113 protein-coding genes, 2 tRNA genes and 1 pseudogene (2 of these 116 only partly in view) are annotated in these 111,671 nt (G+C 69.5%); 82 read left to right on the forward strand and 34 right to left on the reverse strand.

Features of this window, described 5'->3' with window-relative positions; translation table 11 throughout:
* The 10 genes from ACVCAG_RS16725 to ACVCAG_RS16770 all read right to left on the reverse strand — a co-directional run.
* On the reverse strand, nucleotides 1-12 hold the start of the coding sequence (locus ACVCAG_RS16725; RefSeq protein ID WP_440082749.1) for a substrate-binding domain-containing protein. 1,050 nt of this gene lie to the left of the window's left edge; the window shows 12 of its 1,062 coding nt (coding positions 1-12); the start codon lies at nucleotides 10-12; its stop codon lies off the left edge, out of view.
* Nucleotides 13-60: 48 nt separating this feature from the next.
* Nucleotides 61-615 carry a GNAT family N-acetyltransferase gene (locus tag ACVCAG_RS16730; RefSeq protein ID WP_440070413.1) on the reverse strand — a complete coding sequence of 185 codons (555 nt, stop codon included), beginning with the start codon at nucleotides 613-615 and terminating at the stop codon, nucleotides 61-63.
* A 91-nt stretch (nucleotides 616-706) separates the two neighbouring features.
* On the reverse strand, nucleotides 707-1,036 hold the full coding sequence (locus ACVCAG_RS16735; protein WP_447190001.1) for a DUF2516 family protein: 330 nt from the start codon (nucleotides 1,034-1,036) through the stop codon (nucleotides 707-709).
* A 226-nt stretch (nucleotides 1,037-1,262) separates the two neighbouring features.
* Nucleotides 1,263-1,766: a hypothetical protein gene (locus ACVCAG_RS16740; protein WP_447190002.1), complete on the reverse strand. Its 504-nt coding sequence runs from the start codon at nucleotides 1,764-1,766 to the stop codon at nucleotides 1,263-1,265.
* A gap of 3 nt (nucleotides 1,767-1,769) precedes the next feature.
* Nucleotides 1,770-2,300 (reverse strand): helix-turn-helix domain-containing protein, encoded by a 531-nt coding sequence (locus ACVCAG_RS16745; protein ID WP_440082752.1) that lies wholly within the window; start codon nucleotides 2,298-2,300, stop codon nucleotides 1,770-1,772.
* A gap of 243 nt (nucleotides 2,301-2,543) precedes the next feature.
* Nucleotides 2,544-3,467: a M56 family metallopeptidase gene (locus ACVCAG_RS16750; RefSeq protein WP_447190003.1), complete on the reverse strand. Its 924-nt coding sequence runs from the start codon at nucleotides 3,465-3,467 to the stop codon at nucleotides 2,544-2,546.
* The gene (locus tag ACVCAG_RS16755; protein ID WP_362678251.1) at nucleotides 3,468-3,833 is read right to left on the reverse strand and encodes a BlaI/MecI/CopY family transcriptional regulator; all 366 of its coding nucleotides are present in this window, start codon (nucleotides 3,831-3,833) and stop codon (nucleotides 3,468-3,470) included.
* A 61-nt stretch (nucleotides 3,834-3,894) separates the two neighbouring features.
* Nucleotides 3,895-4,425: a GNAT family N-acetyltransferase gene (locus tag ACVCAG_RS16760; RefSeq protein WP_440082754.1), complete on the reverse strand. Its 531-nt coding sequence runs from the start codon at nucleotides 4,423-4,425 to the stop codon at nucleotides 3,895-3,897.
* Nucleotides 4,426-4,484: 59 nt separating this feature from the next.
* On the reverse strand, nucleotides 4,485-5,288 hold the full coding sequence (locus tag ACVCAG_RS16765; protein WP_440082755.1) for a class I SAM-dependent methyltransferase: 804 nt from the start codon (nucleotides 5,286-5,288) through the stop codon (nucleotides 4,485-4,487).
* Nucleotides 5,289-5,290: 2 nt separating this feature from the next.
* A complete protein-coding gene (locus ACVCAG_RS16770) occupies nucleotides 5,291-6,028 on the reverse strand; it encodes an SDR family NAD(P)-dependent oxidoreductase (protein ID WP_440082756.1) in 738 nt (245 codons plus the stop codon).
* Between the two features lie 107 nt (nucleotides 6,029-6,135).
* Between ACVCAG_RS16770 and mshA the strand changes: the two genes are divergently transcribed.
* The 3 genes from mshA (at nucleotide 6,136) to ACVCAG_RS16785 (ending at nucleotide 8,886) form a co-directional block, all read left to right on the forward strand.
* Complete coding sequence (gene mshA, locus ACVCAG_RS16775; protein ID WP_440082757.1) at nucleotides 6,136-7,419, forward strand: D-inositol-3-phosphate glycosyltransferase; 1,284 nt, start codon at nucleotides 6,136-6,138, stop codon at nucleotides 7,417-7,419.
* Between the two features lie 82 nt (nucleotides 7,420-7,501).
* Nucleotides 7,502-7,981: a YbjN domain-containing protein gene (locus tag ACVCAG_RS16780; RefSeq protein WP_440070404.1), complete on the forward strand. Its 480-nt coding sequence runs from the start codon at nucleotides 7,502-7,504 to the stop codon at nucleotides 7,979-7,981.
* A 161-nt stretch (nucleotides 7,982-8,142) separates the two neighbouring features.
* Nucleotides 8,143-8,886, forward strand: a complete 744-nt coding sequence (locus tag ACVCAG_RS16785) for a phosphoglyceromutase (protein WP_447190004.1) — start codon at nucleotides 8,143-8,145, stop codon at nucleotides 8,884-8,886.
* Nucleotides 8,887-9,012: 126 nt separating this feature from the next.
* On the opposite strand, the gene phoU is transcribed toward ACVCAG_RS16785, so the two are convergent.
* Complete coding sequence (gene phoU / locus ACVCAG_RS16790; RefSeq protein ID WP_440082758.1) at nucleotides 9,013-9,672, reverse strand: phosphate signaling complex protein PhoU; 660 nt, start codon at nucleotides 9,670-9,672, stop codon at nucleotides 9,013-9,015.
* 158 nt (nucleotides 9,673-9,830) lie between these two features.
* Here phoU and ACVCAG_RS16795 point away from each other — a divergent pair, with 158 nt between their 5' ends.
* Nucleotides 9,831-11,012 carry a sensor histidine kinase gene (locus ACVCAG_RS16795; RefSeq protein ID WP_362680557.1) on the forward strand — a complete coding sequence of 394 codons (1,182 nt, stop codon included), beginning with the start codon at nucleotides 9,831-9,833 and terminating at the stop codon, nucleotides 11,010-11,012.
* Nucleotides 11,009-11,698, forward strand: a complete 690-nt coding sequence (locus ACVCAG_RS16800) for a response regulator transcription factor (protein ID WP_362678267.1) — start codon at nucleotides 11,009-11,011, stop codon at nucleotides 11,696-11,698. The genes ACVCAG_RS16795 and ACVCAG_RS16800 overlap by 4 nt, the downstream gene beginning before the upstream one ends.
* 197 nt (nucleotides 11,699-11,895) lie before the next feature.
* Here ACVCAG_RS16800 and ACVCAG_RS16805 read toward each other — a convergent pair whose 3' ends face one another.
* A complete protein-coding gene (locus ACVCAG_RS16805) occupies nucleotides 11,896-12,477 on the reverse strand; it encodes a copper chaperone PCu(A)C (protein WP_440070401.1) in 582 nt (193 codons plus the stop codon).
* Nucleotides 12,478-12,738: 261 nt separating this feature from the next.
* Here ACVCAG_RS16805 and ACVCAG_RS16810 point away from each other — a divergent pair, with 261 nt between their 5' ends.
* From ACVCAG_RS16810 to ACVCAG_RS16825, 4 genes are all read left to right on the forward strand, one after another.
* Complete coding sequence (locus tag ACVCAG_RS16810; protein ID WP_030924410.1) at nucleotides 12,739-13,221, forward strand: CarD family transcriptional regulator; 483 nt, start codon at nucleotides 12,739-12,741, stop codon at nucleotides 13,219-13,221.
* Between the two features lie 17 nt (nucleotides 13,222-13,238).
* Nucleotides 13,239-13,697, forward strand: coding sequence for a 2-C-methyl-D-erythritol 2,4-cyclodiphosphate synthase (gene ispF, locus ACVCAG_RS16815; RefSeq protein WP_362678271.1), 459 nt, complete (start codon nucleotides 13,239-13,241; stop codon nucleotides 13,695-13,697).
* Nucleotides 13,698-13,884: 187 nt separating this feature from the next.
* The gene (locus ACVCAG_RS16820) at nucleotides 13,885-14,151 is read left to right on the forward strand and encodes a GlsB/YeaQ/YmgE family stress response membrane protein (protein WP_362678273.1); all 267 of its coding nucleotides are present in this window, start codon (nucleotides 13,885-13,887) and stop codon (nucleotides 14,149-14,151) included.
* A gap of 93 nt (nucleotides 14,152-14,244) precedes the next feature.
* Nucleotides 14,245-14,511, forward strand: a complete 267-nt coding sequence (locus tag ACVCAG_RS16825; protein WP_440082759.1) for a GlsB/YeaQ/YmgE family stress response membrane protein — start codon at nucleotides 14,245-14,247, stop codon at nucleotides 14,509-14,511.
* A 792-nt stretch (nucleotides 14,512-15,303) separates the two neighbouring features.
* On the opposite strand, the gene ACVCAG_RS16830 is transcribed toward ACVCAG_RS16825, so the two are convergent.
* Nucleotides 15,304-16,722 carry a hypothetical protein gene (locus ACVCAG_RS16830; protein WP_447190005.1) on the reverse strand — a complete coding sequence of 473 codons (1,419 nt, stop codon included), beginning with the start codon at nucleotides 16,720-16,722 and terminating at the stop codon, nucleotides 15,304-15,306.
* Between the two features lie 632 nt (nucleotides 16,723-17,354).
* Here ACVCAG_RS16830 and cysS point away from each other — a divergent pair.
* The 4 genes from cysS to ACVCAG_RS16850 all read left to right on the forward strand — a co-directional run bounded on the left by cysS (nucleotide 17,355) and on the right by ACVCAG_RS16850 (nucleotide 20,773).
* Complete coding sequence (gene cysS, locus ACVCAG_RS16835; RefSeq protein ID WP_440070398.1) at nucleotides 17,355-18,752, forward strand: cysteine--tRNA ligase; 1,398 nt, start codon at nucleotides 17,355-17,357, stop codon at nucleotides 18,750-18,752.
* 23 nt (nucleotides 18,753-18,775) lie between these two features.
* Nucleotides 18,776-19,744 (forward strand): 23S rRNA (guanosine(2251)-2'-O)-methyltransferase RlmB, encoded by a 969-nt coding sequence (rlmB, locus tag ACVCAG_RS16840; RefSeq protein WP_440070397.1) that lies wholly within the window; start codon nucleotides 18,776-18,778, stop codon nucleotides 19,742-19,744.
* Between the two features lie 72 nt (nucleotides 19,745-19,816).
* Nucleotides 19,817-19,889, forward strand: a tRNA-Thr gene (locus ACVCAG_RS16845).
* A gap of 512 nt (nucleotides 19,890-20,401) precedes the next feature.
* On the forward strand, nucleotides 20,402-20,773 hold the full coding sequence (locus ACVCAG_RS16850) for a ClpX C4-type zinc finger protein (protein ID WP_440082761.1): 372 nt from the start codon (nucleotides 20,402-20,404) through the stop codon (nucleotides 20,771-20,773).
* Between the two features lie 163 nt (nucleotides 20,774-20,936).
* Here ACVCAG_RS16850 and ACVCAG_RS16855 read toward each other — a convergent pair.
* The 4 genes and pseudogenes from ACVCAG_RS16855 to ACVCAG_RS16870 form a co-directional block, all read right to left on the reverse strand.
* Nucleotides 20,937-21,257, reverse strand: a pseudogene (locus tag ACVCAG_RS16855) (hypothetical protein); the annotation flags it as partial.
* A 153-nt stretch (nucleotides 21,258-21,410) separates the two neighbouring features.
* Nucleotides 21,411-23,489 carry a multicopper oxidase family protein gene (locus ACVCAG_RS16860; RefSeq protein ID WP_447190006.1) on the reverse strand — a complete coding sequence of 693 codons (2,079 nt, stop codon included), beginning with the start codon at nucleotides 23,487-23,489 and terminating at the stop codon, nucleotides 21,411-21,413.
* A 157-nt stretch (nucleotides 23,490-23,646) separates the two neighbouring features.
* The gene (locus ACVCAG_RS16865; RefSeq protein ID WP_440082763.1) at nucleotides 23,647-24,309 is read right to left on the reverse strand and encodes a response regulator; all 663 of its coding nucleotides are present in this window, start codon (nucleotides 24,307-24,309) and stop codon (nucleotides 23,647-23,649) included.
* The gene (locus tag ACVCAG_RS16870) at nucleotides 24,306-25,493 is read right to left on the reverse strand and encodes a sensor histidine kinase (RefSeq protein ID WP_447190007.1); all 1,188 of its coding nucleotides are present in this window, start codon (nucleotides 25,491-25,493) and stop codon (nucleotides 24,306-24,308) included. The genes ACVCAG_RS16865 and ACVCAG_RS16870 overlap by 4 nt, the downstream gene beginning before the upstream one ends.
* Before the next feature lie 437 nt (nucleotides 25,494-25,930).
* Between ACVCAG_RS16870 and ACVCAG_RS16875 the strand changes: the two genes are divergently transcribed.
* From ACVCAG_RS16875 to ACVCAG_RS16925, 11 genes are all read left to right on the forward strand, one after another.
* Nucleotides 25,931-26,383, forward strand: coding sequence for an NUDIX hydrolase (locus ACVCAG_RS16875; RefSeq protein ID WP_447190008.1), 453 nt, complete (start codon nucleotides 25,931-25,933; stop codon nucleotides 26,381-26,383).
* 978 nt (nucleotides 26,384-27,361) lie between these two features.
* Nucleotides 27,362-28,375 (forward strand): hypothetical protein, encoded by a 1,014-nt coding sequence (locus ACVCAG_RS16880; protein ID WP_447190009.1) that lies wholly within the window; start codon nucleotides 27,362-27,364, stop codon nucleotides 28,373-28,375.
* A gap of 178 nt (nucleotides 28,376-28,553) precedes the next feature.
* On the forward strand, nucleotides 28,554-30,488 hold the full coding sequence (locus ACVCAG_RS16885; RefSeq protein ID WP_447190010.1) for a glycosyltransferase family 2 protein: 1,935 nt from the start codon (nucleotides 28,554-28,556) through the stop codon (nucleotides 30,486-30,488).
* 69 nt (nucleotides 30,489-30,557) lie between these two features.
* Complete coding sequence (locus tag ACVCAG_RS16890; protein WP_447190011.1) at nucleotides 30,558-31,625, forward strand: energy-coupling factor ABC transporter permease; 1,068 nt, start codon at nucleotides 30,558-30,560, stop codon at nucleotides 31,623-31,625.
* Nucleotides 31,625-32,389: a cobalt ECF transporter T component CbiQ gene (gene cbiQ / locus ACVCAG_RS16895; RefSeq protein WP_440082769.1), complete on the forward strand. Its 765-nt coding sequence runs from the start codon at nucleotides 31,625-31,627 to the stop codon at nucleotides 32,387-32,389. The genes ACVCAG_RS16890 and cbiQ overlap by 1 nt, the downstream gene beginning before the upstream one ends.
* A gap of 65 nt (nucleotides 32,390-32,454) precedes the next feature.
* Nucleotides 32,455-33,168 (forward strand): energy-coupling factor ABC transporter ATP-binding protein, encoded by a 714-nt coding sequence (locus ACVCAG_RS16900; protein ID WP_362678311.1) that lies wholly within the window; start codon nucleotides 32,455-32,457, stop codon nucleotides 33,166-33,168.
* A 160-nt stretch (nucleotides 33,169-33,328) separates the two neighbouring features.
* Nucleotides 33,329-33,667, forward strand: coding sequence for an STAS domain-containing protein (locus ACVCAG_RS16905; RefSeq protein WP_344750334.1), 339 nt, complete (start codon nucleotides 33,329-33,331; stop codon nucleotides 33,665-33,667).
* Nucleotides 33,668-33,751: 84 nt separating this feature from the next.
* Complete coding sequence (locus ACVCAG_RS16910) at nucleotides 33,752-34,525, forward strand: SDR family NAD(P)-dependent oxidoreductase (protein WP_440082770.1); 774 nt, start codon at nucleotides 33,752-33,754, stop codon at nucleotides 34,523-34,525.
* Nucleotides 34,526-34,535: 10 nt separating this feature from the next.
* A complete protein-coding gene (locus tag ACVCAG_RS16915) occupies nucleotides 34,536-35,300 on the forward strand; it encodes a crotonase/enoyl-CoA hydratase family protein (protein WP_440082771.1) in 765 nt (254 codons plus the stop codon).
* 154 nt (nucleotides 35,301-35,454) lie between these two features.
* Complete coding sequence (locus ACVCAG_RS16920) at nucleotides 35,455-36,102, forward strand: rhomboid family intramembrane serine protease (RefSeq protein WP_440082772.1); 648 nt, start codon at nucleotides 35,455-35,457, stop codon at nucleotides 36,100-36,102.
* Nucleotides 36,103-36,634: 532 nt separating this feature from the next.
* Nucleotides 36,635-37,042 carry a BlaI/MecI/CopY family transcriptional regulator gene (locus tag ACVCAG_RS16925; RefSeq protein WP_440082773.1) on the forward strand — a complete coding sequence of 136 codons (408 nt, stop codon included), beginning with the start codon at nucleotides 36,635-36,637 and terminating at the stop codon, nucleotides 37,040-37,042.
* Nucleotides 37,043-37,183: 141 nt separating this feature from the next.
* Here the strand turns inward: ACVCAG_RS16925 and serC are convergent, their stop codons facing one another.
* A complete protein-coding gene (gene serC / locus ACVCAG_RS16930) occupies nucleotides 37,184-38,293 on the reverse strand; it encodes a phosphoserine transaminase (RefSeq protein ID WP_440082774.1) in 1,110 nt (369 codons plus the stop codon).
* Between the two features lie 187 nt (nucleotides 38,294-38,480).
* Complete coding sequence (locus ACVCAG_RS16935; protein ID WP_440082775.1) at nucleotides 38,481-39,587, reverse strand: citrate synthase 2; 1,107 nt, start codon at nucleotides 39,585-39,587, stop codon at nucleotides 38,481-38,483.
* Nucleotides 39,588-39,783: 196 nt separating this feature from the next.
* Between ACVCAG_RS16935 and pdxH the strand changes: the two genes are divergently transcribed.
* From pdxH to ACVCAG_RS16960, 5 genes are all read left to right on the forward strand, one after another.
* Nucleotides 39,784-40,410 carry a pyridoxamine 5'-phosphate oxidase gene (gene pdxH, locus ACVCAG_RS16940; RefSeq protein ID WP_440070910.1) on the forward strand — a complete coding sequence of 209 codons (627 nt, stop codon included), beginning with the start codon at nucleotides 39,784-39,786 and terminating at the stop codon, nucleotides 40,408-40,410.
* A gap of 56 nt (nucleotides 40,411-40,466) precedes the next feature.
* The gene (locus ACVCAG_RS16945; RefSeq protein WP_440082776.1) at nucleotides 40,467-41,714 is read left to right on the forward strand and encodes an MFS transporter; all 1,248 of its coding nucleotides are present in this window, start codon (nucleotides 40,467-40,469) and stop codon (nucleotides 41,712-41,714) included.
* A gap of 159 nt (nucleotides 41,715-41,873) precedes the next feature.
* Complete coding sequence (locus ACVCAG_RS16950; protein WP_440082777.1) at nucleotides 41,874-42,578, forward strand: metal-dependent transcriptional regulator; 705 nt, start codon at nucleotides 41,874-41,876, stop codon at nucleotides 42,576-42,578.
* Nucleotides 42,579-42,695: 117 nt separating this feature from the next.
* Entirely contained in the window at nucleotides 42,696-44,921 is a 2,226-nt protein-coding gene (locus tag ACVCAG_RS16955) for a SpoIIE family protein phosphatase (protein ID WP_440082778.1), read from the forward strand.
* A 53-nt stretch (nucleotides 44,922-44,974) separates the two neighbouring features.
* Nucleotides 44,975-45,748 (forward strand): alpha/beta fold hydrolase, encoded by a 774-nt coding sequence (locus tag ACVCAG_RS16960; RefSeq protein ID WP_440082779.1) that lies wholly within the window; start codon nucleotides 44,975-44,977, stop codon nucleotides 45,746-45,748.
* A gap of 103 nt (nucleotides 45,749-45,851) precedes the next feature.
* Here ACVCAG_RS16960 and ACVCAG_RS16965 read toward each other — a convergent pair whose 3' ends face one another.
* Nucleotides 45,852-46,013 (reverse strand): hypothetical protein, encoded by a 162-nt coding sequence (locus ACVCAG_RS16965; protein ID WP_436761249.1) that lies wholly within the window; start codon nucleotides 46,011-46,013, stop codon nucleotides 45,852-45,854.
* Nucleotides 46,014-46,396: 383 nt separating this feature from the next.
* On the opposite strand from ACVCAG_RS16965, the gene ACVCAG_RS16970 reads away from it, so the two are divergent.
* Nucleotides 46,397-46,654, forward strand: coding sequence for a hypothetical protein (locus ACVCAG_RS16970; protein WP_440082780.1), 258 nt, complete (start codon nucleotides 46,397-46,399; stop codon nucleotides 46,652-46,654).
* Nucleotides 46,655-46,762: 108 nt separating this feature from the next.
* On the opposite strand, the gene ACVCAG_RS16975 is transcribed toward ACVCAG_RS16970, so the two are convergent.
* Nucleotides 46,763-47,908 (reverse strand): acyl-CoA dehydrogenase family protein, encoded by a 1,146-nt coding sequence (locus ACVCAG_RS16975; protein ID WP_440082781.1) that lies wholly within the window; start codon nucleotides 47,906-47,908, stop codon nucleotides 46,763-46,765.
* Nucleotides 47,909-48,168: 260 nt separating this feature from the next.
* Between ACVCAG_RS16975 and ACVCAG_RS16980 the strand changes: the two genes are divergently transcribed.
* From ACVCAG_RS16980 to ACVCAG_RS16995, 4 genes are all read left to right on the forward strand, one after another.
* Nucleotides 48,169-49,599: a hypothetical protein gene (locus ACVCAG_RS16980; protein WP_440082782.1), complete on the forward strand. Its 1,431-nt coding sequence runs from the start codon at nucleotides 48,169-48,171 to the stop codon at nucleotides 49,597-49,599.
* 12 nt (nucleotides 49,600-49,611) lie between these two features.
* The gene (locus ACVCAG_RS16985; protein WP_440082783.1) at nucleotides 49,612-50,445 is read left to right on the forward strand and encodes a class F sortase; all 834 of its coding nucleotides are present in this window, start codon (nucleotides 49,612-49,614) and stop codon (nucleotides 50,443-50,445) included.
* A 168-nt stretch (nucleotides 50,446-50,613) separates the two neighbouring features.
* On the forward strand, nucleotides 50,614-51,129 hold the full coding sequence (locus tag ACVCAG_RS16990) for a hypothetical protein (RefSeq protein WP_447190012.1): 516 nt from the start codon (nucleotides 50,614-50,616) through the stop codon (nucleotides 51,127-51,129).
* A 611-nt stretch (nucleotides 51,130-51,740) separates the two neighbouring features.
* Entirely contained in the window at nucleotides 51,741-52,802 is a 1,062-nt protein-coding gene (locus ACVCAG_RS16995; protein WP_447190013.1) for a glycerophosphodiester phosphodiesterase family protein, read from the forward strand.
* Nucleotides 52,803-52,847: 45 nt separating this feature from the next.
* Here the strand turns inward: ACVCAG_RS16995 and ACVCAG_RS17000 are convergent, their stop codons facing one another.
* The 6 genes from ACVCAG_RS17000 to ACVCAG_RS17025 form a co-directional block, all read right to left on the reverse strand.
* On the reverse strand, nucleotides 52,848-54,950 hold the full coding sequence (locus ACVCAG_RS17000) for a xanthine dehydrogenase family protein molybdopterin-binding subunit (protein WP_447190014.1): 2,103 nt from the start codon (nucleotides 54,948-54,950) through the stop codon (nucleotides 52,848-52,850).
* The gene (locus tag ACVCAG_RS17005; RefSeq protein ID WP_440082787.1) at nucleotides 54,947-55,978 is read right to left on the reverse strand and encodes an FAD binding domain-containing protein; all 1,032 of its coding nucleotides are present in this window, start codon (nucleotides 55,976-55,978) and stop codon (nucleotides 54,947-54,949) included. Before ACVCAG_RS17005 ends, ACVCAG_RS17000 begins: the two co-directional genes overlap by 4 nt.
* Nucleotides 55,975-56,565, reverse strand: coding sequence for a 2Fe-2S iron-sulfur cluster-binding protein (locus ACVCAG_RS17010; protein WP_440082788.1), 591 nt, complete (start codon nucleotides 56,563-56,565; stop codon nucleotides 55,975-55,977). Before ACVCAG_RS17010 ends, ACVCAG_RS17005 begins: the two co-directional genes overlap by 4 nt.
* A gap of 215 nt (nucleotides 56,566-56,780) precedes the next feature.
* Nucleotides 56,781-57,803: an ABC transporter permease subunit gene (locus ACVCAG_RS17015; RefSeq protein ID WP_440082789.1), complete on the reverse strand. Its 1,023-nt coding sequence runs from the start codon at nucleotides 57,801-57,803 to the stop codon at nucleotides 56,781-56,783.
* An 86-nt stretch (nucleotides 57,804-57,889) separates the two neighbouring features.
* The gene (locus tag ACVCAG_RS17020; RefSeq protein ID WP_440082790.1) at nucleotides 57,890-59,482 is read right to left on the reverse strand and encodes an ATP-binding cassette domain-containing protein; all 1,593 of its coding nucleotides are present in this window, start codon (nucleotides 59,480-59,482) and stop codon (nucleotides 57,890-57,892) included.
* A complete protein-coding gene (locus ACVCAG_RS17025; protein WP_440082791.1) occupies nucleotides 59,479-60,153 on the reverse strand; it encodes a DUF2291 family protein in 675 nt (224 codons plus the stop codon). The genes ACVCAG_RS17020 and ACVCAG_RS17025 overlap by 4 nt, the downstream gene beginning before the upstream one ends.
* An 849-nt stretch (nucleotides 60,154-61,002) precedes the next feature.
* Here ACVCAG_RS17025 and ACVCAG_RS17030 point away from each other — a divergent pair.
* From ACVCAG_RS17030 to ACVCAG_RS17040, 3 genes are all read left to right on the forward strand, one after another.
* Entirely contained in the window at nucleotides 61,003-61,926 is a 924-nt protein-coding gene (locus ACVCAG_RS17030; protein WP_447190015.1) for a hypothetical protein, read from the forward strand.
* 13 nt (nucleotides 61,927-61,939) lie between these two features.
* Nucleotides 61,940-62,767: a class F sortase gene (locus ACVCAG_RS17035; protein ID WP_440082793.1), complete on the forward strand. Its 828-nt coding sequence runs from the start codon at nucleotides 61,940-61,942 to the stop codon at nucleotides 62,765-62,767.
* A 181-nt stretch (nucleotides 62,768-62,948) separates the two neighbouring features.
* Nucleotides 62,949-64,094 carry an acetyl-CoA C-acetyltransferase gene (locus ACVCAG_RS17040; RefSeq protein ID WP_447190016.1) on the forward strand — a complete coding sequence of 382 codons (1,146 nt, stop codon included), beginning with the start codon at nucleotides 62,949-62,951 and terminating at the stop codon, nucleotides 64,092-64,094.
* Between the two features lie 171 nt (nucleotides 64,095-64,265).
* On the opposite strand, the gene ACVCAG_RS17045 is transcribed toward ACVCAG_RS17040, so the two are convergent.
* The 5 genes from ACVCAG_RS17045 to ACVCAG_RS17065 form a co-directional block, all read right to left on the reverse strand.
* Nucleotides 64,266-64,457: a hypothetical protein gene (locus ACVCAG_RS17045; RefSeq protein ID WP_440082795.1), complete on the reverse strand. Its 192-nt coding sequence runs from the start codon at nucleotides 64,455-64,457 to the stop codon at nucleotides 64,266-64,268.
* 213 nt (nucleotides 64,458-64,670) lie between these two features.
* Entirely contained in the window at nucleotides 64,671-66,080 is a 1,410-nt protein-coding gene (locus ACVCAG_RS17050; protein WP_440082796.1) for an ATP-binding protein, read from the reverse strand.
* Nucleotides 66,080-66,766: a response regulator gene (locus ACVCAG_RS17055; protein ID WP_440082797.1), complete on the reverse strand. Its 687-nt coding sequence runs from the start codon at nucleotides 66,764-66,766 to the stop codon at nucleotides 66,080-66,082. Before ACVCAG_RS17055 ends, ACVCAG_RS17050 begins: the two co-directional genes overlap by 1 nt.
* Before the next feature lie 154 nt (nucleotides 66,767-66,920).
* Nucleotides 66,921-67,430: a hypothetical protein gene (locus tag ACVCAG_RS17060; RefSeq protein WP_440082798.1), complete on the reverse strand. Its 510-nt coding sequence runs from the start codon at nucleotides 67,428-67,430 to the stop codon at nucleotides 66,921-66,923.
* 244 nt (nucleotides 67,431-67,674) lie between these two features.
* On the reverse strand, nucleotides 67,675-68,385 hold the full coding sequence (locus ACVCAG_RS17065; protein WP_362678365.1) for a class I SAM-dependent methyltransferase: 711 nt from the start codon (nucleotides 68,383-68,385) through the stop codon (nucleotides 67,675-67,677).
* Nucleotides 68,386-68,792: 407 nt separating this feature from the next.
* Between ACVCAG_RS17065 and ACVCAG_RS17070 the strand changes: the two genes are divergently transcribed.
* The 3 genes from ACVCAG_RS17070 (at nucleotide 68,793) to ACVCAG_RS17080 (ending at nucleotide 72,446) form a co-directional block, all read left to right on the forward strand.
* The gene (locus ACVCAG_RS17070; RefSeq protein WP_447190017.1) at nucleotides 68,793-70,922 is read left to right on the forward strand and encodes an ATP-binding protein; all 2,130 of its coding nucleotides are present in this window, start codon (nucleotides 68,793-68,795) and stop codon (nucleotides 70,920-70,922) included.
* Nucleotides 70,923-70,999: 77 nt separating this feature from the next.
* Nucleotides 71,000-71,572 (forward strand): sigma-70 family RNA polymerase sigma factor, encoded by a 573-nt coding sequence (locus ACVCAG_RS17075; RefSeq protein WP_440082800.1) that lies wholly within the window; start codon nucleotides 71,000-71,002, stop codon nucleotides 71,570-71,572.
* A complete protein-coding gene (locus ACVCAG_RS17080; RefSeq protein ID WP_447190018.1) occupies nucleotides 71,559-72,446 on the forward strand; it encodes a hypothetical protein in 888 nt (295 codons plus the stop codon). Before ACVCAG_RS17075 ends, ACVCAG_RS17080 begins: the two co-directional genes overlap by 14 nt.
* A gap of 122 nt (nucleotides 72,447-72,568) precedes the next feature.
* Here ACVCAG_RS17080 and ACVCAG_RS17085 read toward each other — a convergent pair whose 3' ends face one another.
* Entirely contained in the window at nucleotides 72,569-73,588 is a 1,020-nt protein-coding gene (locus tag ACVCAG_RS17085; RefSeq protein WP_447190019.1) for an adenosine deaminase, read from the reverse strand.
* A 443-nt stretch (nucleotides 73,589-74,031) separates the two neighbouring features.
* Between ACVCAG_RS17085 and ACVCAG_RS17090 the strand changes: the two genes are divergently transcribed.
* Entirely contained in the window at nucleotides 74,032-76,149 is a 2,118-nt protein-coding gene (locus ACVCAG_RS17090) for an AAA family ATPase (protein WP_440082803.1), read from the forward strand.
* Nucleotides 76,146-78,185, forward strand: a complete 2,040-nt coding sequence (locus ACVCAG_RS17095; protein ID WP_440082804.1) for an NB-ARC domain-containing protein — start codon at nucleotides 76,146-76,148, stop codon at nucleotides 78,183-78,185. Before ACVCAG_RS17090 ends, ACVCAG_RS17095 begins: the two co-directional genes overlap by 4 nt.
* A gap of 136 nt (nucleotides 78,186-78,321) precedes the next feature.
* Here the strand turns inward: ACVCAG_RS17095 and ACVCAG_RS17100 are convergent, their stop codons facing one another.
* Nucleotides 78,322-79,527: an aminotransferase class I/II-fold pyridoxal phosphate-dependent enzyme gene (locus ACVCAG_RS17100; protein WP_440082805.1), complete on the reverse strand. Its 1,206-nt coding sequence runs from the start codon at nucleotides 79,525-79,527 to the stop codon at nucleotides 78,322-78,324.
* Nucleotides 79,528-79,772: 245 nt separating this feature from the next.
* On the opposite strand from ACVCAG_RS17100, the gene ACVCAG_RS17105 reads away from it, so the two are divergent.
* The 40 genes from ACVCAG_RS17105 to map all read left to right on the forward strand — a co-directional run.
* Nucleotides 79,773-79,845, forward strand: a tRNA-Trp gene (locus ACVCAG_RS17105).
* A 75-nt stretch (nucleotides 79,846-79,920) separates the two neighbouring features.
* A complete protein-coding gene (secE, locus tag ACVCAG_RS17110) occupies nucleotides 79,921-80,169 on the forward strand; it encodes a preprotein translocase subunit SecE (RefSeq protein WP_329089906.1) in 249 nt (82 codons plus the stop codon).
* Between the two features lie 73 nt (nucleotides 80,170-80,242).
* Nucleotides 80,243-81,031, forward strand: a complete 789-nt coding sequence (gene nusG, locus ACVCAG_RS17115) for a transcription termination/antitermination protein NusG (protein WP_440070944.1) — start codon at nucleotides 80,243-80,245, stop codon at nucleotides 81,029-81,031.
* A 145-nt stretch (nucleotides 81,032-81,176) separates the two neighbouring features.
* Nucleotides 81,177-81,608, forward strand: coding sequence for a 50S ribosomal protein L11 (gene rplK / locus ACVCAG_RS17120; RefSeq protein ID WP_362840357.1), 432 nt, complete (start codon nucleotides 81,177-81,179; stop codon nucleotides 81,606-81,608).
* Nucleotides 81,609-81,784: 176 nt separating this feature from the next.
* Nucleotides 81,785-82,498: a 50S ribosomal protein L1 gene (rplA, locus tag ACVCAG_RS17125; protein ID WP_440082806.1), complete on the forward strand. Its 714-nt coding sequence runs from the start codon at nucleotides 81,785-81,787 to the stop codon at nucleotides 82,496-82,498.
* A 144-nt stretch (nucleotides 82,499-82,642) separates the two neighbouring features.
* Nucleotides 82,643-83,473, forward strand: a complete 831-nt coding sequence (locus ACVCAG_RS17130) for an LppX_LprAFG lipoprotein (RefSeq protein ID WP_440070945.1) — start codon at nucleotides 82,643-82,645, stop codon at nucleotides 83,471-83,473.
* Between the two features lie 309 nt (nucleotides 83,474-83,782).
* A complete protein-coding gene (rplJ, locus tag ACVCAG_RS17135; RefSeq protein ID WP_344746617.1) occupies nucleotides 83,783-84,307 on the forward strand; it encodes a 50S ribosomal protein L10 in 525 nt (174 codons plus the stop codon).
* 84 nt (nucleotides 84,308-84,391) lie between these two features.
* Entirely contained in the window at nucleotides 84,392-84,778 is a 387-nt protein-coding gene (gene rplL / locus ACVCAG_RS17140; RefSeq protein WP_440070946.1) for a 50S ribosomal protein L7/L12, read from the forward strand.
* Nucleotides 84,779-85,025: 247 nt separating this feature from the next.
* Nucleotides 85,026-85,553 (forward strand): hypothetical protein, encoded by a 528-nt coding sequence (locus ACVCAG_RS17145; RefSeq protein WP_440082807.1) that lies wholly within the window; start codon nucleotides 85,026-85,028, stop codon nucleotides 85,551-85,553.
* The gene (locus ACVCAG_RS17150) at nucleotides 85,550-86,074 is read left to right on the forward strand and encodes a hypothetical protein (RefSeq protein WP_440082808.1); all 525 of its coding nucleotides are present in this window, start codon (nucleotides 85,550-85,552) and stop codon (nucleotides 86,072-86,074) included. The genes ACVCAG_RS17145 and ACVCAG_RS17150 overlap by 4 nt, the downstream gene beginning before the upstream one ends.
* Nucleotides 86,075-86,517: 443 nt before the next feature.
* Complete coding sequence (gene rpoB, locus ACVCAG_RS17155) at nucleotides 86,518-89,985, forward strand: DNA-directed RNA polymerase subunit beta (protein ID WP_440082809.1); 3,468 nt, start codon at nucleotides 86,518-86,520, stop codon at nucleotides 89,983-89,985.
* 27 nt (nucleotides 89,986-90,012) lie between these two features.
* Nucleotides 90,013-93,900: a DNA-directed RNA polymerase subunit beta' gene (locus ACVCAG_RS17160; RefSeq protein ID WP_350970959.1), complete on the forward strand. Its 3,888-nt coding sequence runs from the start codon at nucleotides 90,013-90,015 to the stop codon at nucleotides 93,898-93,900.
* Between the two features lie 580 nt (nucleotides 93,901-94,480).
* A complete protein-coding gene (locus tag ACVCAG_RS17165) occupies nucleotides 94,481-94,699 on the forward strand; it encodes a hypothetical protein (RefSeq protein WP_440082810.1) in 219 nt (72 codons plus the stop codon).
* A gap of 2 nt (nucleotides 94,700-94,701) precedes the next feature.
* Nucleotides 94,702-95,172 (forward strand): 30S ribosomal protein S7, encoded by a 471-nt coding sequence (rpsG, locus tag ACVCAG_RS17170; RefSeq protein ID WP_012887827.1) that lies wholly within the window; start codon nucleotides 94,702-94,704, stop codon nucleotides 95,170-95,172.
* Nucleotides 95,173-95,259: 87 nt separating this feature from the next.
* Nucleotides 95,260-97,308 (forward strand): elongation factor G, encoded by a 2,049-nt coding sequence (gene fusA / locus ACVCAG_RS17175; RefSeq protein ID WP_440071015.1) that lies wholly within the window; start codon nucleotides 95,260-95,262, stop codon nucleotides 97,306-97,308.
* Nucleotides 97,309-97,467: 159 nt separating this feature from the next.
* Nucleotides 97,468-98,661 carry an elongation factor Tu gene (tuf, locus tag ACVCAG_RS17180; protein ID WP_362839969.1) on the forward strand — a complete coding sequence of 398 codons (1,194 nt, stop codon included), beginning with the start codon at nucleotides 97,468-97,470 and terminating at the stop codon, nucleotides 98,659-98,661.
* A gap of 334 nt (nucleotides 98,662-98,995) precedes the next feature.
* Nucleotides 98,996-99,304 (forward strand): 30S ribosomal protein S10, encoded by a 309-nt coding sequence (rpsJ, locus tag ACVCAG_RS17185; RefSeq protein ID WP_030912931.1) that lies wholly within the window; start codon nucleotides 98,996-98,998, stop codon nucleotides 99,302-99,304.
* A 14-nt stretch (nucleotides 99,305-99,318) separates the two neighbouring features.
* The gene (rplC, locus tag ACVCAG_RS17190; RefSeq protein ID WP_329089937.1) at nucleotides 99,319-99,972 is read left to right on the forward strand and encodes a 50S ribosomal protein L3; all 654 of its coding nucleotides are present in this window, start codon (nucleotides 99,319-99,321) and stop codon (nucleotides 99,970-99,972) included.
* Nucleotides 99,969-100,616 carry a 50S ribosomal protein L4 gene (gene rplD, locus ACVCAG_RS17195; protein ID WP_344746698.1) on the forward strand — a complete coding sequence of 216 codons (648 nt, stop codon included), beginning with the start codon at nucleotides 99,969-99,971 and terminating at the stop codon, nucleotides 100,614-100,616. The genes rplC and rplD overlap by 4 nt, the downstream gene beginning before the upstream one ends.
* Nucleotides 100,616-100,918 (forward strand): 50S ribosomal protein L23, encoded by a 303-nt coding sequence (gene rplW, locus ACVCAG_RS17200; protein ID WP_030912923.1) that lies wholly within the window; start codon nucleotides 100,616-100,618, stop codon nucleotides 100,916-100,918. The genes rplD and rplW overlap by 1 nt, the downstream gene beginning before the upstream one ends.
* A 91-nt stretch (nucleotides 100,919-101,009) precedes the next feature.
* On the forward strand, nucleotides 101,010-101,846 hold the full coding sequence (gene rplB, locus ACVCAG_RS17205; RefSeq protein WP_329089941.1) for a 50S ribosomal protein L2: 837 nt from the start codon (nucleotides 101,010-101,012) through the stop codon (nucleotides 101,844-101,846).
* A gap of 11 nt (nucleotides 101,847-101,857) precedes the next feature.
* Nucleotides 101,858-102,136 (forward strand): 30S ribosomal protein S19, encoded by a 279-nt coding sequence (gene rpsS, locus ACVCAG_RS17210; RefSeq protein WP_012887835.1) that lies wholly within the window; start codon nucleotides 101,858-101,860, stop codon nucleotides 102,134-102,136.
* Nucleotides 102,137-102,212: 76 nt separating this feature from the next.
* A complete protein-coding gene (rplV, locus tag ACVCAG_RS17215) occupies nucleotides 102,213-102,566 on the forward strand; it encodes a 50S ribosomal protein L22 (RefSeq protein WP_030912916.1) in 354 nt (117 codons plus the stop codon).
* Nucleotides 102,566-103,432 carry a 30S ribosomal protein S3 gene (gene rpsC, locus ACVCAG_RS17220; protein ID WP_362870059.1) on the forward strand — a complete coding sequence of 289 codons (867 nt, stop codon included), beginning with the start codon at nucleotides 102,566-102,568 and terminating at the stop codon, nucleotides 103,430-103,432. The genes rplV and rpsC overlap by 1 nt, the downstream gene beginning before the upstream one ends.
* Before the next feature lie 2 nt (nucleotides 103,433-103,434).
* Nucleotides 103,435-103,854 (forward strand): 50S ribosomal protein L16, encoded by a 420-nt coding sequence (rplP, locus tag ACVCAG_RS17225; RefSeq protein ID WP_030912912.1) that lies wholly within the window; start codon nucleotides 103,435-103,437, stop codon nucleotides 103,852-103,854.
* Nucleotides 103,854-104,090 (forward strand): 50S ribosomal protein L29, encoded by a 237-nt coding sequence (rpmC, locus tag ACVCAG_RS17230; RefSeq protein WP_030912909.1) that lies wholly within the window; start codon nucleotides 103,854-103,856, stop codon nucleotides 104,088-104,090. The genes rplP and rpmC overlap by 1 nt, the downstream gene beginning before the upstream one ends.
* Nucleotides 104,083-104,364, forward strand: coding sequence for a 30S ribosomal protein S17 (gene rpsQ, locus ACVCAG_RS17235; RefSeq protein WP_326635528.1), 282 nt, complete (start codon nucleotides 104,083-104,085; stop codon nucleotides 104,362-104,364). The genes rpmC and rpsQ overlap by 8 nt, the downstream gene beginning before the upstream one ends.
* A 180-nt stretch (nucleotides 104,365-104,544) precedes the next feature.
* Nucleotides 104,545-104,913, forward strand: a complete 369-nt coding sequence (gene rplN / locus ACVCAG_RS17240) for a 50S ribosomal protein L14 (protein WP_012887841.1) — start codon at nucleotides 104,545-104,547, stop codon at nucleotides 104,911-104,913.
* Nucleotides 104,913-105,233: a 50S ribosomal protein L24 gene (gene rplX / locus ACVCAG_RS17245; RefSeq protein WP_440082811.1), complete on the forward strand. Its 321-nt coding sequence runs from the start codon at nucleotides 104,913-104,915 to the stop codon at nucleotides 105,231-105,233. Before rplN ends, rplX begins: the two co-directional genes overlap by 1 nt.
* Nucleotides 105,233-105,811: a 50S ribosomal protein L5 gene (gene rplE / locus ACVCAG_RS17250; protein WP_329089947.1), complete on the forward strand. Its 579-nt coding sequence runs from the start codon at nucleotides 105,233-105,235 to the stop codon at nucleotides 105,809-105,811. Before rplX ends, rplE begins: the two co-directional genes overlap by 1 nt.
* A 2-nt stretch (nucleotides 105,812-105,813) precedes the next feature.
* Entirely contained in the window at nucleotides 105,814-105,999 is a 186-nt protein-coding gene (locus ACVCAG_RS17255) for a type Z 30S ribosomal protein S14 (RefSeq protein ID WP_012887844.1), read from the forward strand.
* Nucleotides 106,000-106,145: 146 nt separating this feature from the next.
* Nucleotides 106,146-106,544: a 30S ribosomal protein S8 gene (rpsH, locus tag ACVCAG_RS17260; RefSeq protein WP_329089949.1), complete on the forward strand. Its 399-nt coding sequence runs from the start codon at nucleotides 106,146-106,148 to the stop codon at nucleotides 106,542-106,544.
* Nucleotides 106,545-106,561: 17 nt separating this feature from the next.
* Nucleotides 106,562-107,104 carry a 50S ribosomal protein L6 gene (gene rplF, locus ACVCAG_RS17265; RefSeq protein WP_344746701.1) on the forward strand — a complete coding sequence of 181 codons (543 nt, stop codon included), beginning with the start codon at nucleotides 106,562-106,564 and terminating at the stop codon, nucleotides 107,102-107,104.
* A gap of 2 nt (nucleotides 107,105-107,106) precedes the next feature.
* Nucleotides 107,107-107,490 carry a 50S ribosomal protein L18 gene (gene rplR / locus ACVCAG_RS17270; RefSeq protein ID WP_344913778.1) on the forward strand — a complete coding sequence of 128 codons (384 nt, stop codon included), beginning with the start codon at nucleotides 107,107-107,109 and terminating at the stop codon, nucleotides 107,488-107,490.
* Between the two features lie 73 nt (nucleotides 107,491-107,563).
* Nucleotides 107,564-108,196 carry a 30S ribosomal protein S5 gene (rpsE, locus tag ACVCAG_RS17275; protein WP_329089955.1) on the forward strand — a complete coding sequence of 211 codons (633 nt, stop codon included), beginning with the start codon at nucleotides 107,564-107,566 and terminating at the stop codon, nucleotides 108,194-108,196.
* A 3-nt stretch (nucleotides 108,197-108,199) separates the two neighbouring features.
* Nucleotides 108,200-108,382 carry a 50S ribosomal protein L30 gene (rpmD, locus tag ACVCAG_RS17280; RefSeq protein WP_012887849.1) on the forward strand — a complete coding sequence of 61 codons (183 nt, stop codon included), beginning with the start codon at nucleotides 108,200-108,202 and terminating at the stop codon, nucleotides 108,380-108,382.
* A 2-nt stretch (nucleotides 108,383-108,384) separates the two neighbouring features.
* Nucleotides 108,385-108,840, forward strand: a complete 456-nt coding sequence (rplO, locus tag ACVCAG_RS17285; RefSeq protein ID WP_362839960.1) for a 50S ribosomal protein L15 — start codon at nucleotides 108,385-108,387, stop codon at nucleotides 108,838-108,840.
* Between the two features lie 179 nt (nucleotides 108,841-109,019).
* On the forward strand, nucleotides 109,020-110,339 hold the full coding sequence (gene secY, locus ACVCAG_RS17290) for a preprotein translocase subunit SecY (RefSeq protein ID WP_440082812.1): 1,320 nt from the start codon (nucleotides 109,020-109,022) through the stop codon (nucleotides 110,337-110,339).
* Entirely contained in the window at nucleotides 110,339-110,989 is a 651-nt protein-coding gene (locus ACVCAG_RS17295; RefSeq protein WP_440070953.1) for an adenylate kinase, read from the forward strand. Before secY ends, ACVCAG_RS17295 begins: the two co-directional genes overlap by 1 nt.
* A 123-nt stretch (nucleotides 110,990-111,112) precedes the next feature.
* A protein-coding gene (gene map, locus ACVCAG_RS17300) for a type I methionyl aminopeptidase (protein WP_440070954.1) crosses the window boundary here: on the forward strand, nucleotides 111,113-111,671 show its 5' portion. Its footprint extends 260 nt past the window's final position; 559 of the gene's 819 nt are visible here — the first part of the coding sequence; it begins with the start codon at nucleotides 111,113-111,115; its stop codon lies beyond the right edge, outside the window.

A 111,671-nucleotide genomic window follows, 5' to 3' on the forward strand; every position in this document is an offset into this window, starting at 1 on the left:
TGAACCTAGCATTGTTTCGGAAGTGTCAAAAGATGTTTCCGAAAAATCACCATGTGTATGTCAAATTTCCCTGACAACCCAGTCAGGGGCAAGTATCGCCATGATTACGGAGTCATACCATTCCCCGTTTAGACGCAGAGCGTCACGGCAGACGCCCTCCTGGACGAAGCCGATCTTGCGGTAGACGTGCGCTGCCCGCTCGTTGAAGGCGTAAACCTCCAGGGCCACCCGGTGCAGCGGCGTGGTGCGGAAGACGTGGTCGAGGGTGAGCCGGATCGCCTCGGTGCCGTACCCCCTGCCGTACGCCCGGGGGCCGATCAGCGCGATGCGCAGGTTGCAGGAGAGGTTGTCGGCGTCGAGCTCGTTGAGCACGATCTCGCCCACGTAGGCGTCGTCCCCGGCGGTGCAGATCGCCAGGTCCAGCCGGTCGCCGTGCTCGCCCCGCGAGCCGTACCAGGCCTTGAGCCCCTCGTAGTCGGGTTTGCCGTGCGAACCGGTCAGCCGGACGGTCTCGGGGTCGTTGACCAGCTCCCAGAGGCCGTCCACGTGCTCGGGACCGACCGGCCGGAGCGTCACGTGCTCTCCGGCGAGCGTGGGCTTGCGCGCGAACATCATCCGGTGTGTCTACCGGCCGGAACCTCGCCGGGCAACCCGGTTTTCCCGAGTCGTCCACGGGGCCCGCGCGAAACGACGGGCCGGGACCGGTTCACCAGGGTCCGTACGGCCCCTGGTTGCCCCCGCCCTTGCCGATCTCCCGCACGGCGGGGCGCACGTCGGCCAGGTAGATGCCCGAGGCGATGACGGACGCGATCGTGAAGATGCTCAGCACCTGGAGGTACTGCACCGCGGCGGCGAAGCCGAACAGGGCCGCCAGCCCGAGGATGACCAGCCACAGGTTCTTGGTCTGCTTGCCGGTGACCGCGAACGCCCGTGCCGGGGTCTTCACCGCGTGCACGAGCGCCCAGCCCGACAGCGCGAACACTCCGACGGCCAGGATCCAGAAGACCAGGTCCAGGGCACCGTGGATTTCGATCATCGTCTCTCCAGAACGTTCGCCTCGCCGGTCTCCCTCAGCCTAATGCCGAAAGCCCCGTTCGCGTCGTCCTCGGCCCGTACCGGCCGACCTCGGCGGCCCGTTCTCGCGCCCGCTCGTGCCGGCCCGCTTCCCCGCCCTCGCCGGGCGCGGGCCCTCGAACGTCGAAGGCCCGCACCGGAGACGACGCCGGGGCGGGCCGTGGAACCGGAGTCCGCGAGGGACTCGCTCAGCCCTTGGGCGGGGTGGACCTGCCGCTGGTGGTGGACCTGCCGCTGGTGGTGGACCTGCCGGTCGTGGTGGACCTGCCGGTCGCGGGCTTCGAGGCGCGGGTGCCCTTCCTGGGCGTCCGGGCGGAGGCGATCGCGGGCTCGGCGGCCTCGGAGACCTCCTCCAGCTCCAGGGCGATCTCGCCGCTGGTCTTGGAGACGACCTTGCGGCCGCGGTTGGCGAACTCCTCGTAGAGCTCGTTGGCCCGGCCCGCGATCTGGTCGGCGTAGTCGCGCGCCTTCACGGGGAAGTCCTTGGCGTATCCCTCGGCCTTGCCGGCGAGCTGCCTGGCCCTCTCCGGGAGGTCCTTCGCGGCCTCGCGGATCTCCTCGCGGCGGCCCTGCAGCCTATGGATCTGCTCGGGAAGCTCGAGGAGCTTCTCGACGGCGAAGTCGCCGGCCCCGGCGACGGCGTAGAACGGCTTGGACTCGGCCAGCTTCTTGACTTCGGCGGTGATGGGCATGGGTTAACCTTCCTTGGTTTCCTCGGTGATGTGGCCGTTGCTCGGGGGGACCGCGTAGGGCTTCAACGCGGTGAGGTATTCCCCGGGGAGCGGCGCCTCGCCGTCAGGCGAGGAGTCCGCGTCACCCCGCCGGGGCTCCGGTGCGAGACGTGCTTTCTGGGAGGTCTGCGCGTCGTCGTCCGGGGCCTCGGCCTGCTGGTTCTCCTTGCGGAACGACTCGTAGATGTCGATCAGCACCTGGCGCTGGCGCTCGGTGATGAGGTGGTCGGCCCTGATCGCGGTCAGCACGTCGCTGTCCGGCTCGCGCTCCTCGATGAGGCCCGCCTGGACGTAGAGTGCCTGCGACGAGATGTGCAGGCCCTTGGCGATCTGGTTCAGGATCTCGGCGCTGGGCTTGCGCAGCCCGCGCTCGATCTGGCTCAGGTAGGGGTTGGAGACCCCCGCCGCCGCGGCGAGCTGTCGCAGGGAGATCTTCGCGTGCGTGCGCTGCTCGCGGATGTACTCACCGATCGAGCCGACCTTGGGTAGTGCCATGGGTCGAGTCTGCCGCATCGTGCTTGCTATTGCAAACGGGTTGGCTAACACTTGCAAGCACTTTGGGGTGAGTTTGGCTATAGACGGACGAATCCGGCCGGAACTCCAGGGTGAGACCCGGGTTCGGTATGCGGGCCGGTCGCATCTTCAAGGCGGTTCAACGCGGCATCTTCAAGGCGGGTCGACGCGGCACCGGCTCCGGCGGGGCCCGGTGCGGGCCCGCCACGGGCCTCGGCGCGGGTCTCAGTACGGGACCAGCCAGAGCAGCGGTGCCGACGACGTCAGGGCGACGGAGAAGGCGACGATGGCGTAGCGGATCCCGCGTGGCAGGACCGGGATCGGGTTCACCAGGCGCTCGACCCTCGCCATCACGGCGGCGGTGGAGTTCGCGGCGCCCAGCGCGCCGTGCGGGGCCGGGACGGCGCCCGCGGTGCCGAAGCGCAGCAGGGCGGTCGCCAGGCGGCGCGCGGAGCAGCAGCGGCGGGCGACGTCGTCGGCGGCCATCTCCACGAGCAGGCCGACCTCGCTCTGCGCGTCCTTGACCACGCGCGACCAGGGCAGCGCCCGGCGCAACGCGGCGAAGGGCAGCAGCACCAGGTCGTGCCGCTCGCGCACGTGGGCGGCCTCGTGGGCGAGCACCGCGCTCAGCTCGTCGGCGGAGAGCAGCTTGAGCGCCCCCTCGCTGACCACCACCTGGGAGCGCAGGCCGGGCACGCAGTAGGCGGTGGCGCCCGGGTGGTCGAGCACCCGCACGCCGGGGACCACCGGGTCCTCCCTGGCGATCAGGGCGAGCAGGGTGCGGTGGCGGTGGCGGGCGCGGAACGTCTGCGCGCCCGCGGCGAGAAGCACCAGGATCAGCACGGCCAGCGCGGTGAGCCCGGCGGCGAGCGCGACGATCCTCGGCAGCTCGTACGGCTGGGGGAACCCGCGTCCGCCGGCGAGCGAGGAGGCCGCGAACTCGCGCAGTCCGTGCAGCACGCCCTCGTCATAGGGCTTCAGCGCGTAACCGAGCAGGGCGCCCGTCCCGGCCAGGCCCCAGGTGACCCCCAGCGCCTGCCACAGGACGATGGCCACGTGCGGAGCGCGGTAGGTCCACCGCGCCCGGGTGAAGCGCCAGGCGCCGACCGCGCAGACCAGGGCGAGCGTCGCCAGGGCTGCCGCGGTCATCTACTCGTCCTCCAGCTCCTCCAGGTCCGTCAGGGCCCTGCGCAGGATGTCGGCTTCGGTGCCGGTGACGGCCTGGGCGAACCGGGTGAGGGCCGCCGACCGGTCACCGGTCATATCCAGCGCTTCCAGCATAAGCTCCGCGACGTAGGCGTCGCGGCTCTCCGCCGGTGCGTACCGCCACGCGCGCCCGTCCCGGGTGCGGAGCAGGAACCCCTTGCGGGTGAGCCGGTCGAGCACGGTCATCACGGTGGTGGGCGCCAGGTCGCGGTCGGCGATCAGACGCCCGACCTCCCGCGCCGTCACGGGAGATGGCTGTGCCCAGATGATGTCCATGATGCTGCGTTCAAGCTCGCCGAGACCCTTCACGCATCCAAGCCTAACTCCCGCACCACGAGGGGTAGTACTACGGGTTGTCGAGTGACGTGCGTCACAGCTGTTTGACCATGTAGATCTCGTCCCGGTCGTCCCCCGGAGCGAGGCGGATCGCCCGCGGGATCCGGCCGACCTCCACGTATCCCAGCCGGCCGTAGAAGCCCTCGGTCCCGGTGCCGCCGCGGACCGTAAGGTGCAGCGCCTCCACGCCCAGGCCGCGGGCGGCGTCGTCGGCGGCGCGCATGAGCAGCGTCCCGTAGCCCTTGCCCTGGTGCTTGGGATCGACCATCACGCGCCACACCCAGCGCCAGTGCGCCCGCAGCCACGACTTCCCGTCGCCCAGGACCAGCCAGCACGCCACCCTGCCCTCCGTGTCGAACCCGACGAGCAGATGGTCGGGGTCGTCGCGGGTGGCGTCGCAGGCGGCGAAGGTGGCGGTCGCCGTCTCCAGGATGTCGTCTGAGGTGACCGGGGGGACGAAGCCGACCGACCCTCCGGCGTTGACCACCTCGGTCCAGCACTCGACGAGCTCGCCGGTGAGCGCCGGGGTGAGTTCGGGGTCCACCACGAACCGCAGTTCTGCCATACGCGGACTTTACCAAATATATGTAAACAACTTAGGGTTGCCTTACCAACGTTTCGAGGTCACCTCGGGGCGACCGCGGCCCAGGGAAGGGTGATCTCGCCGAGCCGCCAGCGCGCCCGGCCGCCCAGCGGCGGGTGCCCGGCCAGCGGCCAGGTCCCGGCGAGCGTCTCGGCGGCGGCGATCCAGCGCTGCCGGGAGCCGTACGAGCTCAGGGGGGCGTTGACGGCCCAGGCCCGGTCGAAGTCGCGCAGGAAGGCATGGACGGGCTCGCCGGGGACGTTGCGGTGGATGAGCGTCTTGGGCAGCCGGTCGGCCAGGTCCGAGGGGCGCTCGAAGGCGTCGAAGCGGGCCGAGAGGGTGAGCGTCCGGGGCCCCGAGCGGTCGAGCCCGGCCCAGACCGCGCGGTGGCCCACCTCCGAGCAGGTGCCCTCGACGATCACCCCGCCCGGCGCGAGCCGTTCGGAGAGCATCGCCCAGTACTCCCACGCCTGCGCCTCCCCGTACTGCCGCAGCACGTTGAACGCCCTGACCAGCAGGGGCGGCCGCGCCACCGGCAGCTCGAAACCGCCCAGCGTGAACGACAGTCCCGGACGCTCGTACGGCTTGGCCGCCGCCACCCTGGCCGGGTCGATCTCGACGCCGACGACCTCGACCGAGGGGCAGACCGCGCGCAGCCGCAGGAACATCTCCAGGGTCGTGGTGTGCGAGGCCCCGTACCCCAGGTCGACCACCAGCGGGCGGACGGCGGAGCGCAGCAGGCGGCCGTGCGCGGCGACGACCCAGCGGTCGGCCCGCCGCAGGCGGTTGTGCCCGGTCGTCCCCCTGGTGATCGCTCCTATCGGCTTCTCCGTTGGCCTCCGCACGATCAGACGCGGTGGACCTTGTGCTGGGCGGCCTGGGCCCGGGGGCGGATGACGAGGCGGTCGATGTTCACGTGGGCCGGGCGGGTCACGCACCAGGCGATGGCGTCGGCCACGTCGTCGGCGGAGAGCGGGTCGGGCACGCCCTCGTAGACCCGCCCGGCGGCGGCCGAGTCGCCGCGGAAGCGGTTCAGCGAGAACTCCTCGGTGTGGACCATCCCGGGGGCGACCTCGACGATCCTGACCGGCTGACCGACCAGTTCCAGCCTGAGTACCTCGGTCATCGAGGTCTGCGCGTGCTTGGCCGCGTTGTAGCCGCCGCCGCCCTCGTACGAGACGAGCCCGGCCACCGAGGTCAGCATCAGCAGCACGCCGTCGCCCGACTCGATCAGCCTGGGCAGCAGCGCCTGGGTCATGCGGAGCGTGCCGATCACGTTGACGTCGTACATCCGCTGCCAGTCGGCGACCTTCCCGCTCGCCACGGGCTCCAGGCCGATCGCGCCCCCGGCGTTGTTCACCAGCACGTCGCAGCGCTCGAGCGAGGCGGCCAGCTCGTCCACCGACTCCTGTGACGTCACGTCCAGGGTGACCGGGCGGATGCCGGGCACCTCGGCGGCCAGCTCGTCGAGCCGCTCCCTGCGCCGCGCCGCGGCCACCACCTCGAAGCCCTCGGCGGCGAGCCTGCGGGCCGTCGCCTCGCCGATCCCGCTGCTGGCCCCTGTCACCACAGCTGTCCTCTTCATGGACCCCCATCCTGCCAGGAAGCACCGGGGCCGCCCCGCCCGGACCTGGCGCGGCTATGTGTCGGGAATGTTGCTGATTTTTCCATGGTTGAGCCCTCTCGGAGGTGGTGTCGGTGAGGCGACGGCGGGTCAACCGGGTCGCGACGATCAGCATGCACACGTCCCCCCTGGACCAGCCGGGGACCGGTGACGCGGGCGGGATGAACGTCTATATCGTCGAAGTGGCGAAACGCCTGGCCGAACTCGGGGTGGAGGTGGAGATCTTCACCCGGCAGACATCCCGGGACCTGCCACCGGTCGCGGAGATCGTTCCGGGCGTCTCGGTCCGCCATGTCACCGCCGGGCCGTACGAGGAGCTCGACAAGGGCGACCTGCCCGGCCAGCTCTGCGCCTTCCTGTCGGGGGTGCTGCGCACCGAGGCCATGTACGAGCCGGGCCGCTACGACGTCATCCACTCCCACTACTGGCTCTCCGGTCAGGTGGGCTGGCTGGCCAAGGAACGCTGGGGCCTGCCGCTGGTGCACACCATGCACACCATGGCCAAGGTGAAGAACCTCCTGCTCGCCGCCGACGACAGGCCGGAGCCGGCCGCCCGGGTGCTGGGCGAGCAGCAGGTCGTGGACGTCGCCGACCGCCTGGTGGCCAACACCCCGACCGAGGCCAGGGAACTCGTCGAGCTGTACGGAGCCGCCCCGGCCCGCGTCGAGGTCGTCAACCCCGGCGTGAGCCTCAGGGTCTTCCAGCCCGCCTCCCAGGGCGCGGCCCGCCACAGGCTCGGGCTGCCGCAGGACGCTCACGTGCTGCTGTTCGTGGGCCGCGTACAGCCGCTGAAGGCCCCGGACGTGCTGCTGCGAGCGGCGGCCAGGATGCTCATCGACGACCCCTCGCTCAGGTCGAGGCTGGTCGTCGCCTGCGTCGGCGGCCCCAGCGGCAACGGTCTGGCCAGGCCCTCCTACCTCACCGACGTGGCGGCCTCGCTGGGGATCTCCGACGTGGTCAGGATCGTTCCCCCCGCGCCCCAGCACGAGCTGGTCGACTGGTACCGCGCGTCCGACGTGACCGTCGTCCCCTCCCACAACGAGTCTTTCGGCCTCGTGGCCCTGGAGTCCCAGGCCTGCGGCACCCCCGTCGCCGCCGCGTCCGTGGGCGGGCTGCGCACCGCCGTACGCGACGGTGTGTCCGGAGTGCTCGTCGAGGGGCACGACGCCCATGACTGGGCGCGGGTGCTCCGCCGGTTCGTCTACGAGCCCGCCTGGCGGGAGACGCTGTCGGCGGGCGCGGTGGCCCACGCGGCGGCCTTCGGCTGGTCGGCCACCGCGGCCCGGCTGGCGGACGTCTACGCCGGGGCGATGACGAACCTGCACCGCCTCCCGATCGCGGTCAACTCCTGAGGCCCGCCCGTGAGGTCCACGCGCGGAGCGCCCGCGAAGCGGATGGCGCGGTGTTCGTGAGGCCCGCTCGTAAGCTGGGCCCATGCGTGAAGTGATCGAGGCGGCGCTGAAGAGCGCGGACGCCTCCTACGAGCAGCCCCGGCCGGGGGCCTTCCTGGTGAAGCTCCCCGGCCAGCACAAGCTCGCCACCATGACCTGGCTGATCGTCGGCGACCAGGCACTGCACGTGGAGGCGTTCTTCTGCCGCCAGCCCGACGAGAACCACGCCGAGTTCTACCGCTGGCTCCTCACCAAGAACGGCTCCATGTACGGGGTGCACTTCGCCCTCGACCCCATCGGCGACGTCTATCTCGTGGGCCGCGTCCCGCTGGAGGCGGTCACCGACGAGGAGGTCGACCGCCTTCTCGGATGCGTGCTCACCTACTCCGACGAGGGCTTCGACCGCGCCCTGGAACTGGGCTTCGCCTCCTCGATCCGGCGCGAGTGGGAGTGGCGTGCCAAGCGCGGCGAGTCGCTCGCCAACCTCCAGGCCTTCGCCCGCTTCGCCGACCCCGAGCGCTGAGGGCGCCCCGTCCCACCGTCTCGAACCCTCGAAGGCCGGCTCCGAGGGCCGGGGCGGCCGGGTCCGCCGGCGGGCCGGGCGGGTTCAGGCCGGGTTCAGACCGGGTTCAGGCCGGGTGGAGCGCCGGAGACGCCAAGCAAGCGCCCACTAAGCTTGTCGGCATGTCGACTTTGGTGCTGCTTCGGCACGGTGAGAGTGAGTGGAACGCAAAGGGTCTGTTCACCGGATGGGTGGACGCGGGGCTCTCGGCCAAGGGCGAGGAGGAGGCGCGCCGCGGCGGGCGGCTGCTGCTCGACGCGGGGGTGCGTCCCGACGTGGTGCACACCTCCCTGCTGACCAGGGCGATCCAGACGGCCAACCTCGCGCTGGGCGCCGCGGACCTGCTCTGGCTGCCGGTCTCCCGGTCCTGGCGGCTCAACGAGCGCCACTACGGCGCCCTGCAGGGCAAGGACAAGGCGCAGACGCGGGCCGAGTTCGGTGACGAGCAGTTCATGCTCTGGCGCCGCTCCTACGACGTCCCGCCGCCCCCGATCGCCGACGACGACGAGTTCTCCCAGGCCGGTGACGCCCGCTACGCGCTCCTGCCGGGCGAGCTGATGCCGAGGACCGAGTGCCTCAAGGACGTCGTCGAGCGCATGCTGCCGTACTGGTACGACCAGATCGTGCCCGACCTCGCGCAGGGAAGGAACGTGCTGGTCGTCGCGCACGGCAACTCGCTCCGGGCACTGGTCAAGCACCTGGACGGGATCGGCGACGACGAGATCGCCGGGCTCAACATCCCCACCGGCATCCCGCTCCGGTACGAGCTGGACGACGACTTCCACCCGGTCACCAAGGGCGGGCAGTATCTCGACCCCACCGCCGCCGAGGCCGCCATCGAGGCCGTGGCCAACCAGGGCAAATAGCCCCGGCATCCCGGAACCGAAGAAAGCCATCCGTAACAGACGAAAGGAGGGAGGGCCCGCCGGATCCGGCGGGCCCTCCCTCCTTTTCCGGCTTCTCGCGAAGACGTTCGCGAGGGGCGGCGGGGGTCAGAAGGCGGAGGTGTCCTGGGGACGGGAGCCCGTCACCAGGTAGACCACGTCGTGCGCGACGCGGACCGCGTGGTCGGCGTAGCGCTCGTAGTAGCGGCCGATCAGCGTCACGTCGATGGCCGGTTCGACGCCGTACTTCCAGTCGGGGGCCATCAGGACCTTGAACAGCCTCCGGTGCAGCTTGTCCATGGCGTCGTCGTCGGACTCCAGCTCCAGGGCAGACTCCACGTCACGCGAGGCGATGCAGCTGCCGGTCTTGGTGATGAGGCGCTCGGCGATCTGCCCCATCTCCAGGATGGTGGAGCGTACCTCCGGCGGGATGGCGGACTCGGGATGGCGCAACCGGGCGATCTTGGCCACATGCTCGGCGAGGTCGCCCATGCGCTCCAGGTCGGTGCCCATCCGCAGCGCCGCGATGATCATCCTGAGGTCCACGGCCACGGGCTGCTGCCTGGCCATCAGGTCGAAGATCGAGGCCTCGATCTCCGCGAAGATCCGGTTGACCTCCTCGTCCTGGGAGATGACGCTCTCGGCGAGGTGGATGTCGGCGTCCAGGAGGGCGGTGGTGGCCCGCGATATCGCCGACCTCACGAGTCGGGTCATCTCGACCAGCCGCTCGGTGAGGGCGTCGAGTTCTTCGTGGTAGGCGTCGCGCATGAGACTCACCGTAGGGCGGTAACGGTGAACGAACCTCGACCGTAAAGTGAACTTTATGGGAAAGGCCGTGGTCATGCCCCCTTAGCAGTCCTCAATAGGAAAAGCCCGACCTACCATCGAGGGCGTGAAGCCTACGGGAGGACCACGTGAGTGAGCTGATGGCGAGCCTGGCCGCACTGGCCGGTTTCGTCGTGGGAGCGCTGGCCGTGATGGTCGTCCGCCATACCCATGGACAGCGGAGTGCGATGACACCGGTTGACGGCGTCGAGCCCGGCGCGCTGCCGCAGGGGGTCGCCTCGGTGCTGGCCGTGCTGCCGTCCTCGGCGGTCGTGCTCGACAAGGAGGACCGCGTGCTGCGGGCCAGTTCGGCGGCACGCGCGTTCGGCCTGGTCAAGGGAGATCACCTGATGGCGGCCGAGCTGCTCGCCCTGGCCAGGAAGGTACGCAGGGACGGCGAGATCCGCGAGAGCGAGATCGAGGTGGCCGGCCACAAGTTCGGCCAGGAGTCGACCAACTTCGCGGTGCGGGTCGCCCCGCTCGGCTCGCACGGTCAGGTGCTCGTCCTCGCCGAGGACCAGACCGAGCACCGCCGCGTCGAGGCGGTGCGCCGCGACTTCGTGGCCAACGTGAGCCACGAGCTCAAGACGCCGGTGGGCGCGCTGTCGCTGCTGGCCGAGACCATCCAGGACGCCGCCGACGACCCCGAGGCGGTCACCCGCTTCGCCGGGCGCATGCAGCACGAGGCGGCCCGGCTCACCTACCTCGTCCAGGACCTCATCACCCTCTCCCGTATCCAGGGCGCCGAGCCCATTCCCACCCCGGGCCCGGTCCTGATCGACGAGGCGGTGCACGAGGCCATCGACCGCTGCAACACCACCGCGGCGGCCAAGGACATCACCCTCGTCGCCGGTGGGGTCGAGGGCCTGCGGATATGGGGCGACGACGAGCTCCTCGTCACCGCCCTGCGCAACCTCATCGACAACGCGGTCGCCTACAGCCCCGAGCACACCCGGGTCGTGGTCAGCGCCCGCGCGGCGGGCCCCAACACCGAATCCGTCGAGATCAGCGTGAGCGACCAGGGGATCGGCATTCCCGAGAGCGCCCAGGAGCGGATCTTCGAACGGTTCTTCCGCGTCGACGCGGCACGTTCGCGGGCGACCGGTGGCACGGGCCTCGGCCTGGCCATCGTCAAGCACGTGGCCGCCTCCCACAACGGGGCGGTCACGGTGTGGAGCAAGGAAGGTTCCGGTTCCACCTTCACCCTCCGCCTGCCCGCCTTCGGCGGCATGGCGGTCACGGAACCAGCAACAGTCACGATTCCCCTGGAGGCCGCGCAGTGACTCGCGTGCTCGTTGTCGAGGACGAGGAATCGTTCTCCGACGCCCTGTCATACATGCTGCGCAAGGAAGGCTTCGAGGTGGCCGTGGCCACCACCGGGCCGGAGGCGCTGGAAACCTTCGACCGCAACGGCGCCGACCTGGTGCTGCTCGACCTGATGCTCCCCGGCCTGCCGGGTACCGAGGTCTGCCGCTCCCTCCGGCAGCGCTCCAACGTGCCCGTCATCATGCTCACCGCCAAGGACAGCGAGATCGACAAGGTCGTCGGGCTGGAGCTCGGCGCCGACGACTACGTCACCAAGCCCTTCTCCTCGCGAGAGCTGGTGGCCCGCATCCGCGCGGTGCTGCGCCGCCAGGGCGACGTGGAGGAGCTGGAGTCGGCGGTGCTGGCCGCCGGTCCGGTCCGGATGGACGTCGACCGCCACATCGTCGCCGTACGCGGTGAGCCGGTACAGCTGCCCCTGAAGGAGTTCGAGCTGCTGGAGGTGCTGCTGCGCAACGCCGGGCGGGTGCTCACCCGGGGCCAGCTCATCGACCGGGTCTGGGGCGCCGACTACGTGGGCGACACCAAGACCCTGGACGTGCACGTCAAGCGGCTGCGGGCCAAGGTCGAGTCCGACCCCTCCAACCCGCGCTGCATCCTCACCGTCCGGGGGCTGGGCTACAAGTTCGACCCCGCCGAGGTCTGACTCGCCGAGGTCTGGGCCTCGGAGGTCCGACCCGCCGAGGTCTGGGCCGTCCCGCCCGTTCCCGGACGATCGCCCGCTTCCGGGACGACGCCCGTCCGGGCGGACGCTTCGCCTCCGGACGATCCGAGGGGCCGTACGGCGTGCCCGCGCCGTACGGCCCCTCGGCGTGTCCGGAGGCCGTCGCCGGCCCCGGAGGGTCAGTGGCCCGAGTGCTCGTCCCCGGTGGTGGCGGAGGGGGTGGGTGACGGCGTGGGGGCCGCGGAGGCGCCGGGAGCCTGCGGGTAGGCGGTGAACTCGCGGCTGCGGGTGATGACGGGGATCGTGAGCTGCACGATGCCGGCGTTGGCGAACTGCAACTGCACCTTGAGGCCCTCGCCGCCCCTGAGAGGCTTCTTCAGCCCCTCGACGAGGATCGTGGGGGTCGGCTTGCCGACGTTCACCCGCTGGTCCTGAGGGAGCGTCACGGGCGCGCTCACCTTCGCCGTACCGAGGGCGGGGTCGACGCCGAGGCCGACGAGCTGGTCGGAGCCCGCGTTGGTGTTGACCACCGACAGGTAGAGCGGGGTGGCCGCCCCGGCCGGCAGCGTCGCGCCGGAGTCCGGCCCCAGGAAGAAGGCCTGGGAGATGTCGATGCCCTTCGTCTTGACCGAGAGCGCCTCGGTCGGCGAGTAGGGCTTGTTGGTGATCGCGTCGGATCCGGCACCGCAGCCGGCCAGGGCCGGAGCGGCTGCGAGGAACGCCGCGGCGACGATCGCCCGGTGGCGGATGTTGCGGGTCACGGTGCGAGTTCTCCTTGTCACGCGTGAGATAGGGCAAGGGCAACCCTATCGGCGACGTTTACCGGGTTTCCCGCCGCCCCACCTCATCATCCGAAGCCGCGGAACGCAGGTCATAAGTGCTTTTTGTCCCCTTGATTCACACACTTGGGCACTTGTCAAGTCATAAGATGCGGCTTTGACCTGCAGTTATGGTGATTTCACTGTTCCGGGAGGCTGTGGATACGTGGTACTCTTGAGTACAGCGGAAGGGGTACTTGTCACATGACTTTCCAGGTCGGCGACACTGTCGTCTACCCCCACCACGGGGCTGCTCGGATCGAGGCGATCACGACCCGAACCATCAAGGGTGAGGAAAGGACCTACCTGGTTCTTAAGGTCGACAAGGGCGACCTTACCGTCCAGGTGCCGGCTGACAACGCAGAACTCGTCGGTGTTCGCGATGTCGTCGGACAAGAGGGCCTTGAGCGCGTCTTCGACGTGCTTCGAATGCCTCACACCGAAGAGCCCACGAACTGGTCCCGACGCTACAAGGCGAACCTTGAGAAGCTGGCGTCCGGCGACGTCAACAAGGTTGCCGAGGTCGTTCGCGACCTGTGGCGGCGAGACAGGGAGCGCGGACTCTCCGCAGGAGAGAAGCGGATGCTGGCGAAGGCCAGGCAGATCCTCGTCAGCGAGCTCGCGCTCGCGGAGAAGACGAACGAGGACAAGGCCGAGGCCCTGCTGGACGAGGTTCTCAACTCCTGAACAAGACATTTCCACGGGTGGGCGTCGGGGTCGACGTCCACCCGTTCGCTTCTGGCCGCGAGCTTCACCTCGCCGGTCTGCACTGGCCCGGCGAGACCGGCCTGGCCGGTCACTCTGACGGTGACGCCGCGGCCCACGCCGCCTGTGACGCCCTGCTGTCCGCGGCGGGTCTCGGTGATCTCGGCGGCCTGTTCGGCACGTCCGATCCCCGGTGGGCGGGCGCCTCGGGTGCCGCCCTGCTGGAGGAGACCGCGCGCAAGGTGCGTGCCGCGGGCTTCGAGATCGGCAACGTGGCCGTCCAGGTGATCGGTAACCGTCCCAAGCTCGCCCCCCGTCGCGTCGAGGCCGAGAAGGCTCTCAGCGCCGCCGTGGGGGCTCCGGTGAGCGTCAGCGCCACCACGACGGACGGGCTCGGCCTCACCGGGCGCGGCGAAGGCGTGGCGGCCGTCGCGACCGCGATCGTGGTGAACCTGTAGCGGGTGTCAGACGTCTTCCATACGGAACGTGAAAACGTTCCGGCGGGCGGCGCGGAATGCTCGTCGATCCATATCGAGGCGGTGGCCCGTTACTGGCGCGGTACGGGCCACCCCTCCTTTTAGCGTGATCAATGAATGCGCTGGGTAACCCCTTGGTGACCGTGTCTCGTAACAGGGGGAGCCGGACATGATCGTCTCGATTGTCTCCGCAATTATCATCGGCGCCATCATCGGTGCCCTGGCGCGTCTCATCCTTCCCGGGCGCCAGAACATCAGCATCGGTCTGACGCTCATCGTCGGCATCGTCGCCGCGCTCATCGGCTCGCTCATCGCCGGAGCGCTCGGTCTGGCCAACACGCGAGGGATCGACTGGTGGGAGCACATCATCCAGCTGGCACTCGCGGTGCTCGCGGTGCTCCTCGTCGTCCAGATGCAGGCGAGAAAGACGCACTGAAGGATTTTTTGCCACTGTTAGGAATAACCGTGACTCAGGGGGTAGCCACCTCCCTGTGAGAGTGAAGGTCTCACGATCACTGGGAGGTTGAATATGACTATCGCGTCCATTCTCGGGGCAATCGTTATCGGCGCGGTCATCGGCGCCCTCGGCCGTCTCCTGCTTCCCGGTAGGCAGGCGATCGGAGTGATCCTGACCGTCGTCGTCGGCATCGTCGCCGCGCTTATCGGTACCGCCCTCGCCCAGGTCCTCGGCGTCACCACCACGGACGGTATCGACTGGATCGAACTCGTCATGCAGGTGGGCCTCGCCATCGTCGGTGTCGGCCTGGTCGCGGGTCTCAAGCGCTCCAGGGTCTAGCGAACACCCCGGGTGAACCATCCCGGTGACCTCGCCGAGACTCGACTGGACCCCCTCCGGTCCGGAGGCAATCGCGGTGACGCGCACGATGTCATCGTGCTCCAGGAGAAGACCCGCTCGGTTCCATCTGATCTGCCGAGCGGGTCTCGGTCGTTCAAGGCCGGTTCGAGCAGCGTGCCGAACCGGCTTCCGGCCGATCCTGGCCCGGGCCCGGAGGTGAGCAAATCGCCGGTCCGCAGCGGGGCGCCGTTCACACATGTGTGAGCGAATAGCTGCGGGCCGGTCCAACACCCGGTGGTGAACGGTGGTTCCGGCAGGAGACCGCCGCTCGGTTCCACCGCGGCGTGTGGCACAGACCCCGCCGCCGCCCGGCCGGCCTCTTCGCCGGCCGGGCGGCGGCGGGGTGTGGACGGGGCCGGAGGGACGCCGACCACGTAGCCGATCTCAGCGGTCTCGGCCATCCCGGCTGAGAGACCTCGCTGAGCGACGGCCCGAAGACCGGGTCAGCTCCTCCCAGGCCCCGGAGCTGACCCGACGGGCGTACGACCGGAGCACCGGACATGGCCGGGCCCTGCCGCCCTGTCCGGCGGGCGGCCGCGGCCGGTTGCGCGGCACCGGGTCGGCGGATCGACGGGTCACCGGGTCACCGGGTCGCAGGGGAGCCGGGTCGCCGGAACGTCAGGCTCGGGGTTCTTGTCGTGCTCGACGGCCGCCTGGAGACGGATCGGATCCGCCTCCCGCGTCCAGGTCCGCCTCCCGCTCGCTCTCGTCTTTGACGCGCCCCCCGATCTCTCACTCACCCGGGGGTACGGGCGTGCTGCGCATCCGCCCGGAGGGCGGTGCCGCGGCGCCGTCCTCGTCGTGCGACCGCGCCTCGGCCTCCTCCCCGGCCTCGGCGGCCTCGGCGCCGTGCGCCGGGTCGGGGGACTTTCCGGCCTTCCGGCCCGTGGTGCGCCTCTCCCTCGCCACAGGCGCCTTCGCGGCGCTCTCCGCGGGCGTCGTCGCCGCCGGCTCCGTGGCCGTCCCGCCCGGTGGGGCACTCGCCGGGCGGTCCTTCACGGCGAGGATCGGCTGGGTGTCGGCGTCGCGCTCGCTCACCTCGGCCGCCTGCTCCCGGGGAAGGTCGGTGTCGCTGTCCCACGTCTCCACCCGCTCGCTGACCCTGCCGCCGCTCTCAGGCTCGGGTGCTCGTACGGCCGGGCGGGGCGGGTGGACGAGGAGGTCGCCCTGGCGCGGCCGGACCAGGTCGCCCCAGCGCATCGGCTTGCCCGGCCGGGGGGCCGCGGGTTCCCGCGAAGACGGCGGGTCCTGCGGGATGTCGGTGACCTCGGGTGTCTCCGGTGCCGCGGTGGGACCGACCACCGGCTCTCCCACCGGGAGGTCGTGGTGCGGGGCGGCCTCCAGGGGCGGCGCGGAATGCGGGTCGAGCATGATCTCCGCCGCGGAGTGGTGCACCAGATGCCCTGGATGCATCGGGTGACCGGGGCGGTCCCCGTGACCGGGGTGGTCCCCATGGCCCGGACGGCTTCCGTGACCCGGATGCTCCTCGTGACCAGGGCGGACGGGCTGCTCAGGGTGGGCCGGCGGGTCCTGCCACCGCTCCCCGGGGTCGGGCGCGGAGGGGCGGTTCGGAGCCGCCGGGCTCGCCTCGGGGAACGGCACGATGTCGCGCTCGGACGACGGCAGGCCGGACAGGGCCGCGTCGCTCGCGGCCCTCCGGGCGGCGGCGTGTTTGATCAGCAGGAGCCAGAGCCACAGGGCCAGGATCAGCATCACCCAGGGGGCGACGGCGACCACGACGGCCGCGCGCCCCTCGTCCACTGCCATCCGCATGGCGGTGGACACCTCGGCGGCGGCCGCGCCGGCGAACAGCAGTGTCAGGATCACACCCGCCTGCAGCCGTACCGGCCACCGGCCGCCGCGCAGCAGCAGTACGCCGATCATCGCGATGACGAGCAGGGCGTCGAAGGCGGCGGGATACAGATACGCGAGGCCGACGGGCGCCCTGCCCGCCACGGCGAGGGCGCGCAGATCCTCGAAGGAGAGCACGCAGGCCGCGGCGGTGAGCGCGGCCACGCCGACTCCGGTGACGGCGATCCCGGCGCGGCGCAGGGCGACGGCCACCCGGCTCGGCTCGGCGGCGATGGGCAGGGGCGGGGGCGGGGGCGGGCGGGAGATCGAGCCTGCTGCCCCGGGAGATTTGACGTCCATGGCCCTTTGAGCCTACAGAATCGGCATCTAGCATGATCGGGGAAGTTTTTCGAAGGCGGTCGAGGCAGAGGGCCGGCAAAATCATCCGATCCCGCGCGCGAGATGTCCGACGCGGCGAACGTCGCCCCGTGACGGGTCTCAACGGCGTCGACAGCCCGCGGGCGAGTGCCGTCCGGGCGAAGACGGACAGGGGCGACATCCTGGTGTCGACGGTCGGGGACAGCGTCGTGTTCTCGGCTTCTCGACGGTCAGGGCACGGCGTGAGGGCGTCGACTTCGCGCGACCCGCGCACGGCCGTCGCGGTGTCCGACCGCGCCGGCTCTTACCGCCACCTCGTCCATGTCATCGCCGCGTGGAGGTGAGAGGGACGGCCGCCTCGACAGGATGATCCCGACGGGGCGTTCGCCCGGGAGATGACACGCGAAGACCGGGGGAGGGGTGGGGCGAGCGGAATCTCCAGGTGGAGAGGATGGTCGTCAGGATCACTATCGGCCGCGTCTTCTGTCGCGATGCCGTTCTGCCGGACCAACTGGGCGACATTCGCCGCCAATGGTCATAAAACACTCTGCTGAGTGTCTTCAACGTCCCGCAACTCGGTTTGTGAGGGGAGGTGAGGCATTAGCCTTGCCTTCGTGAGCCTGCAGCTATACGACACCAGCGTACGCACTGTCCGCGAATTCGTCCCGGTCGAACCCGGCCGGGCCTCGATCTACCTGTGTGGTGCCACCGTGCAGGCTCCCCCGCACATCGGGCACATCCGCTCGGGCGTCAACTTCGACGTGCTCCGCCGCTGGATGATCAGGTCCGGCTACGAGGTGACCTTCTGCCGCAACGTCACCGACATCGACGACAAGATCATTAGAGTCGCCGCCGCGGAGAACGTGCCGTGGTTCGCCGTCGCCGAGCGCAACCAGAGGGCCTTCACCTGGGCCTACGAGGTGCTGGGCTGCCTGCCCCCCACCGTCGAGCCCCGTGCCACCGGCCACGTGCCCGAGATGATCGAGCTGATGGACCGGCTGATCGCCGCCGGACACGCCTACGCCTCCGAGGGCGACGTCTACTTCGACGTCATGTCCTACGCCGACCGGTACGGCTCGCTGTCCAACCAGAAGCTCCAGAACATGCGGGCCGCGGGCGACACCGACACCGACTCCTGCAAGCGTGACCCGCGCGACTTCGCGCTCTGGAAGGGCGAGAAGCCCGGTGAGCCGACCTGGCCGACCCCGTGGGGCCGGGGTCGCCCCGGCTGGCACCTGGAGTGCTCGGCCATGGCGACCAAGTATCTCGGGTCCACCTTCGACATCCACGGCGGTGGCGTCGACCTGATCTTCCCGCACCACGAGAACGAGCTGACCCAGTCCCAGGCGGCCGGCGACGGCTTCGCCCGCTACTGGATGCACAACGGCATGCTCAAGATCGGCGCGGAGAAGATGAGCAAGTCGCTCGGCAACTCCCTGCTGGTCCCCGAGGTCACCAAGAAGGTCCGCCCGGTCGAGCTCCGCTACTACCTGGCGGCCCCGCACTACCGTTCCTCGATCGACTACTCGGAGGAGGCGCTGTTCGAGGCCGCCTCGGCCTACCAGCGCATCGAGGGCTTCGTCACCCGGGCGGCCGAGGTCATCCACGACGTCGACGCCCACGCGCCGCTTCCCCAGGCCTTCTCCGACGCCCTCGACGACGACCTGGGCACCCCCCAGGCGCTCGCCGTGGTGCACGAGGTGGTCCGCGAGGGCAACGTCGCGCTGGCCCAGGGCAACAAGGAGCAGGTGGCCAGGCTGCTCGCCGAGACGCAGAACATGCTCGACGTCCTCGGTCTCGACCCGCGCTCGGAGCAGTGGCGCTCCTCGGGCGGCGAGACCGGCATGCGGGCGACCGTCGACGCGCTGGTCGCCGTCGCGCTGGAACAGCGGCAGGCGGCGCGGGCGCGCAAGGACTTCTCGGCCGCCGACAGCATCCGTGACCAGCTTTCCCACGCGGGCATCCACGTCGAGGACACCCCCCAGGGACCACGCTGGGAACTCTCGCGGTGAAACCAGGCCGTACGCTATAGACCATGGCTGGTGGGGGTAAAGGGTCCGGGCGACCCGCGAAGAAGAAGAGTCCGACCAAGGGCACGGGCGGCAACGTCCGTCGTGGCCTGGAGGGCAGGGGGGCCACCCCGCCGGCGCATCTGCGGCACTGGCACAAGGACAAGGCGCGCACCGAGCGGATCGAGCGCGAGGAGAAGACCGGCAGGTCTTCCTCCCCGCGCACCCCGGTCCGCACCCGGCGGAGCGACGACGCGCCCGAGCACATCGGCGGGCGCAACCCCGTCGTCGAGGCGCTGCGGGCCGGGGTTCCGGCCAGCACGCTCTACGTGGCTCTGCGGATCGACAACGACGACCGCGTCAAGGAGTCGGTCCGCATCGCCGCCGACCGGGGCATCGCGATGCTGGAGGTCGGCAGGGAGAAGCTCGACCGCCTCACCGAGGGCGGGATCCACCAGGGCATCGCCCTGCAGATCCCGGCGTACGACTACGCCCATCCCGACGACCTGGTCCGCGTCGCCCAGGAGGCCGCGGAGGTCCCGCTGATCGTCGCTCTCGACAGCGTCACCGACCCCCGCAACCTGGGCGCCATCGCCCGCTCGGCCACCGCCTTCGGCGCCCACGGCCTGGTCATCCCCTCCCGCCGCTCGGCAGGGGTCACCGGCGGGGCCTGGAAGACCTCGGCGGGCACGCTGGCCACCCTGCCGGTCGCCCGCGCCGCCAACCTCACCGCCACCCTGCGGGAGTACCGTGAGGCGGGCCTGTTCGTGATCGGCCTGGACGGCGAGGGGACGGTCGACCTCGGTGAGGCCAACCTCCTCGACGGCCCGCTGGTCGTCGTCGTGGGCTCCGAGGGCAAGGGCCTGTCCCGCCTGGTCCGCGAGTCGTGTGACCTGGTCGTCCGCATCCCGATGCATGCCGCCGCCGAGTCCCTCAACGCCGGGGTCGCCGCCGGCATCGCCCTCTACGAGGTCGCCCGCCACCGCCGTTCCTAACGGTTCGCGATCGGCAGGGCATACCTCGGTGACGTACGGGGAGTGAGCCGACTACACTCGACTGGCGACCGCGCCGACGTAGCTCAATCGGCAGAGCAACAGTCTTGTAAACTGTAGGTCAGGGGTTCGATTCCCCTCGTCGGCTCGTATGTGAAAGGCCAGGCCAACCGATATCGGTTGGCCTGGCCTTTCGTCGTTCAGGGAAACTTTATGATCTTCCGTGCCCGTTGCGTACCCGATGGCTTCCTGTGCCCGTTTGAACGCCTGCCCAAGCGCCTCGGCGATGACCTTGTCCCGGTCCTGGCTGGCGTGCTGGTAGATCAGCGCCGCGCGCGTCAAGCGGCGGCGCGGCACGCCGCCGCACGGCCCTCCACCCGCCCGCCGTCCGGGCGTGCGGCGTGGGCGCCGGTCCCGAACGGCGGCGGGAATCGGGCCGCCCGCCGCACTGCTCGCGCGCCGCACCCATCCAACCCGCCGCACCGGGGCCGCACCGCCACCTGACAGAGATCTACTCTCCGCCGTGCCGTCGTCGGCCGAACTAGCCCTGCTCGCCTTATGGCAGCGGCGCTTCAGAGCGGTGCAATACGCATACGGGTTGTCAGGGACCCCCTGACAATATACAGTGTCAGGGATGCCCTGACACCTTAGGAGTGCGCTGTGACGCTGCCTGACACCCTGACCGAACTCGCTCGGTGTTCCTTCTGCGGCAAGCCGTCCACCGAGGTCGACAAGCTGGTCGCCGGTGCTGGAGTGTATATCTGCAACGAGTGCGTGGCTCTGTCCGCGTCGATCATCGACGGGAGCCCCGAAAGTCCCGCAGGGCCGCGCGTGCCCGTGTGGGAGTCGCTGACTGACGAGGAGATGCTGAGCCATATTCCGCGCGTCGCCGCGCATATCGACCAGGCCGAGGCTGACCTGCGCTCGTGGGCACAGGAACTGCGTCGGCGCGGCGTCACCTGGGCCAGGCTCGGGGAAGCTCTCGGGATCACCCGCCAGTCCGCGTGGGAGCGGTTCTCCGGCGAGGAGTGACGCGATCTGGGGCAGCTCGCCTGCGTCTGGGGATCTTTCGTGCGGCATGATCCCCGGTATGCGCGGCGGGGGTGGACTGTTCCGGGCTGACCTCTCACGATCGCCTGATGGCAGCTGATCTCCGAAGGTGGCCGGGGGCGATCGACGGTCCGGTACTTCGTTCCTAATGACGGTGCGGGCGCGTTCCCCGGTCGGGGTGACGGATGCCTTCTTCGTTCCGGGATCTTTGAGTGGGCTTCTCGCCCTTCCGCGCCACCCGCGTGCCACTGGCCTTCTTCGTGGCCGTCTTGCATGCCCCCTTGAGTGCCTTGCCCAGGGCCTCCGCGATGGCCTCGTCACGGTCCTGACCGGCGTGCCGGTAGATCAGCGCCGCCCGGATGGAGGAGTGCCCCATGCGGGACATCAGCTCTTTGGGACTCGCCCCGCTGGAGGCGGCCAGGGTGTTGCCGACGTGGCGGAGATCGTGGAAATGGAGATCGGGGAGCCCGGCAGCCGCGCGGACACTGCCGCTCGACGACGCCCGGACCGCACACGCCCTGCTCGAGAAGGGGGCCTTCGCGGCCGGATCGTCCTCACTCCGTGAACCGGCCGCGGGGACAGCGGGATTCGATTCCCGCGAGTTGGGTCCGCGACCCGATCACTCCGGCTGGTTGGGGGTTCCGTGTCCGATCTCGTAGGGAGTGGAGACCCCCTCATAGGCCAGGTGCGTCACCATGCCGTCGGCCGCGTGGCCGAGGTCGTGACAGTGGTCCATCCAGACGCCGGGATTGTCCGCGCGGAATCCGATCTCGTAGGTTTCGCCAGGCTGGACGGCCAGGGTGTCGATCCACCAGGGGCTCCCGGTGCTCGGGCGGCCGTTCCGGGAAAGCACGAGGGCGTGGTGCCCGTGCAGGTGCATCGGGTGGACCTGGTGACTGCGGTTCACGAACGTCATACGGACGACTTCACCCTGCCGGACCATGTGGACGGGGGTATGAGGAAAGCTGCGCCCGTTGACGGTGGGCAGGAAATGGAGGGTGCCGTCGTGGAAGCCGATCCTGTCGTCGATGATGACCGTGAAATCGCGGTCGAAGCGGGTGAAGGGGACCAGAGCCGGCGTGCCGTACGTCGCGGGGTCGAAGAGCGGCGCGTCAGACGGAATCGAGGGCGCGGTCACCGGGCCGTCCGAGCCGGGGCTCAGGAGCAGTCCGGCCCGAGGGTTGGCGAGGTCGGCCAGGAGAACCGGCCGGTCCGGCATGACGAAGGTCAGGTCGTACCGGCCGCCCTCGGCCACGGAGAGCCGCACCCCGTCGAGTTCGGAGGGGCCGTCGAGGTCGACTCCGTCGATGGCGGCCACCCGGAAGCGCGTGCCCAGCAGTACGAGATTCCTGGACTCGACGTCCGACCAGGCGTTCCTGTCGGTGTTGATCACGCGTAGCCGTACCGGGGTGCCGGGTCTCACCGGCCGGCGGTCGAGCGTGTCCGACGTGCCGAACGCCGCGACCAGCCCGTCGGGACGCTCCCAGTTGTGGGCCATCACGGTGATGTCCTCGCCCGTGGTGCCTTCTGGGGGAAGTACCACGAGCGAGCCGAACAGCCCGCGCCGCACGCCGACGAGGGGACGCTGGTGGGTGTGATACCAGAATGTGCCCACCTGGTCGGCGCGGAACCGGTAGACGTGGCTCTCACCCGGCTGCACGGCGTCCTGGGTCACGCCCGCGACGCCGTCCTCGGCGTTGGGCACGTCCAGGCCGTGCCAGTGGATGGTGACCCCCTCGCGGGGAAGCCTGTTGACGAGCGTCACCTGGACGAGGTCGCCCTCGCGTACGGTCAGCGCGGGCCCGGGTGCCCGGCCATCGTAGGTCCAGGCGTCGAGCACGGCGCCGGAGCCGAGCCGGATGCTCGTCTCCCGGGCCGTCAGGGTGAACGCTCGGTCGGGGGTGCCCGTGCGCGGGCCGGTGAGGTCGGTGGCGTTGACGGCCTTGACGGCCGGGGTGCCCGATGCCCGGCTCCCGTGGTGGGAACCGCCGGGACCTCCTCCGTGGTCCACGTCGCCGTGGCCCATCATGGACATCCGGTCGGGCAGGAGGCTTGTCCGCATCTCGTAGGCGCCCGCGCCGGTGATGGCCGTCGCCACCAGGGCGGTGACGGCCACGGCCCGCCTGGTCCCGGCCCGGCGGGGACGGGGGTTTCGCCCCCGGGACGCCGCCGCTGCCACGAGGAGGACGCCCGCGTAGATCGCCATGTCCGCGCCGTACGGCGGGAGCGGACGGGAGAGGTACTCCATGAAGGCGCCGAGCAGGGCTGCCGCCGCGGTCGTCCGCACGGAGACCCGGACGGAAACCGGGAAGGGCGCCGGCGGTGCTCCCGCCGTCCCCGGTGTCCTCTCCGTCCTTGCTGCCTCCGCCGTCTCCGCCGTTCCGTTCGTCGTTTGACGTCGACCGGCGATCCGCCGCAGTGCTGGGACGGCCAGCGCGAACATCGCCACCATCGGGACGGCGAGCAGGGGGAGTGCCACCAGTACCCGGTCGGCGACGAAGACCCAGCCGTTCGACCACAGCAGGCCGGTGCCGATCCCCCGGGCCACCACGACAACCGTCCCCGCGCCGATCAGCGCGAGTAGGAGCCGGGTCCGGCGGCGCGTTGAGAGACCTCCCGAGAGGAGGCCCGCGGCGCCCCAGACGATGAGGAGCAGGATCACCAAAATGCTGTCGACATTCACCGCGAACTCGTACATGGGCGCCGACGCTAGGTTCCCGGCGGGGGCGCCCGCATCCGCCCGATGCCGACACCGGCTACGCGGATCACCGTATGGACGGCCGGGTGGGAGCCGTACGGTGCCGGGTGTGTCCTGGCTGTGTGGCGCGCCGTGGTTGTCGGGCGTATTTGGATTGTCAGGCGTGTCCGGGGCGGACCAGGCCGGTTTCGTAGGCGATCACTACGAGTTGGGCCCGGTCGCGCGCGCCGAGTTTCACCATCGTCCGGTGAGCGTGGGTGCGTGCGGTCGCCGGGCTCATGGACAGGCGCTCACCGATCTGCTCGTTGCTCAGCCCGGCCGCCACGAGCGCCATGACCTCGCGCTCCCTGCCCGTGAGCCTGCCGAGCGCGCCCGTGTCCCGAGGGGCCGGCTCTTGGGCGAGGAACCGGGCGATCAACCGGCGGGTCGCGGCTGGGGACAGTAGCGCCTCTCCCTGGGCGACCACGCGCACCGCCTGCCGGAGGTCGGCGGGTTCGACATCCTTGGTGAGAAAGCCGCTCGCGCCCGCGCGAAGGCCGTCCATGACGTACTCGTCGAGATCGAAAGTCGTGAGCACGATCACGCGAACCGCGGACAGCGTGTCGTCCCCGGCGATCCGCCTGGTGGCCTCCAGCCCGTCCATGATCGGCATCCTGATGTCCATGAGCACCACGTCGGGGCGCAGCTCGCGTACGAGCCGGACCACGTCCTCCCCCGTCGTGGCCTCCGCGACGACCCTGATGTCGTCGCCGTTCTCCAGGAGGCCGCGCAGGCCCACCCGGACCATCGTCTGGTCGTCGGCGATCAGTACCCGGATCACGCGGGTTCTCCGATCGGCAACCTGACGAGGACGGAGAATCCGCCACCGGGAAGGGGCGCCGCCGTGAGCGTTCCGCCGAGGGACGAGGCGCGCTCTCCCATCCCGCTGAGCCCGTATCCCGAGGTCCCCCGGGCTTCCGGGCGTTCGTCTCTCCGGTCGCGCCCCTCGCGGGGACGTCCGTCGTCGACGACCTCGACCTCGAGCGCGTCCGGCTCGTAGGCCAGGGTGATCTGCACCGTGCCGGCGTTCGCGTGCCGGATCGTGTTCGTCACCGATTCCTGCACGACGCGGAACGCGGCGAGGTCCACCGCGGGAGGCAGCCGCCGTGCCTCACCTTTCACGATGACCGTCGCCTCCAGACCGGCGCTCCGCGCCCGTTCGGTCAGCTCGCCGACCTGGCCCAGGCCCGGAGCCGGTACGCGCGGCGGGGTCTCGCCGTCGTCCGCCCTGAGGAGTCCCAGGGCCGACCTGAGCTCGATCGTGGCCTCTCTGGCGGCCGTGCGGATGGCTCGCAGAGCCGTCCGCGCGTCGGCCGGCCGATCGTCGAGCATCTCGTCGGCCAGCGCCGCCTGGATGGTCATCCCGGTGATCGTGTGGCTCAGCACGTCGTGTATATCCCCGGCGATCCGCAGCCGCTCCTCCGCCGCCCGCCGGGCCGCCTCGCGCTCCCGCCCGGCCTCCACCAGGGCCAGCCGCTCCCCGGCCTCCGCGAGCCGTACCCTCCGGCTGCGCATGGTCTCACCCAGCAGGACGACGGCGAGGAGCAGCCCTGCCTGGGCCGTCATGTCCGTGAGCACAGGCAGGATCGGTTCGCCGAGATGCAGGGGGCGGATCGTCAGCCCCAGCATGACGAAGAGCGCGGCGACACCGAGCGACCACACCAGCAGTCCTCCCGACGCCGCGGTGTAGAGCGCGAGAGCCAGGGGAACGGCCGGGGTGATTCCTGGATATTCCAGCCCGTAGTACAGCAGGAGGCACGCGGCCGTGAGGAGGAGCACTCCCAGCGGCGACCGTCTGCGGAACAGGAGAACCCCTCCGATGACCGCGGCGAGACCGTAGGCGATCGCGTCGGGAGGCCGTGATCCGAGCACGGGCTCGGTCGCCACGCTCATCGCGATGCCCACCAGGATCCCGACGAGCATCGCCAGGCCGGTGTCGGTGGCGGCGCGCATCCATCGGCTCATGGCCACACCCTAAACGCGCCTTGAAACGTGACGGGCGGGTCGGCGGGATAGCGGTTGCCTGCTCCGCACCAACGCGGAGTTCGTAGATCGTGGTCCGACACCCACACACGTCCACGACTCCGGTTGCGCCCGCCCCAAAGCCCCGTTCGGCTTCCGCCACTCCGAATTCACATGATCATGTTGAGCCAGAAGCGCATGCGGGCTGATTCCGGGGCACTCGTCAGACAGGGTCAGCACGATGAGCCCCCGCCCTCGCGACGGGCAGTGGATGAGTTTTTGAAGATCGCCAAGGATCAGCCGTCCCCGGCAGACCGCCGATCAGGCCACGCCGCCGGCTGACGTACATCCACCCCTTGCCGCCGCGTGGGATGCATGGTTGCTCCGTCATGCCATGCGACCTCTTGAGAATAGCGATCAGCAGCCCCGGAGGACATCCGATGGATCACCACCACCCGCAGCACTCCGTCAGCGTGGCAGGCGTGATCATCGACGACCAAGGCCGCGCACTTCTCACCCAGCGCAGAGACAACGACCACTGGGAAGCACCCGGCGGCGTCCTGGAGCGAGACGAGGACATCACCACGGGTCTGCTTCGGGAGATCCGCGAAGAGACCGGTCTGACGGTCGAACCCGTCACCCTGACCGGCGTCTACAAGAACATGACGCGTGGCATCGTCGCCCTGGTCTTCCGCTGCAAGGTCATCAGTGGCCGGCTCACCGAGACCGACGAAGCCCGCGCGTTCCGCTGGGCCACCGCGGACGAGGTCCGGGAACTCGCATCCGAAGCATTCGCCATCCGCGTCCTCGACGCCGTGCACCACGACCAGGCGCCGGCCGTCCGCCACCACGACGGCACTCGTCTGCTCGGGTCGTCAAAGCTTCACGGGTGACTTGCCGAATTGTTCGTATGGGCTATCAAGCGGCGGCGCGCCGCCGTACCCGGCCCTCAGCTGCCCGCCCGCCGGCCGGGCGTTCGGCGTGGGCGCGCGGTCGTGCTGTAAGCCGTACCGCGCGCGAAAACGTTCCTGCCTATTGCTGAGGTTGGTCAGAGGATGCCGCTTCGTCGGTAGGAGGAGCCGTCAGCGACTCTCTGTCCCACCGAGCCAACGCCTCCATGACCGCAGGGACATCGGCTGTCCTGGCCTTCTTGAGTGCTTTTGAACCAAGAATCAGACGAACTATCTGACCAGGTACGACTCTCAAAGACCAAGCGATAATCCCCACCAGCACTGCAGGAGGACCAGCAAGGACATGCCCAAGTAATTCGGGCACCATTGCGCCTTCTTCCAGTCCTTCGGCCGAAGGCGTCCATCCCTGAGATCAAAAAACTCGGGCCACGCTGCAGGCCCAGCGCACCGGGATGCACGTACCCCTTACGGTCGGGGACCCACGTCGTTGACGTAGTACGTGATGGCAAGGTCACCATCACGTCAGCAGAGAAGTAAGCGTTGGGATCACTTTAACTGTCTGAAGCCTCCGGCGGGGGCACTCCGACTCCGGGATGATCGCCGAAGCGCGTACGCAGGGCCGCATGTGGCTGAGGTGGAAGCCTGATCACCCGCCCGCCATCGACCCGGGACAAGCCGAGCAGACCCGGACCACGGGGCCAAGGTCGTTCCTCCGGTTGGGGGATCCACCTTGTCCCCGTGGCCCTGGTCCGCTTCCCCTTCGGACGGGTCGACGGCAGACGGGTCGAGAAAAAGATCTTGAGGGATCTTTGGGCGAGGGGTGCCCGGAGTCCTGCCGGTGCTCGTGGGTGCGGTGGCGACGAGTGCGGTGGCGGGCCGGGCGTCCGGTGGAGTGTCCGGCCGGGGCGTGGCCGCCCGGGCGGGCCCCGGCGGCGTTCCACGACGGTAGGGGGATGTGCGGTGGCCGGAAGGCTTCGGCGCGGGATCGTCGCGTTTCTCGTGGTGGGCGGCATGGCGTCGGTGACGGGATGCGGAGCCTCCGGCGCGTCCGGCCCGGCCCCGCATCCGGACTTCTCCCTGACGGTGAGTCCGGCACGCCTGGTCGTCGGTCCGGAGGAGATCGACGCACCCCGGTCGTTCCAGGTGGTCAACAGGGGTCGGTCGCCGGTCGACATGGTCGTCGACAAGGCGGGTTTCACGGTGGGCGAGGCCGGTGAGATGCTCTTCGAGCACGACGCCCCCCACTCCGCCGCCGGCTGGCTCAGGGGCACGCCGGCGGGCTTCCGTCTCGCTCCCGGCGCGGAGCGGCGCGTCACCGTGCGGATCGACCCCCCGCCCGGGCCCGAGCACGGCGGGTACCAGGTGGCCCTGCTCTTCGCCGTCCCCGCCGGAGCCGGCGGGGGCGACATCAAGCTCGACCGGGTGATCGGGACGCCGATCTACCTCACGGTTCCGGGGCCGATCGGCACCTCCGTGAACGTCGGCGACCTCACCACCTCCGGTGGCTTCACGACGGGCGGCCCCATCGACTTCACCGCCACCGTCGACAACGTCGGGACCGTTCACCGCGACTTCCTCGCCCCGCGGAGCCTGGAGGTGGGGGTGAACGGCTACGACGTGCCGTTCCCCGACTTCACGCTGCCCCGCGGGGTCGGCAGAAGCGTCACCGCCAGGTGGGCGAATCCGCCGTTCATGTGCGTCTGCCGCGCGACGGTGTCGGTTTCCGGCAGCGGCGGGACCTCCCGGCGGAGCGTCACGCTGGTCATCTTCCCGCTCCATTTCCTCGGGGCGCTGATCGCGGTCGCGGCGGCCCTGTACGCCCTCGCCTGGCTGTCGCGCCGCCGGCACCGGGCGCGCCTCGGGGCGGCTCGGGGGCCGCGCGGTCGTGACGACCCCGCTCGCGACGACCTCGGCGTCGACGGTCGGGGCGTCGGCCGTGGGGCCCCCGCCCGGGTCGGTGACGAGGTCCAGTGAGGTCCAGCGAGATCCGCGGTACGCCGCAAGGCGTACGAAATGGTCGTTTCGCTCCCTGTGCGGTCTCCCGTGCCGGCAGATCGGGGAGGCAACCCTGTGGATTCGCCCCGTACGGACGACCCTTCGTCACATACTGAGACGCTAGATAAGCGGAAAGTGACCGACGAGGGGCGCGGCGGTGACAGTAACGATCCTCCAGCGAGTCCGCACGGAGCGGGGCGGCTGCGACAGCACGAGCGTGGAGCGGGGCGGCCACGAGATCACGAGCGAGGAGGCGATCCGGTCCGACGTCGACGTCACCGTGATCGTCCCCCTCCACAACTGCGGGCCCTATCTCGACAGGTGCCTGACCTCGCTGCTGATCCAGCGTGTCGCCCTGGAGGTGGTGGTCGTCGACGACGGTTCCACCGACGGTGGTGCCGCGCTGCTCGACCTGTACGCCTCCTGCCACCGCGGGGTGATCCGCGTCGTCAGGCAGGAGGCGTCCGGCGGCGCGGGGCGCCCGCGCAACGTCGGGCTCTCCCACGCGCGCGGCAGATACGTCTTCTTCTGCGACGCGGACGACTATCTCGGCCCCCAGGCGCTGGAGCGGATGCTCGCGATGGCCGACCGCAACGGCTCGGACATCGTGCTCGGCAAGATCGTCGGGCATGACCGCAAGGTGCCGATCTCGATGTTCAAGGAGAACGCCGAGCGGGTGCCCCTCGGCGACAGCGCGGTCTACAACAGTCTGAGCTGCTTCAAGCTGTTCCGCAGGGAGATGCTGGAGCGGCACGCCATCCGTTTCGACGAGACGCTCCTGGTGGGGGAGGACGTCGTCTTCACCACCCACGCCTACTGTCACGCGAACGTGATCTCGGTGGTCGCCGACTACGACTGCTACCACCTGGTCGCCCGGCCGGACGGCACCAGCATCATGCAGCGGCAGGGGAGCCGCGACCCGGTCTCCTGGCTGCGGATGATCAGGCGGCCGATCGAGCTGATGCTCGCCCACGTACGCCCCGGGGATCTTCGTGACCACCTCCTGCGGCGTCACTTCCGGATGGACGCCTTCGGCAACCTCGGCAGGCCCTTTCTGGAGGCCGGGGAGGTCGAGCGCAAGGAGATCGCCGCCGAGGTGGCCGACATGTGCGAGCGGTGGCTGACCGACGGGGTCCGCGAGCGGCTCCCCGCGATCGACCGGAGCCGGATCGCCGCGCTGCAGGACATCGACCGCCTGGTGCGGCTGGCGCACATCGAGTCGGCCTCGGTCCGCAGGGAGCTCACCGCGCTTCGCTGGGAGCGTGAACGGGAGGGGCGGCTGGCCATCTCGGGCAAGGTGGCGCTGAGCACGCTGGAGCGCCACGACCGCCCGGAGATCACCGGCGGGGACCTCGCCCTGGTGCTGCGGCGCCGGCACGTGGACCCCGGCCCGTCCGACGAGGTCGTGGTCCCGGTGGCCGGCGACTGCGCGGGGTTCACCGGGATCGTCGACGTCACCACCCTGTCCTCCGGCATCTGGGACGTCCACGTGAGCGTCGCGTTCGAGGGCGTTCCCCGGCTCGCGCGCCTGGGTGCCGACGGGGAGGGGCTGATCGCGCCGCCCGCGCCGCGCGTGGTCGGCGACGTCGTCGCCCTTCCGTACTTCACCCACCCGTACGGCAACCTCAGCCTCGACATCGGCGGGCACGTGGTCGCGGTGCCGGGCGGCGCCAGGCTGGTGCGCGCCCGCTGGGCGGCCGGGCATCGGCTGGTGCTCGACGGCGAGGTCAGCGTGGGCGCGGCGGCCCCGGCGGCCGACGCGGTGCGCTCCCTGGTCTGGCGGGAGCGCGAGTCGAGCCGGGAGCGGCGCGAGCCGGTCACGGTCGGCGCGGGCGGCACGTTCACGGCCTCCCCGGCGATGGGGCGGCTGGGGCCAGGCACCTGGGACGCCTACCTGGAGCTCGACCTGGGCGGGCCGCCCGCGCGCTTCAGGATCGAGGCGGTGCCGGAGGTGATCGAGCAGCCGCGCACGTGGTGGCGCGGCGCGATCCGGTGGAGTGTCAGGCCCTACGCCACGGCGGGGAAGGGCCGGCTCAGCACGGTGGTCCGCACTCTCGGCCCCAGAACTTTCATCAGACGTATCGTTCGTTAATGCCACATTCTTGCAACTACAAGCCAATGGCCTAAAGTTAGGTGCAAATCCGCACCTCGGAGGCTTGTTGTGCACGTACCCGATGGCTTTTTCAACGCCGCCGTCTCGGTGTCGGCGGGAGTGGTGGCCGCCGCGGGCGTCGCCGTCTGCCTGCGCGGCGCCCGCCGTGAGCTCGACGACCGCACCGCTCCGATGGCCGGACTGGTCGCCGCCTTCGTCTTCGCGGTCCAGATGCTCAACTTCCCGGTCGCCGCGGGCACCAGCGGTCACCTCCTCGGCGGCGCGCTCGCCGCGATACTCGTCGGCCCGTACACGGCGGTGTTGTGCGTGGCCGTGGTCCTCCTGGTGCAGGCGTTCTTCTTCGCCGACGGCGGGCTGACCGCGCTGGGCGTCAACATCACGCTGATGGGTCTCGTCGCCGTGCTGGTCGGGTGGGGCGTCTTCCGCCTGATCACCCGGAGCGTGCGGAACAGGGGTGCCGTGGCGGCGACCGCGTTCGTCGCGGCGCTGGTCTCGGTGCCGGCCTCGGCGCTGGCGTTCACCCTGCTGTTCTGGGCCGGCGGCACCGCGCCGATCAAGATCGGCACGGTCGCCGCCGCCATGGGCGGCGTGCACCTGCTCATCGGCGTGGGGGAGGGCCTGATCACCGCGGTCACCGTCAGTACCGTGCTGGCGATCCGGCCCGACCTGGTGTACGGCGCGCGCGAGCTCGTCGCGCCGCTGGTCCTGCGCGGTGCGGACGGCGACGTGACCGTCACCCCCGGGAGCCCCGCCACCTCGGGGTCTTCCGCGTCTTCGGCGCCGGTCGCCGCCCGCCGTCCCGGCTGGTTCCTGCCCGCCGGAGTCGCGGTGGCGGCGCTGCTGGCGGGCGTCGTCAGCTTCTACGCCTCCTCCTCGCCCGACGGCCTGGAGCGGGTCGCCGAGGACAAGGGCTTCATCGGCCAGGCGGACGACCACGCGCTGGGCGAGCAGCCGCTCGCCGACTACGGCGACGTGGGCGGCATCCCGGTGGGCGTGGCCGGGCTGATCGGCGTCGGGGTGACCCTGGCCGTCGGCGGCGGGGTGTTCTACGCCGTGCGCCGCCGCGAGGAGGGCGGCACCGGCAGGGCCGACAGTGACGAGAAGGTCTCCGTCTGATGGGAGCGGGGCACCATCACCAGCTGCACCGGCCGGGCGACACGCTCGTGCACCGGTTGCCGCCCCAGTGCAAGCTGGTGGCGGTGGCCGGGTTCGCCCTGGTGGTGGTCGCCACCCCGCGCGAGTGGTTCTGGGCCTTCGGGCTGTACGCCGTGCTCCTGGCCGCCGTGACGGCCCTCGCGCGCGTCCCGGCGGGGTTCGTGCTGCGGCGGATGGCGGTCGAGATCCCGTTCGTGGTGTTCGCGCTGGCCATCCCGTTCATCGGGTTCGGCGAGAGGGCGACCTTCATGGGCCTCTCGCTCAGCGTGGCGGGCCTGTGGGCCGCCTGGAACATCCTGGCCAAGGCGACCCTGGGCGTGGTCGCGAGCGTGCTGCTCGCGGCCACCACCGAGCCGCGGCTGATCCTGCTGGGCGCCCAGCGCCTGAGGTTGCCGCCGCTGCTGGTGCAGATCGCCATGTTCATGCTCCGCTACATGGACGTGATCCTGGACGAGATGCGCCGGATGCGGGTGGCGAGGGAGTCGCGCGGGTTCGCGGCCAGGGACGTGCGGCACATCCCGGTGATCGCCAGGTCGGCGGGGGCGCTGTTCATCCGCTCGTACGAGCGGGGCGAGCGGGTGCACCTGGCGATGCTCAGCCGGGGCTACACCGGATCGATGCCGGTCATCCAGGATCTCTCCGCCGTTTCGCGGCAGTGGCTCGTCGCCGGTATGTTGCCGGGTGCGGCACTCGCCGTGCTACTCGGGAGCTGGGGGTTCGCGTGACCGTGCCGTCCTCGCCGCCTGGGCCGTCCTCGACCGCGTCCCCGCCCCCGCCGCCCTCGCTTGAGGTGAGCCGCCTGGCGTACGCGTACCCCGACGGCACGCAGGCGCTGTTCGGCGTGGACCTCCGGGTGGAGCGCGGTGAGCGGGTCGCGCTGCTCGGGCCGAACGGCGCGGGCAAGACCACGCTGGTGATGCACCTCAACGGCATCCTGACCGCCGGGCACGGCACGGTGGCCGTGGCGGGGCTGCCGGTCGGCAAGGGGTCGCTCATGGAGATCCGCAGACGGGTCGGGCTCGTCTTCCAGGACCCCGACGACCAGCTCTTCATGCCGACCGTCCGCGAGGACGTGGCCTTCGGCCCGGCCAACATGGGGGTCGCGGGCGAGGAGCTGGAGCGGCGGGTCAAGAACGCGCTGGAGCGCGTGGGCATGCTGGAGACGATCGACCGGCCGCCGCACCACCTGTCCTTCGGCCAGCGCCGCCGGGTCGCGGTGGCGACCGTGCTGGCCATGGAACCGGAGATCCTGGTCCTCGACGAGCCGTCGTCCAACCTGGATCCGGCCTCCCGGCGCGAGCTCGCCGAGATCCTGCGGGGGCTCGACGTGACCGTCCTGATGGTCACCCACGACCTGCCGTACGCGCTGGAGCTGTGCGAACGCTCGCTCATCCTCTCCGGAGGCGTCATCGCCGCCGACGGGCCGACCCGCGAGATCCTCGCCGACGCGAGCCTCCTCGCCGCGCACCGGCTCGAACTGCCGTACGGTTTCGCCGCTCCCTGACTCCGGGGTCTCCGGCCCCGGTCTCGATCCGGGTGCCGGGTGCGAGATCCCGGACACCGGAGCGAGGTCGGCGTGAACTTGCTGTGAACAGTCGCGCATGACCTCGCGCGGAGTGACGGCGAAGTAAAGTAGGTCTGCCCTTCGGGCGCGAGGAGGACTGATGAAGCTACGGCTGGCTCGCCGCGCCGTCGGGGACGCCGTGGTGGTGGCTGTCGAGGGTGAGCTCGACCTGTTCACCGCTCCCTTCCTGCGAGACGAGGTCCGCGACGCGATCAAGCTGGACGGTGCGCGGCTGGTCCTCGACCTCACCGCCCTGTCCTTCATGGACTCCAGCGGCCTCTCCGTGCTGATCGAGGCGTGGCGGCTGGCCACGAGCGAGGGCGGCGGAGTCTCGCTGGCGGCCCCCCAGGCGCCGGTGGCCCGGATCCTTCGCACGACGGGGCTCGACCGGCGGATCAAGGTCTACCCCGACGTGAGCAGCGCCGTCGGGGAGATCTAGCCGTACCGGCCATGGACATCGGTGGCGGAGAGTTTTAGCCACCCCCAGTAGAACTTCATTCGGTAGGCGCGTTAAAGTCCGCTCATGGACCTGAACGGAGCAGCAGCAATCATCTCGGGCGGTGCCAGCGGCCTCGGCGAGGCCACGGCCCGCGACCTCGCCGCGCACGGCGCCACCGTCGTCGTCGCCGACCTCAACGAGGAGCGCGGCAAGTCACTCGCCGACGAGCTCGGCGGCGTCTTCGTCAAGGCCGACGTGTCGGACGAGGAGCAGGTGCAGGCGGCCGTGGACGCGGCCGTGGCGACCGGCAGGCCGCTGCGCGTCGTGGTGAACAGCGCGGGCATCGGCTGGGCCAGCCGGACCGTCGGCCGTGACGGCTCGCCCCACGATCTGGCCTCGTACCGCAAGGTCATCGAGGTCAACCTGATCGGCACCTTCAACCTCATGCGCATCGGCGCCGCCGCGATCGCGAAGACGGAGCCGGTCGACGAGGACGGCCAGCGCGGCGTGGTGATCAACACCGCCTCGGTGGCGGCGCTGGAGGGGCAGACCGGTCAGGTCGCCTACTCGGCCTCCAAGGGCGGCATCGTCGGCATGACCGTCCCGGCCGCGCGCGACCTCGCCGCCATCGGCGTGCGCGTCAACACCATCTGCCCCGGCATCATCGACACCCCGATCTACGGTTTCTCGGCCAACGCCGAGGAGTTCAAGGCCAAGCTCGTGGCCCCGGTGGTCTTCCCCAAGCGCATGGGACAGGCCGCCGAGTTCGCGCACCTGGTCCGCTCGCTGATCGAGAACGACTACATGAACGCCGAGACGGTCCGTTTCGACGGCGGCATCCGCTTCCAGCCCAAGTAGGAGTCACCCGGTGTCTGACGAGGTTCTGGTCGAAGTCGACGGCGGCGTGGCCGTCATCACGATCAACCGCCCCAAGGCCAGGAACGCCGTCAACGGCGCGGTGGCCCGGGGCGTCGCCGGTGCGCTGGACGAGCTGGAGGAGCGCAAGGACGTGGCGGCCTACGTCCTCACCGGCGCCGGCGGCACGTTCTGCTCGGGCATGGACCTGAAGGGGTTCCTGACCGGGGACTTCCCGGTCGTGGAGGGGAGGGGGTTCGGCGGCGTCGCCGAGGCGCCGCCGAAGAAGCCGCTCATCGCCGCCGTCGAGGGCTACGCCCTGGCCGGAGGCTGCGAGCTGGCGCTGGCCTGCGACATCATCATCGCCTCCGAGGACGCCAAGTTCGGGCTTCCCGAGCCCAAGCGGGGGCTGGTCGCGGGGGCGGGCGGCGTGATGCGGCTGCCGCGGCGCATCCCGTACCACGTCGCGATGGAGATCGCCCTGACCGGCGACCACTTCCCCGCCTCCCGGCTGTACGAGCTCGGCCTGGTCAACCACGTCACGCCCGCGGGCGAGGCGCTGGCCACGGCCGTCGAGCTCGCGAAGCGGATCGCCGCCAACGCCCCGCTGGCGCTCGCCGCGACCAAGCGCGTGATCGTCGAGTCGGCGGACTGGAGCCGCGACGAGATGTTCACGAAACAAGGGGAGATCATCAGCCCGGTGTTCAGCTCCAAGGACGCCATGGAGGGGGCGGCGGCCTTCGCCGAGAAGCGCGCTCCCCGGTGGAAGGGCGAGTAACCCCTACGGGAGCGGCGAGAATTCAGCGGGCCGGGCGCGATCCACGGGATCGCGCCCGGCGCGTTCACGGCCAGGAGTGCGTACGGTAAAGGTGTGGACGGGTGCGGCGGGGGCACTTGACATCCACGCCACCGCTCCAAGGCCAGGAGAGTGCATGAACGACCACCCGACCGGGATGTCCCCCACCGGCCGATCCTCCGGCGATCTTCTGAAGCGCAGGGCGGGAAATCTGGCCGCGGGCGCGCTGGGCGCCGCGATCATCAATGTCCTCGTGGTCGGTGCCATGTGGGTGATCGAGGTCGCCGACTACGTCCTGCCGGGAGAGTTCGACGGTTACGGCATCCGGGCCTGGGATCCCGAGGGTCTGGGCGGCATCTTCCTCGCCCCCTTCCTGCACGCCGGATTCGGCCACCTGATGGCCAACTCGCTGCCCCTGCTCATTCTCGGCTTCCTCGCCGCGCTGCGCGGGATCGGCCGGTTCCTGGCCGCCAGCCTGATCATCGTCTTGGTCAGCGGTCTGGGCGTCTGGTTCACCAGCTCGCCGTTGGCCATCACGGTCGGTGCCAGCGGTCTGGTCTTCGGTTACTTCGGATTCGTCGTCGCCCGTGGCCTGTTCGACCGTCGCGCCCTCGACATCGTGATCGGTGTCGGTGTGGCGATCGCCTACTACTCGATCATCTGGGGCGTGCTTCCCGGCGAGTCGGGCATCTCCTGGCAGGGCCACCTGTTCGGGCTGGTCGGTGGCGTCATCGCGGCCTGGGTGGTACGCCGCAGGCGCCGGGCCGTCGCCCCCGCCTACTGAGGCGCTTGCCCGCCGGCCGCCTTCCCGGTGTGAGCCTTTCCCGCCCCCGCGAGTTCCGGGCGGGACTCTTTCCGCCCCCGCGCGCCCGTCGCCATCCGAAATCGGGGGCTTCATCCTGGAAGGGCTCTGTACGGGGCTGTAGGCGCTATGTGGCGCTTCGTGGAACCGCTGGAATCTCCCGGAGTCGAAGTCGGCCGGATACGTCTCCACGGGCGAATGAGGCCGCTCCGGAGCGCCGTCCACCGGCGGGGCCGACACGGTACGGGCGAAGGGCCCGGCGTCCCAGCGGCCGAACCCGGCGTCGGCGTGTTTCGGCCGGACGCCTTTTCCGGGTGGTTTCTTCCATGACCGCTGGATGGTTTCTTCCATGACCAAGCGACAGAAAATCCTGCTGAAATTCATCAGCTATGGCCGCATCGGTTGATTTAAGTGACAATGTGACAAAATTTCATGTGTGAACCTGCCTGGCCGCGTGCCCGTACATGTTCCAGGGCCATCACAGCCGGGCGCGACCCTCGAAAGGTGGCCGCGGGTGAACCTGGGATCCCTGGAACGCGCGATCATGGACGTGCTGTGGGGCTGTAAGCAGCCACTGCTGGTTCGCCAGGTACAGGACATGCTGAATCAGGACGCCGAACGGAGCCTGGCCTACACCACGGTGCAGACCGTCGCCGAGCGCCTCGTCAGGAAGGGCCTGCTGGAGCGGGCACCCGTGCGCAACGCCTTCCGCTACACCGCCAGCCGCTCCCGGGACGAACACGTGGCCGGGCTGATGCTCGCGGCCCTGGCCGGGAGTCCCGACCGGGCTCCGGTGCTCTCGCGGTTCGCGGAGGGGGTGGATCCGGACGACGCCCTGCGCCTGCTGCACGAGCTGGCGCGGCGCGCGGGGGAGCAGGCGCACGCCCCGGGGCCGGGCGGGACCCCGAGCACGCTGCCCTAGCCGTACCGACCACGGAGGCCGGGCACACCTGGCCTCCCGCCCGGGGAGCCGAAAGTCCGGCTTCCGGGACGGGAGCGGAGGCCGTGGCCGTCACCGCCGGACGGGCGGAACGGATTCCGGCTCCCGGGCGGGAGCCGGGGACTACAGGCGCTCGACGACGTAGTCGACGCAGGTGGTCAGGGCCTCGACGTCGTCGGGGTCGATCGAGGGGAACATCGCGACGCGCAGCTGGTTGCGGCCGAGCTTGCGGTAGGGCTCGGTGTCGACGATGCCGTTGGCCCGCAGGACCTTGGCGATCGCGGAGGCGTCGACGCCGTCGGAGAAGTCGATCGTGCCGACCACGTTGGAGCGGAACTCCGGACCCGCGAACGGGGTGGTGTAGGAGGTCTTCTCCGCCCAGGTGTAGAGGCGCTGGGCCGAGTCGGCCGTGCGGGCGGTCGTCCAGGCCAGGCCGCCGTTGCCGTTCATCCACTCGATCTGCTCGGCGAGCAGGAAGAGCGTGGCGACCGACGGGGTGTTGTACGTCTGGTCCTTGGAGGAGTTGTCGATCGCCACCGGAAGGCTGAAGAACTCGGGGACGTAGCGGCCGCCGGCGGCGATCTCGTCGACCCTGGTCAGCGCGGCCGGGGACATCAGGGCGATCCAGAGGCCGCCGTCGGAGGCGAAGCTCTTCTGCGGCGCGAAGTAGTAGACGTCGAACTCGCTCGCCTCGACGGGCAGGCCGCCCGCCCCCGAGGTGGCGTCGACCAGCACGAGCGAGCCCTCCTCGCCCACGCGCCTGATCGGCATCGCGACGCCGGTCGAGGTCTCGTTGTGGGTGAGCGCGTAGACGTCGACGCCCTCCTCCAGCCGGGCCTCGGGGTGGCTGCCGACCTCCGACTTGATCACGGTCGGGTCGCCCAGCCACGGGGCCTTGGCCGCCACGGAGGCGAACTTGGAGGAGAACTCACCGAAGTGCAGGTGCTGGGACCGCTCGCGGATCAGCCCGAAGGCGGCGATGTCCCAGAACGCGGTGGTGCCGCCGTTGCCCAGGACGACCTCGTACCCCTCCGGGAGGGAGAACAGCTCGGAGAGCCCCGCGCGAACGCGCCCGACCAGCGACTTGACCGGCTTCTGGCGGTGAGAGGTGCCCAGGACACTGGATCCGGAGGCCGCGAGAGCCGACAGCTGCTCGGGGCGCACCTTCGAGGGCCCGCAGCCGAAACGGCCGTCGGCGGGCTTGATGTCAGAGGGAATCACGATGTCAGCCACCTGACCAGCCTACTGAGCCCGAGGATCGGACCAGGACGGGGTCCGGATTCTGAGACGAGCCGTGGCGGGGTTTTGGGCAGGGCTGGGTGATCACGGGGCCGGGCGGGACGGTCCGGGGGTGTGGAGGGCCGGAACCGGCGACGGCTGCCGCGCGAGACGCCGCGCGACAGCCGTACAGGAGGGGGAATCAGAAGGGGTGGACGACCTCGCTGCCTCCGGGGACGTCCTGGACCGAGCGCTGGGACGGACCCACGTAGTCGGCGCTGGGGCGGACAAGCCTGCCCGTGCGCTTCTGCTCCAGGATGTGGGCGGCCCAGCCCGCGGTGCGGGCGCAGGTGAACATGGAGGTGAACATGGACGAGGGAACCTTGGCGAAGTCCAGGATGACCGCGGCCCAGTACTCGACGTTGGTGGCGAGCACCCGGTCGGGCTTGCGGGCGTGCAGTTCCTCCAGCGCGGCCTTCTCCAGCGCCGCGGCGACCTCGTAACGCGGTGCGTCGAGCTCCTTGGCGGTGCGGCGGAGCACGCGTGCCCGGGGGTCCTCGGCACGGTAGACGCGGTGACCGAAGCCCATCAGGCGCTGGCCCTTGTCGAGCTCCGACTGGACGTACTTCTTGGCGTCGCCGACCTGCTCGACGCCCTCGATCATGTGCAGCACGCGCGCGGGCGCACCGCCGTGGAGCGGCCCGGACATGGCGCCGACCGCACCGCTCAGCGCCGCGGCGACGTCGGCTCCGGTGGAGGCGATGACCCTGGCGGTGAAGGTGGAGGCGTTCATGCCGTGCTCGGCGGCGGACGTCCAGTAGGCGTCGATGGCCTTGACGTGCTTGGGATCGGGATCGCCCTGCCAGCGGATCATGAACCGCTCGACGATGCTCTCACCCTTGTCGACCTCGCTCTGGGGGACCATCGGCTTCCCCAGGCCGCGCGAGGACTGCGCGACGAAACTCAGTGCGTTCACACTGGCCTGGGCCAGGTCGGCGCGGGCCTGCTCGTCGTCGATGTCGAGCAGCGGCCTGAAGCCGTACGCGGGGGCCAGCATGGCCAGCGCGCTCTGCACGTCGACGCGGATGTCACCGGAATGGACGGGGACGGGGAAGGGCTCGGCCGGGGACAGACCCGGCTGGAACTCGTTGTCGACAAGCAGGCCCCACACGTGTCCGAAAGAGACGCGGCCGACCAGCTCTTCAATGTCGACGCCCCGGTAACGAAGGGCGCCCCCTTCTTTGTCCGGTTCCGCGATCTCCGTCTCGAAAGCTACAACGCCTTCGAGCCCGGGTTTGAAGTCGGACATTCTCGGCTGCCTCCCTTTCTTGAAGTCAAAGCCTTGATGTCGAGATACCGGCGGGTCATATTCAACCCCCTGGGCCGAGGCGGTGTGCCGCCGGACCCGCCGGAACGCGATCGCCCCAGGTGGGGGGCGCCGCGCGGGCTTCCTGTTCGGCACGGGAGAATACCTTCCCGTGGATGCCACATCGCGACCGCCTTCGATGGCGGGCCTTCGACGCACGTACCAGGGGCTGCCCCTGATCGAGGCAGACCTCGCCCCCGACCCCTTCTCGCAGTTCGCCCTCTGGTTCGGCGAGGCCGTGGACGCCGGGCTTCCCGAGCCGAACGCGACCGTGCTGGCGACCGCCTCGGCGGGTGGACGGCCGACGGCCAGGACCGTGCTGCTCAAGGGCTACGACGAGAACGGGTTCGTCTTCTACACCAACTACGAGTCGCGCAAGGGCCGGGACCTGGCGGAGAACCCGCGGGCCGCCCTGCTGTTCCCCTGGCACTCCATCCGCCGCCAGGTGCGGGTGGAGGGCGCGGTGGTGCGGCTGCCGCGCGAGGAGTCGGCCGCCTACTTCAGGTCCCGGCCCTACGGGTCGCGGATCGGCGCGTGGGCGTCGCGGCAGTCGGCGGTCGTGCACTCCAGGGACGAGCTGGACGCCCGCTACGAGGAGCTGGCGGAGCGCTGGCCCGAGGATCCGCCGATCCCCGATTTCTGGGGCGGGCTGCGCGTGGTGCCGTCCGAGGTGGAGTTCTGGCAGGGCCGCACCGACCGCATGCATGACCGCCTCCGTTACCGGCGCTCCGGCGCCACCTGGATCGTCGAACGCCTGGCCCCTTGAGACTCTGCCCGCTCTTTACTGATATATCCATGTATGTCAGGTAGAGAGGTAACGGGGTGGGTTTCGGGGACTTCGTCCGCAGGCACGCAGCTGATACGCGCCCGCTCGCCATACCCGCCTACCGGCGGCTCTGGGCAGGTCAGGGCGTGTCGTTCATCGGATTCCAGCTCACCTCGGTGGCCGTCAGCGCCCAGATCTACGACATCACGAAGTCGTCCTTCTGGGTCGGCATGCTCGGCCCCGCCAATCTGATCCCCCTGGTCGTCTTCGGGCTGTGGGGAGGCGCGATCGCCGACGCGGTGGACCGGCGCAGGCTCCTCATGATCGGCGCGCTGATCGCATGGTCGGGGACGCTCGCGCTCCTGGTCCAGGCCGCCCTGGGCTCGACCGGCGTCGGCCTGCTGCTGGCCACCGTGGCCGTACACGCCACCGGGTTCGCCATCACCGGGCCGACCAGGGGCGCGATCATCCCCAGGCTGGTCCCCGCCGACCTGATCCCCGCGGCCAACACCCTCAACTTCCTGGTGGGCGGCCTCGGCACCGTCATCGGGCCCCTGGTCGGCGGGGTCGTGCTCGCCCAGAGCGGCTTCGCCATCGCCTACCTGATCGACGCGCTGCTGTTCGGCGCCGGTTTCTACGCCGCGGTGCGGCTGCCGAGGCTCGAACCGGTCGGCGAGGTGACCCGCCCGGGACTGCGGTCGGTGGTGGACGGCCTGCGCTACGTATCCGGGCACCCGGTCGTGCTGATGTCGTTCGTCGTCGACCTGATCGCCATGGCGTTCGCGCTGCCCAGGGCGCTGTTCCCGGAGATCGTGGACGAGCGGTTCGGCGGTTCCCCGATCGCGTTCGGCTGGCTTTCGGCCAGCATCGCCATCGGCTCGGTGCTCGGCGGCCTGCTGTCGGGCTGGGTGGGCCGGGTCCGGCGCCAGGGACTGGCGCTCACGTACGTGATCGCCGCGTGGGGACTCACCGTCGCCGCGGCCGGGCTCGCCGAGCAGCTGTGGCTGATGGTCGCCCTGCTGGCGTTCGGCGGGGCCGCCGACCTGATCTCCGCGGTGTGGCGGCAGACGATCCTGCAGACCCACGCGCCCGACGACATGCGCGGGAGGATGCAGGGGGTCTTCATGGTGGTCGTCGCGGGAGGCCCCAGGCTGGGGGATCTGCGGGCCGGGGGCACCGCCTCGTGGTTCGGCGCCACGTGGGCCTGGGTGGGCGGCGGGATCGCCTGCGCGGTGGCCGTGGTCGCGGTGGGACTGGCCGTTCCGGCCTTCAGAAAATATCGCCCGCTCACGCGTAGCGTTTGAGCAGCTAGGGAAGGATTTGGCGCCCTCCGGCGTTGCCGTCCTTTGTCATCGTGGGCTGTTCTCCCAATAGGGTCGTCTTCTCAAACTTCCGAGGTCCCGCGCCGCCCTCCCGGGAACACCGCGCGATGGACGTAGCATCGAGAGAGGACGGGAGGAACCTTGACCGCACACGGCCTGATCGACACAACGGAGATGTACCTTCGTACGATCTTCGAGCTGGAGGAGGAGGGCATCGTCCCCCTGCGCGCGCGCATCGCCGAGCGCCTCCAGCAGAGCGGACCCACCGTCAGCCAGACGGTCGCCCGGATGGAGCGTGACGGCCTGGTCCGCGTCGAGGGCGACCGCCACCTGACCATGACCGACCTGGGGCGCACGCTCGCGACCCGCGTCATGCGCAAGCACCGCCTCGCCGAGTGCCTGCTCACCCAGGTCATCGGCCTGCCCTGGGAAGAGGTGCACATCGAGGCGTGCCGCTGGGAGCACGTCATGTCCGAATCCGTGGAGGCCAGGCTCGTCAGCCTGCTCAACAATCCCACCGAGGATCCGCACGGCAATCCGATACCCGGCCTCGAGGAACTCGGCGTTCCCGGCGTTCCCGGCGGGAGGCCGGAGTCGCTGCCGTCGATGGCGGCGATGGCCGGACCCAGAGATATACCCGTTGTCGTGCGGCGAATTAGCGAACAAGTGCAAAGCGATCCGGCTGTGATGCTTAAACTCAAGCAAGTTGGGATACAACCCGGACGCGAGGTGACGCTCGCGGCGAGCGACGACGGTGTGCGGGTGACAGGTGACGACGAGGCGGACAATTTTCTTGCGGATCTCCCGCGAGAGATTGCCGCGCACGTTTTCGTCTCCACACGCTGACCGAGGCCCCTTAGCTCGGTTGGATCCCGTTCGGGAGTCCCTCCGCTCCCAGGCCGAGACTGCAGGAGCAACCGTGGTTCGCTTTGCACACACCCGCCCACGACGGGCGGTCACCGGATGAAGCGGTGGGGGGATGTTTCCCAGGACGCCGCTGATCACCTTACGGCCGGCTCCGTCCTGGATCACGCTGAGATGGCGGTGGTCGTCACCGACAGGTTCAGCAACCTTCTCTACTGGAACCCGTTCGCGGAAAGGCTGTTCGGGCGCCCCGGCACATCAGGGCCCCGTGACCAGTCCCTCTCCCTGGGCATCATGGAGAAGGATCACCCGCTCGCCGTCGAGCTCTCCAAGCACGTCCTCAAGGGCGGCGTCTGGGAGGGCACGTTCGACGTCAGGCGCGGGGACGGCACGATCATCTACGTACGGGCACAGGCCGTGCCGCTGCGGCACCCCTCGGGAGCGGTGACGGGCATCGTCATCACCGCCCGCGAGGCGATGCGCAGCAACGAGCGGGAGAAGGACCGCTTCGGCCTGCTGGAGCGGATCGGCGAGCGCCTCGCCGGATCGCTCTACGTCGAGGAGACGCTCAAGCGCGTCGCCGAGATGCTCGTCCCGCAGTTCGCCGACCACTGCTTCATCGAGCTGATGGAGGAGGGACGGCTGACCCGCAGGGTCTCCACCCACGTCCAGGGCTGGAGCCCGCCGCCCAACACCTGGGCGCCGCTCGGGGCGGAGATCCGCTACCCGGTGGGGCACTACGCCGAGATCGCGCTGCGCCGCCAGGAGACGATCCTCGTCGAGGACTTCTCCCAGACCAACTACCCCAGCCCGGGCGAGGCCAACACCCGCCTGGCCGCCGAGATCGGCATGACCTCGGCCATCGTGGCGCCGCTGTGCGTGCGCGGCGAGACCCTCGGGCTGATGTACCTGGGGCTGTCCAACCTGACAGACCGGCGCAGCCCGCACTACGACGCCTTCGACCGCGACTTCGTGGGGGCCATCGCCACCCGGGTCGCGCTCGCCGTCGACAACGCCCTGCTGTTCGAGGAGGAGCGGCACACCGCGGAGTCCTTCCAGAAGCACCTGCTGCCCCGCGCGCTGCCGCAGCTCGACGGGCTGGACATCGCGGTCCGCTACTACCCGGCCGCCCCCCTGGCCAGCCACGGGCAGGGCATCCAGACCCAGGTCGGCGGTGACTGGTACGACGTCATCCCGCTGTCGGCGGGCCGGGTCGGCATCGTCATCGGCGACGTCGAGGGCAGGGGAGCCAAGGCCGCGGCGGTCATGGGGCAGCTGCGGGCGGCCCTGCGGGCCTTCGCCCAGGACGACAAGCCGCCCGCGGAGATCCTCGCCAGGCTCGACGAGTGGACACGCATCATCGCCACCCCCGAGCAGGACGAGAGCGGCACCGACATCAGCGTCCCGCCCATCGTCACCTGCCAGTACCTGGTGTACGACGCCTGGTCGCGGCAGTTGTCGTTCGCCAACGCCGGTCACGCGCCTCCGCTGCTGCTCATCGGCGACACCTGTACCGAGCTCGACATCCACGAGGTCGGCCAGCCTCTGGGGGTGCGGGCCAAGGGCATGCACGCCGACCTGGTCTACAAGGAGGAGACGCGGACGCTGCCCCCCGGGGCCGCGTTGCTCCTCTACACCGACGGGCTCGTCGACCGTCGCCCCATCCGCGACGCCGACGGCAGGCCGCCCAACGTCGAGGAGACGCTGGCGCAGCTCTGCGGCAAGCTCATCGAGATCAGTGACGCCTCCGTCGAGCGCCTCGCCGACGCCGCCACCGTCGCGGTGCCCGGCGAGATCGACGACGACATGGCCATCCTCGTGCTCAGGTCCGCCTCCGAGGACCTCGCCGTCGAGGAGCGCACCTTTCCCGCCCAGCCGATCATGGTCGGGGAGGCGCGCCGGATGGCGTCGGAGGCGTTCGTCGGCTGGAACGTCCCCGAGGAGCGCGCCGAGCTCGCCTGCCTGCTGGTCTCCGAGGTCGTCACCAACGTCGTGCTGCACGCCGCCAGCGCCAGCATCCCGCGCAGGGAGCTGACGATGGACGGCCCTCCGCTGCCGTTCGACGAGTCCTGGGACGTCCCCGGCTTCGAAGACGAGATCGTCAACGAGAAGGAGTTCACGCTCAGGCTCCGCCGGGGCAGGGAGTCCGTCTGGGTCGAGGTCTTCGACCAGGATCTCCGGCTGCCGCGCATCCGCAGCGCGGGGGAGAACGACGAGGGCGGACGCGGTCTCTACCTCGTCGACCAGCTCGCCAAGCGCTGGGGTTCCCGCCCCACCAAGGAGGGCAAGGCAGTCTGGTTCGAGATCCCCACCAGGTCACGCTGAACCAGACGCGGCAGAGCTGGAACACCTCCCCGATCGGTGGTTGACTCGGGGGTATGGAGCTGGCGTTCGAACGGCGAGGGACGGGTTCCCCGCTGGTCCTGCTGCACGGGATCGGGCATCACTGGCAGGCATGGCTGCCAGTGCTCGACAGGATCGCCGCCGAGCGGGACGTGATCGCCGTCGACTTCCCGGGGTTCGGCGTCTCGCCGCCGCTGCCGCCCGGCACGCCGTACACGGCAGAAAGCCTGGCCGACGCGATCGAGTCCTTCTTCGCGGTGCTCGGCCTGCGCGACCCTCACGTGGCGGGCAGCTCCCTGGGTGGTTACGTCGCCCTCGAACTGGCCTCGCGCGGGGTGGTCCGCTCGGCCACCGCGCTCTCTCCCGCCGGATTCTGGAACCGCAGCGAGCTCGCGTACACGCGGGCCGTCCTCCGTGCCATCAGGGTCTCCGCTCGCCGTCTTCCCCCCGGACGGGCCGCAGCCCTCGCGGAAGATCCGCTGGGCCGCATCCTCTGCGCCGGCGTCCTGGTCGCCCATCCGGTGAGGCTCACGCCCGAGGCGCTGCTCGCCGCCCTCCAGTCGCTCGGGGACTCCTCCGGTTTCGACGAGACCCTCGCCTCGTTCGCGGGGCTGATGCCTCCCGCGCCGCCGAAGGCGCCGGTCACGATCGCCTGGGGCGAGCACGACCGGCTGCTCCCGCGCCGGCAGGCCATCCGGGCGGCCAGGTGGTCGGGGCAGCGGGTGAAGCTGCTCAAGGGCTGCGGGCATCTGCCGATGACCGACGACCCGGAGCTGGTCACGAGCGTGCTGCTGGAGGCGTCCCGGTAGGGGCGTCGTACGGTCCCGGGGACGGGCATCCGGGGGTGGCCGGCTCGGAGTGGCCGGCTCGGCGGTGCTTCGTCTTCAGGACGTCCGGGCCCGGCGGAAGGAGTCAGCGGATGGTCTGTCCCCAGATGGCGAGCATCGCGATGACGAACGCGACCATGACGCCGAGGTAGGCGACCGGGCCGAACCGGAGGGCGCGGCGCACCCGGTTCAGGCCCCAGGCGAACAGGAACGCCAGGAAGATCAGCAGAATCAGCCCGCTGTCCATCGTCACCACCTCGGGGGAGTCTCCGCTGACCAGTATGCGTCGGCGGAGCCGCCTGTGCGGCCGGTAACCGCAATCCCCAACCCATGGGATCGTTACCTTTCGTGAACAGAACATCGAAGGTAACGCGTGCCCTGCTGGTGGCAGTTCTGGGCGCAGGCCTCTCCGCATGTTCGGGCGGGAGTGCCGCGCCCGGGGCGTCCGGCACGCCGGCCGTCGCCACCGTTACGGTGACCGCCACCCCGTCCGTCACCCTCTCCCCGTCTTCCTCCGCGTCCTCTTCGCCCTCTCCGTCCGCGTCCGTTTCCGCGTCCGTGGACGTCGACGCGCTCGTCACGGCGTCGCCGTCCACGAGCATTCCCGGGGGCCGGGGAATTGATACCGCGGTGAACGGGAAGATCGCCCTGCGCGGGGTGGACGGGATCACCGTGACCTCCGAGAGTGACCAGGAGGTGAAAGCCCTCCTGCTGCCGTACACGGTCGTCCGCGACGCGCGGGGGCTGGTCTGCAAGGAGGGGAACGCCCCGTACAGCTGCTCGGTGGAGCAGTTGCAGAAGGCGATCAAGAAGGGGGGCGCCTTCTTCGCCAAGGTGACGATCAAGGACGGGGTGGCCGTCCAGATCGAGGACATCAGCGAGAGGTGACGACCCCGGCCGATCACCGGTAACCGCCGTCCCGCGGGTGCGTGGACGGCGGTTTCCCCGCTGGGGCGTCCCGGAGCCGCTGCGTGTCCCCGGAAGCAGGTGTGCTTCTCAGAAACCGAAGGAGCGGCCGATGATCTCCTTCATGATCTCGGTGGTGCCGCCGTAGATGGTCTGGACGCGGCTGTCGACCCAGGCCTTGGCCACCGGGTACTCCATCATGTAGCCGTAGCCGCCGTGCAGCTGGAGACAGCGGTCGATGACCTTGGTCTGCAGCTCCGTGGTCCACCACTTCGCCTTGGCGGCGTCCACGGCGGTGAGCTCCCCGGCGTTGAGGGCCAGGATGCACCTGTCCACGTAGAGGCGGGCGATGTCCACCTCGGTGTCCAGCTCGGCCAGCACGAACCGGGTGTTCTGGAAGCTGCCGATGTTCCGGCCGAAGGCGGTGCGGCTCTTGCAGTACTCGATGGTCGTCCGCAGGACCGTCTCCGCCGCCGCCACGGCCATCACCGCGATCGACAGGCGTTCCTGCGGCAGGTTGGCCATGAGCTGGAAGAAGCCCTGCCCCTCCTCGGGGCCCAGCAGGTTGGCCGCGGGGACCCTGACGTTGTCGAAGAACAGCTCCGCCGTGTCCTGGGCGTGCATGCCGATCTTCTCCAGGTTGCGACCCCGGGTGAAGCCCTCCATGCCCCGTTCGACGACGAGCAGCGAGATGCCCCGGGCGCCCGCCGCCGGGTCGGTCTTCGCGACCGTGACGACCAGGTCGGAGTTGATGCCGTTGGTGATGAAGGTCTTCTGGCCGTTGACCACGTAGTGGTCGCCGTCGCGCACGGCGGTCGTCCTGATGCCCTGCAGGTCGCTGCCCGCGCCGGGCTCGCTCATCGCGACGGCCGTGATCAGCTCGCCGGAGGTGAACCCGGGCAGCCAGCGGGCCTTCTGCTCGTCGTTGGTGAGGTCCACGAAGTACGGCGCCATCACGTCGTTGTGCAGCGAGTAGCCCAGGCCGGACGCGCCGATCGCGATGACCTCCTCGACGATCACCGCGTTGTAGCGGAAGTCCGTGATTCCGGCTCCGCCGAACTCCTCGGGCACCCCGAAGCCGAACATCCCGATCTCTCCGGCCTTCTTCCACACCTCGCGGGGGACGATGCCGTCCTTCTCCCACTGGTCGTGGTGGGGCGCCACCTCGCGGGCCAGGAACTCGCGCACGGTCTCCCGGAAGAGCTGGTGCTCCTCCTCGAAGAGGTCTCGCTGCATGGTGTGCCTCCTAGGACTCGCGACGGCTCATGACGGCTCGTGACACAGAATACGATTCTGTTACCAGCAGGTACACCCGGACCCGGCGCGTTCGTGCGATGTGTGGAGGTATGAAGAGGTACATCCAGATCACAAGTGCGCCACGGTCTTCGGATCCACCCGCGATCTCGCTGCGGCGAAGATGGTAGAAACCGTACGATCTACCCTCGGTGTGCTATGGGTATGCCCGTTGACGGCAGCCTTCGTGATCGGAGTGTGTGGTGGTTCGGTGGCGATCTGGGCTCCGTAGGTCTCTCGCGGTTTCGGCCCTGTGCCTTGTCGGCGGCGCGCTGGTCGCGCTGCCCACCGGTGCGTCCGGTGCCAGCAATGCCGAACTCGTGGTCGACTACAGCTGTACGGGCGGGATCGCCCTGGGAAGCAGCGTGGTGAACCTTCGGACCAAGGTGTCGATTCCCACCACGCTCACGGTCGGGGAGCCGCTCAACATCGGCTGGGCCCTCAACTACAAGAACGGCGACCCGGCAAGGTTCGGCTCTCCGGGCTACTTCGGCCCCGGGGGCAAGGTCTTCGTCACCGGGAACGTGCAGGTCTCCGGGAGCTGGGTCGGCGTCCTCCAGCCGAAGGGCTCCGTCGACCAGCCGGGCAAGCTGCAGCCGGGAAAGATCCTGAAGCTTCCCGACGGGATCTCCGACTCCGCCCACACCGACAGGGCGGGCACGCTCAAGGTCAGCCCCCGGAGGCTGTTCGTCGACTTCATGCCTCCGGCCGGTGAGGTCGTGGTCAACAACGACGACCCCCAGGTGACATACCACGCGAACAGCGACTGGGAACCCGTGATCAACGAGCCGCTGAGCATCGGCGACTACGGCCGCGACCTCCACCGTACGACCACGGGGGGCTCCTACGCCGACTTCACGTTCACCGGCACCGGGGTCGAGTACATCGCCCGGCGCAGCAAGGACGCGGGGAGGGTCGGGTTCAAGATCGACGGTGTGGACGCCACGCCGTCCTTCGTCGACGCCTCGAAGAACGCCGACGGCACGACGACGAACGCCGCGCACGAGGGTGGGGTCACGCTGTGGAGGTTCAACGGTCTTAAGTACGGCAAGTACACCCTCCGCGTCACGAACATGGATGGCGGCAAGCCCGCACACATTGACGCCTTCCGGGTGATCACGAGGGAGCTGGCGAATCCGCCGGCCGATTACCGGGCGACCTGCACGCTCGTCAGCGCGCCGGTCTCGGTGGACGTCACGATCTCCGAGCCGGGCGGATCCTCTTCGCCCAGCCCGACGATCACCGTGACCTCGGACCCCTCCGTCACACCCACGATCACCCCCACCTTCACTCCCACGATCACACCTACCCCCACGGTCACCCCGAGCTCGAACGGCGACCAGAACGGCAACCAGAACGGCGGGACGAACAGCACCACCAGGAGCACGACGACCTCGACGCCCAAGCCGACCCTGACCGTGACCGCCACCGTCACCCCCACCAGGCCGACCCCCACCGCGCCACAGGTGATCATCACCCCCAGCGGCGGGGCGCAGACCGGTGAGGCTCCGGGGGGAGGCTCCGGGCTGGGGCTTCTCGGCGCGGGCACGGCGATGGTGACGGGAAGCGCACTGGGCGGTGTGGTCTTGATGAGGCGGCGGGCGGCACACGCGCGCGGCCAGAGGGACAGCTGAAGGAGGCGCCGGATGTATCAAGGACCCGTGCAGGGCGGTCCCGACCCCTACCAGGGCCGGGGTCCGGCTCCCAAGCCCAAGGGGAGCATGCTGATGGCCGGGCTCCTCGTGGCCGGGTCGCTCGGCGGGGTGGCCGCGATCATGGCGGGTCTGCTCGCGTACCTGACTCCGGCGCTGGAGGAGGAGCCGTACGGCCCGCCCGTGCCGCAGGCGGCGGACAGCAACATCCAGATCCAGGAGGTCCCGGCCGCCGGCCAGCAGCCGGCGGGAGTGACGCCGTCCTCCGTGGGGCCGGGCGGGCTCGACGCCCCTCTGACGGCCGCCGCGCCCACGGCGGCGCCGCCGCTGCCGGTGGTCATGCCTCCGGAGCCGTTGAAGAGCGACGGTGTGAAGCCCCGGCGGCTGGCCATCCCGAAGATCGGCGTGCTGGCCCCGCTGATGGCGCTCAGCGTCGACTCCAAGCGGGAGATCCAGACGCCTCCGCTGAGCAGGCCCAACCAGGCGGGCTGGTACAAGCACGGCCCGATTCCCGGGCAGCAGGGGCCCTCGGTGGTGCTCGGGCATGTGAACACCAAGAAAGGCGCCGCCGTCTTCAGCCGGCTGAAGGAGGTCAAGCGCGGAGACAAGATCAAGGTCTCCCGTTCCGACGGAAGCCTCGCGGAGTTCACGGTCGACGGGGTGGAACAGGTCAGCAAGGCGGCCTTCCCGTCGAAGCGGGTCTACGGCAACACCGGTGAGGCGACCCTGCGGCTGATCACCTGCGGTGGTGTCTACAACAGCAGGACCGGTCACTACACCGACAACATCATCGTCTACGCGACCCTGTCGAAGACCCGTCGAGCCTGACCGCGCCGTACCGCACGGCCCGAGAGCCGGGCGCGGTGCTCGCCGAACCGGCAGGTCACGGCCCCTTCGCCGCCCGTCGCCGGTCGTTAGCCTCCCCGGTGATCCGGGTAGGAAGTCGTACAACAGGAGACGACCCCCCGAATGATCAGAAGGCGGGGGTGTGTCCAGGTGAGCATCGTGCGAGCCGGGGTCGTGGCCGTACTCATAGGGGTGGCCGCTCTCGGCGCGGTCCAGCACCCGAAGTCGGGAAACGAGCGATCCACGGGCTGGGGTGCCAAGCGTCCCGCGCACTCGACGCCGAAGCACGCCGGGGGCTGGACGACCAAGAACTGGGGCAACGGGGGACGGACGGCCGAGCGATCGAGGACGAGCATCGAGCGCAAGGGGAACTGGGGCTTCGGGCGGCCGAGATATTCGGACGGCGGACGGCACCGGGCCAGGGCGGCCGGACGGGGGGATCCGGGGCGCGAGCGCGGCGAGAGATGGGGGTTCGGGCGCGACGGGGACCGGGGGTTCGGGCGCCATAGGGACCGGGAATTCGGGCGCGACAGGGATCGGGAGTTCGCGCGGCCGGCGTGGGCCAGGCAGGGCGAGCGGCGCCGTCGTCACGGGTACGGATACCGGCGGGGACACCGGCACGGAAACGGCTGGTCGAGTGAAGGACGGGGCGGGCGCGGGCGGTGACGCGAGGACACCCGCCCGTCGCCGGGAGCCGGTACGGTGCCCGTTCGGCGGTCGGGGCGGGTGGAGGGCCGGTTCGCCGTCCGGGCTCGGGGCCCGTGAGCCACCGGTTCGCCGTCCGGGGCCCGGACGGGGCCCGGACGGTGCCGGATCGCCGCCTGAGGCCGATGCGGGGATGTGAGGCCGGGGCCAGGTCCGGGAACAGGGACGCGTGACCGTCTGTTGACCCGGGTTTCCCCTTCCCGCACCGAGGAGTGAGCGATTGGTCGCTCACTCTTTTTTTGTGGCCGACAAGACTGGGACACATCCGGGGAAATACCTCAGGAGACGGTCATGTGGTCTTATCTCAGTCAGAATCGCTTCTGATCGTTAATCGCATGTCCGGTCCGGGTATAGCCGTTTATGCGAATGTGTCTCCCCCGCTGAACCAGAGCGAGGGGTGTACACAGGTGAGCAAGGCGCGGGCCGGTGTGCTGGCCGTATTCGTAGGGATCGCCGCGATCGGTGTCCTCCACCACGCTGATTCGACGGGCACGCGATCCGCGAGCCCCGCGGACGAACGATCCGCTGCCTCGACGGCCGAGCGGCCCGCGAGCTCCACGGACGGACGGTCCGTGAGTTCCGCGGCCGGGCATGCCGCGAACCCGGAGGCCAGGCATTTCGGCCGCCACGAGGTCACGCCGATCGTCATCGCACACCGTGGAGCCAGCGCGTTCCGTCCCGAGCACACGCTTCTCGCGTACACGGTCGCCATCTCGATGGGCACCGACTACATCGAGCCCGATCTCGTCTCGACCAAGGACCACGTGCTGGTCGCCCGGCACGAGAACGAGCTCTCGGCGACCACCGACATCGCCAGACATCCCGAGTTCGCCGACCGCAGGACGTCCAAGGTCATCAACGGCATCCGGCACACCGGCTGGTTCACCGAGGACTTCACCCTGGAGGAGCTGCGTACCCTCCGCGCCAGGGAACGCTTCCCCAAGGAGCGGCGGGACAACACCGCGTACGACGGGACGGAGCGCATCCCGACGCTCGACGAGGTGGTCCAGCTCGCGCAGAAGCACGGGGTGGGCGTCTACGCCGAGACCAAGTTCCCCTCCTACTTCGCCTCGATCGGGCTGCCGCTCGAGGAGCCGTTGCTGGAGACCTTCGCGCGGTACGGATGGGACGACGAGCGGGACCCGGCCTTCATCCAGTCCTTCGAGACCGGGAACCTCAAGCGGTTGCGTCCCCTCACGCGGCTGCGGCTCATCCAGTTCGTCGGCGCCACCGGCGCCCCGTACGACCTCGCGAGCGCCGGTGACCCGCTCACCTATGACGACATGGTCACCCCGGAGGGGCTGCGGGAGGTCGCCGAGTATGCCGACGGCATCGGGGTGGTCACCAAGCGGATCGGTCCCGGTGATCCCGGAGGTATCGACGGCAGGCCGGTGTCGCCTGTCGCGCTGGTCAGGAACGCCCAGGAAGAAGGGCTCCTGGTCCACGCCACGACGGTTCGCAAGCTCGCCGCGCGGCTCCGGGCGGAACTCAGGGGCGACACCTCCGGCGGGCGCGCCACCGAAGAGGTGAGGAGGTGGCTGAAGCGCCTGTGCAGGCTCAAAGTGGACGGGGTGATCGCCGACGACCCCGGCCTGGCCCGCGCCGTACGGGACCAGCTTCGCACCAGAGACTGACGCGCACCGGCACGCACCGGGTCTGACCGGCGGACGCGCCCCCCGTCATCGGGTCCGCATGGCCGCCCGTACCCGCTCAAGGGTGATCGGCAGGTCCCGCTGCCGGAAACCGGTGGCGTGGAAGACGGCGTTGGCGATCGCCGCGGCGGTGCCGACGATCCCCACCTCGCCGATGCCCTTGGCGCCGACCGGGTTGAGCTCGTCGTCCTGCTCGTCGATCCAGTGGGCCTCGATCCCGCGCACGTCGGCGTTCGCCGCGATGTGGTATCCGGCCAGGTCGTGGTTGACGAAGTCGCCGAACCGGGGGTCCAGCTCCAGGGCCTCGTGCAGGGCCATGGAGATCCCCATCGTCATGCCGCCGAGGAACTGCGAGCGCGCCGTCCTGGCATTGATGATCCGGCCGCACGCGAAGACCCCCAGCAGCCGCTCGACACGGACCTGCCCGCTGTCGAGGTTCACCCCGACCTCGGCGAACTGCGCCCCGAACGAGTGGCGCGCGAAGCGCTTCCACCCGGCGAGGTCCTCGGCGGTGTCCGCCCGTGCTCCCAGGCCCTCCGGGGGGACCAGGCCGGACCGCTCGTCGAGATCCTTGACCAGCGCCCGGCAGGCCTTGCTCACCGCCCAGCTCCAGGAGGAGGTGCCCATGGACCCCCCGGCGAGTGCCGCGGGGCCGAAGACGCTGCGGCCCACCCTGACCGTGACCCGGTCCATCGGCACGCCGAGCTCGTCGGCGGCGACCTGGGTGAGCGCGGTGCGGGCGCCGGTGCCGATGTCGGCCGCGGCGATCTCGACCACGAACCTGCCCGTGGGCTCGGCATAGGCGGCCGCGGTGGACGCGCTGGTGTAGACGGGGTAGGTCGACGACGCGACGCCGGTCCCGACGAGCCACCGGCCGTCCTCGCGGACGCCCGGCGTGGGGTCGCGCCCGGCCCAGCCGAAGCGTGCCGCCCCCTCACGCAGGCAGGCGACCAGGTTGCGGCTGCTGAACGGGAGGCCCGACTCGGGGTCGGCCGAAGGCTCGTTGACGATCCGCAGCTGGACGGGGTCCATCCCGAGGGCGTACGCCAGCTCGTCCATCGCCGACTCCAGGGCGAACATCCCCGGAGCCTCGCCGGGAGCGCGCATCCACGAGGGGCTCGGCACGTCCAGCCGCAGGAGCCGGTGGACGGTGTGGCTGTTGGGCGTCGCGTACATGACGCGGCTGGGCGCGACCGTCTGCTCGGTGTACTCGACGAGTTTCGAGCTCTGCTGGAGCGCGTCGTGCCACACCGCGGTCAGCCTGCCGTCGCGTTCGGCCCCCAGGCGTACGCGCTGCACGGTGGGCGTCCGGTAGCTGACGAGCGCGAACATCTGCTGCCGGGTCATCGCCACCTTGACCGGTCGTCTGACGGCGCGGGCGGCCAGCGCCGCCAGCACGGTCGGCGGGCGGGTCGCCGCCTTCGACCCGAAACCGCCGCCGACGTGGTCCGCGACGACGCTCACCGCGCTCTCGGGAAGGCCGAACAGCTGGGCGATCGCGGTCGCCGACACCCACGGTGCCTGGTCGGCGTTGTAGAGCGTCAGGGTCTCGCCCTCCCAGAACGCGATCGTGGCGTGCGGCTCCATCGGGGTGGCGTTCTCGGGCGGGGTCGTGTAGGCGGCGTCCACGCCGACCGGCGCCGCCACCAGGGCGCTCTCGGCGTCACCCCACTCGACCGTCCCCGTCAGACCCGCGTTGACCTTCTCCGGAGAGGAGATCCGCGGGCTGCCGGGATCCAGCACGACCTCGTACTCCTCCTCCTCGTAGTCCACGCGCACGGCCGACGCCGCCTCGCGGGCCCCCTCCAGGGTGTTCGCGACCACGGCCGCGACGATCTGCCCCCGGTAGGCGACGTCGGCCGACTGCAGGACGGCCAGCTCGGCGTCCTGCACGGGACGCAGCCGGGAGACGTTGCCGCTGTCCAGCACGGCGATCACCCCCGGCAGGGCCAGCGCGGCGGCGCCGTCGACGGAGCGCACCCGCCCCCGGACGATCGTGGACTGCACCGGCCAGACGTAGACGGCGTCCGGTACGGGGTACTCGTACGCGTAGCGGGCCACGCCGGTGACCTTGTCGCGTCCCTCGATCCTGACCGGTGCCCCGCCCACCACCTTGTCGAGAGTGGTCATCCCCGCTCCTCCCGAGTGAAGCCGTTCCCCGTGGACCCCGCCGGTTCGGTGAGATCTCGGACGCTCGCCGCGATCAGGTCGCCGGCCAGCCCGATCTTGAACTCGTTCCGCGGGAGGGGGCGCGCCGCCACGAACTCCGCATCCGCGGCCGCCAGCAGCAGCGTCCTGGTCGGCCGGTGGCCGGCCAGCATCCTCTCGGCCTCCCGGGCCCGCCACGGCACGGGGGCCACCCCGCCCAGCGCCAGCCGGATCTCCCGCAGCGAACCGTCGGCCTCCGTCGCGACCACCGCCGCGACCGAGACCACCGCGAACGCGTAGGACCAGCGGTCGCGGACCTTGCGGTACAGCATCGCCGCGCCGTCCGGGGGTGGGGGCAGCTCGATCCCGGTGATCAGGTCACCGGGCTCCAGCACCGTCTCCCGGTCCGGAGTGTCGCCGGGCAGCAGGTAGAAGCGGGAGAGCGGGACCGCCCGCTCGTCGCCTCCCGCGAGCCTGATGTGCACCACGGCGTCGAGGGCGGCCATCGCCACCGCCATGTCGGAGGGGTTGGTGGCCACGCACGCGACGGAGGTGCCGATCACTCCCAGGTCGCGGTGGTCGCCGCCGATCGCCGAGCAGCCGGTACCCGGCTCGCGCTTGTTGCACGGCTTGGTGACGTCCTGGAAGTACGGGCAGCGCGTGCGCTGCAGCAGGTTTCCGCCGGTGGTGGCCATCGACCGCAACTGCCCGGAGGCCCCGGCCAGCACCGCCTGGGAGAGCGCGGGAAAACGTTCCCTGATGCCCTGGTCGCCGGACAGGTCGCTGTTGCGCACCATCGCGCCGATGAGCACGCCGCCGTCGGCCCGGTGCTCGATCCGGTCGTACGGCAGCCGGGTGATGTCCACCAGCGTCGCCGGCTCGACCACGCCGAGCTTCATCAGGTCCACGAGGTTGGTACCGCCGGCCAGGAACATCGTGCCGGTGCCGTCGAGGACGGCGGTGGCGGCGGCGCCGGGGTCGGTGGCGCGCTCGTAGGTGAAGGGCCTCATCGCGCGCTCCCGGGATTCCACCCGGAGAGAACCGGGTCCGGGCCTCCCCCGCCGGCCGCGTCGAGGACGGCTTCGACGATTCCGGCGTACGCCCCGCAGCGGCAGAGGTTGCCGCTCATCCGTTCGCGGACCTCCTCGGCGTCCAGGGCGCCGCTGGAGGCGACGCCCGCGGCGACGTCCTCGGTGACGTTGCTCGGCCAGCCCCGTTGCGCCTCGTCGAGCGCGCCGATGGCCGAGCAGATCTGGCCCGGCGTGCAGTAGCCGCACTGGAAGCCGTCGTGATCGAGGAACGCCCGCTGGACGGGGTGCAGATCGTTCGAGCCGGCCAGGCCGGCCACCCCCTCGATGGTGACGACCTCCTGCCCGGCGGCCATGACCGCGAGCGTCAGGCAACTGTTCACCCGGCGGCCGTCCAGCAGGACCGTGCACGCCCCGCACTGCCCGTGGTCGCATCCCTTTTTCGTCCCGGTCAGCCCGAGATGTTCCCGTAGCGCGTCCAGGAGGGTCACCCGGTTGTCCAGGGAGACGGAGTGGTCGACACCGTTGATGCGCAGCGTGATCTCGCTGCTGAACGCTTCGACTGCCATGCGTTTATCCTGTCAATTCCCCAATGATGGGGGGATTTGTGATTAATCTGAAAATCCAAAAGAAGCGGTAATCGTGGTGCTTCGAGAATCACGGGGGAATCAAGGGGCCGCCAAGACCGGTGACACCCCGGCCCGGTACGAACAGGTGGCCGCGGCACCCCGGGGCGGGGCCGGAGCCCTGGCCCGTCCCCGGCTGCCGCGGCCGTCCGGCCACGTCAGCCCGGTCGCCTGCCGGCGGCCATCGCCGACGCGGTGGCCCCACGCCGCCGGAACCGCTGCCGGCCCTGGTCCAGCATGACGACGAGAACGAGCACGGTTCCCTTGATGACGATCTGCCAGAACTCCGACACGCCCATGAGCACCAGGCTCTCGGCGAGAAGGCCGACGACACAGGCCCCGATGAGAGCGCCTCGTACCGTGCCGAGCCCCCCGCCCAGCGCGGCGCCGCCGAGGATCACCGCGGTGATCGCGTTGAGCTCGTACGTCTCACCGGCCAGCGGCGTCGCCGAGGCCAGCTCCGAGGCGATGACGAGACCCGCGAGCGCGGCGCAGCCACCGGAGATCACGTACACGGCCGTCCTGACGCGGTCGATCGGGACCCCGGAGAGCTCCGCGGCCCGCTCGTTGCCGCCCGCGGCGTACAGCCACCGTCCGAACGGCGTCTTGGCGAGCACCAGCGCGACGGCGACGGCGAGGAGGACCGCGATCCAGATCACCACCGGGAGGCCGAGCGGGCGCCCGGTGCCGAGGACCTCGAAGCCGGTGTTGCCCAGCTCGGGGTTGCCGTTCAGATTGGGATAGGTCGAGCCGTCGGAGATCAGCAGCGCGATTCCCCGCGCCACGTACAGCATGCCGAACGTCGCGATGAACGGCGGCACCTTGAACCGGGTGATGACGACGCCGTTCACCAGGCCGACGAGCATGCCGACCGCGACGCAGAGCACGATCACGCCCCACACGGGCGGGTAGGCGAAGGCGTCGGCGAACCCGAGTTCGAGTCCTTCGAGCAACTCGCCGGCGACGACCCCGGAGAGCCCGGCGATCGAGCCCACCGACAGATCGATGCCGCCCCTGACGACGACCAGCAGCACGCCGAGCGCGATCACCGCGTTGATCGCGATGTGCTTGGCCACCATGACGAGGTTCGGCGCGGAGAGGAACGTGTCCGACAGCAGGCCGAAGGCCACGATCATGGCCACGAGCGCGATGAGCGCCCGTAGCTCGAACAGGCTGTTCACCAGGGAGAGGCGGCGGGCCTCGGCTGTGGCCTTCCCCGGCGGAGAGTGACCTGGCGGCGCCGGTGCGGGGGGCGTTTCCCGAGGCGTCACCCCGCACCGTCCCCGTCCGTGCTCGTGCCGGTGTCCCGATCGATGTCAGGGTCGATGTCCATGGCGGTGGAGGCGCTGCCGTCCGAGACCTTCAGCAGTTCCTCCCGGGTCGTCGTGCCGCGCCGGAACTCGCCGACGAGGACCCCGCGGGCGAGCACCAGCAGGCGGTCGGGGACGCGCAGGGCCTCCTCGGCGTCCGACGTGGTGAAGAGGACGGCCAGGCCGCGTTCCGCCTGTGCCGCGATGAGCTCGAAGATGTCCGTCCTGGCACCGACGTCGACGCCGCGCGAGGGTTCGTCCAGCAGGAGCACCCGGGGGGCGGTCAGCAGCGCCCTGCCGATCATCACCTTCTGCTGGTCGCCGCCGCTCAGCGACGCGACCGACGCCTCCGTGCCGCCCGTCCCGACGGTGATGTCGGTGATCATCCGGCAGACGGCTTCCCGCTCGCGGTCACGGCGGATGAGCAGCCGCCGGACGAACGCGCCCAGCCCGGCCAGGGAGAGGTTCTCCCCGACCGACATCGTCTGGACGAGGCCGTCGCGCCGCCGGTTCCCCGGGACCAGGATCATGCCCAGGCCGACGCGGTCGCGGATCCCCACGTGCTCCAGCGGGGTGCCGGAGAGCAGGACGCGGCCCGACTGCGAGGGGATCCGGCCGGCGAGTGCCTCCAGCAACTCGGTGCGGCCCGAGCCCGTCAGCCCGTAGATCCCCACGATCTCGCCCTCCCGCACGGTCAGGGAGAGGCCGTCGACGGCGAGGCGGCCGGGGTTGGCCGGGTCGGCCACCACGAGGTCGCGCAGGGTCAGCAGTTCCTCCCCGGCGACCGCGGTACCGCGCGGGAACCGGTCGCCCTGGTCGCGGTCGGTCATCCGCTCCACGACCCACCGGACGCCGACGTTGTCGGCGTCCGCCGTGGCGACCAGCCGCCCGTCACGCAGTACGACGACGTCGTCGGCGATCTCCAGTGCCTCCTCCAGGTGCGTGGAGACGTAGACGATCGCCACGCCGTTCGAGGCCAGCTCCTTGATGATCCGGAACAGGACCTTGACCTCGGGGGCGGTGAGCGCCGAGGTGGGCTCGTCCATGATCAGTACCCGCGCCTCCTGGAGGAGTGCCCTCGCGATCTCGACGATCTGCTGCTCGCCCGGAGTCAGGTCACCGACCAGCCGGTCGGGATCCAGATACTCCTCCAGGCTGTGGAGGACCGCCGCGGCGGTGGCCCGCTGGGACGAGCGGTCGATCACCCAGGGGCCCCCGCGGATCTCCCTGGCCAGGAACAGGTTGTCCTGGATGCTCAGGTTGGGGCAGAGGCTGAGCCCCTGGTGGACGATCGCGACGCCCTGGTCGGCGGCGTCGCGGGGCGACACGAACCTGACGGGCTCCCCGTCGAGCTCGACATGGCCGGTGGTGGGGTGCTCGATCCCGGAGAGGATCCTCATCAGGGTCGACTTGCCGGCCCCGTTCTCGCCGAACAGCGCGGTCACCCGGCCGGCGGCGACGTCGAAGTCGACGTCCCGGAGCACGTGCGTGTTCCCGTACACCTTGGTGACGTCCCGGGCGCTCAGGACGGTGGTGGTCGGGGTCCTCACGCGATCTCCTTGATCGAGACCGGGGTGATGGTCACGACGGAGGGGGTGAGGAAGCTGAAGGCCCCGACGAAGGAGATCTTCTTGCCCTCCAGCCGGGGTGCGTCCAGGTTCTTGAGCAGTTTCTCCCGCATCTGGTCGTTCAGCGCGGTGGCGGCGTTGGCGTACTCCACCTGATCGAGGAACTGCCCGAAGCTGATGAACCCCACCGCGTCCCGCAGTGCCGTGCCGTTGATGATCGGACCGACCTGCAGCGAGACCCGGGTGTCGGGGGGAAGGCCGGGCACGGTCACGTGCATCAGTCCCGACCTCACCGTCCCGGCCGTGCCGGCGCCCTCGACCGCGAAGGTGTAGGGGCCGTTGCCGTGCCGGACGCCGTACCGCTTCCCGGCCGCATCCACGTCGGCGTTCATGGCCTTCACCAGTACGGGCAGCTCGACGGCCTTCCTCTCGATCGCGGGCACGACCTTGTCCTCGTACGTCCGCGCTCCGTACGCGGCCGGGTCGAAACGCCGGGGACCCGCCGCCGCGACGGACTCCGCCGAGCGGTACTGAGTGCTGAACCCGATGGCCGCCAGGAGTGCCACCGCCAGGGCGACGGCGATCCATCTCACCGGGATCCGCCGGCGGGGCACCTGCCCGCCGCGCGCCCGCGATGCAACCGGCGTGCTCATCTCAGTCCTTCCAATGGGGAAACCTCAAGGTGATCGCTGATCCATCCGCTGGGGGAGAGCCCCGGAAGGGGCTCGCGGCCGGGCGGGGGAAGGCTTACCGGAGAGCCCGGGGATGATCGTCGCTGTTCGGCGAAGGCGTTCGGCGGAACCCTTCGGACGACGCGGCGTGCCGCCGGGGAGTCCTCACGCCCGCGGGGCGGCGAAGTGATCCTCGCGGCCCACCGGGCCGAGGGCGCGGTGATGCTCTTCATGCCCCGTATACCCGTTCGCACGCCTTCCACCGAATCCTTCCCGAACGGGAACCGGTCGAGCCGCCGGACGCCGTCCAGCCCGCGCGGCGACCTCGCGGGCGAACGCGAGGCCCCGGTCAGATGAACGGGCCGATGACCACGGTGGGTGTGTCGATGAAATATTTCAACAACCCAAACGGATATTCGGAGCGTCCGAATCGGGCCCACCGCAGGTTCCACCCTGCCCGATGGGGCTTCCGTAGGGTGATCTTTAAGTGTGGCCACACCAGTTTTGACCTGGTTTTTTACATATATCCGGACGCTGATTGCCAACCCCGGGCCGCCCGTCCCCCCGGGCGGCGGGACCCTCGGGCGGGCTCCGTGAGGTGTCTCCCGCACGTTCCGTGTCCGGCCGGGGTCCGGCCCGACCCGCCACGACGGGCTTTACCGATGTACGGTGTCGTTTGCTGTGGGATAGATGGGAATTTGTGTCCGTTTAGCCGACTTGCTCGCGTGGCGCGGTCTGTGTTCGTAGGATCTATGCCGAACCTTGACCACAACCTGTAAGCCTCGGCGGCCGGTGTGAGGCCGGCCGATCAAGCTGGAACGAGGAGAAACTGTGCTGAAGTCCAAGACGCGGCTGCGCGTCGCGGTCAAGACGGCCGTGATCGCTACGGCGGGCGCAGGCATCTTCGGTGCGTTTCCCGCGCTCGCCTCCATCTACGCCGCTCCCACACCGGTGGCCTACACCTGCACGCTCGCCGGTGCGCCGTCACCGTCGGCGACGTACACCTTCACCATGGACCTCACCGGTCCGGCGGCGGGAGTGGTGAACTCCCCCCTGGTGGCGACCTGGAAGATCAGCCCGCCGGCCGCCCTTCCCTCCCTCACCCCGTCCGCGCCGGCCCCGGCGGGCGCGAGCCTCGTCGCCGACGCGGAGATGCAGATCAGCGCCAGCCCCGCGGGAGTCCTGGCGCTCCCCACGGAGCTCCGCCCGATCCTGGTCACCGCCGCGCCCCCGGTCGCCGGGCAGCCGGTCACCGCGCCTCCGCTGGTCGTCACGGTGACCCCCCTCGCGACCGGGGTCGTCGCCTTCCAGCCCGACGCGTTCACCCTGCTCCTGGCGGCCGGCGCGGCGGGTGCCGGGAGCGAGGCCGAGCTGCTCGACTGCGCCCCTCCCCAGGCCGCCCAGGCCTCGCCCGCCGCGCTGCGGGTGACCGTGGGGACGGGCAGCCCCAGCGCGAGCGCCAGTGCGAGCGCCAGTGCCAGTGCCAGTGCCAGTGCGAGCGCCAGTGCCAGTGCCAGTGCCAGCGCGACCCCCAGGCCGACCCTCACCGTCACCCAGACCAAGACCTCCGACCCGGTACCCGACCCCGACTCCGACGAGCAGATCGACGAGACCCCCAAGGGCGCCGCCTCCACGGGCGGCGGCGGTGACGCCGGGCCCGACGCTCGGATGATCATGTTCAGCGGTGTGCTGACGGTGGCCCTCGCCGGAATCGGCGGGCTCGTGCTGCGGCGTCGCACCGCCGGTCGCGGCTGATCGGGGTGGCCGGATGACCACCCCCCCGCCGCCGGGCGGCTGGCCGCCCCCGGGGCCGCCGCCGCACTACCGGCCGGTCCCGGTCCAGCCGCCGTACCCGCCGCCGGGCCCCCACCAGGGGTACGGTCCGCCGTACGAGGAGCCCCCCGGCAGCCGGATGATGCGGTCGGTGCTCATCCTCGCCGGGATCGCCGGGGTGGTCACGGTGCTGGTGGGCCTGCTCTACATGCTGGCCTCGCCCGAGGAGTACGGTCTGGCCGACCAGCGCACCACGCTGCCGCCCCGCGACCTGGCGGCGGCACCGGCGAACCCCTACTTCCAGGCGCCCCCGACCGCGCCGCCGCCCCTGCCCAGCCTGCCCGCGGCCCCGGCCATGCAGCCCTCGTCCCCGGTGCGCCTGGTCATCCCGCGGCTCGGGGTCAACGCGCCGGTCAGGTCCGTCGGGCTCGACAGGAAGGGCGCCATCGAGGTGCCGCCGGTCGGCCACCCGAACCTGGTCGGCTGGTACCGCTCGGGACCCACTCCCGGCGAGGCGGGTCCCGCGATCATGCTCGGGCACAAGGACACGCGCTCGGGAAGCGCGGTGTTCAGCCGTCTCGACGAGATCCGCAACGGCGACGTCATCGAGGTGCACCGCAAGGACGGGATCATCGCCGTCTACACCGTGGGCGGCCTGGAGCAGGCGGAGAAGTCGGTGTTCCCGACCCAGCGGGTGTACGGCCGGTCGCCGACCCCCCAGCTGCACCTGATCACCTGCGGCGGCACCTACAACCGCGCGACCGGCCACTACACCGACAACGTCATCGCCTACGCGACCATGACGAGCACGAAGAAGGCCTGAACGGACCGCTCGGGCCGGGCCGGGTCTCGGATTCCTCCGGTGCTCCGGAAAGACGCGATCATCCTCGCCGCCGTGCGCGCCGCTCCCGTCCAGGGCGCGGGCGAAAGTTCTGTTGTAACCTCCTAATAACCGAACATTGCTCGGTTTCGCAGGCAGCTCGGTTCCGCAAGCAGGAGGCACTGTGGCAGAGGCGTACATCGTCGGGGCGGTCCGCACCCCCGTCGGCAAGAAGAAGGGCGGTCTGTCCGCCGTCCACCCCACCGATCTGGCCGCGCACACCCTCGGCGCGCTCGTCGAGCGTACGGGCGTCGACCCGTCCGCGGTCGAAGACGTGATCATGGGCTGTGTCATGCAGTTCGGCCCGCAGAGCATGGACATCGCGCGCAACGCGTGGCTGTCGGCGGGCCTTCCGGAGAGCGTCGCCGGTGTGACCATCGACCGCCAGTGCGGCTCCTCCCAGCAGTCGATCCACTTCGCGGCCCAGGGGGTGCTCTCCGGCACCCAGGACCTCGTCGTCGCCGCCGGGGTGGAATCCATGAGCATCGTCCCCATGGGGTCGAGCATCACCGCCGCCCTGGAGAAGGGCATGCCCTTCCCGTTCGGGGAGAAGTGGGTGGAGCGGTACGGCAAGCAGGAGATCTCCCAGTTCCGCGGCGCGGAGCTCATGTGCGAGAAGTGGGGTCTCAAGCGCGAGGAGCTGGAGCGGTTCGCGTACGAGAGCCACCAGCGGGCCTCGAAGGCCGTCGCGAACGGCTATTTCAAGGACCAGATCGCCCCGATCAACGGTGTCGAGGACGACGAGGGCCCGCGCCCGGACACCACGCTGGAGAAGATGGCGTCGCTGAAGACGCTGAAGCCCGACGGCATGATCACGGCCGCCACCTCCTCGCAGATCTCCGACGGCTCGGGAGCGATCCTGATCGCCTCCGAGCAGGCCGTCCGCGACCACAACCTGACCCCCCGGGCGCGCATCGTCACCCTGGCGCTCACCGGCGACGACCCGGTCTACATGCTGACCGCGCCGATCCCGGCGACGCAGAAGGCGCTGAAGAGGGCGGGCCTGTCGATCGACGACATCGACGTCACCGAGATCAACGAGGCGTTCGCCCCCGTCCCGCTGGCGTGGATCAACGACCTGGGCGCCGACCCGGCGAAGGTCAACCCGAACGGCGGCGCGATCGCCCTGGGTCACCCGCTGGGCGGCACCGGCGCGATCCTGATGACCAAGCTCCTGCACGAGCTGGAGCGGACCGGCGGCCGGTACGGGCTGCAGACGATGTGCGAGGGCGGCGGCCAGGCCAACGTCACGATCATCGAGCGTCTGTGACGCCGGCGCCCTGAGGCACTCGGGGCACCCGAGCGTTCACGGGGCGCCCGCGAGGTGGGCTCGTGAGGCGCCCGTGAGGTGGGGAAGGCCCCGGTCCTGGAATCCAGGACCGGGGCCTTCCGTGTTTTCGCGACGGGGCCGGCAGGTCAGCTTCGCGAAGGGGCCCGAAGGTCAGCGGCCGCCCTTGCCGGGGATCCGGCGCGGCTGGTGGGTCGGTCTCATCGGCGCCGGGGGCATCGGCAGGTGCCGGGGCGCCGGGGGCACGACGTGCTCGGGAAGCGGGGTGCGGGGCTTGGGGGTCTTGGCGGTCCTGGACTTCCCGCCGCGCTTCTGCGCGAGTTCGTGGGCAGCGTGAATTCGCATATGGACTCCTTGAAGAATGTGACGACGCGGTGAGATCCCGGGTCGGACGACTCAGCTGCCGCGTCGGACGAACGGGGCCAGAGGGCTGAGTGCGGGCGGATCGGCGAGGACCGATCGACGCCGGCTCCTAGGAGTTGGTCCACATGCGGTCGAACATACGGCGGCCCACCGAGGCGTGCAACCGATTTGTTCGCCGCCGGTTCCGGACCGCGCTCACCCGGCGAGACCGGCCGGCCCCGCCGGAACGGGGCGCTCGGGAAGCTCGACGTGAACGCGGGTGCCCTCTCCGGGGGCCGAGGTGATCCAGCAGCCGCCGCCGTGCGCGTCGGTGATCGCCTTGACGATCGACAGTCCCAGCCCGGCACCGTCGGGCATCCGCTCCCCGCCCCGGTGAAAGCGGTCGAAGGCCCTGTCCACCTGCTCGGCGGACATCCCGGGGCCGTCGTCGGAGACCTCGATCAGCGCACCGCCGGGCGGCCGCCGCGCGACCCGCACGGTGGCCGTCGTCCCCGCGGGGGTGTGCGCTCGCACGTTCGCCAGGAGGTTGACGAGGATCTGCCGGATCCTCGCCTCGTCGGCGGTGACGGTCAGCGACTCCGGGGCGTCCACGACGATCGGCGACTCCGGCTCGATGGCCGTGCAGTCCGCGCTCACGTCGCGCGCCACCGAGGCCAGATCGGTCTCGGTGAGCTGGAGCCCGGCGTTCCTGTCCAGGCGGGCGAGGTCGAGCATCTGGCTGACGAGATCACCCATCCGGGTGGCCTCGTCCTCGATCCTGCCCATGATCCTGGGCATGTCCTCGGCGCGCAGCGCCCCGGTCCGGTAGAGCTCGGCGTACCCCCGGATGGTGGACAGCGGGGTCCGCAGCTCGTGCGAGGCGTCGGCGGCGAAGCGGCGGACGCGCTCCTCCGACGCCCAGCGATCCCTGAAGGCCCCCGCGATCCGGTCGAGCAGCAGGTTCACGGCCGTGCCGATCCGCCCGACCTCCGAGGGGTCCTCGGGCATCCGGACCGACAGGTCGCCCTCCCCGGCCATCCGGTACGCCGCCCCGGCGATCCTGGCCAGCGGTGAGAGCCCCCTGGTGATCAGGGCGCGGCCGGCGAGCGCCAGCACCAGGATCAGCGCGCCGCCGGTGAGCAGCTCGGCGATGACGAGCCGCCGGATCGGGGCCTCGACGGACTCCAGCGGGACGGCGACGACCACCAGCCGGTTGCCCTGCCTGGCCTCGGCCACCCGCGCGATCATGCGCTGGTCGCCCGTCGTGTCGAGGACGAACGCCTCCCCGCTCTCGGCCTGAACCTTCAGGCGGGCGGCACCGAGGCTCTCCACCAGCCGCGGTACGGTCGCGGCGGCGGGCGCGTCCCCGTTGACGAGCCTGGCCCGGCCCGAGTTGAGGTTCATCGCGGCCACGGCGTAGGTGGACCCGGTCAGGGTCTGCGCGAGCTGGCCGCCGGGGGCGGCGACGATCCGCTTGGCGGCGGTCGCGGTGGCCGCCCGCAGCTGCCCGTCGAGTCTTTCCATCAGGTGCCCGCGCAGGACGAGGACGCTCACGATGGACAGCATCACCAGCAGGGCCGTGCTCACCGCGAGCAGGCCCGCGAGCAGCCGCGCCCTGAGCGACATCAGGTGCCCCGGGGCGGGCGCAGCGCGTAACCCACTCCACGCTGGGTGTGGATCAGCGGCGGGCCGAGCGGGTCGAGCTTGCGGCGCAGGTAGGAGATGTACGTCTCGACGACCTGCGACGAACCCCCGTAGCCCCAGACGTGTTCCAGCAACTGACGCTTCGTCAGGACCAGTCCGGGATGTTCCATCAGGAAGGCGAGCAGCCGGAACTCGGTGGGGGAGAGGTCCAGCGCGACTCCGGCCCGCCGTGCCTCCCAGCGTGACTCGTCGAGTTCCAGGTCCGCCACTCTGAGCGTCCCGCCAAGGTCGTCGGAGACGGCCGTCCTGCGGAGCACCGCCCGCACGCGGGCGACGAGGGCCTCCACGGAGAAGGGCTTGGTGACGTAGTCGTCGCCGCCCAGGGTGAGGCCGCGCACGGTGTCGGTGGGGGTGTCCCTGGCCGTCAGGAAGATCACCGGGGTGTGCAGGCCCGCGGCCCTGATCCTCCGGCACACCTCGAAACCGTCGACGTCGGGAAGCATCACGTCGAGCACGATCAGCGCGGGGGAGCCGCCCTCCACCGCGTCGAGGGCCTGCCCGCCGGTCGCCACGCCCGTCACCCCGAAGCCGTGGAAGCGCAGGGCGACCTCGACGATGTCACGGATGTTGGGGTCGTCCTCGACGACGAGGATGGTGCGCTCGTTCATGGAGGCCCCATTCTTGCCTACCGATCCGTACTTCGTCCTATTTCGTAGCTGTTAGTCCTCAATTGGAGGCCGCCGCGAAGCGGTGGAATTCCGGCGCATCTCGGTGATCCCACCGCTTCACGGTCAGCTTCCGCCGGGCCTCCGGAGTCCCCGGTCAGCTCCCCGGAGTGGTGACCGGCGGGTCCAGGAGGGCGCGGTCACGCGGTACGAACACCGCGGCGGCCGTCGGGTCGGTCGAGGTGGGGACGCCGATCACGAAGACCCCGTCCCCGACGACCAGCTTGGTCAGGTCGGCGCGGACGCCGAGCCTGCGGAACCTCGTGGACGTGTCGAGGTTCCAGTTCCAGACGAGTCCGTCCTTGCTCTTGACGGTCAGCTTGTTCTCACCCTTGGCGGTGATCACACCTCGCTGCCAGGTGTAGTCGATGAACGTCGACTTCTTGTCCCTGACGGTGGCCCGTCCGTGGATGCCGACCACCCACAGGTTGTAGTGGGAGCGCAGCCGCGGCCCGCGAAGCGTGGAGTCGGCCTTGAGCAGCTGGTCGGCGATGGCGGTCACGCCGGTGGGCACGGGGGGAGTCGTGCCGGTCGCCCAGGCGGTGGAGCCCGTCAGCATGATCGACGCCGTAATGGCCGCGGCGCCGAGTGCCAGTTTCCTCTTCATGGTGGTCCTTCCGGGAACGTCTCCCGATGGGAAGACGTCGATCAGGCAATCGTCCCGAGCTGTGATCTTCGAAGGAGGATCCTGGGAATTCCCTGAGAGCCGTGGAGCCGTGAAAAGGCCGCGCGCGGTGCCGCTCCTGAAAAGGAGCGGCACCGCGCGCGGGTCACCGTGGTCACTGTGGGGGCACTGTGGGGGCGCTGTGGGCGCTGTGGGCGCTGTGGGCTACGTGGGCGCTCGCCCGGGACTACTTGGGAACGCGGGCGACGCAGAAGACGGTCTGCCCGAACGGCGGGCGGACGAAGCGCTCGATGAGGCGGGTCAGGGGCACCACCGTGCGGTCGTAGATCTTGACCAGGCGGGGGTCGGGGTAGCCGACGCCTCCGCGGCGGACGGCGGCCCACCAGGCGATGCCGCCCAGGAAGTTGATCGGCTTGAGCACGTCGATGTCCAGGCCCGCCTTGGAGACCGTGCTGCGCAGGGTGGCGGGGGTGTAGCGGGTGACGTGGCCGACCTTGCGGTCGAAGTCCCCGTACAGCTGCATGTAGCCGGGCACCCAGATGACGATCCGGCCGCCGGGGAGGGTGACCTTGGCGAGGGAGCGCAGGGCCTCGACGTCGTCCTCGATGTGCTCCAGGACGTTCATCATCACGACGGTGTCGACCTTCTCACCGATCGGGATCTCGGTCGGCAGGCCGAACTGGAGCACGTCGATGTCGTCGCGGCCCTCGAAGCGCTTCTGCAGCTGCTCCACGCAGTAGGGGTCGAAGTCGCTGACCACCAGCCGGTCGAGGCGAGGCAGGAACGCCTCGGCGAAGTGGCCGAGCCCGGAGCCGATCTCCAGCATGGACCGGCCCACGTGCGGGGCGACCATGTCGAGCTCGTACTGCCGGTAGTTCTTGGCCTCGTCCCCACCCAGGTGGTTCTCCAGGGCCTCGTCACCGGCCGCGGGTTGCACTACGCGGTCATACCCAGACATGCGGTTCCGTCCAGCTCGCTTACGGAAAGGCCGCGGCGAGGCCACGACCAGGGACAGCCAGAGTCTAGTGGCGCTTCCCTCGCGGCGGCCCCTTAAACGCTTCACGGCCGGTGCCGTCCCTCCATGACGAGCCCTTTCGCGGCGAGCACCGGCCGGGCCCGCCGGGCGGCACGCCCCGTGCTCCACCCCGATTACCGGCTCCGCCGAATCAGCCATAAAGCACCAGCATTTCCACGGTTCACGCCGTACGGAGGAAGTTCGGCCTCGACCCGGCGGGGAGATTTGCACCGGGGGACAAGGAAACCCCTCTGGGAAATGGCGGGCCGACCGGTTCGTGATTTGAAAACGGTGCGATTCCCGGTGAGTGGAAAAAGGAGCGCGAATCGATGGAACAGATCCAATGGTGGCGCGGGAACCTGCCCGCGGAGACGAATGGCTTCATCGGCAGGGAAAGCGAGGTGCGGCGGCTGCTGGAGCTCCTGGCCGGTACGCCGCTGACCACGGTCACCGGTGTCGGGGGCATCGGCAAGTCGCGGATCGCGGTCAGGGCCGCGCGGGAGCGGCAGGAGCACCACCCCGACGGCACCTGGCTGGTGGAGCTCTCCGGCGAGCGCAACGGCGATCTGCTCGCCCATACGGTCGCGGCCGTCCTCGGCCTCCCGGAGCGGTCCGCGCGGTCGCAGACCGGGACGCTCGTCGAGTTCCTCGCGGGCAGGAGACTCCTGCTGATCCTCGACGCCTGCGAGCACCTCCTGCCGGCCTGCCGCGACCTCGTCACGGAGATCCTGGCGGCGGCACCCGGCGTACGGATCATCGCGACCTCCCGCCGGCCGCTCGGACTGCCGCAGGAGGCGCTGCTCCCCGTCGAGCCCTTCGCGGCACCCGGCCCGGGGGCGGCCGCCCGATGGACGGAAGGCACGGCGCCGGAGGACCCGAGGGCGGAGAGGACGCCGGAGAGGTCGGAGCCGGAGAAGGAACCCCCGGAGGAGCCGGAGGAGCCGGAGGAGAACGACGCGCTTCGCCTCTTCCTCGACCGGGCCGGGATCGTGGCGCCCGGCCTGGAGACGACCCGGGCCGGTACGGTGGCCGCGGCCAGGATCTGCCGGAGGCTGGACGGCGTACCGCTCGCCGTCGAGCTGGCCGCCGGATGGCTGGGATCCCTGCCGGTGGAGCGGCTCGCCGATCACCTGGACGACCACTTCGAGGTCCTCCACGGCCGGGCGCGGATCCCCCGCCACCGGATCGCGCGCGCCGCGATCGGCTGGAGCCACGAGCTGTGCGCCCCGCGGGAACGCCTGCTCTGGGCCAGGCTCTCGGTCTTCGCGGGAGGCTTCGACACGGCCGCCGCCGAGTGGGTGTGCGGCGACGAGCACCTGGACGACGTACCGGACCTGCTGGCGAGCCTGGCGGAGAGGTTCCTCCTCGTCCGCGTGCCCGGCGGCTACCGGCTGCCCGCCACGGTCAGGGAGTACGGCAGGGAGCGGCTCGCCCTGCTCGGCGAGGAGGACCGGCTGGTGCAGCGGCACCGCTACCACCACCTCGACCTGGCGCGCAGGGCCGAGGCCGACTGGTACGGCCCCGGGCAGGAGGAGTGGGCCGCCAGGCTCGCCTTCTCCATGACCGACCTCCGCCTCGCCCTCGACCCCGCCTCCCCGACGTCCGTCGAGCTCGCCGGGACGCTCTGGATCCTCTGGTTCTGCCTGGGCCGGCTGAACGAGGGCCGCTACCACATGACGCGGGCGATCGAGGCGGCTCCCGTCACCGATCCCGGGCTGCCCCGGCTCCTGTGGGCCGACGGCTGCGTGGCCATCGCCAGGGGAGAGCTGGAACTGGGCCGCCGCCGGGCGGAGGCGGCGCTGTCGGCGGCCCTCGACTGGGGCGACTACGCGGCGGCCGGGCACGCCCAGCTCCGGCTGGCCAGCGGCTCCCTGTGCTCCGGAGCCCTGGAGGACGTCGAACCCCGCGTCGAGCTCGTCCGCGAGTACTTCCGCCGGGCCGAGGCCGCCACCGTCAGCGAACCCCTCGCCCTGGTGACCGCGGCGATGGCGGTCACCTGGCGCGGCGAGTTCGACAGGGCGGTCTCGGTGCTCAAGGAGGTGCAGCGACTCTGTGACGCGCGCGGCGAGCGCTGGGCCCGCGCCTGCGGCGACTACGTCCTGTCCATCGCCCAGCTGGGCCTCGGCAGGGTGGCCGAGGCGGCGGAGGCCGCCCGCCAGTCGCTCGACGTCAAGTGGCGCCTGCGCGACGCCACCGGGGTGGCGCTCGCGGTCGACCAGCTCGCGGTGATCGCCGCGGTCGAGGGCGACGGCCGGCGCACGGCCAGGCTCCAGGGGGCGGGGGTACGGCTGTGGGCCACCTTCGGGCTCACGGGCTTCGGCTCGGAGGGCATGTCCGAGCCGAGGACCGTCGCCGAGCGGACGGCCAGGCAGCTGCTCGGCGACGAGACCTATGACGCGGTCTTCGCCGAGGGCTACGAGGCCGACCCGGACGCGGCGGTCGCCTATGCCCTCCACTGACCGCCGAAGCCGCCCCGCCCCCGGCGGGCGATTCCGCGCGCCCGCGGACAGGGACTTCCGCAAACGGCTCGTATGCGGTGGAATCTCTCACGACATCCGCGAAGGAGCCCCCGACGGACGACGACGAGGCGATCACCCGATCGCTGGCCGGTGATCTGGACGCCTACGAGGTGCTGGTCACCCGCTACAGCGCGATCGCGCACCGCACCGCGGCCATGCTCGGGGCCGCCGACGAAGCCGAGGACGTGGTCCAGGAGGCGTTCGTCAAGGCACACCGCCATCTGGCCTCCTTTCGCAGGGACGCGCACTTCCGCCCCTGGCTGCTGCGGATCGTGGCCAACGAGACGCACAACCTGACCCGCTCCCGCGGACGCCGCGACAGGCTGGCCGCGCGGCTCACGGACGCCGTTCCCGAGCCGGGCGAGGGGCCCGAGGAGGCGGCGGTGGCGACCGACCGGAGGGCGCGGCTCCTCGACGCGGTGCGTACGCTGCCCGAACGGGAACGCGAGACCGTGGTCTGCCGGTACTTCCTACAGCTGTCGGAGGCCGAGACCGCCCAGGTGCTCGACCTTCCCGTCGGTACCGTCAAGTCGCGGACCTCCCGCGGCCTGGCCCGTCTGCGCGAGGAGGTGGCCCGTGACCTCACCTGACGACCTCGAAGCCCGGCTCCTCGCTCTCGGCCGGTCCCTCGACGTCCCGTCCCCGCCCCCCGCCGACGTCGCGCGGGCCGTACGGGCCCGCCTCCAATCACCCCTCGCCTCCGAGACGCCGGCCCCTGAGACACCGGTTACCGAGACTCCGGCCCCTGACGCACCCGTCCCAGAGACACCGGCGACGGCCCCTGGAACCGCCGCTCCCGGGACGCGTGTCCCCGAGGCGCCCGCGGCCCCCGGCGCTCCCGGCGCCCTCCGGCGCGGGTGGGAGGCGCTGCGGGACGGCGGCCGGGCGCGCCGGCGGGCGGCGGTCGCCGCCGCCGCGATCCTCGTCGCCCTGCTGCTGGGGGCGACGCCCGCGGGAAGGGCGGCGGTCGCGGAGATCCTGCGCTTCGCGGGGGTCGAGTTCAGGACCGGCGGCCCGGGGCCGCTGCCCTCGGGGGTGCCCCAGCCGCTGCCCGGCGAGCGGCGGGTCACCCTGGAGCGGGCCCGGGAACAGGTGGCGTTCCCGATCTCCCTCCCGGCCGCGCTCGGCGCTCCCACAGAGGTCAGGGTGAGCGACGGCGGCAGGGTGGTGTCGCTGTTCTGGCCCGGTCTGAGACTGGACGAGTACGACGGCACCCTCCATCTCGTCTTCCGCAAGGAGCTCGGCCCGCCCTGGCCGCAGGAGACCGGCGTGGGCGCCTCGCAGGCGCAGTGGATCCCGGTCCACCACGGCCTCACCTACCTGCCCAGGAGCGGTGGTCAGGCCGCGGTCCGTCCTCGCCCGGCCGGGCCCACCCTCATCTGGCAGCGGGGACGGGTCGGCCTGCGCCTGGAGGGCGTCGGGGAGCTCGGCCGCGCCCTGGAGATCGCCCGTTCGGTCCGCTGACGCCGGCCCGGCGCGTTGGCGGCCGACCGGCCGACCGGCTGGAGATCGCCCGCTCGGATCCGCCGGCCGGACGCGTCGGCGGCCGGGGGCCGTGTGGCGCGTCGGAGCCGGGGACCGCCCGCTCAGCCCTCCGGCGCCAGCCAGTCGTCGATCTCCTGGAGAAGCTTCTCGCGCACGTCGTCCGGAGCCGCCGACGCCCGTACCGACTGGCGGGCCAGCTCGGCCAGCTCCAGGTCGGAGAAGCCGTACACCTGCCTGGCGAGCTCGTACTGGGGCAGCAGCCTGGCGCCGAACAGCAGCGGGTCGTCGGCGCCCAGCGCGATCGGCACCCCCGCCTCGAACAGGCGCCGCAGCGGCACGTCCTCGGCGCGCTCGGCCACCCCGAGACCGACGTTGGACGTCGGGCAGACCTCGCAGGTGATCCCCCGGGCCGCGAGGCGCTCCATGAGCCTGGGCGACTCGGCCGCCCGCACCCCGTGCCCGACACGGTCGGCGTCCAGCACGTCGACGCACTCGGCCACGCTGGCCGCGCCCAGCAGTTCCCCGCCGTGCGGCACCGCCAGCAGGCCGGCGCGCTTGGCCAGCCGGAAGGCCCCGTCGAAGTCGCGGGCCCGTCCGCGCCGCTCGTCGTTGGAGAGCCCGAACCCGACCACGCCCTGGTCCATGTAGTGCGTGGCGAGGCGGGCGAGCGTCTTGGCGTCGAGGGGGTGGCGGGTGCGGTTGGCGGCCACCACGACGGCGATCCCTATCCCCGCGTGGTCCGCGGCCCTGCGCGTCGCGTCGAGCATCAGCTCCATGGCCGAGGTGAGCCCGCCGAATCTCGACGCGTACCCGGAGGGGTCGATCTGGATCTCCAGCCAGCGCGATCCCTCGGCGGCCTCGTCCTCGGCGGCCTCGCGCAGCAGCCGGTAGACGTCGCTCTCCCGCTGCAGGACCGAGCGCGCGATGTCGTACAGCCGCTGGAAGCGGAACCAGCCCCGCTCGTCGGTCGCGCGCAGCCGGGGCGGCCAGTCCTCCTCGAGCGCGTCGGGAAGGTGTAACCCGTGCTCGCGGGCGAGCTCGACGAGGGTCGAGTGCCTCATGGAGCCGGTGAAGTGCAGGTGCAGGTGCGCCTTGGGCAGTTCGCTGAGGGGACGTGGCATTTCAATATGGTGCCGTACCCCGGGCGGCCCCGATCGAGGGCCCCGCGGTTTTTGGCCTCGACCTGACGATCCGTTCGCGTGCCGGGGAGGGCTGGAGGGGCCTTGCCGGCGGCGGAAGGAGACGGGGCGGCCTTGACGGGTTTCCTGCCGTACGGGGTACGGCGTCGCTGCGATCCCGGTCCGTGCGCGTCACCGCACGGCGCCGGGGACCTGGCCGGGAACGCGCAGGCCCCCGCCCATCCTCCCCGGTGTTTCGCGCTGCTTTCCCAATTGCCTATTTATAGGTTTTAAGGTGTTATTTCGGGCGGGGGTTACCGGGTTCAGGGCACACCCATCCATATCCGATCCCCTGTTATATCGAGGAAATTTAGGAAACGGGCTTTCAGCGGACCACGTCTCCGTGCGACCGTGGAGGCACACGTTGTCAGGACGCTGGGGCTGCCATGGAAGCGGACGTCTTCGTCGGCAGGGAAACGGAACTCGCCGACGTATCCGCGCTGCTCGAAAGGGTCCGGCACGTCACGCTGACCGGCCCCGCGGGGGTCGGGAAGACCTGTCTCGCCCTGCGGCTGGCCCGCACCCTCGAACCCGCGTTCCCCGGCGGCGTCCACGTCGTGGAGCTGTCGGAGGCCCCCGCCGACCTCGACTCCCTGGCCGAGACGCTCGCCGGCGCGATCGGCACCCACCGCGAGCCCGGCGTCCCCGCGCTGCGGGCCCTGGTCGACGAGTTCCTCGCGCGCCGGACCCTGCTCGTCCTCGACACCTGCGACCGCGTCGTCGGCACCGCGGGCATCCTGGTCGGCCTGCTGCTCCGCTCGGTCGAGGGACTGCGCGTCCTGACCACCAGCAGGCAGCGGCTGGGCCTGCCCGGCGAGCACCTCTACCCGGTCGGCGGCCTGCCCGACGCCGACGCCGTCCATCTGATCACCGCCCTCGCCGGTGACCGGCTCGGCGGCACCGATCCGGCCGAGCTCTGCCGGCGCCTCGACAACCTGCCGCTGGCGATCCGGCTCGCCGTGGCCGACGGCATCCCCGGCGGCCCCGGCACCCTCGACGGGCTCGCCGCCACTCTCGACGGCCGCCCGATCTCCACCGCCGGGCTCGCCGCCTTCGACGGCCACGTGACCTCCCCCGACGAGATCGCCGCGGCCCTCGAAGGCCGTACGACGCCCGCGGCCGAGCGCGAGATCCACGCCGAGAGGGCCGGCGCCACCCCGCGCGGGCGGGCCGCCGCTCCCCGGCGGCACAGCTCCATGCGCGTCGCCCTCGGCTGGAGCCACGAGCTCTGCACCCCGCAGGAGCGCCTCCTGTGGGCGCGGGCCTCGGTCTTCGCCGGCACCTTCGACATCGAGGCCGCCGAGGAGGTCTGCGCCGGCGGCGCCCTCGCCGTCAAGGACGTCCTCGACGGGCTGCTCGGCCTGCTCGACAAGTCCGTCCTCGTCCGCGAGGAGGGCGAGGGCGGGGTCCGCTACCGCCTGCTCAACACCGTCCGCGAGTTCGGCGTGGTCTGGCTGGAGCGGCTCGGCGAGACCGACGAGACCCAGCGCCGCCACCGCGACCACTTCCTCGCGCTGTCCGCCCGCGCCGAGATGAGCTGGCAGGGCCGCCAGCTGGAGTGGTACCGCAGGCTGGTCCTCGAATGCGGCAACATGCGCGGCGCCATCGAATACTGCTACTCCCGGCCGCCGGAGTACCGCAAGGGCCTCGACCTGGTCGGCAACCTGTGGTTCCTGTGGGCGTGCTGCGGCATGCAGGCACCCGGCGACGACCTCCTCCAGCGCGGCCTCGATCTCGACCACACCCCCAGCCCCGAGCGGGTCAAGGCCCTCTGGGTGCACGCCTGGGTCTCGATCCAGCGCGGCGACCTCGAACGCGCCGAGCGCATCCTCACCGAATGCGCCGCCGAGGACGCCGACGGCTACGCCACGGCCTACGTCAGCCAGTTCCAGGCCCACCTGGCCGTCGTCAGGGGCGACGTGGTCGAGGCCCTGCGGCTCATCAAGCACGCCCGGGTGCGCCACCGCTCCACCGGCAACGTCTTCCCCGGCTTCCTGCCCACCTACACCGTGGTCGCCACCGCCATGATGCTCGCCGAACACCACGACCAGGCCGTCGCCGTCCTGCGCGAGGGACGCGAGCTCTGCGAGTCCTGCGGCGACTACTGGACGCTCATCCGCCTCGACCTCCTCCTGGCCCAGGCCGAGCACGCCCTCGGCAACACCGCCTCGGCCGTCGAGTTCGCCTGCGCCTCCCTGCGCGGGGCCCGCCTGTTCGGCGACAGCATCTCCCTCATGGAGGCGCTGGAGGTGTTCGTCGTGATCGCCGAGGCGTGCGCCGACGACACCTTCGCCGCCGCCATGTTCGGGGCGTCAGACGCCGCGTGGAAGAGCGCCGGTGTCCCGCCCAGCCGCTCGCCCATGATCGCGAGCCGGATCCGCGCGGCCGAGCTGAGGCTGCGCGGGCGCCTGGGCAGGGCGGAGTTCGACCGGCTGGAGGCGTGGGGAGGTTCGATCAGCCTGCGCGAAGCCGTGGAACACGCACTCCAGGGAGAACTTTCTTGACGCGTTGCGGCAACCTGCCGGCCGAGATGAACAGCTTCGTCGGCCGCGCCACCGAACTCGACGAGATCGCGAAACTCCTCACCCGGACGCGCCTGCTCACCCTGCGCGGCCCCGGGGGCGTCGGCAAGACGAGGCTGGCCCTGCGGGCCGCGCGGAACGTCCGAGACGACTACCCCGACGGCGTCTGGGTGGCCGAGCTCTCCGCGGAGAGCGACGGCGGCCTGCTCATCCACGGCGTCGCCGGAGTGTTCGGCCTGCACACCCAGGCCGAACGCCCCGCCCTGGAGTCCCTCATCGAGTATCTCGCCGACCGGCGTCTCCTCATCGTCCTCGACACCTGCGAACACCTGATCGAGTCCTGTGCGGCCATGGTCGTCGCCGTCCTGACCGGCGCGCCCGACGTCCAGATCATCGTGACCAGCCGCCAGGAGCTCGGCCTGCCGCTGGAGGTCGTCATGGTCGTCGAGCCCTTCCCCGTCCCCCCGCCCGAGGCCGCCGACCTCGCCGACCACGACGCGCCGAGCCTCTTCCTCGACCGCGCCAGGGCCGTGGCCCCCGGGCTGCGCACGGACGAGCGGGCCATGATGGCCGTCGCCAGGCTCTGCCGCCGGCTCGACGGCATGCCGCTCGCCATCGAGCTGGCCGCCAGCCACATGCGCGGCCTGTCGGCGACCCAGCTCGCCGACCAGCTCGACATCCATTTCAAGCTGCTGGCCGACGGTGAGGGGCTCCCCGTCCGCCACCACACCCTCCGCACCGCCGCAGGCTGGAGCCACGAGCTGTGCACGCCCGCCGAACGCCTGCTCTGGGCCCGCCTGTCGGTCTTCCCCGCCGCCTTCGGCACGGAGGCGGCGCGCGGCGTGTGCGAGGACGAGCGCCTGCCCGACGTCCCCGGAGTCCTCGCCACGCTCGCGGCCAAATCCGTCGTCGCCCGCGTGGGGGACCGGTACCGCCTGCTCGACACCATCAGGGACTACGGGCGGGGCTGGCTCGCCGAGCTGGGCGAGAGCGGCCTGATGGCCCGCAGGTACCGCGACCACTACCTGTCCACCGCCCGGCGCATGGGCACCGAATGGTACGGCCCGCACCAGCTCGAATGGGCCTGCTGGGCGCGCGGGGAACTGCCCAACATCCGCGCGGCCCTCGACCGCTGCCTCGCCACGGGCGACCACCACGGCGCCCTGGAGCTGGCCGGGGCCCTGTGGGTGCTCTGGTGCCATCTGGGGCTCGTCCGCGAGGGCCGCCACTATCTCGACCGCGCCCTGGCAGCCGCCCCCGTCACCGACCGGGCCAGGTCCAGGCCGCTCTGGGTCGCCGCCCATCTCGCGCTCATCCGGGGAGACATGTCCCTGGCACGCGACAGGGCCGAGGAGGGCCTCGAGAGCGCCCGGCGGCACGGTGACGCCGACGCCGAGGCACACGCCCTCCTCGCCCTCGCCGAGGCCCGCCTGTTCACCGGTGACCTGGACCTGGAGAGCGCGCGGGCGTACGCGCTGCGCGTGGCCGCCGGGCTGGACCCCACCTCGCCGGGGATGCTCTTCCTGCCCTCCTTCCTCGCGATGACCGCCACGTTCGGCGGCGACTTCGACGAGGCGGTGAGGATCCTGCGCGAGGCGCGCTCCCGCCACGAGGTACGAGGGGAGCTGTCACAGCGCGCCATGGACGACTACGTCCTCTCCCTGGCCCTCTTCGGCCGGGGAGACATCGCGGAGGCCTCCGCGGCGGCCAGGGCGGCGCTGGAGGTCAAATGGCGGCTGAGGGACACGGTCGGCAGCGTCCTCGCCATCGACCAGCTCGCCAGGATCGCCGCCGCCGCGGAGGACGGCCACCGCGCGGCCTGGCTCCTGGGAGCCGCGCAGCGCATCTGGACCACCTTCGGGCCGCCCGCCGCCGAGGCCGACATCCTGACCGCGCTCCGCGAGGCCGTCGGGGCCCGCGCGGTGTGCCTGATCGGCGAGGTCGCCTACGCGCGGGCCTTCAACGAGGGCGCGGCCTCCCACTTCGAGGGCGCCGTGACCTACGCCCTGCGGGACTGACCGCATCGAGGGCGCCGTGACCTACGCCCCGCGAGAGTGTGACCGCTTCGAGGGGCGCCGCGGCCCACGCCCCGGGAGGCCGAGCCCGCCCGGCGCGTACGGAGGTCGTGCCCGGCCGGCCGGGGAGCCGTCGTGCTCAGCCGGCCTGGCCGAGGAACTTGGCGAGGCGGCTCACGCCCTCGGTGAGGTCGTCGTCGCCGAGCGCGTAGGACAGGCGGAAGTAGCCCGGGGTGCCGAAGGCCTCACCGGGGACGACCGCCACCTCGGCCTCCTCCAGGATGATCTCGGCCAGCTCGGCGGAGGTCGCCGGGCGCCTGCCGCCGAACTCCTTGCCCAGCAGCGCCTTGACCGACGGGTAGGCGTAGAACGCGCCCAGCGGCTCGGGGCAGAGCACGCCCGGGATCTCGTTGAGCATCCGGACCATGGTCCGGCGGCGCCGGTCGAAGGCGCCGCGCATCTCCGCCACGGCCGACAGGTCGCCGGTGACGGCGGCCAGCGCGGCGGCCTGGGCGACGTTGGAGACGTTGGAGGTGGCGTGCGACTGCAGGTTGGACGCGGCCTTGACGACGTCCTTGGGGCCGATCAGCCAGCCCACCCGCCAGCCGGTCATCGCGTAGGTCTTGGCGACGCCGTTCAGGACCACGACCTTGTCACCCAGCTCGGGGACCACGGTGGCGATGCTCGCGAACGTGGCGTCGCCGTACGTGAGGTGCTCGTAGATCTCGTCCGTGACGACCCACAGGTCGTGCTCGACGGCCCAGCGGCCGATCTCCGCGACCTGCTCGGGGGTGTACACCGCGCCGGTCGGGTTGGACGGCGAGACGAAGAGGAGGACCTTGGTGCGGTCGGTGCGCGCCGCCTCCAGCTGCTCCACGCCCGCCAGGTAGCCGGTGGTCTCGTCGGTCACCACGTCGACCTGGACGCCGCCGGCGAGCTTGATCGCCTCGGGGTAGGTCGTCCAGTACGGGGCGACGACCAGGACCTCGTCGCCCGGGTCGAGCAGCGTGGCGAACGCCTCGTAGACGGCCTGCTTGCCGCCGTTGGTGATCAAGACCTGGGCCGCCTCCACCCGGTAGCCGGAGTCGCGGAGCGTCTTGTCGGCGACGGCCTGCTTCAGCTCGGGAAGGCCGCCGGCCGGGGTGTACTTGTGGAACCGGGGGTTCCGGCACGCCTCGACGGCCGCCTCGACGATGTAGCCGGGAGTCGCGAAGTCCGGCTCACCGGCGCCGAAGCCGATGACCGGGCGGCCCGCCGCCTTCATCGCCTTGGCCTTGGCGTCCACGGCGAGCGTGGCGGACTCGGAGATCGCGGAGATGCGCGCTGAGATGCGAGGACGGGTCATACCTCCATGGTTACAGACCTGTGCCGATGTTTCCGCCGCATATCCACCATGCGGACGCTCCTCCCCGCAAGCGGTACGAGCACCGGGAAAGGTCTCTGACCTGGGCGATCGCCTGTCGGTTCGACGCGGTGGCCATTCACACGTAGACTCCGGCATGGTCTTTCCGCCGCATGCGTGAACCGGCGGTCAAGACCGTGAGCCACGGACAAACTTCGGTCCAACCGATGTATGGTGGTTCATGTCTTAGGGCACTAGCGCAATTGGTAGCGCACCGGTCTCCAAAACCGGCGGTTGGGGGTTCGAGTCCCTCGTGCCCTGCTAGGAGCGGTCCGCGCATCAGGCGTCCAGCGCGCCGCTTATGTGCGTTGGACTCGATGGATTCAGGTGAGGACTGTGGCGATCGACACGCGCGGCGAAACCGCAGACAAGCCGAGCGGTGAGAAGAAGACTAAGCGCACTTCTCCCGCCCTTTTCTACCGTCAGGTAGTCGCCGAGCTGCGTAAGGTCATCTGGCCTACGCGCAAGGACCTCATTTCGTACACCATCATCGTCCTGGTCTTCGTTCTGATCATGGTCGGGATCGTGTCGGCTTTGGACGCGCTGTTCACCGAGGGCGTGCTGAGAATCTTCGGCGGAGCCTGAGCCGCGGTCTCCAGCGGGCGAGACAGCCCCGCGGACGAGTCCATCAGCCATCGACGAAAAGAGAAAGAGCACCGTGTCCGAGTCTGCACAGTCGGCCGGCGAGCCCCGCGAAGAGCGCGAGGACGAGCTGGAGAAGGCCGTCGACGTCACCGAGGATTCGTTTGACGAGTCCGACGGGCAGGACGTCGACGCCGAGACCGACGCCGACGCCGAAACCGAGGCCGAGCAGGCCCCGGCCGGCGCCGTCGACGAGGACGGTGACGTCCTTCCCGACGTCGACCCGGTCGAGGAGTTCAAGCGGCACCTGCGGAGCCTGTTCGGCGAGTGGTACGTCATCCACTCCTACGCCGGCTACGAGAACCGGGTGAAGTCGAACATCGAGACCCGCACGCAGTCCCTCAACATGGAGGACTACATCTTCCAGGTCGAGGTGCCCACCCACCACGTGACCGAGATCAAGAGCGGCAAGCGCCAGCTGGTCAAGGAGCGGGTGCTGCCCGGCTACGTGCTGGTCCGGATGGAGCTCACCGACGAGTCCTGGTCCGCGGTGCGTAACACGCCCGGTGTGACCGGTTTCGTGGGCCTTTCCAACAAGCCGAGCCCGCTGAGCCTCGAAGAGGTCGCCAAGCTGCTCGCACCGGAGCCCTCGGAAGAGGTCAAGAAGTCCACCGCGAAGGCCTCCGCCGCGACGGTCGACTTCGAGGTCGGCGAGTCCGTCACCGTCATGGACGGCCCGTTCGCCACGCTGCCCGCCACGGTCAGCGAGATCAGCGCCGAGTCGCAGAAGCTCAAGGTGCTCGTGTCGATCTTCGGTCGCGAGACCCCGGTCGAGCTCTCGTTCAACCAGGTCTCGAAAATCTAAACCGGTCGCGTAGACTTCATCAGTCTGCCCCGCGGTCGCGGGGATGGTTCCACGTTCGCGGCACTGGCCAATGCGCACTTGCCGTGAGCCCCGCGGTCGCGGGATCTGGAACATCGTTCAGAGAAGCAAGGACCCGGAGAGAAGCATGCCTCCTAAGAAGAAGTTCGCCGCGCTGGTCAAGGTCCAGCTCCCCGCCGGCCAGGCCACGCCCGCGCCGCCGGTCGGTACCGCCCTCGGTCCGCACGGCGTCAACATCATGGACTTCGTGAAGCAGTACAACGCTGCCACCGAGGCCCAGCGCGGCAACATCATCCCCGTTGAGATCACCATCTACGAGGACCGCACCTTCACCTTCGTCACGAAGACGCCCCCGGCGCCTGAGCTGATCAAGAAGGCCGCCGGTGTGGCCAAGGGTTCGGCCGTCCCGCAGAAGGACAAGGTGGGCAAGCTCACCAAGGAGCAGCTGCGCCAGATCGCCGAGACCAAGATGCAGGACCTCAACGCCAACGACGTCGCGGCGGCCGAGAAGATCATCGCCGGCACCGCCCGGTCGATGGGCATCACGATCGTCGACTAGCACCATCCGCCGTACGGAATCGGCGGTGACCTCGCGGCGGCGAACCGCATCCGCGAGACCGGCGGGGACCGGCGGCGAGCGCGATCTCGATCGCGCCGACCATCAGACATCGAAGTAAGTGGAGGGGCCAGGCGCTGGCCCGCACCACGAACACTCGGATCCACAGGAGTGATCACATGAAGCGCAGCAAGGGATACCGCGACGCGGCGGCGCAGGTCGACCGCGAGACCCTGTACAGCCCGGCCCAGGCGGCCAAGCTGGCCAAGGACACCAGCGTCGCCAAGTTCGACGCCACCGTCGAGGTGGCCCTGCGGCTGGGTGTCGACCCCCGCAAGGCCGACCAGATGGTCCGTGGCACCGTCAACCTCCCGCACGGCACCGGCAAGACCGCCCGGGTCCTGGTCTTCGCGACCGGTGACCGTGCCGAGGAGGCTCGCGCCGCGGGTGCCGACATCGTCGGTGCCGACGAGCTGATCGACGAGGTCGCCAAGGGCCGCCTCGACTTCGACGCCGTCGTCGCCACCCCGGACCTCATGGGCAAGGTCGGCCGTCTGGGCCGCGTGCTCGGCCCCCGTGGCCTGATGCCGAACCCCAAGACCGGCACCGTGACCCCGGCCGTCGGCAAGGCCGTCACCGACATCAAGGGCGGCAAGATCGAGTTCCGTGTCGACCGGCACGCGAACCTGCACTTCATCATCGGCAAGGTGTCCTTCGGCGAGCGCCAGCTCATCGAGAACTACGCCGCCGCCCTCGACGAGGTGCTGCGTCTCAAGCCGTCCGCGGCCAAGGGACGCTACGTCAAGAAGGTCGTCTTCTCCACGTCCATGGGCCCCGGCATCCAGGTCGACCCCAACCAGACGCGGGCGCTGACCGCCGAGCTCGACGCCTGATACCAGACGTCTTCCGCGGAAGGCCTCAACCGAATGGCCATTCGGTTGAGGCCTTTCTTCGTTCTCCCGGACGACGCGCCAGGCTTTGTCGACGCGTAGTGTCTTTATCAGGATCATCGGGGGAACGAAAGGGTGGAAGACGAAATGCGCCGATTGGCTCCCGCACTTGCACTGGGAGCGGCCGCGCTCGTCGCGGTCGCGGGATGCGGTGCGCAGGGCACCAGCTCCCTCGGAAACATCAAACTCGCCGCGGCGGACGCGGTGCAGCAGAGCGCACAGAAGGCCCAGGAGGTCACCTCCTACTCCGCGGACGTGGTTCTCGACGCCAGCGGCGGCGAGAAGGGCGCGGGCAAGGTCCAGGGCAGCATGCTCTACCAAAGCAAGCCTCAGCTGGCCACGGACATCAGGCTCGACACGATCACCTTCGGCGGGCAGAACGTGCCCGGTGGGGCGCGGGCCATCCTGTCGGGCGACACGGTCTACGTGAAGTCCGAGCTCATCAACAGGTTCGCCGGCACCACCAAGCCGTGGACCAAGGTGTCGCTCAGCGAGCTCGACGCCAAGGGGCAGTCCGAGATCAGGAAGTTCATGGACCAGGCCCAGCAGTTCGACCTGGCGGGCACCGTCAAGCTGCTGACCGCGTCGAAGGACGTCAAGGCGGTCGGCACCGAGACGGTCGGCGGGGTCGACACGACGCACTACAGCGGCACCTTCCCGGTCGCCGAGGCCGCCCAGCTGATCGACCCGGCCAAGCGTGAGAAGCTCCAGGAGCAGCTCTCGCAGGCCAAGAACGTGAAGTTCGACCTCTGGGCCGACGCCCAGAGCCTGCCCCGTAAGGTGACGCTCAGCGGCTCCGAGAAGGACGCGACGTTCAACCTGACGGCACTCTTCAAGGGCTTCAACGAGCCCGTGGAGATCACCGCCCCGCCCGCCGACCAGGTGGGCGACCTGCCCGAGCACCGCGGCGGAAACTGACGTTTCCCCCAGGCTCGCGCCCCCGGCCCACCGGCCGGGGGCGCGAGCCTTTTCCGTGGGTCTCCGTCGGGGGACGCCGAGTTGGCATTCGGGACGGGAGGACGTAAGCTGTCAACGCCGAAGACCGCCGGTCGTCGTCAAGCCGCATGGCCTGACGACTTAAGGATCCACGTCAGTGGACGGCCCGCGTAGGTTGTGATGTGAGTTTTCATCTGGACTAACCTCCTCATGTGAGCCCCGTGCGCCTGCGCCGGGGCTTGTTCGCTTCTCTGGGCCCTTTGCCCCGGCGGCACATCTGGAAGGAGGCCCATGGCGAAGGCAGAAAAGGCAACGGCTGTCGCTGAGCTGAAGAGCAGCTTCGACGGCTCCAATGCTGCCGTTCTGACCGAATACCGCGGTCTCACCGTCGCTCAGCTCAAGCAGCTGCGCGTTTCCCTCGGTGAGAATGCGAAGTTCGCCGTGGTGAAGAACACGCTGACCAAGATCGCGGCCACCGAGGCCGGGTTCAACCAGCTCAACGACCTGCTCGCGGGTCCGTCGGCGATCGCGTTCGTCAACGGCGACGTGGTCGAGGCTGCCAAGAGTCTGCGTGACTTCGCCAAGGCCAATCCCCTCCTGATCATCAAGGGCGGTGTCGTCGACGGCAGGTCGATGACGCCGGACGAGATCAGCAAGCTTGCCGACCTCGAGTCGCGTGAGGTTCTCCTCGCGAAGCTGGCCGGCGCACTGAAGGCGAAGCAGGGCCACGCGGCCGCCGTCTTCAACGCGCTGCCCACCAACATGGCTCAGCTGGCCGAGGCCCTGCGCGCCAAGCGCGAAGGCGCCGGCGAGTAGGTCCGCGCAGGCGGTCACAGGGGATTAACGCAAACCGCGGTCCCAACTTTCTTTAGTAGTTCAGATCCGTATGGAGGAACCATCATGGCGAAGCTCAGCACCGACGAGCTGCTCGACGCTTTCAAGGAGATGACTCTCCTCGAGCTGTCCGACTTCGTGAAGCTCTTCGAGGAGACCTTCGACGTCAAGGCTGCCGCCCCCGTCGCCGTCGCCGCCGCCGCCCCCGGTGCGGCCGCTGTCGAAGAGGTCGAGGAGCAGGACGAGTTCGAGGTCGTCCTCGAGGCCGCCGGCGAGAAGAAGATCCAGGTCATCAAGGAGATCCGCGCCCTGACGAGCCTGGGCCTCAAGGAGGCCAAGGACCTCGTTGACGGCGCTCCCAAGTCCGTCTTCGACGGCAAGGTCAACAAGGAGCAGGCCGAGAAGGCCAAGGCCGCCCTTGAGGGCGCCGGCGCTTCGGTCACCGTCAAGTAGTTCGTTTCATCGAAAAGAGCGGGTCCACCTGGTGCCGGTGGCCCGCTCTTTTCGTGTTTCCGCGTCCGGCCGGTTCGTACGTGGTCGAGCGGGGCGGGGGAAATGGCCCGGGGCATGTGCGCGAAGGCCGTTATGTGAATCTGCGTGGCGGGTTATGATCCGGCGATCGGGGAGCATGCCGTCCCGGGCGGCGAAGCAGCCGCGCTCGCCGGCCCGCGTTCCGCAGACCGTGCGATGGGAGAGACGCATGGCAGTGCACGCCACCCGCTCCCGTCGCTCGCGCCGCTCCCGGCGACCGCTCAGGATCGCCGTACCGATGCTGGGAATGCTGATCGCCGGACTGCTGGCCGCCGCGTTCTGGGTCGGTGCCACCCTGCGCGACGCCCAGACGGCCGCTGACGACAGGCAGGCGGCGCTGCGGGCGGCGGGGGCCCACGCCGTTCATCTGCTCTCCGTGGGCTACAGGAGCGTCGACGACGACATCGGGCGCATCCTCGGCACCTCTACGGGCGCGGCCAGGGCCGAGTACGCCAGGACCGCCGCGGAGCTCAAGAAGAGCACGGTCAAGGACAAGATCCTCCAAACAGGCGCGCTGCGGGCCTCAGGGCTGGTCTCACTGAGGGGGAGTACCGCCCAGGTGATGGTGGTGGGCGACGCGGTGGTCCGGCGGGACGGGAGCAAGGACGCTCCGCAGGAGCGGTTCTACCGGTGGAACATGGAAGTGACCAAGGTAGGGGGAGCCTGGCTGGTGTCCAAAGCGGAGCTGGTGCTGTGAGACGTGTCTCCCGGCTGGCGATCGGGCTCATGGTCGCCGTCGCGCTCGCGCTCGCGGCGGCCGTCTGGATCATGTTCACCGACCTGAGCCGGTTGCGCGCGGACGAGACGGCGGGGCGGGAGGCGCTCGCCGCGGCCCGCGCGGTCGCCCCCGACATGCTGTCGTACGACTATCGTACGATCGAACAGGATTTCGCAAGAGCGGGCGGATACACCACCGGGGCGCTCAGCCTGCACTACCGGCAGCTGGCCAGGAGCATGGCCGCGCAGGCGAGAAAGCAGAAGACGGTGCAGCAGGCCGCGGTGACCGGGGCCGGGGTGGAGTCGGTGGAGTCCGGTGACTTCGGCAGGGTCGAGGTGCTGCTCTTCATGAGCATGAGCACCGTCAGGACCCCCGAGGGCGAGAAGGAGCCCCGCCGGGTCGTCAGCCAGAACCGGGCCAGATTCATCATGGTCAAGAAGGACTCCCGCTGGCTGGTCTCGGAGCTCTCCACGCTGCTCGGAGACCCTCCGCCACCTTGATCGGCGCGTCGCTTTACCCAATTGTTAGTAAAGGCTTGGTTTAGGTTGGGCACACGGTTGGGTACATCGGCCATGGCAGCGTCGATCGTCAGTCGATCCCTCGGCTAGCGTTCGATCCGCCGAGTGACTCAGCGTCAGCCGCACCAGGTCGGGCATCGTCTCCGGCCTTGTGGTGTACGCAGGTCACCCGGTGGGAAAACTCCCAAGGTCTGGGCCATTTCCCGGCCGAAATGTCAGCTCCCGGGCTTGACGTTTCGGCTCTGACGGGCGATGCTGCGACCAACGTGGAGCTTGCAGCGAGACTGAAGTGGACAGGTGTATGCCGTTCGGCTACACTGCCCCTTTGCGCTGCCCTTTGACGACCCGCTTCTTTTGGTGCTCTGATGCATGGTCGTCTGGCGTGCGTGTAGTCAGTCCGCCGCGAGCCCTCGGAAGGACATCTGTTGGCAGCCTCGCGCAACGCCTTCGCCGTACCCGCCGGTCCCCGTCGTGTGTCTTTCGCACGAATTCAGGAGCCGCTAGAAGTTCCTGACCTTCTCGCTCTTCAGACCGAGTCCTTCGACTGGTTGCTCGGCAACGAGAAGTGGAAGGGGCGGGTCGAGGCGGCTCGCCAGGCCGGGCGCAAGGACGTTCCGGCCCAGTCGGGCCTCGAAGAGATCTTTGAGGAGATCAGTCCCATCGAGGACTTCTCCGGGACCATGTCCCTGTCGTTCCGCGATCACCGGTTCGAGCCGCCCAAGTACTCAGTCGATGAGTGCAAAGACAAGGACATGACCTACTCCGCCCCGATGTTCGTCACGGCGGAGTTCATCAATAACACCACTGGTGAGATCAAGAGCCAGACCGTGTTCATGGGCGATTTCCCGCTCATGACCGGCAAGGGCACATTCATCATCAACGGCACCGAGCGTGTCGTCGTCTCCCAGCTGGTCCGGTCCCCGGGCGTCTACTTCGACCGCAGTGTCGACAAGACCTCCGACAAGGACCTCTATGGATGCAAGGTGATCCCCTCCCGGGGCGCCTGGCTCGAGTTCGAGATCGACAAGCGTGACAGCGTCGGTGTCCGCATCGACCGCAAGCGCAAGCAGGCCGTCACCGTCCTGCTCAAGGCGCTCGGCTGGACCAGCGAGCAGATCCTTGAGCGTTTCGGTCAGTACGAGTCCATGCGCGCCACCCTGGAGAAGGACCACACGGCCGGCCAGGACGACGCTCTGCTCGACATCTACCGCAAGCTGCGCCCGGGCGAGCCGCCGACCAAGGAGTCGGCGCAGACGCTGCTGGAGAACCTGTACTTCAACTCCAAGCGTTACGACCTCGCCAAGGTCGGCCGATACAAGATCAACAAGAAGCTCGGGGTCGACAGCGAGATCACCCAGGGCACGCTCACCGAGGACGACATCGTCGCCACCATCGAGTACATCGTCCGGCTGCACGCCGGCGAGGTCGAGATGCCCGGCGCCAACGGTGAGATCGTCGTCGAGACCGACGACATCGACCACTTCGGCAACCGCCGTCTCCGCACGGTGGGTGAGCTCATCCAGAACCAGGTCCGCCTGGGCCTGGCCCGCATGGAGCGCGTCGTCCGCGAGCGGATGACGACCCAGGACGTCGAGGCGATCACGCCGCAGACCCTGATCAACATCCGCCCGGTCGTGGCGTCGATCAAGGAGTTCTTCGGCACCTCCCAGCTGTCCCAGTTCATGGACCAGACCAACCCCCTGGCCGGCCTGACGCACAAGCGTCGTCTGTCCGCGCTGGGCCCCGGTGGTCTGTCCCGTGAGCGGGCCGGCTTCGAGGTCCGTGACGTCCACCCGTCGCACTACGGCCGCATGTGCCCGATCGAGACGCCGGAAGGACCGAACATCGGTCTGATCGGCTCGCTGGCCTCCTTCGGCCGGGTCAACTCCTTCGGTTTCGTCGAGACCCCCTACCGCAAGGTCGTCGACGGCCGGGTCACCGACCAGGTCGACTACCTGACCGCGGACGAGGAGGACCGGCACGTCATCGCCCAGGCGAACACGCCGATCGGTCCCGACGGAACGTTCCTCGAGCCGCGCGTGCTCGTCCGCAGGAAGGGCGGGGAGTTCGAGTCCCTGCGCGCCAACGAGGTCGACTACATGGACGTCTCGGCACGCCAGATGGTGTCCGTGGCGACCGCGATGATCCCCTTCCTGGAGCACGACGACGCCAACCGCGCGCTCATGGGCTCCAACATGCAGCGCCAGTCGGTGCCGCTGCTCAAGAGCGAGGCGCCGCTGGTCGGCACCGGCATGGAGTACCGTGCCGCGACCGACGCCGGCGACGTCATCACCGCCGACAAGGCGGGCGTGGTCGAGGAGGTCTCCGCCGACTACGTCACGGTGATGAACGACGACGGCACCCGCACGACCTACCGGGTCGCCAAGTTCAAGCGCTCCAACCAGGGCACCTGCTTCAACCAGAAGCCGATCGTCAAGGAAGGCGACCGGATCGAGGTGAACCAGGTCGTCGCCGACGGTCCCTGCACCGACGACGGCGAGATGGCCCTGGGCAAGAACCTCCTCGTGGCGTTCATGCCGTGGGAGGGCCACAACTACGAGGACGCGATCATCCTCTCCCAGCGCCTGGTGCAGGACGACGTCCTGTCCTCGATCCACATCGAGGAGCACGAGGTCGACGCCCGCGACACCAAGCTGGGCCCCGAGGAGATCACCCGGGACATCCCGAACGTCTCCGAGGAGGTCCTGGCCGACCTCGACGAGCGCGGCATCATCCGCATCGGCGCCGAGGTCGTCCCGGGCGACATCCTCGTCGGCAAGGTCACGCCCAAGGGCGAGACCGAGCTCACCCCCGAGGAGCGCCTGCTTCGCGCGATCTTCGGTGAGAAGGCCCGCGAGGTCCGTGACACCTCCCTGAAGGTGCCGCACGGCGAGCAGGGCAAGGTCATCGGCGTCCGCGTGTTCAGCCGCGAGGAGGGCGACGAGCTCCCCCCCGGCGTCAACGAGCTGGTCCGCGTCTACGTGGCCCAGAAGCGTAAGATCACCGACGGCGACAAGCTGGCCGGCCGGCACGGCAACAAGGGCGTCATCTCCAAGATCCTTCCGGTCGAGGACATGCCGTTCCTCGAGGACGGCACCGCCGTCGACATCATCCTCAACCCGCTGGGCGTGCCCGGCCGAATGAACGTCGGCCAGGTCCTGGAGACCCACCTCGGGTGGATCGCCGCCAGAGGGTGGGACATCACCGGCATCCAGGAGGCGTGGGCCGAGCGGCTGCGCGACAAGGGCTTCGCCGAGGTCGAGCCGCGCACCAACATGGCCACGCCGGTGTTCGACGGTGCCAACGAGGAAGAGATCATCGGTCTGCTCGACAACACCCTGGTCAACAGGGACGGCGGGCGCATGGTCGGCGCGAACGGAAAGGCCCAGCTGTTCGACGGCCGTTCCGGGGAGCCGTTCCCGCACCCGATCTCCGTCGGCTACATCTACATCCTGAAGCTGCTCCACCTGGTCGACGACAAGATCCACGCCCGTTCGACCGGCCCCTACTCCATGATCACTCAGCAGCCGCTCGGCGGTAAGGCCCAGTTCGGTGGCCAGCGCTTCGGTGAGATGGAGGTCTGGGCCCTGGAGGCGTACGGCGCCGCCTACGCCCTGCAGGAGCTGCTCACCATCAAGTCCGACGACGTCCTGGGCCGCGTGAAGGTCTACGAGGCGATCGTCAAGGGCGAGAACATTCCCGAGCCGGGCATCCCGGAGTCGTTCAAGGTGCTCATCAAGGAAATGCAGTCGCTGTGCCTGAACGTCGAGGTGCTCTCCAGCGACGGCATGTCCATCGAGATGCGCGACACCGACGAGGACGTCTTCCGCGCCGCGGAGGAGCTCGGCATCGACCTGTCCCGGCGTGAGCCGAGCAGCGTCGAAGAGGTCTGATCTAGAAGCTGAGGAGGGGATTACATAGTGCTCGACGTCAACTTCTTCGACGAGCTTCGGATCGGCCTCGCGACCGCCGACGACATCCGCCAGTGGTCGCACGGCGAGGTGAAGAAGCCCGAAACGATCAACTACCGGACGCTCAAGCCCGAGAAGGACGGACTCTTCTGCGAGAAGATCTTCGGTCCGACCCGCGACTGGGAGTGCTACTGCGGTAAGTACAAGCGCGTCCGTTTCAAGGGCATCATCTGTGAGCGCTGTGGCGTCGAGGTGACCCGCGCCAAGGTGCGTCGTGAGCGGATGGGCCACATCGAGCTGGCCGCGCCCGTCACGCACATCTGGTACTTCAAGGGTGTCCCGTCCCGTCTGGGATACCTGCTCGACCTGGCCCCGAAGGACCTCGAGAAGGTCATCTACTTCGCGGCCTACATGATCACGCACGTCGACAAGGAAATGCGCGAGCGTGACCTGCCGTCGCTCGAGGCGAAGATCTCCGTCGAGCGGCAGCACATCGAGCAGCGCCGTGACGCCGACATCGAGGCTCGCCAGCGCAAGCTGGAGACCGACCTGGCCGAGCTTGAGGCCGCGGGCGCCAAGGGCGACCAGCGCCGCAAGGTCCGCGAGGGCGCCGAGCGCGAGATGCGGCAGCTGCGCGACCGGGCCCAGCGCGAGCTGGACCGGCTGGACGAGGTCTGGAGCCGCTTCAAGAACCTCAAGGTCCAGGACCTCGAGGGCGACGAGCTGCTCTACCGCGAGATGCGCGACCGTTTCGGCCGCTACTTCCGCGGTGGCATGGGCGCCCAGGCCATCCAGGAGCGTCTGACCAACTTCGACCTCGCTCTCGAGGCCGAGAACCTGCGCGAGACGATCCGCAGCGGCAAGGGCCAGAAGAAGGCCCGCGCGCTCAAGCGTCTCAAGGTCGTGTCGGCGTTCCTGAACACCCGCAACTCGCCCAACGGGATGGTCCTCGACTGCATCCCGGTCATCCCGCCGGACCTGCGCCCGATGGTGCAGCTCGACGGTGGCCGGTTCGCGACCTCGGACCTGAACGACCTGTACCGCCGGGTGATCAACCGGAACAACCGCCTCAAGAGGCTTCTCGACCTCGGTGCCCCCGAGATCATCGTGAACAACGAGAAGCGGATGCTCCAGGAGGCCGTCGACGCGCTGTTCGACAACGGCCGCCGCGGCCGCCCGGTCACCGGTCCCGGCAACCGCCCCCTGAAGTCCCTCAGCGACATGCTGAAGGGCAAGCAGGGCCGGTTCCGCCAGAACCTGCTGGGCAAGCGAGTCGACTACTCCGGCCGTTCGGTCATCGTCGTCGGCCCGCAGCTGAAGCTGCACCAGTGCGGTCTGCCCAAGCAGATGGCGCTGGAGCTCTTCAAGCCGTTCGTGATGAAGCGCCTGGTCGACCTGAACCACGCGCAGAACATCAAGTCGGCCAAGCGGATGGTCGAGCGGGCCCGGCCGGTCGTGTGGGACGTCCTCGAAGAGGTCATCACCGAGCACCCCGTGCTGCTCAACCGCGCGCCGACCCTGCACCGCCTGGGCATCCAGGCCTTCGAGCCGCAGCTGGTCGAGGGCAAGGCCATCCAGATCCACCCGCTCGTCTGCACCGCGTTCAACGCGGACTTCGACGGTGACCAGATGGCCGTGCACCTGCCGCTGTCGGCCGAGGCGCAGGCCGAGGCCCGCATCCTGATGCTGTCGACGAACAACATCCTCAAGCCGGCCGACGGCAAGCCCGTGACCATGCCCACCCAGGACATGATCATCGGCCTCTACTCGCTGACCACGCTCAAGGACGAGGACGAGAACGGTGTCGGCAGGGGCCGGGTCTTCGGCTCGGTGTCGGAGGCGCTCATGGCCTTCGACCGCCGCGAGCTGGACATCCAGTCGCTGATCCAGATCCGGATGAAGGGCGACGTCCCGCCGCCCCGCGGCTGGGCCGGTCCCGAGGGCTGGGAGGCAGGTGACAGCTACCGCCTGGAGACCACCCTGGGCCGGTGCCTGTTCAACCAGACCCTGCCGGCGAACTACCCGTACGTGAACTCGCAGGTCGGCAAGAAGCAGCTGTCGGTCATCGTCAACGAGCTCGCCGAGAAGTACCCCAAGGTCGAGGTCGCCGCGGCGCTCGACGCCCTCAAGGACGCCGGTTTCTATTGGGCGACCAGGGCCGGTGTGACGATCTCCATCGAGGACGTCATCGCGCCGCCGAACAAGGCCGAGATCATGGAGACGTACGAGCGCAGGGCCGACAAGGTCCAGCGTGAGTACGAGCGCGGTCTGATCACGGACGAGGAGCGCCGTCAGGAGCTCATCGAGATCTGGACGCACGCGACCAGTGACGTGACCGACGACATGCAGAAGGCGTTCCCGAAGACCAACCCGGTCTGGATGATGGTCCAGTCGGGCGCCCGAGGAAACCTGATGCAGGTCCGGCAGATCTCCGGAATCCGTGGTCTGGTGTCCAACACCAAGGGTGAGACGATCCCGCGTCCGATCAAGGCCTCGTTCCGCGAGGGCCTGTCGGTGCTGGAGTACTTCATCTCCACCCACGGCCAGCGGAAGGGTCTGGCGGACACCGCGCTGCGGACCGCCGACTCGGGTTACCTGACCCGTCGTCTGGTGGACGTCGCGCAGGACGTCATCGTCCGCGAGATCGACTGCGGCACCGACCGCGGCGTCCCGCTGCACGTCGGCGAGCGCGACGCCCAGGGCAACCTGGTCAAGGCGGAGAACGCCGAGAGCAACGTGCACGGCCGCATCCTCGCCGAGGACGTGGAGGTGGACGGCAAGATCATCGTGCCGGTGGGCGTCGACATCAACGACATCCACGTCACCGCGCTGGTCGAGGCCGGTGTGGAGACCGTCAGGACCCGCAGCGCGCTCGTCTGCGAGGCCAAGATCGGTGTCTGCGCCACCTGCTACGGCCGCTCGCTCGCGACCGGCAAGCTCGTGGACGTCGGCGAGGCGGTCGGCATCATCGCCGCCCAGTCGATCGGCGAGCCCGGCACCCAGCTGACGATGCGGACCTTCCACACCGGTGGTGTGGCGGGCGCCGACATCACCCACGGTCTGCCCCGTGTGCAGGAGCTCTTCGAGGCGCGCGTCCCCAAGGGTGTCGCCCCGATCAGCGAGGCCGAGGGCCGGGTCCGCATCGACGAGACCGACAAGACGCGGAAGATCGTGATCGTCCCGGACGACGGTTCCGAGGAGGTCGCGTACCCGGTGTCGATGCGGTCGCGCATGCTGGTCTCCGACGGGCAGCGCGTCACGGTCGGCCAGCAGCTGATCGCCGGTGCGGTCAACCCCAACGAGGTGCTGCGCATCCTCGGCCCCCGGGCCGTGCAGCTGCACCTCGTGGCGGAGGTCCAGCAGGTCTACCGCTCGCAGGGTGTGTCGATCCACGACAAGCACATCGAGATCATCGTGCGGCAGATGCTCAAGCGCGTGAACGTGCTGGAGTCCGGCGACGCCGACATGCTGCCCGGTGAGCTCGTCGAGCGGCCGCGCTTCGAGCGGATCAACCGCGAGTGCGTGGCGGAGGGCGGCACGCCGGCCTCCGGACGCCCGGTGCTGATGGGTATCACCAAGGCCTCGCTCGCCACCGAGTCCTGGCTGTCCGCGGCGTCCTTCCAGGAGACGACCCGAGTGCTCACCGACGCGGCGATCCACGCCAAGTCGGACTCGCTGCTCGGCCTCAAGGAGAACGTCATCATCGGAAAGCTCATCCCGGCCGGTACGGGCATGCCCCAGTACCGCAACATCCGGGTCGAGCCCACCGAGGAGGCCAAGGCCGCCATGTACACCGTCGGCGGTTACGACGGCTCCGCGGCCGACTACACCTTCGGCTCGGGCTCCGGTGAGGCCGTGCCGCTGGAGGAGTACGACTTCGGGCAGTACAACCGCTAAGCGGTCGCAGCCGGCCGAGAGTGGCCACGAACGGCGCCCGGTCCCCGGAAGGGGGCCGGGCGCCGTCGCCTTTTCCGCGCGCCTCTCCCCGGCGCCGGTGCTTTTCCCTCCCGCAGGCCCGGTAGCTGGGGATGTGGACCTTTCTTGACCGGAATGTTGCGGTGAAAGCCGTACGTTAATGCGGAGAACGGCCGGAGAAGTGCTCCGCGGCGGGTAAACTCGACACGGACCCAGAAGCGGTCGGTCGGAAACCGATCGCGGGAGTCATGACACGAACGCCGGCGCCTGGCGAGTGCAACCGTTTTGACGTGTTGCGTTGGGCTGGGTAGTCTTTTCCTTCGTGCCCATGTCTTCATGGGCCTTCATGCGTGCGCGTCGACAGGTTTCCCATTGGGGAGTCGGCAGAGGCGCCGCGTGGCCTCCTCCACCGGACCGGCCTTAACCGGGATGTGGCGCGGAACCTACGCGACACGCCCGACCGCGTGGGTCGGAGGGGATGAAAGAACCGCAGGTCATGACACCGGCAGTACCTGCAAAATGCATCACATTCGAATTACCGGCTAGCACGAACGGAGACGCGGTGCCCACGATTCAGCAGCTGGTCCGCAAGGGCCGCCAGGACAAGGTCACCAAGACCAAGACCCCGGCGCTCAAGGCCAGCCCTCAGCGACGCGGCACCTGCATGCGCGTTTACACCACGACCCCGAAGAAGAAGATCATCCGCGGCTCGCTCGACACCCAGGGTGTCCGTAACCGCAAGCAGGCCCGTAGCCGTTACGGCGCGAAGAAGGAGAAGTAGGAATGCCTCGCAAGGGTTCTCCTGGCCGTCGTCAGCTCATGGCTGACCCGGTTCACAACTCGCCCCTGGTCACCGCGCTCATCAACAAGGTGCTCCTGGACGGCAAGCGATCCATCGCCCAGTCCATCGTGTATGGCGCCCTCGAAGGCGCCAAGGAGAAGACCGGCAACGACCCGGTCGTCACCCTGAAGCGCGCGCTGGACAACGTCAAGCCCACCCTTGAGGTCCGCAGCCGCCGTGTCGGTGGCGCGACCTACCAGGTCCCGGTCGAGGTGCGCGCGGCGCGCAGCACCACCCTGGCCCTGCGCTGGCTGGTGCAGTACTCCCGCGCCCGCCGCGAGAAGACCATGACCGAGCGCCTCATGAACGAACTGCTCGACGCCAGCAACGGCCTCGGCGCAAGCGTCAAGAAGCGCGAGGACACCCACAAGATGGCCGAGTCCAACAAGGCCTTCGCCCACTACCGCTGGTAACAGCGGGTTCGACGAGACGACGAGGACGCGAGAGAAGTGGCCACCACGACCGCTCTTGACCTGGCCAAGGTCCGTAACATCGGGATCATGGCCCACATCGACGCGGGCAAGACCACGACGACCGAGCGCATCCTGTTCTACACCGGTATCAACTACAAGATCGGTGAGGTCCACGAGGGCGCAGCCACGATGGACTGGATGGAGCAGGAGCAGGAGCGTGGTATCACCATCACCTCCGCTGCCACGACCTGCGAATGGCTCGGCCACACGATCAACATCATCGACACGCCGGGCCACGTGGACTTCACGATCGAGGTGGAGCGCTCGCTCCGCGTCCTCGACGGTGCCGTCGCCGTGTTCGACGGCGTCGCCGGTGTCGAGCCGCAGTCCGAGACGGTCTGGCGTCAGGCCGACCGCTACGAAGTGCCCAGGATCTGCTTCGTCAACAAGATGGACCGGGTCGGCGCGGAGTTCCACCGCTGCGTCGACATGATGATCAGCCGCCTGAACGCGACCCCCGCCGTCATCCAGCTTCCCTGGGGCGTCGAGGCCGACTTCAAGGGCGTCATCGACCTGGTCAAGATGAAGGGTCTGCTCTGGAGCGCCGAGGCGGCCAAGGGCGAGATGTACGAGACCGTCGACATCCCGGCCGAGCACGCCGAGATCGCTCGCGAGTGGCGTGACAAGCTCGTCGAGACGGTCTCCGAGAACGACGACGAGCTGATGGAGCTCTTCCTGGAGGGCGTCGAGCCCACCGAGGAGCAGCTGGTCGCGGCCATCCGCCGCGCCACGCTGGCCAGCGCCATCAACCCGGTCCTGACCGGCACCGCGTTCAAGAACAAGGGCGTCCAGCCCCTGCTCGACGCGATCGTCGCCTACCTCCCCGCCCCGATCGACATCCCGGCCTTCAAGGGCCACGCGGTCGGCAAGGAGGAGGAGGTCATCGAGCGTCACGCCGACGTGAACGAGCCCTTCTCCGCGCTCGCCTTCAAGATCATGAGCGACCAGCACCTGGGCCGTCTCACCTACATCCGCATCTACTCGGGCACGCTCGAGACCGGCACCGCCGTGGTCAACTCGGTGAAGGGCCGCAAGGAGCGGATCGGCAAGATCTACCAGATGCACGCCAACAAGCGCGAAGAGCGCCCGTCGGCCGTCGCGGGTCAGATCGTCGCCGTCATGGGTCTGAAGGACACCACCACCGGTGACACCCTGTCGGACCCGGCTCACCCCGTGGTCCTGGAGTCGATGAACTTCCCGGCGCCGGTCATCAGCGTCGCCATCGAGCCCAAGACCAAGGGTGACCAGGAGAAGCTGGGCACCGCGATCCAGCGTCTGGCCGAGGAGGACCCGTCCTTCCAGGTCCGGCGTGACGACGAGACCGGGCAGACGGTCATCTGGGGTATGGGCGAGCTCCACCTGGAGATCCTCGTCGACCGGATGCGCCGCGAGTTCAAGGTCGAGGCCAACATCGGCCGGCCTCAGGTGGCCTACCGGGAGACCATCCGCCGCAAGGTGGAGAAGGTCGACTATGTCCACAAGAAGCAGACCGGTGGTTCCGGCCAGTTCGCCAAGGTCATCATTGACATTGAGCCGCTGGGCGAGGGCAACGACGGTTACGAGTTCTCGAACAAGGTCTCCGGTGGCCGTATCCCGAGGGAGTACATCCCCTCGGTCGACGCGGGCGCCCAGGAGGCTGCCGAGTTCGGTGTTCTCGCCGGATACCCCATGGTCGGGGTCAAGGTCACCCTGCAGGACGGCGCCTACCACGAGGTGGACTCGTCCGAAATGGCCTTCAAGATCGCTGGCTCGATGGCCTTCAAGGAGGCCGCGCGCAAGGCGGACGCCGTAATCCTGGAGCCGATGATGGCCGTCGAGGTCACCACGCCCGAGGACTACATGGGTGACGTCATCGGTGACCTCAACGGTCGCCGCGGGCAGATCCAGGCGATGGACGAGCGCTCCGGCGCCCGGATCATCAAGGCGCTCGTGCCGCTCTCTGAGATGTTCGGCTACGTGGGAGACCTCCGTAGCAAGACGCAGGGACGCGCGAGCTACAGCATGCAGTTCGACTCCTACGCGGAAGTGCCTGCGCACATCGCCAAGGAGATCGTCGCGAAGGTGCGGGGCGAGTAGTCCAGCACCGTTCCGAGTGCGGGAGGCGAGAGATCGTCACCCCGCCACCGGAGGGGTGCGGGGCGAGATACCTCTCGCCGGCCGGTTCCGAGAAGGGCCGGCCTCCCCAAGCCCGAATATGAAGACGCAAGTCACGTCAGAATCTCTAAGGAGAGAGCAGTGGCCAAGGCCAAGTTCGAGCGGACCAAGCCGCACGTAAACATCGGCACCATTGGGCACATCGACCACGGCAAGACCACTCTGACCGCGGCGATCACCAAGGTGCTCCACGAGCGTTTCCCGAACCTCAACGAGGCGACCCCGTTCGACAAGATCGACAAGGCGCCCGAGGAGAAGGCTCGTGGTATCACGATCTCCATCGCGCACGTCGAGTACCAGACCGAGAAGCGCCACTACGCCCACGTGGACTGCCCCGGTCACGCCGACTACGTGAAGAACATGATCACCGGTGCGGCTCAGATGGACGGTGCGATCCTCGTGGTCGCCGCCACCGACGGTCCGATGCCGCAGACGAAGGAGCACGTCCTCCTGGCCCGCCAGGTCGGCGTCCCCTACATCGTCGTGGCCCTCAACAAGTCCGACATGGTGGACGACGAGGAGATCCTGGAGCTCGTCGAGCTCGAGGTCCGTGAGCTCCTCTCGGCCCAGGAGTTCCCCGGCGACGACCTGCCGGTCGTCCGCGTCTCGGCGCTGAAGGCGCTCGAGGGCGACGCCAAGTGGGGCGACTCGATCATCGAGCTCATGACCGCCGTGGACGAGAACGTCCCCGAGCCGACCCGTGAGACCGACAAGCCGTTCCTGATGCCGATCGAGGACGTCTTCTCGATCACCGGTCGCGGCACGGTCGTCACCGGCCGTATCGAGCGTGGCATCGTCAAGGTCAACGAGACCGTCGACATCATCGGCATCAAGGAGACCAAGACCACCACCACGGTCACCGGTGTCGAGATGTTCCGCAAGCTCCTCGACGAGGGCCAGGCGGGTGACAACGTCGGTCTGCTCCTGCGCGGCATCAAGCGCGAGGACGTCGAGCGCGGCCAGTGCATCATCAAGCCGGGCACGACCACCCCGCACACCGAGTTCGAGGCCCAGGTCTACATCCTGAGCAAGGACGAGGGCGGCCGCCACACCCCGTTCTTCAACAACTACCGCCCGCAGTTCTACTTCCGTACGACCGACGTGACCGGCGTGGTGAACCTCCCCGAGGGCACCGAGATGGTCATGCCCGGCGACAACACGGAGATGAACGTCGCGCTGATCCAGCCCATCGCGATGGAGGACGGTCTCAAGTTCGCCATCCGTGAGGGTGGCCGCACCGTCGGTGCGGGTCGAGTGACGAAGATCATCAAGTAGTACGATCGCGGAGTGGCGGTCGGCCCTCGACGCAGGGCCGGCCGCCTCCCCACGAGGGGACCGCGCCGCAGGGCGCGGACCCCGGCAGGACCCCACGAACCGTGATCTCGCAGTTGGTTCGGCCGAAGGATGACCGAACTAATTGCCAGATCACGGAAGAAAGCGCGGACTCACAGCGTCTGCTACGTGGGGCATGTGCGGAGAACGCCGCCCCAGGGCGCGACGTGCTCCGGCACGACGTGGCGGGACCGTCCCGGACGGACCCGGCCATGACACAGCGGCAACAGGCCGCACGTAACTTTTTCAGACGACAGTGAAGGACACCGAGGCCATTATGGCGGGACAGAAGATCCGCATTCGGCTCAAGGCCTATGACCACGAGGTCATCGACGTCTCGGCCAAGAAGATCGTCGAGACGGTGACAAGGACTGGCGCCAAGGTCGCGGGCCCGGTGCCGCTGCCGACCGAGAAGAACGTGTACTGCGTCATCCGCTCGCCGCACAAGTACAAGGACAGCCGCGAGCACTTTGAGATGCGCACGCACAAGCGGCTGATTGACATCATCGACCCGACGCCGAAGACGGTCGACTCGCTCATGCGACTCGACCTTCCCGCCGGCGTTGACATCTCGATCAAGCTCTGAGGGAACGCACTGACATGGCTAACAAGATCAAGGGCGTCCTGGGCAAGAAGCTCGGCATGACCCAGGTCTTCGACGCGGACAACCGGATGGTCCCGGTGACCGTCGTCGAGGCTGGCCCGTGCGTCGTGACCCGCGTCCGCACCGCCGAGAAGGACGGCTACACCGCCGTCCAGCTGGGCTTCGGCCAGGTCGACCCGCGGAAGGTCAACAAGCCGCTCGGCGACTACCTGCGCAAGCACGACATCACCCCGCGCCGTTACTTCGCGGAGATCCGCACCGACGACGCGAGCGACTACACCCTGGGCCAGGAGCTCCTCGCCGACACCTTCGAGGCCGGCCAGTTCGTCGACGTGACGGGCAAGAGCAAGGGCAAGGGTTTCGCGGGTGTCATGAAGCGCCACGGCTTCAAGGGCCTCGGCGCCTCGCACGGTACGCAGCGCAAGCACCGCTCGCCCGGTTCCATCGGTGGCTGCGCCACCCCCGGCCGCGTCTTCAAGGGCGTGCGCATGGCGGGCCGGATGGGCAACGTCCGCACGACCGTCCAGAGCCTCAAGGTTCACGCCGTGGACGCCGAGAAGGGCCTCATCCTGATCAAGGGTGCGATCCCCGGCGCCAACGGCAGCCTGGTCCTGGTCCGCACCGCCGCCAAGAAGGGGGCTGCCAAGTGAGCACCATTGACGTCCTCGACGTACGCGGTGAGAAGGCCGGCACCGTCGACCTGCCGGAGGACATCTTCGGCACGAAGGTCAACATCCCGCTGATCCACCAGGTCGTCGTGGCCCAGCTCGCCGCTCGCCGGCAGGGCACCCACAAGGCGAAGACCCGCGGTGAGGTTCGAGGCGGCGGCAAGAAGCCGTACCGCCAGAAGGGCACCGGCCGCGCCCGCCAGGGTTCGACCCGCGCCCCGCAGTTCACCGGCGGTGGCACCGTCCACGGCCCGGTTCCGCGGGACTACTCCCAGAAGACTCCCAAGAAGATGAAGGCCGCCGCCCTGCGCGGGGCCCTGTCCGACCGGGCGACCGGCGGCCGCGTTCACGTGGTCAGCGGTCTGGTCGAGGGGGAGACCCCGAAGACCAAGGCGGCTCTCGAGTCGCTTCGCAGGCTCACCAAGGCCCGCAGCGTCCTGGTCGTCGTCGACGAGGGTGACGAGCTCAGCTGGCTGAGCCTGCGCAACGCTCCCGAGGTCCACCTTCTGGACGCCGGGCAGCTCAACACCTACGACGTGCTCTGCTACGACGACGTCGTCTTCACTCAGGACGCTTACGACCAGATCGTGGCGCGTCTGAGCAAGAGCGGGAAGGAAGACGCCTGATGGAGAAGATCGCCGACCCGCGCGACATCATCATCAAGCCGGTTGTCTCCGAGAAGAGCTACGGCCTGATCGACGAGCACAACAAGTACACGTTCCTGGTGCGGAAGACGGCCAACAAGACGCAGGTCAAGATCGCCGTTGAGAAGATCTTCGGTGTCAAGGTCGCCAGCGTCAACACCATCAACCGCCAGGGCAAGCGGAAGCGGACCAGGTTCGGCTACGGCCAGCGCCCGGCCACCAAGCGAGCCATCGTCAGCCTGGTCGAGGGCGACCGGATTGACATCTTCGGCCAGATCGGCTGACGCGCTCGCTCAGTAAGTACAGGGAGAAAGCCCCTCGCCGCCTGGTGAGGGGCATTCGACCGGATTAACCGACGAAGGATGAACGAAAAAGATGGGCATCCGTAAACTCAAGCCGACGACCCCGGGTCGCCGCGGCGCCAGCGTCTCGGACTTTGCCGAGATCACGCGCAGCACGCCCGAGAAGTCGCTGCTTGCACCCCTGCACAGCAAGGGTGGCCGTAACGTCCACGGCCGAGTCACCACCCGTCACCAGGGTGGTGGCCACAAGCGCGCCTACCGGATCATCGATTTCCGGCGTCACGACAAGGACGGGATCCCGGCCAAGGTCGCTCACATCGAGTACGACCCGAACCGCACGTCCCGCATCGCGCTGCTGCACTACGCCGACGGGGAGAAGCGCTACATCCTCTGCCCGACCGGCCTCAAGCAGGGCGACAACATCGAGAACGGCCCCACGGCCGACATCAAGCCGGGTAACTGCCTCCCGCTGCGCAACATCCCGACCGGTACCTTCATCCACGCGGTGGAGCTCCGTCCGGGTGGTGGCGCCAAGCTGGGCCGGTCCGCCGGCGCGCAGATCCAGCTCCTCGCCAAGGAGGGCCAGTACGCCACGCTGCGTATGCCCTCCGGCGAGATGCGCCAGGTCGATGTTCGCTGCCGGGCCTCGATCGGCCAGGTCGGCAACGCCGAGCAGGCCAACATCAACTGGGGCAAGGCCGGCCGGATGCGGTGGAAGGGCAAGCGCCCCACCGTCCGCGGTGTCGCGATGAACCCGGTCGACCACCCGCACGGTGGTGGTGAGGGTAAGACCTCCGGCGGTCGTCACCCTGTCAACCCCAAGGGCAAGCCCGAGGGACGTACCCGTGCGGCGAACAAGGCCAGCGACCGGCTGATCATCCGCCGTCGTACCAAGCGGAAGAAGCGGTAGGAGCAGCCAAAATGCCACGTAGCCTTAAGAAGGGTCCCTTCGTGGACGACCACCTTCAGAAGAAGGTGGATGTCCAGAACGAGAAGGGCACCAAAAACGTCATCAAGACGTGGTCGCGGCGCTCCATGATCGTGCCCGACATGCTTGGTCACACGATCGCCGTTCACGACGGCCGTAAGCACGTCCCGGTGTTCGTCACCGAGTCGATGATCGGCCACAAGCTGGGTGAGTTCGCTCCGACGCGAACCTTCCGCAGCCACGTCAAGGAAGACCGCCGCAGCCGGCGATAAGCGCCTCAGGAAGAGGACGTCGAGCCTCACAAGGCGAAACGGACTCGACCAAAACGAAGGGTAAGAGGAGTAAGCGATGGAAGCCAGGGCTCAGGCGCGGTTCGCGCGCCACACGCCCATGAAGGCCCGCCGTGTGGTGGACCTCATTCGCGGGCTGCCCGCTTCGGAGGCGCAGGCCGTGCTGCAGTTCGCTCCCCAGTCGGCGAGCGAGACCGTGTACAAGGTGCTCTCGAGCGCCATTGCCAACGCGGAGCACAACTTCAAGCTCGACCGTGACACGCTCTTCGTGAGCCGTGCCTGGGTCGACGAGGGCCCGACGCTGAAGCGGTTTCGTCCCCGTGCTCAGGGTCGTGCCTATCGGATCAACAAGCGGACCAGCCACATCACCGTGATCGTGGAGTCCCGCGAGCCGAAGGGGAGGACCCGCTAGTGGGTCAGAAGGTTAACCCGCACGGGTTCCGCCTCGGCATCACGACCGACTTCAAGAGCCGGTGGTATGCCGACAAGCTCTACAAGTCGTACGTTGCCGAGGATGTGGCGATCCGCCGCATGCTCAAGAAGGGCATGGAGCGGGCCGGCATCTCCAAGGTGGAGATCGAGCGGACCACCGACCGGGTACAGGTCGACATTCACACCGCCCGTCCGGGCATCGTCATCGGCCGCCGCGGCGCCGAGGCGGACCGGATCCGCGGTGACCTCGAGAAGCTGACCAAGAAGCAGGTCCAGCTGAACATCCTCGAGGTCAAGAACCCTGAGATCGACGCTCAGCTCGTCGCCCAGGGTGTGGCCGAGCAGCTGTCCAGCCGTGTCTCGTTCCGCCGTGCCATGCGCAAGGCGATGCAGTCGGCGATGAAGAGCGGCGCCAAGGGCATCCGGGTGCAGTGCTCCGGTCGTCTCGGCGGCGCCGAGATGTCCCGTTCGGAGTTCTACCGCGAGGGCCGCGTGCCCCTGCACACCCTCCGCGCGGACATCGACTACGGCCTGTACGAGGCCCGCACCACCTTCGGCCGTATCGGCGTGAAGGTGTGGATCTACAAGGGTGAGGCTCCGACCAGCCGCGCCGAGCGCGAGGCGGCCGCCGCCGGTGCTCGTGCCGGCCAGCGTCGTGACCGCGACGACCGTCGTGGCCCCGGTGCCGGTGGCGGCGACCGCCCCCGTCGTGGCGGCGCCGGTGGCGCCCGTCGTGGCGCGGGTGCCGGCCGTGGCGACCGCGCCTCCGCCCCCAGGAACGAGGCGGCCTCGCAGGCTGCCCCCGAGACCGGCCCGGCTGCGCAGCCGGGTGCTGAAGGGAGCTGACCATGCTGATCCCGCGCAGGGTCAAGCACCGCAAGCAGCACCGGCCCGACCGTCACGGCGCCGCCAAGGGCGGCACCAGGGTCGTGTTCGGCGAGTTCGGCATTCAGGCGATTGAGCACTCCTACGTGACCAACCGCCAGATCGAGTCGGCTCGTATCGCGATGACCCGTCACATCAAGCGTGGTGGAAAGGTCTGGATCAACATCTATCCGGACCGCCCCCTCACGAAGAAGCCCGCCGAGACCCGCATGGGTTCCGGTAAGGGTTCGCCGGAGTGGTGGATCGCCAACGTCAAGCCCGGCCGCATCATGTTCGAGCTGTCGGGTGTCGCCGAGCCGGTGGCTCGCGAAGCCCTGCGTCGTGCGATGCACAAGCTGCCGATGAAGTGCCGGTTCGTCAAGCGTGAAGTGGGTGAGGCGTGATGGCTAAGGGCCTGACCGCCGGTGAGCTGCGGGTGGAAGACCAGGACACCCTGGTCACGAAGCTGAAGGAAGCCAAGGAGGAGCTGTTCAACCTCCGCTTCCAGGCAGCGACCGGCCAGTTGGAGAGCCACGGGCGGTTGCGTGCCGTCCGCCGCGAGATCGCCCGTATCTACACCGTGATGCGCGAGCGGGAGCTCGGAATCGTCACGGTAGAGAAGGAGTCGATCGATGGCTGAGGCCACGGAAACCACGACCGAGACGCGGAACTACCGCAAGACCCGTGAGGGTCTGGTCGTCAGTGACAAGATGGACAAGACTGTCGTGGTCGCTGTCGAGGACCGCGTCAAGCACCCCCTGTACGGCAAGGTCATCCGCAGGACGACCAAGTACAAGGCGCACGACGAGGCCAACACCTGCGGTGTCGGCGACCGTGTCCTCCTGATGGAGACCCGGCCGCTGTCCGCCAGCAAGCGCTGGCGGGTCATCGAGATCCTCGAGAAGGCCAAGTAGGCAACGCGCCTCGTGGGGGGTGACACCGTCACCCCCCATGACGGCGTCCAAGGGGGCGAAGCGATCTTCGCCCCGCCTGCGGTGGCGGTCCTGAGAAGGGCTGTCGCCGGGGGAAAAAGACCATCAGGTTCCGCAAGGCTCACCCACGGGTGAGAACCGGCGAGACAAACAGGAGTTCAAGTGATCCAGCAGGAGTCGCGGCTCAAGGTCGCCGACAACACCGGTGCGAAGGAAGTCCTTTGCATCCGTGTTCTCGGTGGCTCGGGCCGCCGTTACGCGGGAATCGGCGACATCATCGTCGCCACGGTCAAGGACGCCATCCCCGGCGGCACCGTGAAGAAGGGCGATGTGGTCAAGGCCGTCATCGTCCGCACCGTCAAGGAGCGCCGCCGTCCCGACGGTTCCTACATCCGCTTCGACGAGAACGCCGCCGTCATCATCAAGGACAGCGGTGACCCCCGGGGCACCCGCATCTTCGGTCCCGTCGGACGTGAGCTGCGTGACAAGAAGTTCATGCGGATCATCTCGCTCGCGCCGGAGGTGTTGTAATGCCGAAGCTTCATGTGAAGAAGGGTGACCTCGTCCTGGTCATCGCCGGCAAGGACAAGGGTGCCAAGGGCCGTGTGATCGCCGCCCACCCGCGCGATGAGCGCGTGGTGGTCGAGGGCGTCAACATGGTCAAGAAGCACGCCAAGGAGACCAACCAGGGTCCGCGCGGCGCCAAGACCGGTGGCGTGCAGACCCTGGAGGCTCCCATCCACGTGAGCAACGTCAAGAAGCTCAAGGATGAGAAGCCTGCCAAGGACGACAAGCCCGCCAAGAAGGAGTCGGCCAAGGCCGCTTCCGAGGAGACGGGTGAGGACAACTGATGACCGCGAACACCACCGAGACCGGACAGCGGGCCCTCCCGCGCCTCAAGCAGCGCTACCGCGAAGAGATCATCGCGAAGCTGAACGAGCAGTTCGAGTTCGAGAACATCATGCTGGTGCCCACCATCACCAAGATCAAGGTGAACATGGGCGTCGGCGAGGCCGCGCGCGACTCGAAGCTCATCGAAGGCGCCGTCCGCGACCTCACCGTGATCACCGGCCAGAAGCCGGCGGTCGTCCGCGCCCGCAAGTCCATCGCCCAGTTCAAGCTGCGCGAGGGCATGCCGATCGGCGCGCACGTCACGCTTCGCGGTGACCGCATGTGGGAGTTCCTCGACCGGCTGCTCTCGCTGGCGCTGCCCCGAATCCGTGACTTCCGCGGTCTGTCGCCCAAGCAGTTCGACGGCAACGGGAACTACACCTTCGGTCTCACCGAGCAGGTCATGTTCCACGAGATCGACCAGGACAAGGTCGACCGCCAGCGTGGTATGGACATCACGGTCGTGACCACCGCTAAGACCGACGACCAGGGCCGGGCGCTGCTGAAGCAGCTCGGATTCCCGTTCAAGGAGGCCTGATCATGGCGAAGACGTCGCTCAAGGTCAAGGCTGCTCGCAAGGCCAAGTTCGAGGTCCGGGCGTACACTCGGTGCTCGCGCTGTGGTCGTCCCCGCGCCGTCTACAGGAAGTTCGGCCTGTGCCGCATCTGCTTCCGCGAGATGGCGCACCGGGGCGAGCTGCCCGGCATCACCAAGTCGAGCTGGTAGCCTTCCGCGCGGCCCCGTGAGCGATCACGGGCCCGCGCGTGGCACCGGCCGCACATAGAAGTCGTATTCACCGGGCGCCGACTACAGGCGCCCATGACCGCACCGTAGGTCCCCTGTGGAAACCGCGGTGAGGAAGGCCACCGGCCATGACGATGACGGACCCGATCGCAGACATGCTGACGCGTCTGCGAAACGCGAACTCGGCGTACCACGACAGTGTGGCGATGCCGTACTCGAAGATCAAGGCGCACATCGCCGAGATCCTCCAGCAGGAGGGTTACATCCAGTCCTGGAGCGTCGAAGACGCCAAGGTCGGAAAGAACCTCGTGGTGGAGCTGAAGTTCGGGCCGACCCGTGAGCGGTCCCTCGCGGGCCTGCGCCGGGTTTCCAAGCCCGGCCTGCGGGTTTATGCAAAGAAGGACAACCTGCCCCGAGTCCTGGGCGGACTGGGCGTCGCGATCATCTCGACGTCCGGCGGTCTCATGACGGACAAGCAGGCCGGCAAGCGTGGAGTGGGCGGGGAAGTCCTCGCCTTCGTTTGGTAGAGGGGAGAACGAACAGCATGTCAAGAATCGGACGGCTGCCCATCCCCGTACCGAACGGAGTGGACGTCGCCATCGACGGCCGGGACGTCACGGTCAAGGGTCCCAAGGGCACGCTTTCACACACGGTCGCGGAACCCATCGCGATCGCCAAGGGTGACGACGGCAACCTGAACGTCACCCGCCCCAACGACGAGAACAAGGTCCGTGCGCTGCACGGCCTGTCCCGCACCCTGGTCGCCAACATGGTGACCGGTGTGACCCAGGGTTACTCGAAGACCCTGGAGATCGTGGGCGTCGGTTACCGCGTGCAGGCCAAGAGCCCGACTCAGCTCGAGTTCGCTCTCGGCTTCAGCCACCCGGTGATCGTCGACGCCCCCGAGGGTGTCACCTTCCGCGTCGAGCGGCCGACGCTGTTCCACGTGGACGGCATCGACAAGCAGAAGGTCGGCGAGATCGCCGCGAACATCCGCAAGTTGCGCAAGCCCGACCCGTACAAGGGCAAGGGCGTGCGCTACCAGGGTGAAGTTATCCGCCGCAAGGTCGGAAAGGCTGGTAAGTAGGCATGGCTGGCAAGACTGCGTTCGGCAAGCACACGGCCGCCCGCGCCGTCTCGCGGGCCCGCCGCCACGGCCGAGTCCGCAAGAAGGTGGCCGGTACGGCCACGCGTCCGCGCCTGGTCGTCAACCGCTCCACGAAGCACCTCTTCGTGCAGATCGTCGACGACACCCAGGGCCACACGCTGGTGAGCGCGTCCACCATGGACGCCTCCCTGCGCTCGGCGGAGGGCGCCAAGACCGACAAGGCCAAGCAGGTCGGCGAGCTTCTCGCTCAGCGGGCCAAGGCAGCCGGGATCACCGCGGTCGTGTTCGACCGGGGTGGCAACCGCTACGCGGGCCGCATCGCGGCGCTGGCAGACAGCGCACGCGAAGGCGGACTGGAGTTCTGATGACTCCGTCCCAGGATCGCAATCCAGGATCGCACCCGATGGCCCGTCTTACGAATGAGAAGAGGAACCACTAATGGCTGGAGCTCCGCGTCGCGGTGGCGCCGCCGGTGGCGAGCGGCGTGACGGTCGTCGTGACGATCGCCGCGGTGGAAACGCTGACAAGGGCGTCTCGTACATCGAGCGCGTTGTGAAGATCAACCGAGTGGCCAAGGTCGTGAAGGGTGGTCGTCGCTTCAGCTTCACCGCCCTCGTCATCGTCGGTGACGGCAACGGCATGGTCGGCGTCGGCTACGGCAAGGCCAAGGAAGTGCCCGCGGCGATCGCCAAGGGTGTCGAAGAGGCCAAGAAGCACTTCTTCAAGGTGCCCCGCATCCAGGGCACCATCCCGCACATCGTGCAGGGCGAAGAGGCCGCGGGCGTCGTCTTCCTGCGTCCGGCCTCGCCCGGTACCGGCGTCATCGCCGGTGGCCCGGTGCGCGCCGTGCTGGAGTGCGCCGGTATCCACGACGTGCTGTCCAAGTCGCTCGGCTCGGACAACCCGATCAACATCGTGCACGCCACGGTGGCGGCCCTGAAGGGCCTCAGCCGCCCCGAGGAGATCGCGGCCCGCCGTGGTCTCCCGATCGAGGACGTCGCCCCCAAGCGGATGCTCAAGGCTCGCGCCGAGGGTCTCGCGGAGGCCGCGGCCGCGAAGGCGGTGAGCTAGTCCATGGCACGCCTGAAGATTACCCAGGTCCGTTCCAAGATCGGTGGCAAGCAGAACCAGCGTGACTCGCTGCGCTCGCTCGGTCTGAAGCGAATCGGCGACGTCGTTGTCAAGGAGGACCGCCCGGAGATCCGCGGCATGGTCACCGTGGTGACGCACCTCGTCACCGTGGAAGAGGTCGACTAGACATGGCAGAGAACACTCCGCTCCGCATCCACCACCTGCGTCCGGCCCCCGGCGCCAACAAGTCGAAGGTCCGTAAGGGCCGCGGCGAGGCGTCCAAGGGCAAGACCGCGGGTCGTGGTACCAAGGGCACGAGGGCCAGGAACAAGGTCCCGCTCGGCTTCGAGGGTGGCCAGGTTCCGCTGCAGCGGCGCCTGCCCAAGTTCAAGGGCTTCTCCAACGCCCTGTTCAAGACGACCTACCAGGTCGTCAACCTTGACAGGCTCGGCGAGCTGTTCCCCGACGGTGGCGACGTCACCGTCGACGCGCTCGTCGCCAAGGGCGCGGTTCGTAAGAACCAGCTCGTCAAGGTTCTGGGAACCGGTGACATCTCCGTGGCGTTGAACGTGGAGGCGCACGCCTTCTCGGCCAAGGCCAAGGACAAGATCGCCGCTGCCGGGGGCTCCGTCTCCGAGCTGTAGGCGTTATCATCACGCGGCGCGGGGGCTCGTAATGGGCTCCCGCGCCCGTAGTGCGTTAGAGTTCGCTGGACAGTGGGCCTCGACTCATTTCCTTGGGCTCATTGACTGGATATGGCAAAGATGGAACACCCCCGCACCATCGCTGACCGACCTCGCCTTTCAGGCGCGCAGGAGGGACCGTGCTGACCGCATTTACCCGAGCGTTCCGTACGCCGGACCTGCGTAAGAAGTTGCTCTTCACTTTGGGCATCATCGCGCTGTTCCGACTTGGGTCGGTCCTGCCGACTCCGGGTGTGCATACCGAGAACATCAGCCGTTGTCTCACCCAGGCGCAGGCGGGGGACGCGGGCAACATCTACGGAATGGTGCAGCTGTTCAGCGGCGGCGCCCTTCTGAAACTTTCAGTTTTCGCCCTCGGCATCATGCCGTACATCACCGCGAGCATCATTCTTCAGCTGCTCGTCGTGGTCATCCCGCGCCTGGAAGCCCTCAAGAAGGAGGGGCAGGCCGGACAGACCAAGATCACGCAGTACACCCGTTACCTGACGGTCGGCCTGGCCGTGCTGCAGTCGACCGCCTTCGTGGCCCTGGCCCGCAGCGGCCAGCTGTTCCCGCAGTGTCGCGAGGAGATCCTCCTCGACAAGGACAACGTCTTCGCCATCGTCACGATGGTGCTGACCATGACGGCCGGCACCGCCGTCGTCATGTGGCTGGGCGAGCTGGTCACCGACCGCGGCATCGGCAACGGCATGTCCATCCTGATCTTCACGCAGGTCATCGCGGTCTTCCCGTCCGAGCTGCTGAACATCGCCCGCCAAAAGGGCGCCTTCGTCTTCGCCGTGGTCATCGTCGTCGGTATCGCGATGATCGCCCTGGTCGTGATGGTGGAGCAGGCGCAGCGCCGGATCCCGGTGCAGTACGCCAAGCGCATGGTCGGCCGCAGGATGTACGGCGGGACGTCGACCTACATCCCGCTGAAGGTCAACCAGGCCGGCATCATCCCGGTCATCTTCGCCTCCTCGCTGCTCTACCTTCCGCAGCTGATCACGACGCTCTTCACGAACACCCAGGAAGAGCCGCACCCGATCATCCAGTGGATCTCGCAGGAGTTCGGCGGCGGCGGGACCACCCCGACGTACATGATCACCTTCTTCCTGCTTATCGTCTTCTTCACGTACTTCTACGTGTCGATTACCTTCAACCCCGTTGAAGTCGCCGACAACATGAAGAAGTACGGTGGGTTCATCCCGGGCATCCGTCCGGGCCGCCCGACGGCTGAGTACTTGAACTACGTGCTCACGCGACTCACCGCTCCTGGCGCGCTGTATCTGGGCCTGATCTCCATGGTGCCGATCGTCGCGCTGGCGCTCGTCGGTGCGAGTCAGAACTTCCCGTTCGGAGGGACGAGCATTCTGATCATGGTTGGTGTCGGCCTCGACACCGTGAAGCAGATCGAGAGCCAGCTGCAGCAGCGCAACTATGAAGGCTTCCTGAAGTAGTGCGCCTCGTCCTGGTCGGGCCCCCCGGAGCGGGTAAGGGGACACAGGCCCAGTTCGTCGCATCGAACCTGTCGATCCCGAAGATTTCGACAGGTGACATCTTCCGCGCCAATGTCTCGGGTGGCACGGAGCTCGGCAAGCTTGCCAAGGAATACATGGACCGCGGCGACCTCGTACCCGACGAGGTCACCATCGCGATGGTCCGCGACCGCCTCGCCGAGAAAGACGCGCAGGACGGTTTCCTGCTCGACGGCTTCCCCAGGAACGTGCCCCAGGCCGAGATCCTGAAGAAGATCCTCGCCGAGTTCGAGGTCGGTCTGGACATCGTCCTGGAGCTCGTGGTCGACGACGAGGAGGTCGTCCGCAGGCTCGCGGGACGCCGGACCTGCAGCCAGTGCGGCCGCATCTGGCATGTCGACTTCGATGACAAGAAGGACGACGTCTGCGACGCCTGCAACGGCCGGCTGTACCAGCGGGACGACGACAAGGAGGCGACCGTCAGGCACCGCCTGGAGGTCTACCAGGAGCAGACCGCTCCCCTGGTCTCCTTCTACGCCGACGAGGGGATCCTGGTCGGCGTGGACGCCACCGGTCCGGTGGAAGAGGTCACCCAGCGCGCGATGGAGGCTCTGAACCCCTTCATCGGCTAGCGAAGCGATAGCACCGAGCACGCCACCCATGGGTTTCTCATGGGTGGCGTGCTGTCATTTAGGGCAGAATCGGGGGAATTGGGCTCCCGGACCGCCCGTTGAACCACCCCAGGGGGTGTGCACGTGTTCAAGAAGAACAAGCATGGAATCCAGATGAAGACGCCCGAGCAGGTGGAGAAGATGCGGGCGGCAGGTCTCGTGGTCGGCCGTACCCTGCAACTCCTGCGGGAGAGCGTCCAGCCGGGCATGACGCCCCTGGACCTGGACGCGATCGCGGAGAAGGCCATCAGGGACGAGGGGGCGATCCCCTCCTTCAAGGGCTACCAGGGCTTTCCCGCGACGATCTGCGCCTCGGTCAACCACGAGGTCGTCCACGGCATCCCGAGTGACCGCCGCCCGCTGCGGGAGGGCGACATCATCTCGATCGACTGTGGCGCCATCCTGGACGGCTGGCACGGCGACTCGGCCGTCACGGTCCCGGTCGGCGAGGTGGATCCCAAGCTGACCGAGCTGATGCGGGTCACCGAGGAGGCCATGTGGCGGGGCATCGCCGCGCTCACCGTGGGCCGCCATCTGTCCGATATCGGCCACGAGGTGGAGAAGTACGTCCGCTCCCAGGGGCGCTACGGCATCCCGCAGGAGTACGGCGGCCACGGCATCGGCACCGAGATGCACATGGACC

Source organism: Streptosporangium sp. G12 (assembly GCF_052983175.1).

Bases quoted from the DNA above. Each gene is read 5' to 3' on its own strand.
- ACVCAG_RS16730 (WP_440070413.1), bottom strand. From the start codon at position 615: ATGATGTTCGCGCGCAAGCCCACGCTCGCCGGAGAGCACGTGACGCTC.
- ACVCAG_RS16735 (WP_447190001.1), bottom strand. From the start codon at position 1,036: ATGATCGAAATCCACGGTGCCCTGGACCTGGTCTTCTGGATCCTGGCC.
- ACVCAG_RS16740 (WP_447190002.1), bottom strand. From the start codon at position 1,766: ATGCCCATCACCGCCGAAGTCAAGAAGCTGGCCGAGTCCAAGCCGTTC.
- ACVCAG_RS16745 (WP_440082752.1), bottom strand. From the start codon at position 2,300: ATGGCACTACCCAAGGTCGGCTCGATCGGTGAGTACATCCGCGAGCAG.
- ACVCAG_RS16750 (WP_447190003.1), bottom strand. From the start codon at position 3,467: ATGACCGCGGCAGCCCTGGCGACGCTCGCCCTGGTCTGCGCGGTCGGC.
- ACVCAG_RS16760 (WP_440082754.1), bottom strand. From the start codon at position 4,425: ATGGCAGAACTGCGGTTCGTGGTGGACCCCGAACTCACCCCGGCGCTC.
- ACVCAG_RS16770 (WP_440082756.1), bottom strand. From the start codon at position 6,028: ATGAAGAGGACAGCTGTGGTGACAGGGGCCAGCAGCGGGATCGGCGAG.
- ACVCAG_RS16780 (WP_440070404.1), top strand. From the start codon at position 7,502: ATGCGTGAAGTGATCGAGGCGGCGCTGAAGAGCGCGGACGCCTCCTAC.
- ACVCAG_RS16785 (WP_447190004.1), top strand. From the start codon at position 8,143: ATGTCGACTTTGGTGCTGCTTCGGCACGGTGAGAGTGAGTGGAACGCA.
- phoU (WP_440082758.1), bottom strand. From the start codon at position 9,672: ATGCGCGACGCCTACCACGAAGAACTCGACGCCCTCACCGAGCGGCTG.
- ACVCAG_RS16795 (WP_362680557.1), top strand. From the start codon at position 9,831: ATGGCGAGCCTGGCCGCACTGGCCGGTTTCGTCGTGGGAGCGCTGGCC.
- ACVCAG_RS16810 (WP_030924410.1), top strand. From the start codon at position 12,739: ATGACTTTCCAGGTCGGCGACACTGTCGTCTACCCCCACCACGGGGCT.
- ACVCAG_RS16820 (WP_362678273.1), top strand. From the start codon at position 13,885: ATGATCGTCTCGATTGTCTCCGCAATTATCATCGGCGCCATCATCGGT.
- ACVCAG_RS16825 (WP_440082759.1), top strand. From the start codon at position 14,245: ATGACTATCGCGTCCATTCTCGGGGCAATCGTTATCGGCGCGGTCATC.
- ACVCAG_RS16830 (WP_447190005.1), bottom strand. From the start codon at position 16,722: ATGGACGTCAAATCTCCCGGGGCAGCAGGCTCGATCTCCCGCCCGCCC.
- rlmB (WP_440070397.1), top strand. From the start codon at position 18,776: ATGGCTGGTGGGGGTAAAGGGTCCGGGCGACCCGCGAAGAAGAAGAGT.
- ACVCAG_RS16860 (WP_447190006.1), bottom strand. From the start codon at position 23,489: ATGTACGAGTTCGCGGTGAATGTCGACAGCATTTTGGTGATCCTGCTC.
- ACVCAG_RS16870 (WP_447190007.1), bottom strand. From the start codon at position 25,493: ATGAGCCGATGGATGCGCGCCGCCACCGACACCGGCCTGGCGATGCTC.
- ACVCAG_RS16875 (WP_447190008.1), top strand. From the start codon at position 25,931: ATGGATCACCACCACCCGCAGCACTCCGTCAGCGTGGCAGGCGTGATC.
- cbiQ (WP_440082769.1), top strand. From the start codon at position 31,625: ATGGGAGCGGGGCACCATCACCAGCTGCACCGGCCGGGCGACACGCTC.
- ACVCAG_RS16905 (WP_344750334.1), top strand. From the start codon at position 33,329: ATGAAGCTACGGCTGGCTCGCCGCGCCGTCGGGGACGCCGTGGTGGTG.
- ACVCAG_RS16910 (WP_440082770.1), top strand. From the start codon at position 33,752: ATGGACCTGAACGGAGCAGCAGCAATCATCTCGGGCGGTGCCAGCGGC.
- ACVCAG_RS16920 (WP_440082772.1), top strand. From the start codon at position 35,455: ATGAACGACCACCCGACCGGGATGTCCCCCACCGGCCGATCCTCCGGC.
- ACVCAG_RS16935 (WP_440082775.1), bottom strand. From the start codon at position 39,587: ATGTCCGACTTCAAACCCGGGCTCGAAGGCGTTGTAGCTTTCGAGACG.
- pdxH (WP_440070910.1), top strand. From the start codon at position 39,784: ATGGCGGGCCTTCGACGCACGTACCAGGGGCTGCCCCTGATCGAGGCA.
- ACVCAG_RS16955 (WP_440082778.1), top strand. From the start codon at position 42,696: ATGAAGCGGTGGGGGGATGTTTCCCAGGACGCCGCTGATCACCTTACG.
- ACVCAG_RS16960 (WP_440082779.1), top strand. From the start codon at position 44,975: ATGGAGCTGGCGTTCGAACGGCGAGGGACGGGTTCCCCGCTGGTCCTG.
- ACVCAG_RS16965 (WP_436761249.1), bottom strand. From the start codon at position 46,013: ATGGACAGCGGGCTGATTCTGCTGATCTTCCTGGCGTTCCTGTTCGCC.
- ACVCAG_RS16975 (WP_440082781.1), bottom strand. From the start codon at position 47,908: ATGCAGCGAGACCTCTTCGAGGAGGAGCACCAGCTCTTCCGGGAGACC.
- ACVCAG_RS16985 (WP_440082783.1), top strand. From the start codon at position 49,612: ATGTATCAAGGACCCGTGCAGGGCGGTCCCGACCCCTACCAGGGCCGG.
- ACVCAG_RS17000 (WP_447190014.1), bottom strand. From the start codon at position 54,950: ATGACCACTCTCGACAAGGTGGTGGGCGGGGCACCGGTCAGGATCGAG.
- ACVCAG_RS17005 (WP_440082787.1), bottom strand. From the start codon at position 55,978: ATGAGGCCCTTCACCTACGAGCGCGCCACCGACCCCGGCGCCGCCGCC.
- ACVCAG_RS17010 (WP_440082788.1), bottom strand. From the start codon at position 56,565: ATGGCAGTCGAAGCGTTCAGCAGCGAGATCACGCTGCGCATCAACGGT.
- ACVCAG_RS17025 (WP_440082791.1), bottom strand. From the start codon at position 60,153: ATGAGCACGCCGGTTGCATCGCGGGCGCGCGGCGGGCAGGTGCCCCGC.
- ACVCAG_RS17035 (WP_440082793.1), top strand. From the start codon at position 61,940: ATGACCACCCCCCCGCCGCCGGGCGGCTGGCCGCCCCCGGGGCCGCCG.
- ACVCAG_RS17045 (WP_440082795.1), bottom strand. From the start codon at position 64,457: ATGCGAATTCACGCTGCCCACGAACTCGCGCAGAAGCGCGGCGGGAAG.
- ACVCAG_RS17050 (WP_440082796.1), bottom strand. From the start codon at position 66,080: ATGTCGCTCAGGGCGCGGCTGCTCGCGGGCCTGCTCGCGGTGAGCACG.
- ACVCAG_RS17055 (WP_440082797.1), bottom strand. From the start codon at position 66,766: ATGAACGAGCGCACCATCCTCGTCGTCGAGGACGACCCCAACATCCGT.
- ACVCAG_RS17060 (WP_440082798.1), bottom strand. From the start codon at position 67,430: ATGAAGAGGAAACTGGCACTCGGCGCCGCGGCCATTACGGCGTCGATC.
- ACVCAG_RS17070 (WP_447190017.1), top strand. From the start codon at position 68,793: ATGGAACAGATCCAATGGTGGCGCGGGAACCTGCCCGCGGAGACGAAT.
- ACVCAG_RS17085 (WP_447190019.1), bottom strand. From the start codon at position 73,588: ATGCCACGTCCCCTCAGCGAACTGCCCAAGGCGCACCTGCACCTGCAC.
- ACVCAG_RS17090 (WP_440082803.1), top strand. From the start codon at position 74,032: ATGGAAGCGGACGTCTTCGTCGGCAGGGAAACGGAACTCGCCGACGTA.
- ACVCAG_RS17100 (WP_440082805.1), bottom strand. From the start codon at position 79,527: ATGACCCGTCCTCGCATCTCAGCGCGCATCTCCGCGATCTCCGAGTCC.
- rplK (WP_362840357.1), top strand. From the start codon at position 81,177: ATGCCTCCTAAGAAGAAGTTCGCCGCGCTGGTCAAGGTCCAGCTCCCC.
- rplA (WP_440082806.1), top strand. From the start codon at position 81,785: ATGAAGCGCAGCAAGGGATACCGCGACGCGGCGGCGCAGGTCGACCGC.
- ACVCAG_RS17130 (WP_440070945.1), top strand. From the start codon at position 82,643: ATGCGCCGATTGGCTCCCGCACTTGCACTGGGAGCGGCCGCGCTCGTC.
- rplJ (WP_344746617.1), top strand. From the start codon at position 83,783: ATGGCGAAGGCAGAAAAGGCAACGGCTGTCGCTGAGCTGAAGAGCAGC.
- rplL (WP_440070946.1), top strand. From the start codon at position 84,392: ATGGCGAAGCTCAGCACCGACGAGCTGCTCGACGCTTTCAAGGAGATG.
- ACVCAG_RS17145 (WP_440082807.1), top strand. From the start codon at position 85,026: ATGGCAGTGCACGCCACCCGCTCCCGTCGCTCGCGCCGCTCCCGGCGA.
- rpsG (WP_012887827.1), top strand. From the start codon at position 94,702: ATGCCTCGCAAGGGTTCTCCTGGCCGTCGTCAGCTCATGGCTGACCCG.
- fusA (WP_440071015.1), top strand. From the start codon at position 95,260: ATGGCCCACATCGACGCGGGCAAGACCACGACGACCGAGCGCATCCTG.
- rpsJ (WP_030912931.1), top strand. From the start codon at position 98,996: ATGGCGGGACAGAAGATCCGCATTCGGCTCAAGGCCTATGACCACGAG.
- rplC (WP_329089937.1), top strand. From the start codon at position 99,319: ATGGCTAACAAGATCAAGGGCGTCCTGGGCAAGAAGCTCGGCATGACC.
- rplW (WP_030912923.1), top strand. From the start codon at position 100,616: ATGGAGAAGATCGCCGACCCGCGCGACATCATCATCAAGCCGGTTGTC.
- rplB (WP_329089941.1), top strand. From the start codon at position 101,010: ATGGGCATCCGTAAACTCAAGCCGACGACCCCGGGTCGCCGCGGCGCC.
- rpsS (WP_012887835.1), top strand. From the start codon at position 101,858: ATGCCACGTAGCCTTAAGAAGGGTCCCTTCGTGGACGACCACCTTCAG.
- rplV (WP_030912916.1), top strand. From the start codon at position 102,213: ATGGAAGCCAGGGCTCAGGCGCGGTTCGCGCGCCACACGCCCATGAAG.
- rplP (WP_030912912.1), top strand. From the start codon at position 103,435: ATGCTGATCCCGCGCAGGGTCAAGCACCGCAAGCAGCACCGGCCCGAC.
- rpmC (WP_030912909.1), top strand. From the start codon at position 103,854: ATGGCTAAGGGCCTGACCGCCGGTGAGCTGCGGGTGGAAGACCAGGAC.
- rpsQ (WP_326635528.1), top strand. From the start codon at position 104,083: ATGGCTGAGGCCACGGAAACCACGACCGAGACGCGGAACTACCGCAAG.
- rplX (WP_440082811.1), top strand. From the start codon at position 104,913: ATGCCGAAGCTTCATGTGAAGAAGGGTGACCTCGTCCTGGTCATCGCC.
- rplE (WP_329089947.1), top strand. From the start codon at position 105,233: ATGACCGCGAACACCACCGAGACCGGACAGCGGGCCCTCCCGCGCCTC.
- ACVCAG_RS17255 (WP_012887844.1), top strand. From the start codon at position 105,814: ATGGCGAAGACGTCGCTCAAGGTCAAGGCTGCTCGCAAGGCCAAGTTC.
- rpsH (WP_329089949.1), top strand. From the start codon at position 106,146: ATGACGATGACGGACCCGATCGCAGACATGCTGACGCGTCTGCGAAAC.
- rplF (WP_344746701.1), top strand. From the start codon at position 106,562: ATGTCAAGAATCGGACGGCTGCCCATCCCCGTACCGAACGGAGTGGAC.
- rplR (WP_344913778.1), top strand. From the start codon at position 107,107: ATGGCTGGCAAGACTGCGTTCGGCAAGCACACGGCCGCCCGCGCCGTC.
- rpsE (WP_329089955.1), top strand. From the start codon at position 107,564: ATGGCTGGAGCTCCGCGTCGCGGTGGCGCCGCCGGTGGCGAGCGGCGT.
- rpmD (WP_012887849.1), top strand. From the start codon at position 108,200: ATGGCACGCCTGAAGATTACCCAGGTCCGTTCCAAGATCGGTGGCAAG.
- rplO (WP_362839960.1), top strand. From the start codon at position 108,385: ATGGCAGAGAACACTCCGCTCCGCATCCACCACCTGCGTCCGGCCCCC.